This is a genomic window from Mycobacterium sp. AZCC_0083, from assembly GCF_014202335.1.
Taxonomy (GTDB): Bacteria; Actinomycetota; Actinomycetes; order Mycobacteriales; family Mycobacteriaceae; genus Mycobacterium.
Genome location: NZ_JACHGP010000004.1, coordinates 316,144 through 427,742, shown reverse-complemented (window position 1 = coordinate 427,742; position 111,599 = coordinate 316,144). Strand labels below are relative to the sequence as shown.

At 66.1% G+C, this 111,599-nt stretch carries 120 protein-coding genes, 1 tRNA gene and 6 pseudogenes (2 of these 127 only partly in view); 70 read left to right on the top strand and 57 right to left on the bottom strand.

The window, feature by feature from the left end; all coding sequences use genetic code 11:
• The 3 genes from HNP02_RS12435 to HNP02_RS12425 all read right to left on the bottom strand — a co-directional run.
• Positions 1–1,406 carry the 5' portion of a VWA domain-containing protein gene (locus HNP02_RS12435; RefSeq protein WP_184438643.1) on the bottom strand. The gene continues 568 nt to the left of window position 1, outside the view, so the window shows 1,406 of its 1,974 coding nt (coding positions 1–1,406); the start codon lies at positions 1,404–1,406; its stop codon lies beyond the left edge, outside the window.
• Complete coding sequence (locus tag HNP02_RS12430; RefSeq protein ID WP_184438641.1) at positions 1,399–2,781, bottom strand: sigma 54-interacting transcriptional regulator; 1,383 nt, start codon at positions 2,779–2,781, stop codon at positions 1,399–1,401. The genes HNP02_RS12435 and HNP02_RS12430 overlap by 8 nt, the downstream gene beginning before the upstream one ends.
• Positions 2,782–2,928: 147 nt before the next feature.
• Positions 2,929–4,500 (bottom strand): esterase-like activity of phytase family protein, encoded by a 1,572-nt coding sequence (locus HNP02_RS12425; RefSeq protein WP_184438639.1) that lies wholly within the window; start codon positions 4,498–4,500, stop codon positions 2,929–2,931.
• Between the two features lie 199 nt (positions 4,501–4,699).
• Here HNP02_RS12425 and HNP02_RS43695 point away from each other — a divergent pair, with 199 nt between their 5' ends.
• The 3 genes from HNP02_RS43695 to HNP02_RS12415 all read left to right on the top strand — a co-directional run bounded on the left by HNP02_RS43695 (position 4,700) and on the right by HNP02_RS12415 (position 6,369).
• Complete coding sequence (locus HNP02_RS43695; protein ID WP_309241526.1) at positions 4,700–5,176, top strand: epoxide hydrolase N-terminal domain-containing protein; 477 nt, start codon at positions 4,700–4,702, stop codon at positions 5,174–5,176.
• A gap of 183 nt (positions 5,177–5,359) precedes the next feature.
• A complete protein-coding gene (locus HNP02_RS43690) occupies positions 5,360–5,863 on the top strand; it encodes a hypothetical protein (RefSeq protein ID WP_309241525.1) in 504 nt (167 codons plus the stop codon).
• Positions 5,860–6,369 carry a nitroreductase/quinone reductase family protein gene (locus tag HNP02_RS12415; protein WP_184438637.1) on the top strand — a complete coding sequence of 170 codons (510 nt, stop codon included), beginning with the start codon at positions 5,860–5,862 and terminating at the stop codon, positions 6,367–6,369. Before HNP02_RS43690 ends, HNP02_RS12415 begins: the two co-directional genes overlap by 4 nt.
• A gap of 56 nt (positions 6,370–6,425) precedes the next feature.
• On the opposite strand, the gene purH is transcribed toward HNP02_RS12415, so the two are convergent.
• The 9 genes and pseudogenes from purH to HNP02_RS12375 form a co-directional block, all read right to left on the bottom strand.
• The gene (purH, locus tag HNP02_RS12410; protein WP_184438628.1) at positions 6,426–8,003 is read right to left on the bottom strand and encodes a bifunctional phosphoribosylaminoimidazolecarboxamide formyltransferase/IMP cyclohydrolase; all 1,578 of its coding nucleotides are present in this window, start codon (positions 8,001–8,003) and stop codon (positions 6,426–6,428) included.
• Positions 8,000–8,629, bottom strand: a complete 630-nt coding sequence (purN, locus tag HNP02_RS12405) for a phosphoribosylglycinamide formyltransferase (RefSeq protein ID WP_184438626.1) — start codon at positions 8,627–8,629, stop codon at positions 8,000–8,002. The genes purH and purN overlap by 4 nt, the downstream gene beginning before the upstream one ends.
• 10 nt (positions 8,630–8,639) lie before the next feature.
• Entirely contained in the window at positions 8,640–10,121 is a 1,482-nt protein-coding gene (locus HNP02_RS12400; RefSeq protein ID WP_184438624.1) for a DUF6350 family protein, read from the bottom strand.
• Positions 10,122–10,182: 61 nt separating this feature from the next.
• Positions 10,183–11,034 (bottom strand): DUF5336 domain-containing protein, encoded by an 852-nt coding sequence (locus HNP02_RS12395; RefSeq protein ID WP_184438622.1) that lies wholly within the window; start codon positions 11,032–11,034, stop codon positions 10,183–10,185.
• 111 nt (positions 11,035–11,145) lie between these two features.
• On the bottom strand, positions 11,146–12,276 hold the full coding sequence (gene sfnG / locus HNP02_RS12390) for a dimethylsulfone monooxygenase SfnG (RefSeq protein WP_184438620.1): 1,131 nt from the start codon (positions 12,274–12,276) through the stop codon (positions 11,146–11,148).
• A gap of 70 nt (positions 12,277–12,346) precedes the next feature.
• Positions 12,347–12,502: a hypothetical protein gene (locus HNP02_RS12385; protein WP_255506443.1), complete on the bottom strand. Its 156-nt coding sequence runs from the start codon at positions 12,500–12,502 to the stop codon at positions 12,347–12,349.
• A gap of 14 nt (positions 12,503–12,516) precedes the next feature.
• Complete coding sequence (locus HNP02_RS43685; RefSeq protein WP_309241524.1) at positions 12,517–13,164, bottom strand: hypothetical protein; 648 nt, start codon at positions 13,162–13,164, stop codon at positions 12,517–12,519.
• Between the two features lie 110 nt (positions 13,165–13,274).
• Positions 13,275–13,595 (bottom strand): annotated as a pseudogene (locus HNP02_RS42645) (type III PLP-dependent enzyme); the annotation flags it as partial.
• A gap of 106 nt (positions 13,596–13,701) precedes the next feature.
• Positions 13,702–14,229 (bottom strand): hypothetical protein, encoded by a 528-nt coding sequence (locus tag HNP02_RS12375; RefSeq protein ID WP_184438618.1) that lies wholly within the window; start codon positions 14,227–14,229, stop codon positions 13,702–13,704.
• 128 nt (positions 14,230–14,357) lie between these two features.
• Here HNP02_RS12375 and HNP02_RS12370 point away from each other — a divergent pair, with 128 nt between their 5' ends.
• The 8 genes from HNP02_RS12370 (at position 14,358) to HNP02_RS12335 (ending at position 19,407) form a co-directional block, all read left to right on the top strand.
• On the top strand, positions 14,358–15,206 hold the full coding sequence (locus HNP02_RS12370) for an LLM class F420-dependent oxidoreductase (RefSeq protein ID WP_184438616.1): 849 nt from the start codon (positions 14,358–14,360) through the stop codon (positions 15,204–15,206).
• Between the two features lie 124 nt (positions 15,207–15,330).
• Entirely contained in the window at positions 15,331–15,624 is a 294-nt protein-coding gene (locus tag HNP02_RS12365) for a type VII secretion target (protein ID WP_184438614.1), read from the top strand.
• 9 nt (positions 15,625–15,633) lie between these two features.
• Positions 15,634–17,073, top strand: a complete 1,440-nt coding sequence (locus HNP02_RS12360) for a hypothetical protein (protein ID WP_184438612.1) — start codon at positions 15,634–15,636, stop codon at positions 17,071–17,073.
• A gap of 39 nt (positions 17,074–17,112) precedes the next feature.
• Entirely contained in the window at positions 17,113–17,610 is a 498-nt protein-coding gene (locus HNP02_RS12355; protein ID WP_184438610.1) for a hypothetical protein, read from the top strand.
• A gap of 5 nt (positions 17,611–17,615) precedes the next feature.
• On the top strand, positions 17,616–18,095 hold the full coding sequence (locus tag HNP02_RS12350; RefSeq protein ID WP_184438608.1) for a hypothetical protein: 480 nt from the start codon (positions 17,616–17,618) through the stop codon (positions 18,093–18,095).
• A 73-nt stretch (positions 18,096–18,168) separates the two neighbouring features.
• On the top strand, positions 18,169–18,669 hold the full coding sequence (locus HNP02_RS12345; RefSeq protein ID WP_184438606.1) for a hypothetical protein: 501 nt from the start codon (positions 18,169–18,171) through the stop codon (positions 18,667–18,669).
• Positions 18,669–19,148: a hypothetical protein gene (locus HNP02_RS12340; RefSeq protein WP_184438604.1), complete on the top strand. Its 480-nt coding sequence runs from the start codon at positions 18,669–18,671 to the stop codon at positions 19,146–19,148. Before HNP02_RS12345 ends, HNP02_RS12340 begins: the two co-directional genes overlap by 1 nt.
• Before the next feature lie 121 nt (positions 19,149–19,269).
• Positions 19,270–19,407, top strand: a complete 138-nt coding sequence (locus HNP02_RS12335; RefSeq protein ID WP_184438602.1) for a hypothetical protein — start codon at positions 19,270–19,272, stop codon at positions 19,405–19,407.
• A 6-nt stretch (positions 19,408–19,413) separates the two neighbouring features.
• Here HNP02_RS12335 and HNP02_RS12330 read toward each other — a convergent pair whose 3' ends face one another.
• From HNP02_RS12330 to sucC, 3 genes are all read right to left on the bottom strand, one after another.
• Entirely contained in the window at positions 19,414–20,949 is a 1,536-nt protein-coding gene (locus tag HNP02_RS12330; RefSeq protein WP_184438600.1) for an acetyl-CoA acetyltransferase, read from the bottom strand.
• A 157-nt stretch (positions 20,950–21,106) separates the two neighbouring features.
• Positions 21,107–22,009 (bottom strand): succinate--CoA ligase subunit alpha, encoded by a 903-nt coding sequence (gene sucD / locus HNP02_RS12325; protein ID WP_184438598.1) that lies wholly within the window; start codon positions 22,007–22,009, stop codon positions 21,107–21,109.
• Between the two features lie 17 nt (positions 22,010–22,026).
• Entirely contained in the window at positions 22,027–23,190 is a 1,164-nt protein-coding gene (sucC, locus tag HNP02_RS12320; protein ID WP_184438596.1) for an ADP-forming succinate--CoA ligase subunit beta, read from the bottom strand.
• Positions 23,191–23,459: 269 nt separating this feature from the next.
• On the opposite strand from sucC, the gene HNP02_RS12315 reads away from it, so the two are divergent.
• Positions 23,460–24,548 (top strand): M23 family metallopeptidase, encoded by a 1,089-nt coding sequence (locus HNP02_RS12315; RefSeq protein ID WP_184438594.1) that lies wholly within the window; start codon positions 23,460–23,462, stop codon positions 24,546–24,548.
• A gap of 30 nt (positions 24,549–24,578) precedes the next feature.
• The gene (locus HNP02_RS12310) at positions 24,579–25,199 is read left to right on the top strand and encodes a hypothetical protein (RefSeq protein ID WP_221317479.1); all 621 of its coding nucleotides are present in this window, start codon (positions 24,579–24,581) and stop codon (positions 25,197–25,199) included.
• Here the strand turns inward: HNP02_RS12310 and pcrA are convergent.
• Positions 25,196–27,523, bottom strand: coding sequence for a DNA helicase PcrA (pcrA, locus tag HNP02_RS12305; RefSeq protein WP_184438592.1), 2,328 nt, complete (start codon positions 27,521–27,523; stop codon positions 25,196–25,198). The genes HNP02_RS12310 and pcrA overlap by 4 nt on opposite strands.
• Before the next feature lie 198 nt (positions 27,524–27,721).
• Between pcrA and HNP02_RS12300 the strand changes: the two genes are divergently transcribed.
• Positions 27,722–28,036, top strand: a complete 315-nt coding sequence (locus HNP02_RS12300) for a chorismate mutase (RefSeq protein WP_184438590.1) — start codon at positions 27,722–27,724, stop codon at positions 28,034–28,036.
• A 291-nt stretch (positions 28,037–28,327) separates the two neighbouring features.
• Here HNP02_RS12300 and HNP02_RS42640 read toward each other — a convergent pair.
• From HNP02_RS42640 to HNP02_RS12290, 4 genes and pseudogenes are all read right to left on the bottom strand, one after another.
• A pseudogene (locus tag HNP02_RS42640) lies at positions 28,328–28,873 on the bottom strand (enoyl-CoA hydratase/isomerase family protein); the annotation flags it as partial.
• A gap of 65 nt (positions 28,874–28,938) precedes the next feature.
• The gene (locus HNP02_RS42240) at positions 28,939–29,268 is read right to left on the bottom strand and encodes a hypothetical protein (protein WP_221317478.1); all 330 of its coding nucleotides are present in this window, start codon (positions 29,266–29,268) and stop codon (positions 28,939–28,941) included.
• A gap of 49 nt (positions 29,269–29,317) precedes the next feature.
• Positions 29,318–29,545 (bottom strand): hypothetical protein, encoded by a 228-nt coding sequence (locus HNP02_RS42235; RefSeq protein WP_221317477.1) that lies wholly within the window; start codon positions 29,543–29,545, stop codon positions 29,318–29,320.
• Between the two features lie 125 nt (positions 29,546–29,670).
• The gene (locus HNP02_RS12290) at positions 29,671–31,119 is read right to left on the bottom strand and encodes an NAD-dependent succinate-semialdehyde dehydrogenase (RefSeq protein WP_184438588.1); all 1,449 of its coding nucleotides are present in this window, start codon (positions 31,117–31,119) and stop codon (positions 29,671–29,673) included.
• Between the two features lie 49 nt (positions 31,120–31,168).
• On the opposite strand from HNP02_RS12290, the gene pgi reads away from it, so the two are divergent.
• Positions 31,169–32,848: a glucose-6-phosphate isomerase gene (gene pgi / locus HNP02_RS12285; protein ID WP_184438586.1), complete on the top strand. Its 1,680-nt coding sequence runs from the start codon at positions 31,169–31,171 to the stop codon at positions 32,846–32,848.
• On the opposite strand, the gene HNP02_RS12280 is transcribed toward pgi, so the two are convergent.
• Positions 32,818–33,225, bottom strand: coding sequence for a MerR family transcriptional regulator (locus HNP02_RS12280; RefSeq protein ID WP_184438584.1), 408 nt, complete (start codon positions 33,223–33,225; stop codon positions 32,818–32,820). The genes pgi and HNP02_RS12280 overlap by 31 nt on opposite strands.
• Before the next feature lie 47 nt (positions 33,226–33,272).
• On the opposite strand from HNP02_RS12280, the gene HNP02_RS12275 reads away from it, so the two are divergent.
• Complete coding sequence (locus HNP02_RS12275; protein WP_309241523.1) at positions 33,273–34,205, top strand: MBL fold metallo-hydrolase; 933 nt, start codon at positions 33,273–33,275, stop codon at positions 34,203–34,205.
• Positions 34,206–34,209: 4 nt separating this feature from the next.
• Here the strand turns inward: HNP02_RS12275 and HNP02_RS12270 are convergent.
• The 3 genes and pseudogenes from HNP02_RS12270 to HNP02_RS12265 form a co-directional block, all read right to left on the bottom strand.
• Positions 34,210–34,542: pseudogene (locus HNP02_RS12270) on the bottom strand (hypothetical protein); the annotation flags it as partial.
• Between the two features lie 48 nt (positions 34,543–34,590).
• Positions 34,591–34,683: pseudogene (locus tag HNP02_RS42635) on the bottom strand (transcriptional regulator); the annotation flags it as partial.
• A gap of 97 nt (positions 34,684–34,780) precedes the next feature.
• On the bottom strand, positions 34,781–35,530 hold the full coding sequence (locus tag HNP02_RS12265) for an SDR family oxidoreductase (RefSeq protein WP_184438582.1): 750 nt from the start codon (positions 35,528–35,530) through the stop codon (positions 34,781–34,783).
• Between the two features lie 37 nt (positions 35,531–35,567).
• Here HNP02_RS12265 and HNP02_RS12260 point away from each other — a divergent pair, with 37 nt between their 5' ends.
• Positions 35,568–36,128 (top strand): chorismate mutase, encoded by a 561-nt coding sequence (locus HNP02_RS12260; protein WP_184438580.1) that lies wholly within the window; start codon positions 35,568–35,570, stop codon positions 36,126–36,128.
• A gap of 3 nt (positions 36,129–36,131) precedes the next feature.
• On the opposite strand, the gene HNP02_RS12255 is transcribed toward HNP02_RS12260, so the two are convergent.
• On the bottom strand, positions 36,132–37,175 hold the full coding sequence (locus HNP02_RS12255; protein ID WP_184438578.1) for an aldo/keto reductase: 1,044 nt from the start codon (positions 37,173–37,175) through the stop codon (positions 36,132–36,134).
• Between the two features lie 90 nt (positions 37,176–37,265).
• Between HNP02_RS12255 and HNP02_RS12250 the strand changes: the two genes are divergently transcribed.
• Positions 37,266–37,832: a TetR/AcrR family transcriptional regulator gene (locus HNP02_RS12250; RefSeq protein WP_184438576.1), complete on the top strand. Its 567-nt coding sequence runs from the start codon at positions 37,266–37,268 to the stop codon at positions 37,830–37,832.
• Here HNP02_RS12250 and HNP02_RS42630 read toward each other — a convergent pair.
• The 4 genes and pseudogenes from HNP02_RS42630 to HNP02_RS12235 form a co-directional block, all read right to left on the bottom strand.
• Entirely contained in the window at positions 37,825–38,298 is a 474-nt protein-coding gene (locus tag HNP02_RS42630) for a zinc finger domain-containing protein (RefSeq protein ID WP_255506478.1), read from the bottom strand. The two genes, HNP02_RS12250 and HNP02_RS42630, sit on opposite strands and share 8 nt — an antisense overlap.
• Positions 38,299–38,442: 144 nt before the next feature.
• Positions 38,443–38,688, bottom strand: a pseudogene (locus HNP02_RS42625) (DNA-formamidopyrimidine glycosylase family protein); the annotation flags it as partial.
• Between the two features lie 4 nt (positions 38,689–38,692).
• A complete protein-coding gene (locus HNP02_RS12240; protein ID WP_184438572.1) occupies positions 38,693–39,085 on the bottom strand; it encodes a rhodanese-like domain-containing protein in 393 nt (130 codons plus the stop codon).
• A gap of 105 nt (positions 39,086–39,190) precedes the next feature.
• Positions 39,191–39,592: a phage holin family protein gene (locus HNP02_RS12235; protein ID WP_184438570.1), complete on the bottom strand. Its 402-nt coding sequence runs from the start codon at positions 39,590–39,592 to the stop codon at positions 39,191–39,193.
• 104 nt (positions 39,593–39,696) lie between these two features.
• Here HNP02_RS12235 and HNP02_RS12230 point away from each other — a divergent pair, with 104 nt between their 5' ends.
• Both HNP02_RS12230 and HNP02_RS12225 read left to right on the top strand, forming a co-directional pair.
• Positions 39,697–40,698, top strand: a complete 1,002-nt coding sequence (locus tag HNP02_RS12230; protein ID WP_184438568.1) for an NAD-dependent epimerase/dehydratase family protein — start codon at positions 39,697–39,699, stop codon at positions 40,696–40,698.
• A 41-nt stretch (positions 40,699–40,739) separates the two neighbouring features.
• Positions 40,740–41,375, top strand: a complete 636-nt coding sequence (locus tag HNP02_RS12225; RefSeq protein WP_221317476.1) for a TetR/AcrR family transcriptional regulator — start codon at positions 40,740–40,742, stop codon at positions 41,373–41,375.
• Here HNP02_RS12225 and cobF read toward each other — a convergent pair.
• Positions 41,357–42,106: a precorrin-6A synthase (deacetylating) gene (cobF, locus tag HNP02_RS12220; RefSeq protein ID WP_184438566.1), complete on the bottom strand. Its 750-nt coding sequence runs from the start codon at positions 42,104–42,106 to the stop codon at positions 41,357–41,359. The two genes, HNP02_RS12225 and cobF, sit on opposite strands and share 19 nt — an antisense overlap.
• Positions 42,107–42,227: 121 nt before the next feature.
• Between cobF and HNP02_RS12215 the strand changes: the two genes are divergently transcribed.
• A complete protein-coding gene (locus tag HNP02_RS12215) occupies positions 42,228–43,451 on the top strand; it encodes a diiron oxygenase (protein ID WP_184438563.1) in 1,224 nt (407 codons plus the stop codon).
• On the opposite strand, the gene HNP02_RS12210 is transcribed toward HNP02_RS12215, so the two are convergent.
• Entirely contained in the window at positions 43,412–44,605 is a 1,194-nt protein-coding gene (locus HNP02_RS12210) for an MFS transporter (protein WP_375373660.1), read from the bottom strand. The two genes, HNP02_RS12215 and HNP02_RS12210, sit on opposite strands and share 40 nt — an antisense overlap.
• A gap of 61 nt (positions 44,606–44,666) precedes the next feature.
• Between HNP02_RS12210 and HNP02_RS12205 the strand changes: the two genes are divergently transcribed.
• Complete coding sequence (locus HNP02_RS12205; protein WP_184438561.1) at positions 44,667–45,542, top strand: LLM class flavin-dependent oxidoreductase; 876 nt, start codon at positions 44,667–44,669, stop codon at positions 45,540–45,542.
• Here HNP02_RS12205 and HNP02_RS12200 read toward each other — a convergent pair.
• Positions 45,526–46,461 carry an SDR family oxidoreductase gene (locus HNP02_RS12200; protein WP_184438559.1) on the bottom strand — a complete coding sequence of 312 codons (936 nt, stop codon included), beginning with the start codon at positions 46,459–46,461 and terminating at the stop codon, positions 45,526–45,528. The two genes, HNP02_RS12205 and HNP02_RS12200, sit on opposite strands and share 17 nt — an antisense overlap.
• 117 nt (positions 46,462–46,578) lie before the next feature.
• Between HNP02_RS12200 and HNP02_RS12195 the strand changes: the two genes are divergently transcribed.
• Positions 46,579–47,244 carry a TetR/AcrR family transcriptional regulator gene (locus tag HNP02_RS12195; protein ID WP_255506476.1) on the top strand — a complete coding sequence of 222 codons (666 nt, stop codon included), beginning with the start codon at positions 46,579–46,581 and terminating at the stop codon, positions 47,242–47,244.
• Here the strand turns inward: HNP02_RS12195 and HNP02_RS12190 are convergent.
• Positions 47,234–48,388: an ROK family transcriptional regulator gene (locus HNP02_RS12190; RefSeq protein ID WP_184438555.1), complete on the bottom strand. Its 1,155-nt coding sequence runs from the start codon at positions 48,386–48,388 to the stop codon at positions 47,234–47,236. The two genes, HNP02_RS12195 and HNP02_RS12190, sit on opposite strands and share 11 nt — an antisense overlap.
• Before the next feature lie 100 nt (positions 48,389–48,488).
• Between HNP02_RS12190 and HNP02_RS12185 the strand changes: the two genes are divergently transcribed.
• Both HNP02_RS12185 and HNP02_RS12180 read left to right on the top strand, forming a co-directional pair.
• Complete coding sequence (locus HNP02_RS12185) at positions 48,489–49,706, top strand: MFS transporter (protein WP_184438553.1); 1,218 nt, start codon at positions 48,489–48,491, stop codon at positions 49,704–49,706.
• Between the two features lie 149 nt (positions 49,707–49,855).
• Positions 49,856–50,116 (top strand): hypothetical protein, encoded by a 261-nt coding sequence (locus HNP02_RS12180; protein ID WP_184438551.1) that lies wholly within the window; start codon positions 49,856–49,858, stop codon positions 50,114–50,116.
• On the opposite strand, the gene HNP02_RS12175 is transcribed toward HNP02_RS12180, so the two are convergent.
• The 4 genes from HNP02_RS12175 to HNP02_RS12160 form a co-directional block, all read right to left on the bottom strand.
• Positions 50,095–51,609: a cell wall metabolism sensor histidine kinase WalK gene (locus HNP02_RS12175; protein ID WP_184438549.1), complete on the bottom strand. Its 1,515-nt coding sequence runs from the start codon at positions 51,607–51,609 to the stop codon at positions 50,095–50,097. The genes HNP02_RS12180 and HNP02_RS12175 overlap by 22 nt on opposite strands.
• Complete coding sequence (locus tag HNP02_RS12170) at positions 51,606–52,379, bottom strand: response regulator transcription factor (RefSeq protein ID WP_184438547.1); 774 nt, start codon at positions 52,377–52,379, stop codon at positions 51,606–51,608. Before HNP02_RS12170 ends, HNP02_RS12175 begins: the two co-directional genes overlap by 4 nt.
• A 130-nt stretch (positions 52,380–52,509) precedes the next feature.
• The gene (locus HNP02_RS12165) at positions 52,510–53,847 is read right to left on the bottom strand and encodes an MFS transporter (protein ID WP_184438958.1); all 1,338 of its coding nucleotides are present in this window, start codon (positions 53,845–53,847) and stop codon (positions 52,510–52,512) included.
• A 178-nt stretch (positions 53,848–54,025) separates the two neighbouring features.
• Complete coding sequence (locus tag HNP02_RS12160; protein WP_309241522.1) at positions 54,026–54,469, bottom strand: HPP family protein; 444 nt, start codon at positions 54,467–54,469, stop codon at positions 54,026–54,028.
• Between the two features lie 319 nt (positions 54,470–54,788).
• On the opposite strand from HNP02_RS12160, the gene HNP02_RS12155 reads away from it, so the two are divergent.
• The 5 genes from HNP02_RS12155 to HNP02_RS12135 all read left to right on the top strand — a co-directional run bounded on the left by HNP02_RS12155 (position 54,789) and on the right by HNP02_RS12135 (position 57,151).
• Positions 54,789–55,049 carry a VOC family protein gene (locus HNP02_RS12155; RefSeq protein ID WP_221317474.1) on the top strand — a complete coding sequence of 87 codons (261 nt, stop codon included), beginning with the start codon at positions 54,789–54,791 and terminating at the stop codon, positions 55,047–55,049.
• A 3-nt stretch (positions 55,050–55,052) separates the two neighbouring features.
• Positions 55,053–55,718 carry a VOC family protein gene (locus tag HNP02_RS12150; protein WP_184438543.1) on the top strand — a complete coding sequence of 222 codons (666 nt, stop codon included), beginning with the start codon at positions 55,053–55,055 and terminating at the stop codon, positions 55,716–55,718.
• Positions 55,719–55,752: 34 nt separating this feature from the next.
• The gene (locus HNP02_RS12145) at positions 55,753–55,941 is read left to right on the top strand and encodes a helix-hairpin-helix domain-containing protein (protein ID WP_184438541.1); all 189 of its coding nucleotides are present in this window, start codon (positions 55,753–55,755) and stop codon (positions 55,939–55,941) included.
• 17 nt (positions 55,942–55,958) lie between these two features.
• A complete protein-coding gene (gene rnhA / locus HNP02_RS12140) occupies positions 55,959–56,411 on the top strand; it encodes a ribonuclease HI (RefSeq protein WP_184438956.1) in 453 nt (150 codons plus the stop codon).
• Positions 56,412–56,476: 65 nt separating this feature from the next.
• Positions 56,477–57,151: a cutinase family protein gene (locus tag HNP02_RS12135; RefSeq protein ID WP_184438539.1), complete on the top strand. Its 675-nt coding sequence runs from the start codon at positions 56,477–56,479 to the stop codon at positions 57,149–57,151.
• 13 nt (positions 57,152–57,164) lie between these two features.
• Here the strand turns inward: HNP02_RS12135 and HNP02_RS12130 are convergent, their stop codons facing one another.
• Positions 57,165–59,435 (bottom strand): ATP-dependent DNA ligase, encoded by a 2,271-nt coding sequence (locus HNP02_RS12130; RefSeq protein ID WP_184438537.1) that lies wholly within the window; start codon positions 59,433–59,435, stop codon positions 57,165–57,167.
• A gap of 302 nt (positions 59,436–59,737) precedes the next feature.
• Between HNP02_RS12130 and HNP02_RS12125 the strand changes: the two genes are divergently transcribed.
• Positions 59,738–60,223 carry a MarR family winged helix-turn-helix transcriptional regulator gene (locus tag HNP02_RS12125; RefSeq protein WP_184438535.1) on the top strand — a complete coding sequence of 162 codons (486 nt, stop codon included), beginning with the start codon at positions 59,738–59,740 and terminating at the stop codon, positions 60,221–60,223.
• Between the two features lie 12 nt (positions 60,224–60,235).
• Here HNP02_RS12125 and HNP02_RS12120 read toward each other — a convergent pair whose 3' ends face one another.
• Genes HNP02_RS12120 through HNP02_RS12095 form a run of 6 tightly spaced genes read right to left on the bottom strand, consistent with a single transcriptional unit; the run spans position 60,236 to position 66,842 of the window.
• On the bottom strand, positions 60,236–61,501 hold the full coding sequence (locus HNP02_RS12120) for a DUF4032 domain-containing protein (RefSeq protein WP_184438533.1): 1,266 nt from the start codon (positions 61,499–61,501) through the stop codon (positions 60,236–60,238).
• Between the two features lie 8 nt (positions 61,502–61,509).
• Positions 61,510–62,589 (bottom strand): ABC transporter ATP-binding protein, encoded by a 1,080-nt coding sequence (locus tag HNP02_RS12115; protein ID WP_184438531.1) that lies wholly within the window; start codon positions 62,587–62,589, stop codon positions 61,510–61,512.
• 51 nt (positions 62,590–62,640) lie between these two features.
• Positions 62,641–63,510: a carbohydrate ABC transporter permease gene (locus tag HNP02_RS12110; RefSeq protein ID WP_184438529.1), complete on the bottom strand. Its 870-nt coding sequence runs from the start codon at positions 63,508–63,510 to the stop codon at positions 62,641–62,643.
• A 2-nt stretch (positions 63,511–63,512) separates the two neighbouring features.
• Positions 63,513–64,487, bottom strand: coding sequence for a carbohydrate ABC transporter permease (locus tag HNP02_RS12105; RefSeq protein WP_184438527.1), 975 nt, complete (start codon positions 64,485–64,487; stop codon positions 63,513–63,515).
• Complete coding sequence (locus HNP02_RS12100) at positions 64,487–65,854, bottom strand: sugar ABC transporter substrate-binding protein (RefSeq protein ID WP_184438525.1); 1,368 nt, start codon at positions 65,852–65,854, stop codon at positions 64,487–64,489. Before HNP02_RS12100 ends, HNP02_RS12105 begins: the two co-directional genes overlap by 1 nt.
• 13 nt (positions 65,855–65,867) lie before the next feature.
• The gene (locus HNP02_RS12095) at positions 65,868–66,842 is read right to left on the bottom strand and encodes a sugar-binding transcriptional regulator (protein ID WP_184438953.1); all 975 of its coding nucleotides are present in this window, start codon (positions 66,840–66,842) and stop codon (positions 65,868–65,870) included.
• 222 nt (positions 66,843–67,064) lie between these two features.
• Here HNP02_RS12095 and HNP02_RS12090 point away from each other — a divergent pair, with 222 nt between their 5' ends.
• Genes HNP02_RS12090 through HNP02_RS12080 form a run of 3 tightly spaced genes read left to right on the top strand, consistent with a single transcriptional unit; the run spans position 67,065 to position 70,342 of the window.
• The gene (locus HNP02_RS12090) at positions 67,065–68,501 is read left to right on the top strand and encodes a mannitol dehydrogenase family protein (RefSeq protein WP_184438523.1); all 1,437 of its coding nucleotides are present in this window, start codon (positions 67,065–67,067) and stop codon (positions 68,499–68,501) included.
• On the top strand, positions 68,498–69,415 hold the full coding sequence (locus HNP02_RS12085; RefSeq protein WP_184438522.1) for a carbohydrate kinase: 918 nt from the start codon (positions 68,498–68,500) through the stop codon (positions 69,413–69,415). Before HNP02_RS12090 ends, HNP02_RS12085 begins: the two co-directional genes overlap by 4 nt.
• 21 nt (positions 69,416–69,436) lie before the next feature.
• A complete protein-coding gene (locus HNP02_RS12080; RefSeq protein WP_184438520.1) occupies positions 69,437–70,342 on the top strand; it encodes a Ku protein in 906 nt (301 codons plus the stop codon).
• Here the strand turns inward: HNP02_RS12080 and HNP02_RS12075 are convergent, their stop codons facing one another.
• Complete coding sequence (locus HNP02_RS12075; protein ID WP_184438511.1) at positions 70,343–70,813, bottom strand: glucose-6-phosphate dehydrogenase; 471 nt, start codon at positions 70,811–70,813, stop codon at positions 70,343–70,345.
• Between the two features lie 219 nt (positions 70,814–71,032).
• On the opposite strand from HNP02_RS12075, the gene HNP02_RS12070 reads away from it, so the two are divergent.
• The 6 genes from HNP02_RS12070 to HNP02_RS12045 all read left to right on the top strand — a co-directional run bounded on the left by HNP02_RS12070 (position 71,033) and on the right by HNP02_RS12045 (position 75,826).
• Positions 71,033–71,824, top strand: a complete 792-nt coding sequence (locus HNP02_RS12070) for an SDR family oxidoreductase (RefSeq protein WP_184438509.1) — start codon at positions 71,033–71,035, stop codon at positions 71,822–71,824.
• Between the two features lie 35 nt (positions 71,825–71,859).
• The gene (locus tag HNP02_RS12065) at positions 71,860–72,942 is read left to right on the top strand and encodes a diacylglycerol kinase (protein WP_184438951.1); all 1,083 of its coding nucleotides are present in this window, start codon (positions 71,860–71,862) and stop codon (positions 72,940–72,942) included.
• A 37-nt stretch (positions 72,943–72,979) separates the two neighbouring features.
• On the top strand, positions 72,980–73,309 hold the full coding sequence (locus tag HNP02_RS12060) for a hypothetical protein (protein WP_184438507.1): 330 nt from the start codon (positions 72,980–72,982) through the stop codon (positions 73,307–73,309).
• A 27-nt stretch (positions 73,310–73,336) separates the two neighbouring features.
• Positions 73,337–73,561: a hypothetical protein gene (locus tag HNP02_RS12055; RefSeq protein ID WP_184438505.1), complete on the top strand. Its 225-nt coding sequence runs from the start codon at positions 73,337–73,339 to the stop codon at positions 73,559–73,561.
• Between the two features lie 72 nt (positions 73,562–73,633).
• Positions 73,634–74,860 carry an Nramp family divalent metal transporter gene (locus HNP02_RS12050; protein WP_255506442.1) on the top strand — a complete coding sequence of 409 codons (1,227 nt, stop codon included), beginning with the start codon at positions 73,634–73,636 and terminating at the stop codon, positions 74,858–74,860.
• 84 nt (positions 74,861–74,944) lie between these two features.
• Positions 74,945–75,826, top strand: coding sequence for an alpha/beta fold hydrolase (locus HNP02_RS12045; RefSeq protein WP_184438503.1), 882 nt, complete (start codon positions 74,945–74,947; stop codon positions 75,824–75,826).
• 22 nt (positions 75,827–75,848) lie between these two features.
• On the opposite strand, the gene HNP02_RS12040 is transcribed toward HNP02_RS12045, so the two are convergent.
• On the bottom strand, positions 75,849–76,349 hold the full coding sequence (locus HNP02_RS12040; protein ID WP_184438501.1) for a hypothetical protein: 501 nt from the start codon (positions 76,347–76,349) through the stop codon (positions 75,849–75,851).
• Positions 76,350–76,457: 108 nt separating this feature from the next.
• Here HNP02_RS12040 and HNP02_RS12035 point away from each other — a divergent pair, with 108 nt between their 5' ends.
• Positions 76,458–77,516 (top strand): poly-gamma-glutamate hydrolase family protein, encoded by a 1,059-nt coding sequence (locus HNP02_RS12035; RefSeq protein WP_184438499.1) that lies wholly within the window; start codon positions 76,458–76,460, stop codon positions 77,514–77,516.
• Positions 77,517–77,519: 3 nt separating this feature from the next.
• On the opposite strand, the pseudogene HNP02_RS12030 reads toward HNP02_RS12035, so the two are convergent.
• Together HNP02_RS12030 and HNP02_RS12025 are read right to left on the bottom strand one after the other, a co-directional pair.
• Positions 77,520–78,748 (bottom strand): annotated as a pseudogene (locus HNP02_RS12030) (APC family permease).
• A gap of 11 nt (positions 78,749–78,759) precedes the next feature.
• Positions 78,760–80,373 carry an amidohydrolase gene (locus HNP02_RS12025; RefSeq protein ID WP_184438497.1) on the bottom strand — a complete coding sequence of 538 codons (1,614 nt, stop codon included), beginning with the start codon at positions 80,371–80,373 and terminating at the stop codon, positions 78,760–78,762.
• 81 nt (positions 80,374–80,454) lie between these two features.
• Between HNP02_RS12025 and HNP02_RS12020 the strand changes: the two genes are divergently transcribed.
• Genes HNP02_RS12020 through HNP02_RS11995 form a run of 6 tightly spaced genes read left to right on the top strand, consistent with a single transcriptional unit; the run spans position 80,455 to position 85,885 of the window.
• Positions 80,455–81,768: an NAD(P)/FAD-dependent oxidoreductase gene (locus HNP02_RS12020; RefSeq protein ID WP_184438495.1), complete on the top strand. Its 1,314-nt coding sequence runs from the start codon at positions 80,455–80,457 to the stop codon at positions 81,766–81,768.
• Positions 81,765–82,523, top strand: coding sequence for a DUF1365 domain-containing protein (locus HNP02_RS12015; RefSeq protein ID WP_184438493.1), 759 nt, complete (start codon positions 81,765–81,767; stop codon positions 82,521–82,523). Before HNP02_RS12020 ends, HNP02_RS12015 begins: the two co-directional genes overlap by 4 nt.
• Positions 82,520–83,794: a class I SAM-dependent methyltransferase gene (locus tag HNP02_RS12010; RefSeq protein WP_184438491.1), complete on the top strand. Its 1,275-nt coding sequence runs from the start codon at positions 82,520–82,522 to the stop codon at positions 83,792–83,794. The genes HNP02_RS12015 and HNP02_RS12010 overlap by 4 nt, the downstream gene beginning before the upstream one ends.
• Positions 83,791–84,570: a DUF1295 domain-containing protein gene (locus tag HNP02_RS12005; protein ID WP_184438489.1), complete on the top strand. Its 780-nt coding sequence runs from the start codon at positions 83,791–83,793 to the stop codon at positions 84,568–84,570. Before HNP02_RS12010 ends, HNP02_RS12005 begins: the two co-directional genes overlap by 4 nt.
• A gap of 2 nt (positions 84,571–84,572) precedes the next feature.
• Entirely contained in the window at positions 84,573–85,154 is a 582-nt protein-coding gene (locus HNP02_RS12000; protein ID WP_184438487.1) for a sigma-70 family RNA polymerase sigma factor, read from the top strand.
• Positions 85,151–85,885 carry an anti-sigma factor domain-containing protein gene (locus tag HNP02_RS11995; RefSeq protein ID WP_184438485.1) on the top strand — a complete coding sequence of 245 codons (735 nt, stop codon included), beginning with the start codon at positions 85,151–85,153 and terminating at the stop codon, positions 85,883–85,885. Before HNP02_RS12000 ends, HNP02_RS11995 begins: the two co-directional genes overlap by 4 nt.
• Here HNP02_RS11995 and HNP02_RS11990 read toward each other — a convergent pair.
• Positions 85,882–86,991 (bottom strand): glutamate--cysteine ligase, encoded by a 1,110-nt coding sequence (locus tag HNP02_RS11990; RefSeq protein ID WP_184438483.1) that lies wholly within the window; start codon positions 86,989–86,991, stop codon positions 85,882–85,884. The genes HNP02_RS11995 and HNP02_RS11990 overlap by 4 nt on opposite strands.
• A 164-nt stretch (positions 86,992–87,155) precedes the next feature.
• Between HNP02_RS11990 and HNP02_RS11985 the strand changes: the two genes are divergently transcribed.
• Positions 87,156–87,977: an LLM class F420-dependent oxidoreductase gene (locus HNP02_RS11985; RefSeq protein ID WP_184438481.1), complete on the top strand. Its 822-nt coding sequence runs from the start codon at positions 87,156–87,158 to the stop codon at positions 87,975–87,977.
• Here HNP02_RS11985 and HNP02_RS11980 read toward each other — a convergent pair whose 3' ends face one another.
• Entirely contained in the window at positions 87,978–88,154 is a 177-nt protein-coding gene (locus HNP02_RS11980) for a CsbD family protein (protein ID WP_184438479.1), read from the bottom strand. It abuts the gene before it with no gap.
• 75 nt (positions 88,155–88,229) lie between these two features.
• On the opposite strand from HNP02_RS11980, the gene HNP02_RS11975 reads away from it, so the two are divergent.
• A tRNA-Arg gene (locus tag HNP02_RS11975) sits at positions 88,230–88,302 on the top strand.
• 46 nt (positions 88,303–88,348) lie between these two features.
• Here the strand turns inward: HNP02_RS11975 and xerC are convergent.
• Together xerC and HNP02_RS11965 are read right to left on the bottom strand one after the other, a co-directional pair.
• A complete protein-coding gene (gene xerC / locus HNP02_RS11970) occupies positions 88,349–89,515 on the bottom strand; it encodes a tyrosine recombinase XerC (protein WP_184438477.1) in 1,167 nt (388 codons plus the stop codon).
• On the bottom strand, positions 89,505–89,996 hold the full coding sequence (locus HNP02_RS11965; RefSeq protein WP_184438475.1) for a hypothetical protein: 492 nt from the start codon (positions 89,994–89,996) through the stop codon (positions 89,505–89,507). The genes xerC and HNP02_RS11965 overlap by 11 nt, the downstream gene beginning before the upstream one ends.
• A gap of 177 nt (positions 89,997–90,173) precedes the next feature.
• Between HNP02_RS11965 and HNP02_RS11960 the strand changes: the two genes are divergently transcribed.
• The 14 genes from HNP02_RS11960 (at position 90,174) to HNP02_RS11895 (ending at position 98,086) form a co-directional block, all read left to right on the top strand.
• Positions 90,174–90,407 carry a helix-turn-helix domain-containing protein gene (locus tag HNP02_RS11960; protein ID WP_309241521.1) on the top strand — a complete coding sequence of 78 codons (234 nt, stop codon included), beginning with the start codon at positions 90,174–90,176 and terminating at the stop codon, positions 90,405–90,407.
• The gene (locus tag HNP02_RS11955; protein WP_184438470.1) at positions 90,407–90,904 is read left to right on the top strand and encodes a hypothetical protein; all 498 of its coding nucleotides are present in this window, start codon (positions 90,407–90,409) and stop codon (positions 90,902–90,904) included. Before HNP02_RS11960 ends, HNP02_RS11955 begins: the two co-directional genes overlap by 1 nt.
• A complete protein-coding gene (locus HNP02_RS11950) occupies positions 90,901–91,236 on the top strand; it encodes a hypothetical protein (protein WP_221317472.1) in 336 nt (111 codons plus the stop codon). The genes HNP02_RS11955 and HNP02_RS11950 overlap by 4 nt, the downstream gene beginning before the upstream one ends.
• Positions 91,237–91,389: 153 nt before the next feature.
• Complete coding sequence (locus HNP02_RS11945) at positions 91,390–91,713, top strand: DUF2742 domain-containing protein (RefSeq protein WP_184438466.1); 324 nt, start codon at positions 91,390–91,392, stop codon at positions 91,711–91,713.
• The gene (locus HNP02_RS43680) at positions 91,710–93,164 is read left to right on the top strand and encodes a DUF3631 domain-containing protein (RefSeq protein WP_184438463.1); all 1,455 of its coding nucleotides are present in this window, start codon (positions 91,710–91,712) and stop codon (positions 93,162–93,164) included. The genes HNP02_RS11945 and HNP02_RS43680 overlap by 4 nt, the downstream gene beginning before the upstream one ends.
• On the top strand, positions 93,161–93,445 hold the full coding sequence (locus HNP02_RS11935; protein WP_184438461.1) for a hypothetical protein: 285 nt from the start codon (positions 93,161–93,163) through the stop codon (positions 93,443–93,445). Before HNP02_RS43680 ends, HNP02_RS11935 begins: the two co-directional genes overlap by 4 nt.
• On the top strand, positions 93,442–93,714 hold the full coding sequence (locus HNP02_RS11930) for a hypothetical protein (protein WP_184438459.1): 273 nt from the start codon (positions 93,442–93,444) through the stop codon (positions 93,712–93,714). The genes HNP02_RS11935 and HNP02_RS11930 overlap by 4 nt, the downstream gene beginning before the upstream one ends.
• Positions 93,711–94,043, top strand: coding sequence for a hypothetical protein (locus HNP02_RS11925; protein ID WP_184438457.1), 333 nt, complete (start codon positions 93,711–93,713; stop codon positions 94,041–94,043). The genes HNP02_RS11930 and HNP02_RS11925 overlap by 4 nt, the downstream gene beginning before the upstream one ends.
• On the top strand, positions 94,040–94,498 hold the full coding sequence (locus HNP02_RS11920) for a hypothetical protein (RefSeq protein ID WP_184438455.1): 459 nt from the start codon (positions 94,040–94,042) through the stop codon (positions 94,496–94,498). Before HNP02_RS11925 ends, HNP02_RS11920 begins: the two co-directional genes overlap by 4 nt.
• Before the next feature lie 264 nt (positions 94,499–94,762).
• Positions 94,763–95,605 carry a phage major capsid protein gene (locus HNP02_RS11915; protein WP_184438453.1) on the top strand — a complete coding sequence of 281 codons (843 nt, stop codon included), beginning with the start codon at positions 94,763–94,765 and terminating at the stop codon, positions 95,603–95,605.
• On the top strand, positions 95,602–95,814 hold the full coding sequence (locus HNP02_RS11910; protein WP_221317471.1) for a hypothetical protein: 213 nt from the start codon (positions 95,602–95,604) through the stop codon (positions 95,812–95,814). Before HNP02_RS11915 ends, HNP02_RS11910 begins: the two co-directional genes overlap by 4 nt.
• 514 nt (positions 95,815–96,328) lie before the next feature.
• Positions 96,329–97,417 (top strand): hypothetical protein, encoded by a 1,089-nt coding sequence (locus HNP02_RS43675; RefSeq protein WP_309241520.1) that lies wholly within the window; start codon positions 96,329–96,331, stop codon positions 97,415–97,417.
• A 14-nt stretch (positions 97,418–97,431) separates the two neighbouring features.
• Positions 97,432–97,869, top strand: coding sequence for a hypothetical protein (locus tag HNP02_RS11900; RefSeq protein WP_184438449.1), 438 nt, complete (start codon positions 97,432–97,434; stop codon positions 97,867–97,869).
• Between the two features lies 1 nt (position 97,870).
• Positions 97,871–98,086, top strand: a complete 216-nt coding sequence (locus tag HNP02_RS11895) for a hypothetical protein (RefSeq protein WP_184438447.1) — start codon at positions 97,871–97,873, stop codon at positions 98,084–98,086.
• On the opposite strand, the gene HNP02_RS11890 is transcribed toward HNP02_RS11895, so the two are convergent.
• Positions 98,073–98,360 carry a hypothetical protein gene (locus HNP02_RS11890; RefSeq protein ID WP_184438445.1) on the bottom strand — a complete coding sequence of 96 codons (288 nt, stop codon included), beginning with the start codon at positions 98,358–98,360 and terminating at the stop codon, positions 98,073–98,075. The genes HNP02_RS11895 and HNP02_RS11890 overlap by 14 nt on opposite strands.
• A gap of 409 nt (positions 98,361–98,769) precedes the next feature.
• Between HNP02_RS11890 and HNP02_RS11885 the strand changes: the two genes are divergently transcribed.
• From HNP02_RS11885 to HNP02_RS11875, 3 genes are all read left to right on the top strand, one after another.
• Positions 98,770–99,879, top strand: coding sequence for a Fic/DOC family N-terminal domain-containing protein (locus HNP02_RS11885; protein ID WP_309241519.1), 1,110 nt, complete (start codon positions 98,770–98,772; stop codon positions 99,877–99,879).
• Between the two features lie 357 nt (positions 99,880–100,236).
• Positions 100,237–101,421, top strand: a complete 1,185-nt coding sequence (locus tag HNP02_RS11880; protein WP_184438443.1) for a WXG100 family type VII secretion target — start codon at positions 100,237–100,239, stop codon at positions 101,419–101,421.
• Between the two features lie 23 nt (positions 101,422–101,444).
• The gene (locus tag HNP02_RS11875; RefSeq protein ID WP_184438442.1) at positions 101,445–101,852 is read left to right on the top strand and encodes a hypothetical protein; all 408 of its coding nucleotides are present in this window, start codon (positions 101,445–101,447) and stop codon (positions 101,850–101,852) included.
• A gap of 168 nt (positions 101,853–102,020) precedes the next feature.
• Here HNP02_RS11875 and HNP02_RS11870 read toward each other — a convergent pair whose 3' ends face one another.
• Positions 102,021–102,668, bottom strand: coding sequence for a TetR/AcrR family transcriptional regulator (locus HNP02_RS11870; protein WP_184438440.1), 648 nt, complete (start codon positions 102,666–102,668; stop codon positions 102,021–102,023).
• Positions 102,669–102,826: 158 nt separating this feature from the next.
• Between HNP02_RS11870 and HNP02_RS11865 the strand changes: the two genes are divergently transcribed.
• Positions 102,827–104,995, top strand: coding sequence for a cytosine permease (locus tag HNP02_RS11865; protein ID WP_184438437.1), 2,169 nt, complete (start codon positions 102,827–102,829; stop codon positions 104,993–104,995).
• Between the two features lie 4 nt (positions 104,996–104,999).
• Here the strand turns inward: HNP02_RS11865 and HNP02_RS11860 are convergent, their stop codons facing one another.
• Positions 105,000–105,683 (bottom strand): DUF6766 family protein, encoded by a 684-nt coding sequence (locus tag HNP02_RS11860; RefSeq protein WP_184438435.1) that lies wholly within the window; start codon positions 105,681–105,683, stop codon positions 105,000–105,002.
• A gap of 74 nt (positions 105,684–105,757) precedes the next feature.
• On the bottom strand, positions 105,758–106,417 hold the full coding sequence (locus HNP02_RS11855) for a TetR/AcrR family transcriptional regulator (RefSeq protein WP_184438433.1): 660 nt from the start codon (positions 106,415–106,417) through the stop codon (positions 105,758–105,760).
• A 106-nt stretch (positions 106,418–106,523) separates the two neighbouring features.
• Between HNP02_RS11855 and HNP02_RS11850 the strand changes: the two genes are divergently transcribed.
• A complete protein-coding gene (locus tag HNP02_RS11850; RefSeq protein WP_184438431.1) occupies positions 106,524–108,077 on the top strand; it encodes a bifunctional 3-(3-hydroxy-phenyl)propionate/3-hydroxycinnamic acid hydroxylase in 1,554 nt (517 codons plus the stop codon).
• Here HNP02_RS11850 and HNP02_RS11845 read toward each other — a convergent pair.
• Complete coding sequence (locus HNP02_RS11845) at positions 108,074–109,579, bottom strand: cytosine permease (RefSeq protein ID WP_184438943.1); 1,506 nt, start codon at positions 109,577–109,579, stop codon at positions 108,074–108,076. The two genes, HNP02_RS11850 and HNP02_RS11845, sit on opposite strands and share 4 nt — an antisense overlap.
• 90 nt (positions 109,580–109,669) lie before the next feature.
• Here HNP02_RS11845 and HNP02_RS11840 point away from each other — a divergent pair, with 90 nt between their 5' ends.
• Positions 109,670–110,284: a TetR/AcrR family transcriptional regulator gene (locus tag HNP02_RS11840; RefSeq protein WP_184438429.1), complete on the top strand. Its 615-nt coding sequence runs from the start codon at positions 109,670–109,672 to the stop codon at positions 110,282–110,284.
• Positions 110,285–110,357: 73 nt separating this feature from the next.
• Positions 110,358–111,599, top strand: partial view of an amidase gene (locus HNP02_RS11835; protein WP_375373659.1) — the 5' portion only. Its footprint extends 486 nt past the window's final position; the window shows 1,242 of its 1,728 coding nt (coding positions 1–1,242); it begins with the start codon at positions 110,358–110,360; the stop codon falls past the right edge of the window.

The window sequence follows — 111,599 nt, the reverse complement described above, 5'->3', positions numbered from 1 at the left end:
AGCGCCACCACGGCCTGGGTGCGCGTCTCGGTCTCGGAGATCTCGACGTCTTCCACCGTGAGCCGCATGGGCAGCTCGGCGACGCCCGTCCCGGCTTGGCGCAGCACCGCGTTGGTGAGCGTCCTGGTGACGTTCCACGGTTCGGTGTCGCCGAACTGCCATGGCCGCGTCGCCCCCGTGAGCTCCCCTGCCGCGCCAGCGCGACGTGTGTCACGTTGGCCGTGGTGACCCGACAGTCGTTGCGCGACGTCGCGCAGGGCGGCCTGCCCGAGCTGCCGCATGGCCTTGGGTGAGAGGCGCCATTGACCGTCGGAACCGCGGTCCAGGAAGCCCTGGTTCATCAGCGTGCGTTCGAGTTCGGCAAGCGTCCTAGCGTCGACCGCCGCGTCCTCACCGAGTTGGCGGGCCAGCATGTCCAGGTCGACGTCGTCCATCGTGGCGCCGGAGTAACTCTGCGACAGTTGCTCGGCGAGCTGCTCGAGCTCGCCGATGTCGGCCATCGCCTGAGCGCCCTCCCCCATGCCCATCGGGTTGTCGCCCGAGAACCGCTCCGAGCCCGACCAATCCTCACCGGGCCGCGCGGCTTGTAGGTGCGAATCGAGACGGTTGAGCGCATTCTGCAGCGATGGCGAGCCGAATGCCTGCTGCGCCAACGAATCCAGCTCGGCCCGCTGGTCGGCGGACAGGCTGTTGCGGAACCGCTGCGCCGCGGCCGCCCGCTTGGCCAGTGAGTCGAGCAGCTCGTCGATGTCCTTCGGGTTCTCCGGAAAGTACTCGCCGTACTTGTCCATGAAGTCTTGAAAGTCTTGAGGCGAGTCCTCGCCGCGAGAATGCTTGTCCAGCAAGTCATTCAGATCGTCGAGCATCTCGTTGATCTGCTGACGATCCTCGTCGGTGGCGTTCTCCAGCGCCTGCTTCATGCCTGCGAACCGCTGATCGAGCATCTCGCGACCCATCAGGTCCTTGATCTGCTCGTACTTCTGTTGCGCCTCCGGGCTGCGCCACTCGTACTCGGATAGCTCCTGGACGGCCTTGGCGGGCGACGGCGACAGCGACTCGAGCTGCAGTTCGCCGAACCGGGCGTCGTCATCGAGCGCGCGGGCCAACTCCTTGCGCTCGGCCAGCACGGCCTCGTCGAGCAGCTTCTTGATCTCGGCCAACGTGCCGTCGAGGTTGTTGCGCTTCAACAGTTCCCGGCGCTTGCGGTTGGCTTCGGCGGCAAGCCGGTCGGAGCCGGTCATGTTCTTGGTGCCGCGCCGCAGCATTTCGGACAAGGCCCGCCGCGGCGAGCTGCCCTCCATGACCTCCTGGCCGATCTGTTCGAGCGCCTCGCGCAGGTCGACCGGCGGAGCCAACGGGTCGGGGCCGCCGCTGTATCGCGAGTAGCGCGACGTCCGTTTAGCCATAGACGGTTTCGCCGTCGCCGGACACCTTGTCGATGCGCTTGGCCAGATACAACGCCTCGAGCGCCAGCTCGGCGGCGGCGGCGCGTTCGCCGTCGGTCGTCGCGCCGAGGCGCTCGGCGATGGCATCCAGCACGGGCAGGTCGGGCAGCGCCGCGAGAACGTCCTTGGCCGAGACGCGCTCGCCGGTCGTGACGGGCGAACCCTCTTCGACGGCGACAACCAGCGGGCCGACGTCGATGCCACCGAGGAGCCGTTGCGCCGTGTCGGCGGTGGCCCGCCTCAACAGGTGTTCGAGGACGGCCTGCTCGCGGCCCTCCTCGCCGGACTCGAACTCCAGCTTGCCGCGCAGCACGTCGATCACGGTGGCGAGATCCACCACGCGCGCCACCGGCTCGTCCTCGCCGAGGATCGTCGAGCGGTGCCGTGCCGCCGCGGCGACGGTCTCGGCGGCCGCGATCGCGAACCGGGCCGACACACCGGAGCGCTGATCGACCGACTGCGATTCGCGAAGGTTCCTGGCGAACCGCGCCAACGTCTGAAGCAGATAGTCGGGCACCGCCGCGGCCAGGTGCGCCTCCTGCTTGATGACGCTGACCTCGGCCTCGAGCTGCAACGGGTAGTGAGTGCGGACCTCGGCGCCGAACCGGTCCTTGAGCGGCGTGATGATCCGGCCGCGGTTGGTGTAGTCCTCGGGGTTGGCACTGGCCACCACGAGCACGTCGAGCGGCAGGCGCAGCGTGTAGCCGCGCACCTGGATGTCGCGCTCCTCCATCACGTTGAGCATCGACACCTGGATGCGCTCCGCGAGGTCGGGCAGCTCGTTGATGGCGACGATGCCGCGGTGCGCGCGCGGGATCAGGCCGAACGCGATGGTCTCCGGGTCACCGAGGCTGCGGCCCTCGGCCACCTTGATGGGGTCGATGTCGCCGACGAGGTCCGCGACGCTGGTGTCGGGCGTCGCCAGCTTCTCGCTGTAGCGCTCGCTGCGGTGCTTCCACGCCACGGGCAGGTCGTCGCCAGAATCGGCAGCGCGACGGATCGACTCAGGCGTGATGGGCGTGTACGGATGCTCGTTGAGCTCGGACCCCGCGATCACGGGCGTCCACTCGTCGAGCAGACCGGTCAGTGCGCGCAGCAGTCGCGTCTTGCCCTGCCCGCGCTCCCCGAGCAGGACCAGGTCGTGTCCCGCGATCAGCGCGCGCTCCAGTTGGGGCAGGACGGTGTCCTCGAAGCCGAAGATGCCCGGCCATACGTCGCGGCCGTCGGCCAGTGCGGCGAGGAGGTTCTCCCGGATTTCCTGCTTGACGCCGCGCTCGCGATGCCCGGAGGCACGGAGTTCGCCGAGCGTGCGCGCGAGTTTGTTAGACGATGTCACGACTCCACGCTACGACGGTCACTGCCGTGGGGCATCCGCTCCCAGCTCATAGCGAAAACCCGAATTGGTCGACGCTTTGGGGAATACGGGTGTTGACGCTGTTCCAGGGAGTTTTCTGGATAGTCGGGGCCGGCGGGCCGCCCTCGGTCAGGGCCCGACTTTGATGGACACCGTCGTCGTCTGGGTCTTGGCTGGCAACTTGGTGGTGTCGACGACGAGGAATTCGCCGGTGTCCTGCCTGCCGTTGGCGAGCGTCTTCGGCTTCAAGGTGAACGGCGGCGTCTCGGAGGCCAGGCCGGCCAGACCGAAGTCGCTGTCGTTGGAGATCGTCAGCGTGTTTCCACCGTCCGAAGTGGCGAGGCCCTCCACCTTGTCGTGGCCGAAGAATTCGCCCTTGGCGTTGAGCTCGGTCAACAAACCGCCCAGATCCAGCTTGAGCGTCTTGGTCACCGTCGTGATGCCCTTGGCCTTCAAGGCCGCGACGGCCTCGGTGTCGGTGGTGACCCCGATCGCCGTCTCGATGGCCTTGCCACCCACCTGCAGTCCGCCCGCGTCGGCGCTGTACGTCGCACCCGGCACCGACGCCTTGGGACCGACATCGGTGGCCCCGGAGATGTCGGCGACGTAGACCTTCTTGTCGGCGCCAGGTGCCAGCTTGCCGTCGCGCTCGTCGACGAGGAACGTCGTGTTGGTCAGCGCGGTGATCTCCGAAACCGCGACCTTGGTCACCTGCGGATTGGCCAGCGGGTACAGGTATTCGCTGACGGCCTTGGTGGCCAGGTTGACCGTGACGATGCGGGTGAACGCCACCGACTTCGCGGAGCCTTCCAGCCCTGTCGTCTTGAGCGCCGACTGCATGATCCCCACCAACGTGGAGGCGTCGGGGGTGATCGTCAGGCCCTCCATCCCCTGATTCGGTGTGCGAAGCGACAATTCGCGTGGCAGCGTGCCGTCGAACGGCGACAACCGTTCGAGCTCCTTGCCTGCCGCGTCGAAGTGGACGAGGAACGGCCCGTACTCATCGGACACCCAGAAGGTGCCGTCGGCCAGCGCGACGAGACCCTCGGTGTCGAGGCCGTGATCGGACGTCGGCAGTGGTGCGCCGTTCATGTCCACCAACGTCTCGCCGGTGTTCGCCTGCGGATCGACGAGCCCGCGCAATGGTGCGCCGTCGGTACCCGTCAGCCCGATGGTCTTCTCGACCGTGGCGGTCCCGTCGCTGAGCTTGTACTCGTTGATTCGGGGCTGAAAGTCGGGGACGGGCAACACCTTCTCGTCGTCGGTACGGCCGTCGACGTTGGGACCGCGGTCGCTGAGCCCGTAGACCTCGTCGGTGCTGCCGGGGACGGCGGCGATTGCCGAGCCGTCGGCGCTGCTTTCGATCGCCACCCCACCGACGGTGGCGATCGGCGGAGTGTCGACGGCGTACAGCTTGACCGCTTCTGCAGTGGTCACCTTCAGTTCGTCGGTGCCCGAGAAGCCCTTCTCCGGGGTATAGACCATCGCGCCGCCGCTCCCGTAGCCGATCTTTCCGTGCCCGGGCGAAGCGAACGCTACGGGCGTTGTGCCACCGGTCGCCGCCAGTAGCTGGGAGGGTGTGAGAGTGAGCGGCTGATCGACCCCTGTGGTCAGCTGGGCCGCCACCGGCGGGGTCGATGGGGTGCTCGCGCCGGATGGCGACGACGCGTTCGAACCGGATGAGCAGGACGTGGCGGCCATCGTGATCAGGACAATCCCCGCAGTTACCAATGGCTTTGGGCGCACAATCATGGGCTAAGCATTAGCACCGGCGGTCAACCGGCAGGTGTCTGCCAGGTGAACGACCGCATGGCCGTGCCGGCAGTCAGCATCCCTCGTGGAGTGCTCGGCACGAGTCTTAGGACAGAAACGGTCCTATGCCGTGTCTAACGTCGCCGTCATGACCAATAACCACAGCGACGTCCTGCCGTTCCGGATTGAAATCGAACAGGCTGAGATTGATCGGCTGCATCGTCGCCTCGACGAGACACGTTGGCCACCAGTGCTTCCCGGCGACGGATGGGATACGGGTGTGCCGGTGGCGTGGCTGCGCGAACTCAGTGATTACTGGCGAAACGACTACGACTGGAGAGCCGCCGAACGCGAACTCAACCAGATCCCGCAATTCACCACGATCATCGACGGGCAACGGATCCATTTCATGCACGTACGCTCAACAGAGCCCGATGCGTTGCCGCTGATCTTGACCCATGGGTGGCCGGGCTCAGTGGTGGAATTCCTCGACGTGATCGGCCCGCTGACCAATCCCACGGCCCACGGCGGAGACCGCGGGGACGCTTTCGACGTGGTGATTCCCGCACTACCCGGGTTCGGCTTCTCCGGACCGATATCCGAATCTGGCTGGACCACAACATGAATCGCCACCGCGTGGAACGAACTGATGACGCGGCTCGGGTACGACCGTTACGGCACTCAAGGAGGCGACATCGGCGCTGCCGTGGCCCCGGAAGTCGCCAGGATCGCCCCCGCACGGGTCATCGGAGTGCACACCAACGGCGGTCCCGGGGGATTCCCCGAAGTACCGCTGCCGGAGGAAGTCATGACCACCCTCTCGCCGATCGAACGCGACCGGATCGCCCGCGTGGAAGCGTTCATGCGCGAAGAGTTCGGCTATATCGCCATCCAGTCCACCCGCCCCCAAACCCTGGGCTACGGCCTGATCGATTCCCCCGTCGGGCAGTTGGCCTGGATCATGGACAAATTCCGCGAATGGACCCACCCGCGCCATGATCTGCCTGACCGCATTCTCAGCCGCGACCGGTTGCTGACCAACGTAATGACGTATTGGCTGACCGGTACCGCTGCTTCGTCGGCCTACGTCGGCTACGCACAAAGCGCAGCCTGGGGCGCCCCCAAAATCAACAGCGGCGTGCCCACTGCGGCGATCGTGTTCGCCCACGATGTGGGGATCCGGCAGCTCGCCGAAGCCGACAACACCATCACGCGGTGGACCGAACTCGACCGGGGCGGCCACTTCGCCGCCATGGAGGAACCGACGGCACTGGTGACTGATATCCGCGAGTTCTTCAGGACTCTACGATGATTCGGCGGCCACGAAGAGGGTCACACGGGCCCCGCCACCCGCCGCCGCGCTGGCTCAAACCCCTCAATAGAGCGTTCCTGCTCATCCGCCGGTTCGGAGGGATGCCCACGCTGCACGTACTGACGGTGAGGGGGCGAGCGACGGGACGCCCCCGAAGTACGCCGATTACCGTCGTCACCGTCAACAACAACCGCTACCTCCTCGAAGGCTTCCCCGGAGCCGACTGGGCAGCGAACGTCCGGGCCGCCAACGGATGTGCCCAATTGTCGGTTGGTGACCGCATCGAGCACATCGACCTGACCGAGCTCGACCCATCCGATGCCATAGCCGTGCTTCGGCACTGGCCCCGCCAAGCCGCCACCGGCGCCCGGATCATGCGCGACGCCGGCATCATCAACGACATCACCCCCGATGCCTTTGCCGACCTCGCCGGCAGATGCACCGTGTTCCGCATTCATACCGCCGCACCGCCAGAACATGGCAAGGGAACCAACGCCGTTCAGTAGAGACACGGCCCGCACTAGTGGCGAAGAAGCGGCGGTCTGTAGGGCCTAGTGCCCGATCAGTGCGCGAAGTGCCGTGCCCCGGTGAGATACAGAGTGATGCCTGCTGCTTCAGCGGCTTGGGTGACCACGTCGTCGCGCATCGACCCGCCGGGATGGACGATCGCCTTCACACCGGCGGCCGTCAACGTCTCCAACCCGTCGGGGAACGGGAAGAACGCATCGGACGACGCGACGGCGCCGGGCACCCGGTCACCGGCCCGCTCGACGGCCAGTCGCGCCGCATCGACGCGATTGACCTGACCCATGCCGACGCCGACCGTCGCGCCGTCCTTGGCGATGACGATCGCGTTGGACTTCACCGCGCGGCAGGCGCGCCACGCGAACACCAGATCGGCGAGCGTGTCGGGGTCGGCAGGCGAGCCGGTAGCGAGCGTCCAGTTGTTCGGGTCGTCGCCCTCGGCGTCGATCGCATCGCGCTCCTGCACCAGCAGTCCCCCGCTGACCTGACGGAACTCGGTGCCGCCCACCAACGGCTCGGCCGCCACCAGAACTCGGATGTTCTTCTTGCGCGCCAGAATGTCGACGGCCCCTGGCTCATAGGCGGGGGCGATGATCACCTCGGTGAAGATGTCTGCCACGGTTTCGGCCATCTCGACGCTGACGGTCGTGTTGGCGGCGATGACGCCGCCGAACGCGCTCAGCGGGTCGCATTCGTGGGCCTTGCGGTGCGCGTCGGCAACCGACACCGACGAGACCGCGATCCCGCATGGGTTGGCGTGCTTGATGATGGCGACGCAGGTGTCCTCGTGGTCGAAGGCGGCCCGCCACGCCGCGTCGGCGTCGGTGAAGTTGTTGTAGGACATCTCCTTACCGTGCAACTGCTCGGCCTGCGCGAGACCGGGCCATGCGCTGTCGTCGGTGTACAGCGCGGCGCTCTGGTGCGGGTTCTCGCCGTAGCGCAGGACCGCCGAGCGCCGCCAGGTGCCCCCGAACCACTGCGGCAACAACGGCAATGCATCGGAGCCTTCCGGCGCCAGCGTAGAACCCATCCACGTCGCGACCGCAACGTCGTACTCCGCGGTGTGCCGGAAGGCCAACGACGCCAGCTTCTTTCGCTCGGCGAGCGTGAAGCCACCCGACCGGACCGCGGCCAGCACGCCGTCGTAGCCGAGTGGATCGACGACGACCGCGACACTGGGATGATTCTTGGCGGCGGCACGCACCATCGACGGCCCACCGATGTCGATCTGCTCGACGCACTCGTCCTCGCTGGCGCCGGAGTCGACCGTCTCGGTGAACGGGTAGAGGTTGACCACCACCAGTTCGAACGCGGCGACGCCGAGCTCCTCAAGCGCGGCGAGGTGCTCCGGCTTGCGGGTATCGGCCAGCAGGCCCGCGTGCACCCGTGGGTGCAACGTCTTGACCCTGCCGTCGAGCACCTCGGGGAAACCGGTGACGTCCTCGACCGACGTCACCGGAACACCGCCCGCCGCAATGGTCTTCGCGGTCGACCCGGTTGACACGATGGCCACGCCCGCGTCGTGCAACCCACGCGCGAGATCGGCCAGCCCGGTCTTGTCGTAGACGCTGATCAGCGCCCGCCGAATCGGGCGTCGTCCGTCGCTTTGCGTCATCCCAAGACCACCTTTCGTCCCGTCCACGTCACGCCGCGCGTTGCCATCGCGGCGAGCACATCCACCAACAACCGTCGTTCGACGACCTTGATCCGTTCGTGCAGGCTCGCTTCATCGTCACCGTCGAGCACGGGTACCGCTTCCTGCGCCAGGATCGGCCCGGTGTCCATGCCCTCGTCCACCAGGTGCACGGTGCAGCCGGTGACTCGCACACCGTAAGCCAACGCCTCGGGCACCGCGTGCGCCCCGGCGAAGGCGGGCAGCAGGGCCGGATGGGTGTTGACCACCCGGCCGAGGAAGCGGGAAAGGAACTCGGGCCCAAGGATCTTCATGAAGCCCGCCGACACCACCAGGTCGGGCTGATGCTCGGCCGTCGCCTCGGCGATGTCGCGGTCCCAGGCTGCGCGGTCGGGGTAGTCGCCGAGTCGCACGGTGTAGCCGGTCACCGAGGCCGCCGCTGCGATGTCCAGGGCGGGGCAGGCACGATCCGTGCCGACGGCGACGACCCTGGCCGGGTAGTCACCTACCGCGGCGTCCAACAACGACTGAAGCAACGAACCGGTGCCAGACGCCAGGACCACCAGCCGCGCCGGTGCGCTCGGGAGCACTTGGAGCGGGGGTTGCACGACAGGCAGCCTAATCGGCCGGTCGACGGGTCTCGCCGTTGGCAGCGTCTGGCTCGGAAATGTCGTCGTGGTCGGTGACGAAGTGTTCTTCCGGGTCGTCGTCCAGATCGTCATCGCGCACGATGCGGGACGCCTCGATCACCGGCGCGGCAGGCTCCGGCTCGTCGGGCACGTCCTCGAATTCTTCGACGTCGTCGGGTTCGACGATCTCGGCCTCGATGTAGTCATCAGATTCGAAAACGTCGGGCCCCGGGACGACGGGCTCACCGATGGGCGGCTCGTCGATGGGTGGCCCCTCGGCGAGTGGCCCGTCGACAAGTGGCTCGTCGGCGACCACGGGCGCAGGCGCGCGGGCGGTCTTGGGCCTGCGGGTGAGGCCGCCCGTCATCGCGACGGTCAGCCCGCCGATCGACACGAACCACAGGAAGACCGCCGGACCGAAGGTGGTCTGGTCCACGCCGACCTGGCCGAAGTTTCCCAGTTGGCCACCGCCTGCGTAGCCGAGCACGGCCATCACGGCGGCGGCCAACGCCGATGCCACCACCAGCTTCGCCGCCGCCTCAGGCAGTGGCAGGGGCCGTCGCGCGCACTGCTGGCCGACGGCGACGGCGGACGCGGCCGCCACGATCAGCAGAGCCACCCAGACGGGTCCGAGCGGCGGAGACGGCACCGCGGCGAGCACGGGTACCGCGGGCACGTCACCGCCGAGGACGGTGAAGGAGCTGAACGTGGCCAATCCCACGTGCGCGCTCGAACCGACGGCGACGGCCGCCGTGCCGACGATCACGTTCGGCACGTAGAGCACCGACAGCAGGGTGAGGCTGAGCTGCCCGAACACCGAGTCGGTGATGGCGTACAGGTCGTGCATGGTCGACCAGTGCACGACCATCGACCCGACCGCGATGACGCCGGAGAGCCCGAAAAGGGCCAACACGCCTGCCGCTCCTGCCCTGGCGGCCTCCGGTAGCCAGCCCGGTAGCCACGCCGCCATCGACGGACGGCGGACCACGCGGGAACCGACGCCGATCGCGGCACCGATGAGGTGGACGGCCAGCACTCCGCCGAAGGCGCGCAGCGCGCTGGGCGTCTGGAGTTCGGTCAGCACGGAGGACGCGTCATGAATGACCGCCAATGCGATGGCGGCGATGAGCATCGGTCCGCCAACGGCCGACGCCACGACCCAACGGACGACGAACCACGAACTGCCGGGCCGGATGGCCGCCGCGGTGGTGCGCGCGGTCCCCCATGCCACCGCGAGCACGGGTAGCAGGGGCATCACGCCCAGCTCGCGTCCGCCGATCGATACCGGCACCTGGTGGACGCCGAGCCACATGGTGGCGATCGCACCGAACGCGCCGGTCATGTCGCTGTTGGCGATCAGCAACTGCAGCAGTACCACCGCAGCAATCACGACCAAGGCGATGACCGACGGACCGAACGCGACCCTGAGCAGGTCGCGGGCCTGACGTGTGCCGACTGGCCGGTTGTCCACTAGACGGGTTGCTCCCCCCACGAGCTGGTGCGCGCGATGTCGTCGTGCGCGCCGCTAGTGATTATGACGGAGGAGGACCCGATTGCTGCGCAGCCGGTTGCTGTGGCTGTGCTGATTGTTCCGCCTGAGGCCCGGAAGTGGCGGACGCCTGGGGATTGCCGTAGGTCGGGAAGCCGGTGGGGGGTGTCGGAGGCCCGGAGTGCTGCTGGCTGGCCGGGTAACCACCCGTCGACTGACCGCCCTGGTATCCCTGGCCGTACTGCGGCGGGTAGCTCGGCCGCTGCTGGGGCGCGGGACCGCCGTGCTGAGGCTGACCTTGTGGTTGGCCTTGGGGTTGGCCGTAGTAGCCGCCGGGAGCGCCGTACGGGTTGTACTGCTGAGGTTGGTCGTACTTCGGCTTCGGCACCGGCGCGGTGATGACACCCGCGTCCAGCAACAACCACGCCGCCGCAGCGATCGTCTGCAGCAAGCTGAAGGCGATCACCAGGTACAGCGCCCAGTCGATGGTGGCGCCGCTTGGCGCGTTGATGACCTCACCGATGACCAGGAGGAACCCCAGGACGGCGGTGACGGCTGCCACGGCGGCGTAGTTGTTCTGCTTGGGCAGCAGCGTCACCCCGGCGACCAAGCCGGACAGGAGCGCCACCAGCACGGCGATGCCGAGACCCAGCGTGCTTCCGCTGGCGGAGCCGAGCTGAGGAAACTCCGAGTTACTGATGGTGAACTGCGGGCCGAAACTCGACAGATAGACCGCGAGACCGAGCACCGCGACTGCGATGGCCAGGTACAGCGGCAGCTTGCTCGGGCCCGGTGGATCGGAATCCGGTGCCTTGGAGAACTGCTGGGTTGGTACGGAGAACTGCGTCGTCGGTGGTGTGGGTGTATAGCCGGGGCTATTGGGCGGGTAGGTCATGACCTCTCCTGTGCATTGATTCGACCATCCACGCTAGCGCACGTCGGCGGGGGGCCGAGGTCCGTAGAGCGCATCGAGCACCGAGCACCCGCCGTGAGCAAACAGTGGCGTTCAGGCCGAGACGAGCACCGGGGCGTCGCGCGAATTGTCTTCGGACTCCTCGATTTCGCGCACCAGGGGAAGGACGTTGGCGCCGAAGTACTCGATCTCCTCCTGGAAGTGAAGGAAGCCGCCGAGGATCAGATCGGCGCCGCGTTTGCGGTAGCCGGCGATGCGTTCGGCGATCTGTTCTGGCGTGCCGATCAGCTGAGTGCGGAATCCGTCGTTGTACTGCACCAGGTCCTCGAACGACGAGTCGGCCCACATTCCCTTCTTGTCGCCGGTGGAGTTGCCCGCCTGCTGCACGGCGCCGCGGAAGCCCTCGACAGCGGGCTTGTTGGCCTTCGCGATGATCTCGCGGAGAACGTCCTTCGCTTCTTTCTCCGAGTCCCTGGCGATGATGAATCCGTTCAGCCCGACGCGCACCTCACGGTTTGCGCTTCGGGCGTGGTCGCGGACCTCGACGACCTGTTCGGTGAGGCCGTCGAAGTCCTTGCCGTTGGAGAAGTACCAATCCGAGTACAGGCCGCCGTTGCGCCGCGCGGCCGTCGAGTTACCACCCTGGAAGATCTCCGGGTTTGGCCGGTCGGGCGTGTTGAGTGGCTTCGGCTTCAGCGTGAAGTCGTGGATGCGGTAGAAGTCGCCGCGGAAGTCGACGTCGTCCTCGGTCCAGATCTTGCGCAGCACCTGCAGGAACTCCGCGCTACGGCGGTAGCGCTCGTCGTGCTCGAGCCACGGCTCGCCGAGGTGGGTGAACTCGTCCTTGAACCAGCCGGACACCACGTTGACGGCGAAGCGGCCGTTGGAGAGGTGATCGGCAGTGGCGCCCAGCTTGGCGAGGACGGCGGGCTGCCACAGGCCGGGGTGGACGGCCGCGATCACCTTGAGGCGCTCGGTGGCCAACAACAAGGCCAGGCTGAAGCTCGTCGACTCGTGCTGGTACTCGGCGCCGTAGCTGGCCTCGTAGCGGACTTGGGACAGCGCGTACTCGAAGCCGTTGTTCTCGGCGGTCTGGGCGAGCTTCTTGTTGTACTCGTAGTTCCAGTCGGTGCGCTGTTCGATGTCGCTGGTCACGAGGCCGCCGCTGACGTTGGGCACCCAGTAGGCGAACTTGACGTGGTCGGCGATGCGTTCAGTCGTCATGGTGTGCATCCCAGCAGCGGGGGCGGACGTCGTCGCGGGTAACACTCGCGCTGACGGAAAGTCAGCCGCTTCAGCCGCCTGTGAGGTGAGCGAGCACCGGCTTGATGTCCTCGGTGGGCGAGAAGTCGATGTATTCGCAGTCGGTGACCGCCTCCGGTGCGTGACCAGCAGCCCAGTAGAACGCGTCCCCCGCCGAGTAGTCGTGTGGTTCGTCGGCGGTGTGCATGCGCAGTCGTCCGCTCAACATGTACCCCCAGTGCGGGCACTGGCAGAGGTCGCCGTCGAGTCCAACCAGCGCGGGCCGCAGGTAGTCGCGGCGATTCCGTTGAATCGTGACGACGTCACCGTCGTGTACGCGCCCATCATCGGACTGACCACGACGTCCCCGACCCGGAGCGGTGGCATCGGGTAGTCGCGGGCGATCACGTCGACGCTGTCGCAGGTGGGACCGGCCAGCGTGACGGGCTGAATGTCGCCCGACGGATCGTTGCTCAGCTCGTTCAGCGCCAGCATCGGCGGGTGCACGTCTTCGGTGAGGACGTTCGAGTACGACCCGTACAGGCCGTCGTCGAGGTAGTGCCAGACCTTGCCGTCACGAGTGGCGGTGCCGACGACGCTGGTCAACAACGTCATGCAGCTGGCCGCCAGGATCCGGCCCGGCTCGGCGAGCATGGCGTAGTTGCCTCGATGCGGCCCCGGAACGTCGTCGACGACATCGGCGATCGCGCTCATCGACGGCATGTCCTCGCGATAGGACACCGGGAAGCCGCCGCCGATGTCGATGCTCGGCACCCGCAGCCCAAGCGTCCGCTCGACGTGCTTGGTGAGATCGAACGTCGCACGAAGCGCGTCCCGGTACGGCTGCACCGACGAGCCCTGGCTGCCCACGTGGAAGCTGAAGCCCTCGAACCGGACCCCGCGGCGATGACGTGTTTGACCAGCAGCTCCGCCTCGGCGGGATCGACACCGAACTTCGCCGACAGGTCCGACTTCGCGGACGGATTCGGGAACGACAGCCGCACCACGATCCCGATGTCGGACGGTCGGCCGACGAACTTCTGCGCCTCGACGGGGTTGTCGACGACGAACGTCCGGATGCCCTGGGCGTAGGCATGGTCGATGTCCGCGGGCTTCTTCACCGGGTGGGTGTGGATGCAGCGGTCCATCGGGACACCAAGTGACCGCACGTGGTCGACTTCGGCGGTGGTCGCTACGTCGAAGCTGCTCCCGCACGCCGCCAGGACGGTGATCACCGCGGGGTGCGGCAGGACCTTCACCGCGTAGTGCAATCGGAACCCGCGTAGGTGCTCGTTCAGCATCGAGTATTGCGCGGCCACGCGATAGGGGTCCAGAACCAGCAGCGGGGTGCCATGTTCGGCGATGAGGTCACTCCAGCGGTGGGTGCGCGCCTGCGACCGCAGCGCGTCACGAAACTGCAAGCGTCGCAACGGATTCATAGTCGGCCGCCTCTGTCGTGGGACGGCCCACCGCGAGCAGACCCTTGAACCGCTCGTAGCTGAGGATTGCCAAGGCATAGAAGCCGACGTCGGCGACCAACTTCGCGAAGATCCAGCCGCCGAGCATGTTGCCGAACAAAACGGGCCCCAGGTAGAAGGCCGCCGGACGGATGAACAGGCTGTCGATGACCTCCGCGGGACCGAATTCGATCGCGACGCTACGAAGGGCAATGGCGTTCGCGGCCAGCACGCGACGCGTCCGCTGAAGATGGCCGAGCTCGCGGTAGGTGGTGCGCACTGCGCAGGTGTACGCAGCGGCGTAGTACCCGACCGAGGCGCCGATGGTCGCGGCGACCGCGGCTGCGGCGTAGGAGCCGGTGAATAGGTAGGCGATCGCGGCGCCGCCCAATTCACATGTCGTTCCGGCGATCTCACAGGGCAGATAGCGCCGCACCCATTCCAGCAGCTTCTTCCCCGTCGCGCGTTCGGAGTTCATGCCCCGAACTGTTCCGGTGATGACCAGGCCTGGGCACGCGTAGCGGACTACTCGTGTCTGGGCTCCCCACGACCCACTGTGGGGACCCTGCCTTGCACCCGGGACTAGAACACGTTCTAATTCTGACTATGGACTACGGGCTCGTACTTTTCACCAGTGACCGCGGTATCGCGCCGGCGGCCGCCGCGAAACTTGCCGACGATCATGGGTTTCACACCTTCTACGTGCCCGAACACACCCACATCCCGATCAAGCGGGAGGCAGCGCACCCGACCACCGGCGACGAGTCCCTGCCCGACGACCGCTACATGCGCACGCTGGACCCGTGGGTCTCGTTGGGTGGCGCGGCAGCGGTGACCACGCGCGTGCGACTGTCCACCGCGGTCGCCCTGCCCGTCGAGCACGACTGCATCACGCTGGCCAAGTCGATCGCCACGCTCGATCACCTGTCCGGTGGGCGGGTCAGCCTCGGTGTCGGATTCGGCTGGAACACCGACGAGCTCACCGACCACAATGTGCCGCCGGCCCGTCGCCGCACGATGCTGCGCGAGTACCTCGAGGCCATGCGCGCCCTGTGGACTCAGGAAGAGGCCGAATACGACGGCGAGTTCGTCAAGTTCGGTCCCAGTTGGGCCTGGCCCAAGCCGGTGCAGTCGCCCATCCCGGTGCTCGTCGGCGCGGCAGGCAACGAGAAGAACTTCAAGTGGATCGCCAAGAGCGCCGACGGCTGGATCACCACGCCACGCGACTTCGACATCGACGCACCCGTGAAGCTGCTGCAGGACACCTGGGCCGCGGCAGGCCGCGACGGCGCACCCCAGATCGTCGCGCTGGACTTCAAGCCCGATCCGGACAAGCTGGCCCGCTGGGCCGATCTCGGCGTCACCGAGGTGTTGTTCGGGCTGCCCGACAAGTCGGAAGCCGAGGTCACCGGTTACGTGGAGCGATTGGCGGGCAAGCTCGCCGCGTTGGTCTAAGGCTTTCTTTCGTCGACATCTGCCTCAGGGTTGTGGCCGCGGCGAACTCGCGACCCTCGCGCAGATTTCGACGCTCACGAATTGGCGCCCGTCACCCCGCCTCGCCTGCACTAACGTTGTCATCGTGACTGGGGACTTGAAGGTCGACACGGCTGCGCTGGAGGCGGTCGCCCGCCAGCTCAACGGTTTGAGCGACCAGTTGACCAGCGGAGGCATCACCCACGAGTGGCAACCGCCCGTCGCGCAACCGACCGGGCCTGCGACGGTCGCCGTCACCGCCGCCGCCAACCACGTCGCCGGCGAATGCGCCGCCAACCTCCGAGTGTTCGGCGAGGACATTGCGCGCGCCGCGCGTTTCTACGCCGCGATCGACACTGCTGAAGCCAACCAGATCGACAAAATGCTGCCTCCGAAATAGGCACGCGGAATGGTCGAGACGCCGACTCGCTCGCGTATCGAGGGGTGGACGACGGGGCACTTGAAGTCCGCTGCTTTGGGCTGGGAGCGCCAAGCCAACCTCACCGAACAGCTCTACACACAAGCCCAGCATGCGGTCGATCAAGCCCCGTGGACCGGCGCGGCGGCGGATCGAGCCAGCGCCAAACTATTCGAGAATCTCGTCAAGATCCGCGGCGCCCTCGACCTTCTCAAGAAGGCAGAGAAGATCGCCAACGCGGGGGCTGATGCGATCGATGCCGCGAAACGCGCCGCAGTCGCCGCCATACAGAACGCCGTCGAGCAGTTCTTCGCGGTCGCCGAAGACCTCACCGTCACCGACCGCATGCTCCCGATCTTCGGCGCGCCACTGGCGGTCGTGAGAATGCTTGCCGCCGCGCACTTTCAAGCTGACATCCGCGCCAAGGCGATGATGCTCGCCCAGACCGATGAGAAGGTCGCCACTGAACTCGACGCCGTCGCCCACACCCTTCAGGAGTTCGACATGGAGGGCGGCAAGGGCGGGGTGCCCGGCGCAGGACCATCGCCCGATCCGCGAATCGTCGGGGGCCCAACGCCATTGAGGCCGGATGGTACACAGGGCGACTTGAACGTCACGATTCCTGGCACTGGCATCGAGATCAGCGGCGACGGGCGCACCGACTATCCGACGCTCAACGGTCAGCGAAACCCTCTTGAAGTTCCCAAGGGCACGCGACCGCTACCGACGGGGACCATCGTCGGTCCCGACGGCAAGCAGTACGCGCTCTACAGCGAAGTTCCGTACGAGTTACCCGATGGTTCGAAGAACCCCGAGTACGCCACTCCCGACACCACCGTCGTCGACATGAACGATCCATCGAAGAGCATCGGCATCCTGCCCGGGATCTCTCAGGCCAGCGGCGTCTACGACCCGAAGACCAACCGCATGATCATCGTTGGAAACACCGGCCCGCATCCAGGGGACCGGACGAGAATGCTGTACATGTCCGACCCGATCGACCCTGCCAACCCCAATGCGTGGATGCAGACGCTCAAACCGCAGGGCGAGATCCAGGGCTTGCCCGGCGATCGCGAGAATCAACTCGTCGCGCTCAAGGGCGGCGGCTTCATGCTCGTCGGTTCGGACAACTTCAACCAGAACGTCCCTGGAGACCAGCCGATGGGCGCTATCACGGCCTCGACACCGGAGGGTCTCCTGACCGCCCAGGCGACACCGCTCTTCCCGCCAGGGCAAGGCTGGCCCGGGGGCGCAGCCCCCTACGGCCCGACGGCCATCGACACCGTGTACGACCCAGTGACCGGTCAGGAATCCGTTCAACTTCGGGTGAGCACCTGGGAGAAACCGCCGGGATGGGTTCCGACACAGGAGCAGCCGACGATGCCGTACAACCCCAAGACCTACCAAACCAACATCACCGTCCAACACTAACGAAGGGCACGAATTCCATTGAGCGGCAACCACTTGCGAATGGCCGCGTTGCAGGCACTCGCGACGACTGCATTCGTCGCCTCGGCTGGAGTCGTATCACTACCCTCGGCGGCTGCACAACCAATCGGTTTCCCCGACCTGACCCGGTTCACTGACGCCGACCCCGGGCACTACACCCGGCCCTTCTCGTATGCAGAGCGCTGGGCGAACGGGTATCTGTTCTTCACCACGCCCGACGGCATCAACTGCGCCATCGGTGGCTCGTCCTGGTGCACGGGCGAATTCCCAGGGCGTCCCGATAACCCGGGAGCTTGCGATTCGGTGCAGCGCGACGGGGACGCGGCAACGCAGCCTTTCGCATTCGGTTCCAACGACGGACAATGCGTACCCACTACGGACGCGCTGCTGGGCTCCGGACAGAAGCTAACCAACACTGCCTTCGGCACCACGTGCGTCGTCGGCGAGGGGCGGCTCATCGCGTGCATTCAGAACGATCACGGCTTCGTGTTGCAACCGTCCGGCAGCTGGGTCTTCTGATGCGTGTGGCGCAATTGCTGACCGTTCTGATGCTCGGGCCAACCGCCTGCTCCGCGGCACCGAAGACGGCGACTCCGCCCGCAAACTTCCCTGACCTGAGCTCCTTTACAGAGGAAACGTCAGCCAACTTCACCCAGAGCGGAACGGCTTTCACCGCCCCGAATGAAGTCAGCTGTGTACTCGATTTCGGGCCGCATGAAATCACGGTGTGCAACGGCAGCATTGCGGGCGTTCCCAGTTCTGTGCAGGGAAGCGGCTGCGTCTTGGTGCACAAGGCCGATCCAGCCACGAGCAACGCACCGTACGTGTTTCAGCACTCTGGCGCCGAGTGCGCATCGTCGAGGCGCCCTCACATCACTACCGGCAGAAAGTTGACCACGAAGAACAGCACATGCGCGATCGGTGACGCTGGATTGATCGCATGTATCGACACCGATAACAAGCACGGCTTCGTCCTGCAACCGTCCGGCAGTTGGGCCTTCTGATGCTCGCGGCGCAATGGCTGAGCGTTCGGGCGCCTTAAGCACACAAATGTTCTTGAGCAGCAGCCACTTAACGATGACCACATTGCGTGTACTCGCGGCGACTGCATTCGTAGCCTCGGCCGCAGCCGCGTCGCCCCCCATCGCCACGGCAGAGCCAGCCGGCTTCCCCGACCTCAACGCATTCACAGACGCACCCGCCAATCTCCACTTCTCACGTCCGGTGCGATGGGCTAGCGGATACACCTTCTTTCGTACACCCGACGGCCTCAACTGCATTATGGGCAGCGTCACGCGGTGCACTGGCTCATTGCCTGGTTTGCCGCCCAGTCAGTACGGCGCGCGCGCAACCGTGCTCCAGACCTACGAAGAAGAAACTCGCTCTTTACCTTTCAGATTCGAGGCCGCCAGTGAGGACTGCGGTCCAACAACCGACGACCCGCCCGGAGTCGGCCAGAAACTGACGTTCACCACCAACTACACGACCACGTGCGTCGTGGGCGAAGGGCGGCTCACCGCATGTATCCAGAACGATCACGGCTTCGTCCTGCAGCCATCCGGCAGCTGGGTCTTCTGATGCGTGCGGCGCAATGGCTGACCGTTCTATTGCTCGGACTCGCGGCCTGCTCGTCTCATCCGAAGACGGCGGCCCCACCCGCGAACTTCCCCGACCTCAGCGCGTTCACCCCCGTCGATCCCCAGGACTATCACGTCTCGGGCACATCGTTCGTGAGCCCAAATCAGATCGACTGTGTACTCGATTTCGGCCCGCACGCGGTAACTGTCTGCAGCGGCGTGATTCCCGGCATGCCTGCTTCGCAGGGTGGCTGCGCCTGGGCCCACAAGGCTGACCCGGCGGCCACTGATGCGCCGTACGTACTCGAGGACTCCGATGACGCATGCGCGACGTCGTTGGCCAGGCCCATACAGCCTGGCAAGAAACTGGTGACGAAGAACGGAACCTGCGCCGTCGGCGACGGCGGTCTGGTCGCATGCATCGACGCGGACAACAAGCACGGCTTCGTTCTGCAACCGTCGGGCAGTTGGGCCTTCTAAGTCAACCCCGAGCTTTGCCGAGATAGTCGGGTAGTCGACTACGCGTGATCGGATCAGTTCTGGCGATCACAGTTCAGGGCATGAGGATTCACCCTCAGCGGATGACCTGAAAGGACATGTCATGCCCAGCATCAGCCCACTCATCGTCCAGATCTTCGACGATCGTCACGGCAACCGTCGCCGCACCAAGCGTGACGAGGATGGATACCGCCTGCGTTTCGAGTCCAAGGGCCGTGTGTCGCGACGCCGTTCAAAGTGATTGCGCTCAGCCAAGGGTGGCGCGGTTGATGCCGTCCTCGGTCGACTTCACCGCGATGTGGGCGCCGATGGGGTCTCCGCCGGTCACCAACGCCACCAGGTCCTCGTCCTCGGAAAGGGCCATGAACCTACTGCCGTCGGCGTCGAGCCTGCCGATGATGACTCCAGTCGTCACGGGCCAGTCGTAGCGCACCGAATAGGTTTCGATCGTGGCCGGCCCGTCGGCGTTACGAGTGACCGCGACCTTCGGCAGCGCGGCGATGCCGTCTTGCAGTTCCTTGCTGCGGTCCGGCGTCCAGTCGGCGGGTTCCGTCGAGTACACCCCGACCGAATACTTGCTCATGACACCGCCGTTGGCTCCGACCAGACCGAACTTCCCTGGCCTCTCACGCATTTCAGCCACGGTCTCGGCAATCCCGTGCAGCGAGTAGCTGTTGCCGGGACCGCCGAAGTACGGCAGACCGCCGGTGAGCGTGAGCCCGCGCGGGTCATCGACCGCCAGATCGAACCCGTCGCACACGGCGAGCACCGGGAACGGGAAGCAGCTGTACAGGTCGAACGTCGCGACCTCGTCGATGCCGATGCCAGTAACCCGGAGCGATTCTGCCACAGCCTGTTTCGCGGAGTAGCTCACACTCGTGTCGACGCGGTCCAAGAGGTCCTGCTCGGTCTGATCGGCATGCCCCCGCAGATACACCCACTTCTCCTCGGGCACGCCGAGCCGACGGGCGGCCGTCACCGACATCACGACCGCGGCAGCTCCCTGATTGACGGTGTCGCGTGCGACCATCAGGCGGGGGTACGGGTCGCAGATCATCCGGTTGTCGTCGGTGACGGTTTCGATCTCCTCGACCGAACGCTCGACCGGAGATGACGAAAACGGGTTCTTGGCAGCGACTTTGGAGAACGGCGCGAAGAGCTCCGCCATCCGACGGCGATAGGCGCCCACACTCAAGCCCAAGCGGGCACGGCGCGCGTTGTCGAGCAGTCCGTACTGCACTGGCGCACCGGTCAGGCCGTGCTTGGCGGTGTACTCGCTCATGTACCGCTCGAAGCCGTAGCCACGGTCCTCGAGCTGGCCGCCGACGTTTTCGGTGAAGTCCGGCTTGTCGTCGCGGTCTGCGAAGTACTTCGCGGTGGAGCCCGGCTCGGAACCTAGGATCAACGCCACCTCGATATCGCCTGCCGCGATCGCGCCAGCGAACTCGGTGACGAGCTTCTGCGGGCCGTTGCCTCCGATCGGTTCGAGCACGGCGCGCACGGGATCGGCGCCGACGCGCTTCGCGACCGACCGCACGTAGTTGTCGGACGCCCCGAGCAGTGGCTTGTCGAACGGCGTGCAGATCTCGAACTGCCGCAACCCCGCGAACACCTCGATCGCCTGCGCCACGGCCGCCACGTCGGCGCCGGTATCAGCGAGCGCGGCCCGTACCGCCTCCGTTGCCAGATCCACCGATGACATGCCCCGATACCCGGGGTCGTCGATGCGTTCGGTGAACTGTCCGACGCCGACGATGACCGGGGTTCGGGGATCGACGGGCATTACAGACCTCCTGGCGAGTGTTAATTCGTCAGGCTAACCGAAAACTGGAACGTGTTCCTAATACTGCGACCGTAGTCACATCACTCCGCGCGAGCGCACGCGTTTGCAGGCATGACACGGCGTGTCGACCCACAGACACGCGCGCTCGCGGGAAGGGTTACAGGTTCTCGAGGAGCTCCCGCGCCAGAGCGGCAGTGGCGGACGGTGTCTTGCCGACCTTCACGCCAGCAGCCTCGAGTGCTTCCTTCTTGCCCTCGGCGGTACCCGCACCGTCGGACACGATGGCGCCGGCGTGGCCCATCGTCTTGCCCTCTGGCGCGGTGAAGCCCGCGACGTAGCCGACGACCGGCTTGGACACGTTGGCCTTGATGTAGGCGGCGGCCTTCTCCTCGGCGTCGCCGCCGATCTCGCCGATCATCACGATGATCTTGGTCTCGGGATCCTTCTCGAACGCCTCGATGGCGTCGATGTGGGTGGTGCCGATGACCGGGTCGCCGCCGATGCCGATGGCGGTCGAGAAGCCGAGATCCCGCAGCTCGTACATCATCTGGTAGGTCAGGGTGCCGGACTTCGACACCAGCCCGATCGGGCCCTTGCCGGTGATGTTGTTCGGGGTGATGCCGACCAACGACTCCCCTGGCGTGATGATGCCGGGACAGTTCGGCCCGATGATCCGGGTCTTCTCGCCCTTGTCGACGTTGTAGGCCCACGCATAAGCGCTGTCCTGCACCGGGATTCCCTCGGTGATGACGACCAGCAGCGGGATCTCGGCGTCGATGGCCTCGATGATGGCGTCCTTGGAGAAGGCGGGCGGCACGAAGGCGATCGACACGTCGGCGCCGGTCTCCTTGATGGCCTCTGCCACGCTCGCGAACACCGGCAATTTGATGTCCTTGCCATCTTTATCTACGTGCGTCACTTCAGTTCCGGCCTTGCGCGCGTTCACGCCGCCGACCACCTGCGTGCCCGCCTTCAGCATCAGCGCGGTGTGCTTGGTGCCCTCACCGCCGGTGATCCCCTGGACGATGACCTTGCTGTCCGCGTTAAGGAAAATTGACATGGGTCATGGTTCCTTTTCTACTTGTTGGCCAGCTCGGCGGCCTTGTCGGCCCCGGCGTCCATCGTGTCGGCCTGGATCACCAGGGGATGGTTGGCCTTCGCGAGAATCGCGCGGCCCTCTTCGACGTTGTTTCCGTCCAGGCGGACGACGAGCGGCTTGTTGGCATCGGCACCGAGCTTCTCCAGCGCGCCGACGATGCCGTTGGCCACCGCGTCGCATGCGGTGATGCCGCCGAACACGTTGACGAACACGCTCTTGACCTGGCTGTCGCCGAGGATGACGTCGAGCCCGTTGGCCATCACCTCGGCCGAGGCGCCGCCACCGATGTCGAGGAAGTTCGCCGGCTTGACGCCGCCGTGCTTCTCACCGGCGTAGGCGACGACGTCGAGCGTCGACATGACCAGGCCGGCGCCGTTGCCGATGATGCCGACGGCACCGTCGAGCTTGACGTAGTTGAGGTCGTTCTCCTTGGCCTTGAGCTCGAGCGGGTCCGTGGCGTCCTTGTCCTCGAACTCCTCGTGGCCGGGCTGACGGAAGTCGGCGTTGGTGTCGAGGGTGACCTTGCCGTCCAGCGCGAGGATCTGATCGTCGGGCGTGCGCACCAGCGGGTTGACCTCCACCAGGGTGGCGTCCTCACCGACGAACACGTCCCACAGCTTGGAGATGGTCACGGCCGCAGCGTCGAGCACCTCGGCGGGCAGGTGGCCCTGCTCGGCGATCGAACGGGCGGTCGCCAGGTCCACACCCTTGACGGCGTCGACGGGGACCTTGGCGAGGCGCTCAGGCTTGGTGGCCGCGACCTCTTCGATCTCCATGCCGCCCTCGACCGAGCACATGGCCAGGTAGGTGCGGTTGGAGCGGTCGAGCAGGAAGGAGATGTAGTACTCCTCGGCGATGTCACTCGCCTCGGCGACCAGCAGCTTCTTGACGATGTGGCCCTTGATGTCCAGGCCGAGGATGTTCTGTGCGTGCGTGAAGGCATCGTCGGGGGTGGCCGCGTACTTCACGCCGCCGGCCTTACCGCGTCCGCCAACCTTGACCTGCGCCTTCACCATGACGGGCCGGCCGATTTCCTCGGCGATGGCCTTGGCGTCCTCGGCCGTATCGGTGACGCGGCCGGGCGTGGTGGGCACGTTGTGCTTGGCGAACAGCTCCTTCGCCTGGTATTCGAATAGATCCATGCGCTTCCCGACTTCCGTGTCTGTCTGCGTTGACGATTGAGTTGATTTCGAGGTTGTCGCCTGAGAGGCTCGTGCCGAACTTTATCCACACGGGCGGAACACGTCGGCACCGCCTACCGCTCATGTGGTACATCTCACCGGCACTCCATGGTGATCCAGCTCACAATATCGACGGGAATCAGGACTCGGGTTGCCACCAACATTGGATTTTGGTTAACGTGCCTCTGGTCTAGATAACGTTACGGTCACGACGAGAAGGACACATTCGGTTGGCAGAGCACGGTTCGCCCAAGTCTCCGCAAGGGGTTTCGGCGAATCGCAATGACCCCCGAAGGTCCTTCCGAGACGACAACGCGATCACCGACATCATCCCGTTCAACGAGTTCGGCGACATTCCCGAACTGGTTGGTGAACTGGGCTTCTCCAACTGCTCCGCGTTCGACCGCGAGTCCCGCGTCATGCACGCCCCCGAGCTGGACGACCTTCACGACACCGACGATCTAGTCCCGCTGCGGCTCGTCGTTCCGACACGTTTTCAGCCCGCCGCCGACGCGAATCGGCCGTCGGCGCGTGCCTACCGCTCGAGCCACACCGACGTCAGCGAGGGCCTCGCCGCCACCGACGTGATCGACATGAGCAGCCGTCGTGGCGTACACCGCAAGCCCGACAACAGCGCCATGAAGGCCCGCCTGGTCGCCGCAGCGATGGCCGCAGGCGCAACCGCCGCAGCCGCCTACTCGGTGGTCAACAGCACCGACACCCCGCACGAAGCCACCATGCTGGCCGCGGGACAGTCCGCGTTCACCGACGGTGGCGCCATCACCGGCACGGCCGACGGCATGCAGATCGTCACGGTCGCCCCCGCGGCGGCGAGTGCCTCGGTGCACACCGAAGAGATCCAGAAGGCCGCGGCATTCGCCCAGGAACGCGCGGAGCGCGAGGCCAGGCTGGCCCGTCCGCTGTTCGTGATGCCGACCAAGGGCGTGTGGACGTCGGGCTTCGGTTACCGCTGGGGCGTTCTGCACGGCGGCATCGACATCGCCAACGCGATCGGCACCCCGATCGTGGCCGCCTCCGACGGCGTGGTGACCGACGCAGGCCCGACCGCCGGCTACGGCGCATGGGTCAAGCTGCGCCACTCCGACGGCACCGTCACGCTCTACGGCCACGTGAACACCTGGCTGGTCAGCGTCGGCCAGCGAGTGATGGCCGGCGATCAGATCGCTACCATCGGTAACCGGGGCAACTCGACCGGTCCGCACCTGCACTTCGAAGTTCTGCTGGGCGGCACCAATCGGATCGACCCCGTGCCGTGGCTGGCGCAGCGGGGGCTTGGCCCCGGCAAATACGTCGGCTGACCGGAGCGGAGCGATTCGGGGAAGGACACCTTGACCTTCGGATCACCCGAACAACCGCAGATTCGGCGTCAGGCCGACGACTCGGATCCGCAGACCAGCATCATCCGCCGCCATCCCACCGGATCCTTCCCGCGGCAGGCGGTGCCGTCCGCCGACGAGCCGCAGACCTGGGGGCACCTCCCGCTTGCGGGGGACTTCATCCCAGCCTCCGCGCCGCGCGACGATGACCCGCACACCACCTACATCCCGCGTCCGACGCCCGTCGCGATCGGATCCGGCAGGGGGCGGCCGAGCCCGGTGGCGGCGTCGATCACCGCGGCGGTCAGCATCATCAGCGGCTGGGCCACCGCAGTCATCGCGACGTCGTTGATCGCCGGCTGGTGGCGGACCGATGAATTATTCTGCGTGGCAATCGGTTTCCTCACCGCGGTGTCGGCGGGGGCGACGATCGCCGGTCTGATCGCGCTGCTACTGCACCGACGCCTCGGGCGGGTGCTGATCCTGGTCGGCTCGGCAGTGTCGTTGATGATCTTCGCCGGCCTGTTCGTCGCAGGTGCAGAGCTACCGCCGATCGTCTACGGCATCCCGGTACTGCCGATCGCCAGCGTGGTGCTGGCGTTCCTGCCCGCCACCGGGCGCTGGGCACGTTAGAGCTTCTGCACCGGCGCGTGGTTGTGCATCAGCTTGACCCGGCCTGCACTGCCGAAGTCGATGAGCGACATGGCCGACTCGCCGACGCCGGACACTTCCTCGACCCGGCCAAGCCCGTACTTGTCGTGGTTGACGCGATCGCCCGGCTCGAGCACGATGGGCGGGCGCTTGCTCGCCAGGCCCCGCGTCGGCGCCTGACGGGGTGTGCCGAACCGTCCCGCTCCGCTCACGGGTGCGCTGAACGACGGTGCGGCCTCGACGCGTCGCCAGTCGATGAGCTCTTGCGGAATCTCGCGCAGGAACCGGGATTCGGGGTTGAGCATCGGCTGGCCCCACGACGAACGGACCTTGGCGCGACTGAGGTAGAGCCGCTGGCGCGCCCTGGTGATGCCGACATAGGCCAGCCGCCGCTCCTCGGACAACTCGCCTGCGTCACCGAGCGCCCGCATGTGAGGAAACATGCCGTCCTCCCAGCCGGTGACGAAGACGACGGGGAACTCCAGACCCTTGGCGGTGTGCAGGGTCATCATGGTGACGACGCCCGCTCCGTGCTCGGGTAGTTCGTCGGCGTCGGCCACCAATGACACCCGCTCCAGGAACTGGGCGAGCACTCCGGTGTCGGGGATGTCCTCGTCCGGCACCTCGTCCGACTCTTCGCGCAGCGCAGCGGCATTGGCCATGTCGATGCTGAATTCGTGTGCGACGCTGACCAGTTCGTTGAGGTTGTCGAGGCGCGCTAGATCCTGTGGGTCGCTGGATGATTCGAGTTCACGACGGTATCCCGTGCGTTCGAGTACCGCCTCGACCAGCTCGCCCAGTTCCTCGTCCAGCTTCCCCCGCAGCTCGTCGAGGATCTCCACGAACGCGGCGATCGCCTTCTCCGAGCGGGTGTTCAGCATCGGAACCTTGCCCGCGGCGGCGGCCTGCAGGGCGTCGTTGAAGGTGGCGCCGGTGTTCTCGGCGTAGACCGCGACGCACGCCTCGGCCCGGTCGCCGATGCCGCGCCGCGGCGTGTTGAGGATGCGCCGCATGCTCACCGCGTCGCCGGGGTTGTCCAGCACCCGCAGGTAGGCGACGATGTCGCGGATCTCCCTGCGCTCGTAGAACCGAACTCCGCCAACGACTTTGTACGGGATGCCCGCGCGGATGAAGACCTCTTCGATGGCACGCGACGAATTGTTGGTGCGGTAGAACACCGCGACGTCTCCGTAGTTGTAACTGGAGGTGATTCCGCTTCCACCTTCGGCCAGCGCATCGATCTCTTGGGCGACGAAGCGGGCCTCGTCGTGCTCGTTGTCGGCGACGTAGCCGACGATGAGTTCGCCTTCACCGGCGTCGGTCCACAGGTGCTTCTCACGGCGACCGGCATTGCGCGAGATGACGGCGTTGGCCGCCGACAGGATGTTCTGCGTCGAACGGTAATTCTGTTCCAGCAGAATGGTCGTCGCGTTCGGGTAGTCGCGCTCGAAGTCCTCGATGTTGCGGATGGTGGCGCCGCGGAACGCATAGATGGACTGGTCGGCGTCACCCACCACACACAGTTCGCCGGGCGGCACGCCGTCGGCGCCCTCCTCGAGGTCGTGGCCCACCAACTCCCGCACCAGCATGTACTGCGCGTGGTTGGTGTCCTGATATTCGTCGACCAGGATGTGCCGGAAGCGCCGCCGGTAGTACTGGGCGATCTGCGGAAAGGCTTGCAGCACGGCCACGGTCTCGCCGATCAGGTCGTCGAAGTCCAACGCGTTGGCCGCGCGCAGCCGGCGCTGGTACTCCGCGAAGACCTCGGCGACGATGCGCGCCAGATCCTCCTCCGCCTCCGACGCCTCCGCCGCCGCCTGTTCCGGACCGATCAGCTCGTTCTTCAGGTTGGAGATGCCGTTGGACAGCAGCCGCGGCGAATACCGCTTGGTGTCCAGACCCATGTCCTTGCCGATCATCAGCAGCAGCCGCCGCGAGTCGTCGGCGTCATAGATCGAGAAGTTGGAGTTCAGGCCTGGCAGCAGCGAGGCCTGGTTGCGCAGGATCCGGACGCACGTCGAGTGGAACGTCGACACCCACATTGATTTGGCCCGGGGACCGACAAGGGCGACGACGCGCTCCCGCATCTCGGCGGCGGCCTTGTTGGTGAACGTGATGGCCAGCACCTGCCCGACCCCGACGTCGCGGGCGGCCAGCAGGTACGCGATGCGGCGGGTGAGCACAGCCGTCTTCCCGGACCCGGCGCCGGCGACGATGAGCAGCGGCGAACCCTCGTGCAGTACAGCCAGTCGCTGCTGAGGGTTGAGTCCGTCGAGGAGTTGGTCGGTTTCTGCGGCGATCGACATATCGTCCCTAACCTACCGCTGGCCAGCGACACTTTGCGCCGACGCGACCGTTGGTGGCACACTCATATGGTGCTCAATCAGCAGGGACGATTTTTTTACGGATACCCGCCTGCGGTATTCGTGGTCTAGCTGCTTCCAAGAGCCCCGCGGTCCGCTTCCGGATCCGGGGCTCGTCTCTTGTGTGAGGCCCGAAACCGGATGAGACCAGACCCCACACACAACGAGAATCAGGAGCCACCAATGTCTTCTCCAACATCACTGGACGCCGCCGAGATCGACATCGACGATCTGCGCCACGAGATCGATCGACTCGACGCCGAGATCCTTGCCGCAGTCAAGCGCCGCACCGAGGTCTCGCAGGCCATCGGCAAGGTGCGGATGGCCTCCGGCGGCACCCGCTTGGTGCATAGCCGCGAGATGAAGGTCATCGAGCGCTTCAGCACGCTCGGCCCCGAGGGCAAGAACCTGGCGATGCTGCTGCTTCGCATGGGCCGTGGCCGCCTCGGGCACTGAGCGACGCTTGCAGAAATCGTCGAAGTCAGTGCGATCGCCTGACACGACGAGGCCGTCGGTGGCGGGCCGGAATCGGTTCTTGCCAACGAATGAGCGTCGGGCGGCGGCGAATCCGTGCGAATCGTCGTACACGTCCCGAGCCATTTCGGCGAGCTCGAGAGACTCGTAGTAATCCAACGGCCGGTCGACCGGGATGCGGGAGTAGATGACACCCCGCCACGCCGCCGGATCGGTATGGCGGTCTGCCACGTCATCCAGCCATTCGCTGAACTCACCGGGATCGGCGGGGCCAACGAGGTCGACCAGCCCGACAGCCGCCGCGCGATCGGTGCTGATCGGAAGCTTCGCCGACAACAACGTCGCCGCCCCTTGGTGGCCCACCCGGTGCGGCAAGGTAAGTGTGTGCAGCTCTGAGCCGTGCAACCCGATGTCGTAGTACGGGTTGAGCATCACCCCGCTGCGCCCGACGATCACGTCGGCGCCGAGCCCGAGCATGACGCCGCCGGCTGCTGCCGGCCCGGCGAAGGCGGCGATGGTGATCTGGTCGTTGATCTCGATCAAGGCGCGGCACACCCCGTTGATGGCCTGGATGTTGCTCCACGCCGCGGTCGCCGGGTCGGGAGAGTCCTCGATCTCGCCGAGGTGGATGCCGTTGCAGAACACCCCGGGACCGGATCGCAGGACGAGTACCCGAGTGTCCTGCTGCGCCGCGTAACGCAACGCGGACTCCAATCGCCGGCACTGGTCGACCCCGGCGGCACCGTTGTAGAACGAGAAGGTCAGGTGCCCAACCGCACCCTCGCGTCGATACGAGATGTCCTGCGGGGCATCCTGCACGACGGCACATCCGCGACGGGCAGCACCGTGGTTGCGGGGAGTTTGATGCCACCGACCCGTCGGGCCTAACCAATCCACAGCGCTTCCGATCCGGTCGCGACCAGCACGTGCCCGCGGCAACGGCCGATGATCTCGCCAGGGGCGCCGACGCCAGTGCCAGGTCGCGCGTCGAACACACTGACCTCTTCACCGGCGGGCACCGTGTGGACACCGGGAAACCCGTCGGCCGCGTGGATCCGGCGCGCGATCGACTCCGAATCGGTTGCCCAGTCGAACCGCCGATCGGCTTGGCTGAGGCCGGGCCGTCTCGTCGTCCCCGGGACGGGATGCCCGGCGCCCCGCAAGGGGGTGGGCCGGAAGGCGGGATCGGCCGCCCTCTCCACGACGTCGAGCACACAGGCCACGGCGGGCCGGCATCGAATTCTTCAACCGCACCGAATGCGGTTACGCCCAGACCGGTTCCCGGTCCAGGATCGCGCGATCCAACGAGGACGGGCCCTGATCCCCGACCGGTCCCGGATGCAGGATCACGGTCGGCCAGTTCTGCCAAACCTTGGCTGGCACCCGCTCCTTGAGGTTTGGACACAGCACCAGATCGGGTTCTGCGGCAAACGCGGCGGCGACGACGCTCGCCGGGCCTGGCGTGCACCGAGACTGCCACGTGATGTCCACGCACACGCAGCTCATCCCACACGCGCTGCGAGAGCCCGTTGAACGCCGACACCACGAGGAGTTCCCGCACGGCTACCTCCGCTGGTCCATGAGCACAGCTTGCCCCAAACGCGACGCCAGGACTGCTAGTTGGTCAGGGCGATGTACTTGGTGTCGAGGTACTCCTCGATGCCCTCCGAGCCACCTTCGCGCCCGAAGCCCGACTGCTTGACGCCGCCGAACGGCGCCGCGGGGTCGGAGATCACGCCGCGGTTGACGCCGACCATGCCGGCCTCGATCGCCTCGGCGACCCGCAGCGCACGGTCGAGGCCCTGCGTGTAGATGTAGGCGGCCAGACCGTATTCGGTGTCGTTGGCCGCGGCGATGCCCTCTTCCTCGGTGTTGAAGCCGATGACGGGTGCGACCGGTCCGAACACCTCCTCCTTGAGGATCCGCGCATCCGCGGGCACGCCGGCCAACACCGTCGCCGGGTAGAAGTGGCCGGGCCCGCCAGGTGCGACGCCGCCGACGGCCACGGTGGCGCCCTTGGACACCGCATCGGACACCAGATCCTCGACGGTGCCGACCTGCTTGGCGTTGACCAGCGGGCCCAGCGTCGACGACGAGTCGAGCCCGTTGCCGAGGGTGAACTCGCTCATCCGCTTCACCAGCTTCTCGGTGAACTCCTCGCGGACCGCATTGGCGACGTGGAAGCGGTTCGACGCCGTACAGGCCTCGCCACCGTTGCGCATCTTCGCCAGTAGCGCGCCCTCGACGGCGGCGTCGACGTCGGCGTCGTCGAACACGATGAACGGCGCGTTGCCACCCAACTCGAGCGACAACCGGAGCAGCTGATCGGAGCTCTGCTTGGCAAGGGCCTTGCCCACCCCGGTCGACCCGGTGAACGTCAGCTTGCGCAGGCGACCGTCGTCGATGAGGGCCGTGGTCAGATCGCCGGGCTTCGACGTCGGCAGGATCGACAGCACGCCCTTGGGCAGGCCTGCCTCGTCCATCAGCTTGGCCAGCAGCAGCATGGTCAGTGGCGTTTCCTGGGCGGGCTTGATGATCATCGTGCAGCCCGCCGCCATCGCAGGACCGATCTTGCGGGTGCCCATCGCCAGTGGGAAGTTCCACGGCGTGATGGCCAGGCACGGGCCGACGGCGGACTTGGTGACGATGATGCGACCGGTGCCCGCAGGAGCCTTGGTATAGCGACCGCCGATGCGGACGGCTTCCTCGGAGAACCACCTGAAGAACTCGGCGCCGTACTTCACCTCGCCCATGCTCTCGGCGAGGACCTTGCCCATCTCGAGGGTCATCAACGTGGCGAACTCGTCGGCGCGGGCGGTGATGGCTTCGAACACCGAGCGCAGGATCTCACCGCGCTCACGGGCCGGCGTCGCGGCCCAGTCACCCTGGACGGCGGCGGCCGCGTCGAGGGCGGCGATGCCGTCCGCAGGGGTGGCGTCGGCGATCGCGATCAAGACCTCGTCGGTCGCAGGGTTGAGCACGTCGAATGTCGACGACGAGGTGCGCTCTTCACCACCGATCCACAGGCCGGTGGGTACGGATGCCAGGAGCTTGTCGATATCCATACGTCCATCATTTACACCCTCGAAAGCGTCGCCGCACTAGGGTCGGGATATGGCCTCAGAGAGTGTTCAAATTCCCGACATCACCGAGACTCCGGCGTGGAACGCGTTGGTCAGCCATCACGATCAGGTCGGCACCAAGACCCTGCGCGAGCTCTTCGACGAGGACTCCGAACGCGGTCGCGACCTGACGTTGACGGTCGGTGATCTGTACATCGACTACAGCAAGCACCGCGTCACCCGCGAGACGCTGGGGCTGCTCGTCGACCTGGCAAAGGCGGCAGGCTTGGAGGCCAAGCGCGACGCCATGTTCGCTGGGGTGCACATCAACACCTCTGAGGACCGCGCGGTGTTGCACACCGCGTTGCGGCTGCCCAAGGGTGCCGAGTTGGTGGTCGATGGCCAGGACGTCGTGGCCGACGTGCACGAGGTGCTCGACGCGATGGGCGACTTCACCGACCGGCTGCGCAACGGCGAGTGGACGGGTGCGACGGGCGAGCGCATCAAGACCGTCGTCAACATCGGCATCGGCGGGTCGGACCTCGGCCCGGTGATGGTCTACCAGGCGCTGCGGCACTACGCCGACGCGGGCATCTCGGCGCGATTCGTGTCCAACGTCGACCCGGCCGACCTCGTCGCCAAGCTCGACGGACTCGACCCCGCCACAACGCTTTTCATCGTCGCGTCGAAGACCTTCTCGACGTTGGAGACCCTCACCAACGCGACCGCGGCCCGGCGTTGGCTGATTGACGGACTCGGCGGCGGTGCCGGACAAGATGCGGTGTCCAAGCACTTCGTCGCCGTCTCGACCAACAAGAAGCTAGTCGACGACTTCGGCATCGACACCGCCAACATGTTCGGCTTCTGGGACTGGGTCGGCGGCCGGTACTCGGTGGATTCGGCGATCGGCCTCTCGGTGATGGCAGTGGTCGGCAAGGAGCGGTTCGGCGAGTTCCTCGCCGGCTTCCACGTCATCGACGAACACTTCAAGACCACACCGCTGGAGGCCAATGCGCCTGCGCTGCTTGGCCTGATCGGACTCTGGTACAACGAGTTCTTCGATGCGCAGGCGCGGGCGGTGCTGCCGTACTCGAACGACCTGGCCCGCTTCGCTGCCTACCTGCAGCAGTTGACGATGGAGTCCAACGGCAAGTCGGTGCGGGCCGACGGCAACCCCGTCACCACCGAAACAGGCGAAATCTATTGGGGCGAAGCGGGAACCAACGGTCAGCACGCGTTCTACCAGTTGATCCATCAGGGCACCCGATTGATCCCTGCCGACTTCATCGGGTTCAGCCAGCCCACCGACGACCTGCCCACCGCCGACGGCACGGGCAGCATGCACGATCTGTTGATGAGCAACTTCTTCGCGCAGACGCAGGTGCTGGCGTTCGGCAAGACCGCTGAGGAGATCGCCGCAGAGGGCACCCCGGCCGCCGTCGTCCCGCACAAGGTGATGCCCGGAAACCGGCCTACCACTTCAATTCTCGCGACCAAGTTGACGCCGTCGGTGGTGGGCCAGCTGATCGCGCTCTACGAGCACCAGGTGTTCACCGAGGGCGTCATCTGGGGAATCGACTCGTTCGACCAGTGGGGTGTGGAGCTGGGCAAGACCCAGGCCAAGGCACTGCTGCCGGTGATCATCGACGACGGCTCCCCGGCCGAGCAGTCCGACAGTTCGACTGACGCGCTGGTGCGCCACTACCGAGTGGAGCGGGGCCGCAGCGCTTGATCGCCGACCAGCGTCGAGCACTCCGGGCACTCGGAGATCACGTGGTGCGTGCACGTCACGATGTGCGCGAGGAACTCGTCGGCGCGCCGTACTCGAGCGAGGTGCTCGGCGAGTTCGGCGCGCTTGAGTTCGATGAGTTCGATGCGTTGCGCTCGGTCGCTCGCGCCGAGTGCACCGATGTCGGCAAGCGACAGCCCGGCCCGTTGGCAGATCTGAATCATCCTGGCCTGGCCGATCGTCTGCTCGTCGTAGGCGCGGTGGCCCGAGCTCAGCCTGCTCGGGCGTAGTAGGCCGACGTCCTCCCAGTGGCGCAGGACGTGTGTCGCCACGCCGAGTGTCGCTGCGGCATCCCCGATGCGTTGCCCATTTGGAGTCATTTTTCGCCCTTTACTTCAGGTCGACCTGAAGTTATAGCTTCGCCCACGTGCCCCAAAACGTGCAATCGCCAACACTCGCCGAATGCTGCGGCGCGCTCATCGGACTCGCCACGGGCGCGTTCCGACCCCGCCGAGCCGATGACCGGTTCATGCGGTCACTGACCGACGCCGGATTGCCCCAGTCCTCCGTCACGGTCTCCGTCACGGCGCTGCGGCAGGTACGCCAGTCGGTCCCTACCTCCTTCATCGTCGAGGGACGCAGGCAGCCGAAACGGATCGGCAATTCGCTCGCATCGTTCGTCGTGACGCACCCACATGCCACCTTCATCGTGGACCCGGGCGTGTGCGTCGACGCCGGAAAGCGGGCCGTCGCACAACTTCCCGCGTTCCTGCGGCCTGCCGTTCGCCCGCCGGACGACGTCGTCCCGACGGTCACGGCCCTGAAGGAATCCGCGATCGGCGCCGGCGGCATCGACTTCGCACTGCCGACGCACGCGCATTGGGACCACGTGTGCGGACTGCTCGACCTTCCCGGCCTCCCCGTGTGTCTCCATCGCAGGGAACAGGATTGGGTCATGACGGGTCCCATCGCGCCGGTGGGAGGTGTCAGGGACTCGCTGCTGGGCCGCACGACCGTCGGCTATGACCTCGACGGACCGCCGGTGCTGACCTTCGCGAGCAGTCATGACTTGTTCGGCGACGGTTCCGTGGTCCTCGTCGACCTTGCGGGGCACACTCCCGGCAGCGTCGGAATCCTGCTGCACACCGTCGACGGTTGGGTGCTCCTTGCCGGCGACGCGGCATGGCACACATGGCAAATCGAGGACATCCGGCAAAAGTCGAGCTACCCCGGCGGCATCGCAGACGTGGATCGTTCGGAGACCTTTCGGACGTTGCATCGCCTGCACGCCGTCAAGGATCGGGTGACCATGGTGCCCACCCACGACCACGACGCCGCTCGACTACTACGCGCGAGCTAGCGAGTTACTCGGGGTCCATGTCCGATCTCGTCCAACCGAGGATCATCGCAGGCATACAGCCGCCGACCATCAACACCGTGAGCGCCATCAGCCCTCCGGCGTAGGCCATGGAGACGTCGGTCCCGCGCGTCATCACCGAACCGATGATCAAGTAGCCGATCGGCAGCAACATCAGGTTCTGCGTCACGGTCAGCCCGATCGAGCGGGCACTGTTCCGCTGTTGGATCTCGAACTCGTCGAGTGCCGCCTCCGGCGCGTCACCCTGGCGCCCGGACACGATCTGCAGCGCCATCCACGACGGGAAGAAAAGCAGACACGCGGGCAACCACAACAGCGGGTGCGATAGGCCTGGTACCGATCGAGGATTGTCGGCTCAATCTGCTGCAGCGAGTTCAACTCGCGTCATCCGCCGCTCGGCGCGCAAGACGCTGATGCGGTTGTGGATGGGGAGTGTTTCCCCACGTCTCACCGGACTCATACAACATATTGTTGGGAAAACCCCCCATGCGATTTGGGCGTGATCAGTGGCGCTCAGCGCAACAAAACACGCCGAAATCGCAGGAGGTGAGGGAGGGTCAGGCGAAGCGTTGGGTGAAGCGCGGGGGCAGCACCTTCATCAGCTCCACCAGCGGCCACCAGGGCCAGGCCGGCACGACGGCGCGGCCCTTCTCCTTCTCGATGGCGTCGACCATGGCCTTGACGCCGGTCTCGTTGTCCACCATGAGCATCGTGGTGGCCGACTTCGCGGTCATCTCGGATTCGATGTAGCCGGGCTCGAGCACCGTGATCTTGATTGGCCCAGAAGGGTATTCGGCCCGCAGCGATTCGCCGAGGGACGTCATCCCCGCCTTGCTCGCGGCGTAGGCGGCCTTGCCGCCGGGCACGCCCTTGTTGCCGAGCACCGAGGACACCAGCACCAGGTGGCCCTTGCCCGCCTTCTTGAACATCTCGAGTGCCGTTTCGATCTGCACCAGACCCGACACCAGGTTCGTCTCGAGGGTGGCCTTGTTGGCCCAGGGCTTGCCGCCGCCGAGCGGATAGCCCTTGCCGATGCCCGCGTTCACGATGACGCAGTCGATGCCCCCGAGCTCGTCGTCCAGTTCGGCGAACACCTTCGGCACGGCCTCGTGGTCGTTGACGTCGAGCGCGGCGACGGCAACCGTGATGCCGGGATGCCGGGCCGTGAGTTCGTCCTTGAGCTCCTCGAGGTTGTCGGTGCGGCGCGCACACAGCGCCAGGTCACGCCCCTTGGCCGCGAACTGGCGGGCCATGCCCGCGCCCAGTCCGGAGCTGGCGCCTGTGATGAGGATCTTCTGCCGGGTCATTGGAGCAGCGTAACCAGAAGGACGATGATGGATCACCGTGAGGCATGCCGTCCTACTCCTCGTCACAACCGTCCTGACCGCGCCGATCGGCGTTGCGCCCATCGCCCGCGCAGACGACCCGAGCCCGCTGTACCGCCTGGTGGATACCGCCGCCCAGCGATTGCAGACGGCGGACCCCGTTGCCGCGTTCAAATGGGTGAAGGGCGGCCCGATCGACGACCCTCCCCGGTCCCGACAGGTGGTGGATTCGGTCGGCATCGACGCGACGAAGCAGGGGATCGACCCGCAGCCCGTGCGGACGATCTTCACCGACCAGGTGCACGCCACCGAGGGCATCGAGTACACCCGGTTCGGCCAATGGAAGCTCGACCCCGCCGCCGCGCCGACGACCGCCCCCGACCTCTCGGCGTCGCGCGCCGCCATCGACGGGTTCAACCACCAGATGGTGACCGAGATGGCGCTGCACTGGGATTCGCTGCGCGGACCCGCGTGCGGCCAGCAACGCGACGATGCCGTGCGTGCCGTCACCGCAGACCGCCAACTCGATCCGCTGTACCAACAGGCGCTGACGTTCGCCACCCACTCATACTGCAGCTAGCCCCTATGACGACGTGGTGAGCTGCGGGATCTGAGCCATGATCTGCTGTGCCGCCGCGTCACTGGAGACGCCCTGGAAGTCGTAGCGCGGCGTGTAGTGCTGTTCGAGTTGCCAGATCTCGTCGCCGGATAGGTCGATGTCGAGCGAGGCGACCGCATCGTCGATCTGCGACGTGCTGCTCGCGCCGACCAGCGGCGCCGCCACCACGGGGTTCTTCCGCAGCCAGGCCAGCGCGATCTGCGCGCGGGACACCCCGCGGCCATCGGCGACGCTTCCTACCGCGTCGATGATTGCGCGATCGCTGTCCTCGGTTGCGGCGTACAGCATGTCGGCGAAGCCGTCGTTGGCCGACCTGGCGGTAGACTCCGCGCGATAGGGGCGGGCCAGCCTGCCTCGGGCCAGCGGACTCCACACGATCGTGCCGACGCCCTCGTCGCCGCACAGCGGCAGCATCTCGCGCTCTTCCTCTCGTGCCAGCAGGTTGTAGTGGTTCTGCATCGACACGAACCGGGCCCAGCCGTGTTGTCGCTGCATATGCAGCGCCTTGGCGAACTCCCACGCGTGCATCGACGACGCACCGAGGTAGCGCACCTTGCCCGCCTTGACGATGTCGTGCAGGGCCTCGAGGGTCTCCTCGATCGGCGTCGACGGATCCAATCGGTGGATCTGGTACAGGTCGACGTAGTCGGTGCCGAGCCGTCGGAGGCTGTGGTCGATCTCGGTCAGGATCGCCTTGCGGGACAATCCCTTTCCGTTGGGCCCGGGGCGCATCGGGTGGCGCAGCTTGGTGGCGATGACGACGACGTCGCGGTCGGCGAAGTCGCGAAGGGCACGGCCGAGGATCTCCTCACTCGATCCCTGCGAGTACATGTTCGCCGTGTCGAAGACGTTGATGCCCGCCTCGAGTGCGTGCTTGACGAGTGGCCTGCTGTCGTCCTCGCCGAGCGACCAGACAGGGTGGCCGCGACTCGGATCGCCATATGTCATGGCACCGATCGCGATGGGCGAGATGTCCAGACCCGTGTTACCAAGCTTGATGTAATCCATGGCCGTCCCTAGAGTGATGCTGTATCGGAGAGTTCTCCGCTTCTCCATCGAACGTATCGGAGAGTTCTCCGTTTAGCAAGAAGGGCCAGCGTGACCGTCGACAAGGGATTGCAGCGCTCCGATGCCGTGCGCAACCGCGAGCACATCCTGCAGGTCGCACACGATGCCTTCGCCGAGTCGAGCGCGACGTCGCTCAATGCGATCGCCAAGCGCGCGGGAGTGGGGCCCGGCACGCTGTATCGGCACTATCCGACGCGGGAGGCGCTGATCCTGGCCGTCTATCAGCACGACGTGCGGCGGCTGGTCAACTCCGTCACCGAGGTGCTCGCCACGCGGGCACCTCTCGAGGCCTTCCAGACGTGGTTCCACACCCTCGCCGACTACGTCAAGGTGAAACACGGCCTTGGCGACGCACTGCAGACCGCAGCCGTCAAGGATGCGATCAACGCCACCTACGCACCGGTCGTGAAAGCCGTGACGACGCTCCTCGACGCTTGCGTGGCCGACGGCAGCGTGCGCGACGGTCTCGACCCCGACGACGTGCTGTTACTCATGGGATTCCTGTGGCGGGTGTCCGACGACCCAGCCGGAAAAGAGCAGGCCCGCCGGATGATGGACATCGTGATCGACGGGATGCGACCCGTCGAAACTACTTGAGCAGCTTGGACATCCGCCGATCGGCCAGGACCTTGCCGCCCGTCTGACAGGTCGGGCAGTACTGAAACGACTTGTCCGCGAAGGACACCTCGCGCACGGTATCGCCGCACACCGGACATGGCAGTCCCGTGCGGGCGTGTACCCGCAGCCCCGAACGCTTCTCACCCTTGAGGGTGGCGGCGCCCTGCCCGACCGATCGCGTGACCGCATCGGTGAGCACCGAGATCATCGCGTCGTGCAGGGCGGCGAGCTGGGCGTCGGTGAGCTTGCCCGCGGTGGCGAACGGCGACAGCTTCGCGACGTGCAAGATCTCGTCGCTGTAGGCGTTGCCGATACCGGCGATCACCTTCTGGTCGGTGATCACGTTCTTGATCCTGGCGCTGTTGCCCTTGAGCGCCGCCGCGAGGTCGTCGGGGCCGAGCGACAGGGCGTCCGGACCGAGGGCGGCGATCTGCGGAACCTTCATCGGATCGTCGACCAGCCACACCGCCAGTCGTTTCTGGGTGCCGGCCTCGGTGAGGTCGAAACCGGGGTCTTCGCCCGGCTTGCCGAGGTGCACCCGCAGGGCGATCGGCCCCTTGCCGGGTTTCAGCGGCGCCGGGCTGAGCTTGTCCGACCAGCGCAGCCAGCCTGCCCGCGACAGGTGGGTGATGAGATGCAGTTCCCCGCATTGCAGGCCGAGGTACTTGGCCCACCGGTTGGCGCCGGTGACGACCTGGCCGTGCAGCGCCGAGATCGGTGGGTCGAAGGTCTTGAGCACCGACAACGCGGCGACGTCGACACGCCCGACGGTTAGGCCGACGGCGTGGCGGCGGAGGTGGTCGGCGAGCGCTTCGACCTCGGGCAGTTCGGGCACTCCCCTAGTGTGCCGATCGCCGCGCCCGGGTGTCTACGTTCTCGCGGTTGCCGTGCCGGTCCTGCCAGGCGGCGAATCCGCCTGCGAGGTAGTAGACGTGGCGATAGCCGAGGCGAGTCAATTGCTGGGCGGCGGGGATGGCGCGGTGCGACGAGACGCTGCAGACGACGATCTCGCAGTCGCAATCAAGCCAGGAGATCCGTTGCGGTGACTGCGGATTGAACTGCTCCACGATGGCGCCGGACTCGATGACGACCGCGTCGGGGATGCTGCCCTGGTGGCGGGCGACCTGCGGGCGGATGTCCACGAGCAGAGCTCCGGCACCGCAGCGGCGGCGCGCCGTCGCTGCCGAGATGGGCAGCGGAACCGCCTTCGGCGGAGCAATGGACGAGGACATGAAAGCCATCGTCGCCGGGTTCCGGCGCGACGACAGCGGGGCAGGCGCCTACGTTCCCGACGACCGGTTGGGGGACCCCCGATGGGGGAACGGCCGCATTGGGGGCTACCTGTCGGCGGTGCGCTTGACGTCGGGTACCAGCAGCGAAAGCACCCAGCTGACGATCGACAGCACGATCGCGGCCCAGATCGCGGTCCACCAGAAGTCGTCGATGTACAGGCCCCAGTGGGTGGTGGTCTCGGTGATCCAGGACGTGATCCACAACATCAACGCGTTGATGACGATGTGGATCAGGCCGAGGGTGAGGATGTAGAGCGGTATCGAGATGAACTGCACGATGGGCTTGATGACCGCGTTGACCAGCCCGAAGATGACGGCGACCACGAGGATGATCCCGACCCGCTGCAGGGTCGAGTCGCCGCCGACGAACTCGATGCCCGAGACGACGAGCGTGACGACCCACAGCGCGAACCCGGTCATTCCGGCCCGAAGGAGAAATTGCCCCATGCGGGTGATCCTGCCATGGTCGACATGAATAAGCGGAGATGCCAACTCCGTTTGTCTGCTAACGTGAGAAATCGGAGGACCTAGCTCCGTTACGAGGAGTCGACATGACCGAGACCGTTCTGGTGACCGGTGGCACCGGCTACATCGCCGGATGGTGCATCACCGACCTGCTCTCGCGGGGTTACCGCGTACGAACCACCGTCCGGGACACCGCACGGGAAGCCGTCGTGCGCAGCGCAGTGGCCAGCGTCGTCGAAGCCGAGGACCGCTTGAGCTTCGCCGTCGCCGACCTGACCTCCCCCGCCGGCTGGGACGCCGCACTCGACGGAGTGGACTACGTGCTCCACGTCGCATCGCCACTGTCGGGCGACGACATGCTCACCCCGGCTCGCGAAGGGGTGCGCAACGTACTGAGCGCCGCCACAAATGCCGGGGTGAAGCGCGTGGTGATGACCTCCGCAGCCAACGCAGCCAGCCCCTCGTCGTACACCGAAGTGGGCGTCACCGACGAGACCTTGTGGACGGACCCAGAGGATCCGGCGATCATCCCCTACCGTCGCTCCAAAACCGTTGCAGAGAAGGCGGCTTGGGACTTCATGGCATCGTACGACGGCCCGATGACGCTGGCGACGGTCCTGCCTGGCGCGGTGTTGGGACCGATCCTGTCGACCGATTCGATCGGCTCGGTGCAGATCATCGAGCGCATGCTGAAGGGGTCCATGCCAGGCAGCCCGCGCATCGGACTGGAGATCGTGGACGTGCGTGACCTCGTCGACATCCACATCCGCGCGATGACCGCTCCCGAAGCGGCTGGTCAAAGGTTCCTTGCCACTGGCGAATTCACCTGGATGAGGGAGATGGCCAGGACGCTGCGCGACGGGCTCGGCCCCGCGGGCGCGAAGGTGTCGACGCGGCAGCTGCCGGACTGGGTGGTGCGCTTGACGTCGGTGTTCGACAAGTCGCTGCGCGATATCAGCGTGTCGCTCGGCCGACGCAACCGCCACACCACCGAGAAGGCCGCCCGCCTCCTGGACTGGAGGCCCCGCCCCGCCGCGCCGACCGTAATCGACTGCGCCAACAGCCTCATCGCTCACGGCGTGGTCTGACGGTGGCCACCAAGCGCGAGCGTCCCATCAGGAGTGACTCCGTGCGCAACCGCGCACTGCTGGTCGAATCGGCCCGAAAAGTGTTCGCCGAACGCGGTTTCGGGGCCACGCTGGACGACGTCGCCCGGCACGCGGGTGTCGGCGTCGGCACGGCGTACCGGCACTTCGCGAACAAGCAGGCGCTCGCCGCGGAGGTGCTGACCGAGGCCACCGAGGCGATCGTCGCCGATGCACGACGGGCGTTGACGATCGAGGACCCGTGGGAGGCCCTCGTCGACTTCTTCGAGCACACCGCCGAGCGACAGGCCGCGGACCGCGGCCTCTACGAAACACTGACCGGACAGGGCGACGCCGAAGGGCAGGCCCGGATCTGGCCGGACATCATCGCCGCGGTCACCGAGTTGTTCGAGCGGGCGGCCAGGGCCGGCGTCGTCCGCGCCGACGCGACGCCTCAGGACGTCGCCGCCCTTCTGGTCATGATGGGACCCGCCTACGAGATGACCCGCCGCATCGGGCCGCAACTGTGGAAGCGCTACCTGCACCTGATGCTCGACGGGCTACGCGCGACCGACCGTCCGGCACTCGAAGTCCCCGCGCCGCCGCTCGACGCCGTGGAGGCGATCATCAACGTCGGCAAGTTCACGCCCGGCGCCAAGGGTCACGGCCGCAACAAGTAGGTGTCCATGATCCAGCCGTGACGCTCGCGGGCTTCGGCTCGGACCGCGGCGATGCTCTCGCCCACCTCCCCGACCGTCCCGGCGACCAGTACCTCGTTGGGCGTGCCGAGGTAGGCGCCCCACCAGATCTTCGTCTCCGGTGGGCACCCGAGAAACGCGCAGTCACCGTCGAGCATCACCACCGCAGCACTGGACAGGCCCTCGGCGCGCAGCCGTCGGCCGGTGGTGATGAGCACGGGTTCGCCGACCTCGTTGAGCGGGATCCGGTGTCGCGCGGTGAGCGCCTGGATCGCGGTGATGCCAGGGATGACGTCGAACGCGAGGTCGATGCGACGCGCAACCAGATCGAGGATGCGCAGCGTGCTGTCGTACAGCGACGGGTCGCCCCACGCCAGGAACGCGCCGACGCCGTCGTCGGGCAGCTCGTCGGTCAGGGCCCGCGCCCACACGTCGGCGCGGGCGGCGTGCCAGTCGGCGACGGTCTGCAGATACGCCGGATCATCGGCCGCGACCCTGGCGCGGGGCGGATCGGGCAGTTCGACGAACCGGTAGTCGGGTTCGCCGATGAACCGGTCGCAAACCTCGCGCCTGAGCGCCACCAGGTCGTCCTTCGATTCGCCTTTGTCCATGACGAAGAACACCTGGGTGTCGTTCAGCGCCACGATCGCCTGGGCCGTCACGTAGTCCGGGTCGCCTGCGCCGATTCCGATGACATGGATCCGCCGCGTCACGTCACCCTTTCTTCCTGCGGAAACGCCCACGAACCGCAGGTACCCGATACCCGGGGTATTGACAACTCGTGCGGGGCATAATTACGTTTTAGAGCATAACGTCAGCGAAGGGACGTCAACGATGACAGCCTCGGTGAAGCCAGCCAACTCTTCTACGCGCGAAGAGTTCTCAGAGCGTTTGCTGAAGGGGTCGGTCAAGAAGTCCTACGAGCCCATCGTCGACATCGACTGGGACGCGCCGCTGGATCCCGACAAGTTCTTCCTGCCACCCAAGGTGGTGTCGCTGTACGGAACGCCGTTGTGGGACGGCATGACCCGCGAGCAGCAGATCGAGCTGTCCCGGCAGGAACTGGTCAACACGCTGTCGGCGGGCATCTGGTTCGAGAACATCCTCAACCAGGCGTTGTTGCGCGACATGATGCACAAGGACCCCACCGACCGGGCGACGCACTATGCGCTGACCGAACTGGGCGACGAGACCAGACACATGGTGATGTTCGGCAGGGCCATCGAACTGGTCGGCGCCAAGCCGGTGCGACCCCGGCTGTACCAGCGCATGATCATCAACGCACTGCCCCTCACGTTCAAGGGTTCGTTGCTGTGGGTGGCCGCGCTGATCGGCGAGGAGATCTTCGACTCGTTGCAGCGCCAGATGATGGACGATCCCGCACTGCAGCCGATGGTGCAGCGGCTCATGCGAATTCACGTCACCGAAGAGGCCCGGCACATCCAGTTCGCGCGGGACGGGCTACGCAGGCGCGTTCCGGAAATGCCGTGGATCAGCCGCTTCTGGGTGGCCAACCTCAACGGCGTCGGCGGCCTGTTCTTCCGGTACCTGTTCACCGCCAAGGTGCAATACCGCCGCGCCGGCCTCCCCGCCCGAGCCGCGCGTCGCATGGCACGCCGCAGCCCGCACCGACACGACGTACAGGTCATGGGGTTCGCGCCGCTGGCCGCATTCCTGGACGAGATCGGGCTGATGGGTCCCATTGCGCGGCGGATGTGGAAGCGCACCCACTTCATGGCCGGCCCGGTCGCGGACGTGGCTGACACGGATGCTGACGGAGCACTTGAAGATGACGACGAGGTGTATGACGGTCCTGCGGTGCTCCGCATCGGCGAGACCGACTACTCCACACGGGTCCGGCTGATCGGGCATCTCGATCCGATCGACGGCCTGTACCACTGGCAGGGAACGGCTTTCGATGCCCTGCCCGACGACGTGCTCAAGCAGCCCAAGGTGTCGCTCACCGTGGGCGGGCGGACGGTGCAGGCCCGCATCACCGAACGCACGCCGCAGGGCATCTACGGGGTGAGCGGCGTGGGCAGCCCACCCTTCGCCTGACGATCGCGGAAGCCCACCGCCAACAGCACGACCGCGAACACGGCCCCCACGGCACCGGAGACGAGCAACGGAAGCGTGCCGTCTTCACCCCAGGCGAACCCGGCCCACAGGCCTGCCGCAAGTACCGCGAACCCTGTCGCGCCCTGGAAGACGCCTTGTGCGCTGGACTGCACGTCGGACCCCACCAGCGACGAGATCCACGCCTTGCCGACGCCGTCGGTGCAGCCGGTGAACAAGCCGTACGCCCCGATCAGCAGCCACGCCGCGAGCGGATCGTCGGTCAGCCCGAGTCCGCCGTACCCGATCGCGAAGAACACCAGCCCGATGCCGAAGACCGCGGGGCGCGGTATCCGATCGGCGAGCAGGCCTGCCGGGTAGCTCGACAACGCGTACACGGCGTTGTAGCCGACGTAGGCCAGGATCACCTCGGGGACCGAGAAGCCGATCTCGTTGAGCCGCAACAGCAGAAGCGCGTCGGGGAAGTTGACCACGGCGAATGCCACCAGCAGCATCGTCACCCGCCAGTACCCACCCGGCAGGTCGCGGACCCGGGAGAACATCCCGACCCTGACCGCGGCCACGACGCGACGCGGCTCCCTGGCCAGGAACACCAGCGCGACGCTGAGCACCGCCGGGATCACCGCGACCCACAGCAGCGGCGCGATCTGGTGATCGAGCAATTCGTAGCCGGCCAGGCCGATAAGTGGACCCACCACCGCGCCGAAGGTGTCCATCGCCCGATGGAATCCGAACACGCGGCCGCGGGCTGCGGGGTCAACGTCGGAGACGAGCAAGGCGTCGCGGGGCGCGCCGCGCAACCCCTTGCCGAGGCGGTCCACCATCCGTCCGGCGAGCACGCCCGGCCAGGCGGCGAACGCCGCCACCATGACCTTGCCAAGGGCGGCCATACCGTAGCCGGTGGCGATGAGCGGGCGGCGGGCGAAGCGATCCCCGAGCGGACCTGAGGCCAGCTTGGTCAGTGACGCCGCGCCCTCGGCCGCGCCCTCGATGGCGCCCACCACGGCGGGCGGCGCACCGAGCACGGCCGTCAGGTAGATCGGCAGAAGCGGATAGAGCAGCTCACTGGCGGTGTCCTGCAGGAACGACACTGCCGAGAGCACGCGCACGTTCCGGGTCAGCCAAGGCGCGCGCACCTGATCCATCATGCCGCAGGCTCGACATCGCAGAATTAGAACGTGTTCTAGTATCGAGTTCATGCGGTTCACCTATGCGGAGTCAATGACCGACCCGGCGTACTACATCCCTTTGGCCAAGGCGGCGGACGCCGCGGGCTATCACGCGATGACCATCGCCGACAGCATCGCGTACCCGTTCGAGTCGGACGCGAAGTACCCGTACACCGACGACGGCAATCGCGAGTTCCTGGACGGCAAGGCGATGATCGAGACGTTCGCGCTGATCGGGGCGCTCTCCGCGGTGACGACGCGGCTGCACTTCAACATCTTCGTGCTCAAGCTGCCGATCCGGCCGCCCGCGCTGGTGGCCAAGCAGGCCGGCTCGCTGGCTGCGCTGTTCGACAACCGGCTCGGGCTCGGCGTCGGCACCAGTCCCTGGCCCGAGGACTACGCGCTCATGGGCGTCCCATTCGCCAAGCGGGGCAAGCGAATGGACGAGTGCATCGACATCATCCGGGGCCTCACCACCGGCGACTACTTCGAGTACCACGGCGAGTTCTACGACATCCCCAAGATCAAGATGACACCGGCGCCGACCAAACCGCTGCCGATCCTGATCGGCGGGCACGCCGACGTCGCGCTGCGGCGTGCCGCGCGCAACGACGGCTGGATGCACGGCGGCGGTGATCTCGGTGATCCCGAGGCGCTCGACCGACTCATCAACCGACTCAAGAAGTTTCGAGAGGAAGAGGGTCGGACTGGCCCGTTCGAGATCCACGTGATGTCGCTCGACGCGTACACACCGGACGGTGTCAAGCGCCTCGAGGACAAGGGCGTCACCGACGTCATGGTCGGCTTCCGGATCCCCTACATCGTCGGGCCGGACACGCAGCCGCTGGACAGCAAGATCCGCAAGCTCGAGCGGTTCGCGGAGAACGTCATCGCGAAGGTGTAGCCACCTCGATAGGCAGCGTGGTGCCGGTCAGGTCCTCCGCGACCGCCCACAGGGACGACGCGAGGTCGACGCCACGCGCGGACCGCGGCAACTCCACCTTCTTGGTCGCGCCAACCAGCCCGCCGAAGCCACGGGGCCCGTAGTACGCACCCTGCCGGGCACCCGGTTCCGTGGCGGCGAACAACAGCGGCTCGGTTCCGGTGACCACGTCCTGCGACGGCAGTATCGGCAGGTCGGTAAGCGGGTTGAACCGCTTGGTGGTGCGCCCCAGATTCGGCCCCGCACTCTGCAGGTTGGTCCGTGTGTAGCCAGGATGCGCAATGGTGCTCAACAGGTTCCAGCCACGATCCTCGGCGACCCGCGCGAGGTGCAGCCCCAGCAGTAGGTCGGCGAGCTTGGACTGGGCGTAGACCCTTGCCGGGCTGTAGGACTCAGCGAACTGCAGGTCGCGGAAGTTGATGCGGCCGAAGTTGGCCGCGCCACTCGCCATGGTCACCACACGCGGCGATGCCGACGAGAGCAGATGCGGCAGAAGCAGATTCGTCAAGGCGAACGGCCCGAGGAAGTTGCTGCCGAACTGGAGCTCGAAGCCGTCAGCGGTCAGCATCCGTTTCGGCACCGCCATCACGCCCGCGTTGTTGATCAGCACGTCGAGCTGCTGGCCGTCCGACAGGATCCCGTCGACGAACGCGTGCACGCTGGCGAGGTCGGCGAGGTCGATGCGCCGGACCTCGAGCGACGCGCCTGGCACGTCCTGACGGATCTCGGCGGCGGCCGCATGGCCCTTGTCCTCGCTGCGCACGCCCATCACGACGTGGCCGCCCGCCGCGGCAATGCGACGCGTCGCCTCCATGCCGGTGCCGCTGTTGGCGCCGGTGATCACGAAGCGGCGGCCGGTCTGATCGCTTACCTGATACATCTCTCCCCAATCCGATTGCCGGCCGCACTTAGCGACCGCTGGTCTCTAGCGCTGCCGACGCTAACAGACCACCGGTCTCTAGGCAAGAGACCGGCGGTAGCTTATGCTGGTGACGTGATGTCCTTCGTCCGCGCCCACAGCCCTGAGCAGCGGGAAGTCCGTCGTACGACGATCCTGGACACGGCTCGGGCGATGCTCGACGAGATGCCGGTGGCCGAAATCACGCTCAACGGATTGAGCCGCAAGTCGTGCATGGCCAAGTCGAACGTGCTGCGCTACTTCGAGTCGCGCGAGGCCATCCTGCTCGAACTGTGCGCCGAAGCGCTGTCCGAGTGGGTGATCGACCTGGAATCCAAGCTGTCCGATGCCGTGTCTCCGACCGACCCCACACCGACGCGGGCCGAGCGGATCGTCGCCGTCATCACCACCTCACTGGCCGAACGACCGGTGCTGTGCGACCTGCTGAGCGCGCAGGCAGGCGTGCTGGAGCACAACATCTCGACGGGCACCGTGCTCGGGTACAAGCGCGCCTCGATCGCCAACGTCGGTCGACTCACCGAAATGGTGGCCCGCCACCTTCCCGAGCTCGGCGCCCAGGACGCAGGCAGATTCGCGATGCTCGCCGCGCTGATGGTCACCTCGGTGTGGACGCACGCCCACGCCCCGCAAGCAGTGGTTGCGGCGTACGAGATGGATCCGTCGTTGCAGCCCTATCAACTGGACTTCGAGACCACACTCCGGGAAGCGCTCGACGTCATCATGGCGGGCCTGCTCAGCCGATGAGCGCGTCGACGGCGCGCGGTCCGAGCACCTGGTCGAGCACCATGACCGCGCTTCCGGCGGTCGCCGATCGGTCACCGTGCGCGGCTGGCACCACCACGAGTGTGCGGGTCGCCTGGGCAGTGGCGTTGCCGTACAACGTCTCCCGTAGTCCGGCGACGAAGATCTCGTAGGCGCCCGCCAGATCGCCTGCCACCACGAGCACGGCGGGGTTGAGCAGGTTCACCGCGGCCGCGACGACCTCGCCGACGTACCTGCCGCTGTCGCGGATCATGCGACGTGCCTCCGCGTCACCGCCATTGGCGAGCTCGACGACGTCGCGCATGTGCCGCACCGCATGCCCCTGCTGTTGCAGCGCGTGCACCACCGCCCAGCCACCGGCGATGGCCTCGAGGCAACCTGTGTCACCGCATCGGCACGGAAGCCCTTGCGCCGCAGCGATCTTGTTGTGCCCGAACTCCCCCGCCGCCTGATTGGCGCCACGCTGCAACACTCCGCCTGCGATGATGCCCGCACCAAGCCCCGTCGAGACCTTCAGCACCAGCACGTCGTCGTAGCGCTGACGATCGCCGCCCCGCTCGGCCAACGCGACGGCGTTGGCGTCGTTGTCGAGCACCACCGGGACACCCGAAAGACGCTTCAGCTCAAGGAAGTACGGCCGCAGATCCACGCCGTCCCAGCCGCGCAGGATCGGCGAGTCCCTGCTGCACCCACGTTCGCGGTCCACGGTTCCCGGCAGGCTAAGCCCGACACCGTAGATCGGAACGTCGCGGTGATCGTCGAGCAGCAGGTCGAGTCGCTTCACCACGTCGGGCATCAGGTCGTCGGGTCCGAGGGCGACCTCCTGGTCGATGTCGCTCGTCGACAACACGTCGCCGGCCAGATTGCACACCGCCAGCCGGGTGCGGCTGATGCCGATGGCCGCCGTCAGCACCAGGCCCGCGTCGGCGTTGAAGGAGAGCAGCGTCGCCGGACGGCCGCCGGTCGACGGCGCCTGCTCGCGCTCGATGACGAGCCCCGAGGCCACCAGCGTCGAGATGCGCGCGGCGACCGCGGTACGCGACAGCCCGGTGAGCTGGCCGATCTCCGTGCGCGTGGTGTCGCGGCGATCCCTGATCAGGGTGAAGACGTCGCCCGCGGTGGCCATTCTTCGATTGAACCACGCAAAACGTAAGCCACGCCACTTTCGCCCTAAAAAGGCGAAAGATAAGTTGAAGAAAGTTCTAAGTAGGCCTAGCCTTGGGCGAGTGACACGCTCCCTGGATCGTCCTACCCGCCCGCAGTCCGTCGTGGCGCCTGACCCCACCGTCCGATGGCTGGCGGTGCTGGCGCTCGCGATCGGCGGCTTCGGCATCGGTACCACCGAGTTCGTCGCCATGGGCCTGCTGCCCGACATCGCTGGCAGCCTTGGCGTCAGTGAACCGACCGCCGGGCACGTCATCTCCGCCTACGCGCTCGGCGTGGTGATCGGGGCACCGCTCATCGCGTCGCTGACCGCGCGGGTACCGCGCAAGACGCTGCTGCTTGGCCTGATGACGCTCTTCACGCTTGGCAACCTCGCGAGCGTGGTGGCGCCGACGTATGGCACGTTGGTGGCCGCCCGGTTCGTCGCAGGCGTGCCGCACGGAGCGTTCTTCGGCATCGCCGCTCTGGTCGCTGCCCACCTGATGGGGCCGCAGAACCGGGCCAAGGCCGTCGCGCACGTGCTGACCGGCCTGACGGTGGCGACGGTGCTCGGCGTTCCGATTGCGTCGTGGCTCGGCCAGCAATTCGGCTGGCGCAGCGCATTCGGACTCGTCGTCGTGGTCGGTCTCGTCACGCTGACCGCCATCTGGTTCTGGCTGCCGAACATGCGCTCGATGCACGTGACGAGTCCGCTGACCGAACTCGGCGCCCTCAAGCGGGTGCAGGTGTGGCTGGCGCTATTGGTCGGCATGGTCGGCTTCGGCGGCATGTTCGCCGTGTACACCTACATCAGCACGACGCTGACCGACGTAGCGGGCCTGCCGCGGGCACTGATTCCCGTGGCGCTCATGGTCTTCGGTGTCGGCATGGTGGTCGGAAATCTCCTCGGAGGACGGATGGCCGACATCTCGGTGATCCGTGGCCTGTACGTCTCGATCACCGCGCTTGGCATCGTGCTCGCGCTGTTCGTGTTCGCCGCGCACAACCCGTGGACGGCGATGGCCGGGCTCTTCCTCATCGGCACGGCGGGTTCGGCGATCGGGCCCGCGCTGCAGACGCGACTGATGGACGTCGCGCACGACGCCCAGACGCTTGCCGCCGCGCTGAACCACTCGGCGCTCAACGTCGCCAACGCGGCGGGCGCCCTGATCGGTGGCATGGTGATCGCCGCGGGCTACGGCTACACCGCGCCCGCGGCCGCCGGAGCGCTGCTCGCGGTCGCAGGCATCGTGGTGCTGACGTTCTCGGTGCTGCTGCAACGCCGCACCGCAAACCGCTAGTTCCACATAGCGAATACAAATCTTTGAATTCGAAATGAGCTGCGGGCCAAAGCGGGAATCGATCCTACATTGGAATGTGTACGCACATCATCCAATTGAGGGGTCGGGACGTGAAATATCTTGTGGCTGTTGGAATTACCGCGGGCATAATGGCTTCGTCGGTAGTCAGTCTCACCGCAGTCGCCTCCGCGGCACCCACCGGGCCGTCGCAGGTCGATCAAACCGTCCAGAAGCTCCAGGCCGACGGCTTCGACGTCACCATCAACCGGACCGGCGACAAACCGCTGTCGGAGTGCAGTGTCCGCTCGATCCGCCCCGGACAGACCTTCTCCACACAGGACTCCAGGGGCGGCGGCTCGATCAACACCACCGTCACCTCGAAGACGGTCTACCTGGACGTGGCGTGCTGAAGCCCTAGTTGAACCGTCGCAAGACGCACCCTGAAGGTCGTCCTTCCTTCGCCTGATTCTGCCGCGATGGTTCCGTGGTGAGCCTCGACGATCGACGCGGTTATGGACAGTCCCAGCCCGAAGCTGCCGGACTGCCGGGACCGCGACTCATCGGCTCGGACGAACCGTTCGAACAAGTGCGGCAACATTTCCCGATCGATTCCCGGACCGTCGTCGGTGACGGTCAGCTCCACGTACCCCGCTCCGTCATCGGCTCGTCCCGTGGCGATTCCCGTCGTCACGGTCGTGCCGTCCGGGGTGTGCGTGCGCGCGTTGGACAACAGGTTGGCCAGCATCTGATGAAGCCTCATCCGATCGCCCGCGACCCACACCGCACCGTCTGGCACATTGGTCAGCCAGCGCTGGCCCGGCGCCGAAACTGCGGCGTCGTTCACGGCATCGATGACGACATCGGTGAGGTCCACGTCGGTGGCGTCCAGGTCCTCGCCCTCGTCGAGCCGCGCGAGCAACAGAAGGTCCGCGACCAACGAACTCATCCGCTGCGCTTCGGCTTCGATACGGGCGAGCGAGTATTCGGTGGTCTCCGGCAGCACCGAACTGTCCTGACGGGTCAGCTCCGCGTAGCCGTGGATGGCGGCCAGCGGGGTGCGCAGTTCGTGGCTGGCGTCGGTGATGAACCTGCGCATCCGGCGGTCCGAAGCCGCGACGTCGCCCAACGCACGTTCGACGTTGTCGAGCAATCGGTTCAAGGTGTCGCCGACGAGGCCGACCTCGGTCCGCGGATCGGTATCCCGCTGCGGCACTCGTGGCGTGATCTGGTGATTGTCGCGGTCCAACGGCAGCGTGGCCACCTCTGCGGCGGTAGAGACGACCCGACCGAGGGGACGCAGCGCGAACCGCACGATAGCGGCCATGATCAGCGCGGTGACGAACACGGCGAGCACCGTCATCGCGGCGACGATCATCGTCTCCCTGGCGACCGCATCCGAGGCTGGCTTCATCGAGACGGCGGTTACCAGGATCTCGTTGCCGTCCCCAGGGCGGGTCTCCATCAAGTACTCGCCGATACCGGGCAACCAGACGGTCCGCTTGCCGCTACCCTCTGCCGCCAGCTTGGGCAGGTCTGCGACGACGTGCTCGGGAGCCGGACCGGCTGAGCCGTCGTGGAAGATCGCCGAATCGACCACCTTGCCGTTCTGAATCAGGGCGATCACGTTCTTCGGTGCCTGACCGATGACTTGGGTGAGCGGCTTCATCGCTCCCGGCGGTGGCTTGTGACCATGGTTGTCAGGACTGATCCGGTACTTGGTCACCGAATTACTGAAACCGTCCGCCGACGCCAAGAGCTGGTTGTCGATGACACCGGTCAGCGAGTGCCGCATGGTCATCGACGACGCCACGCCCATCGCCACCAGCACCAACGTGACCAGTGCGCACACCCCGACGACGAGCTGACGGGTCAACGTCCATGTCCGCCAACGCAATAGGTTCATTCCACGGACCGCAGCATGTAACCGACGCCTCGAACCGTCTGGATCATCGGCTCGCGTCCGGCGTCGACCTTCTTCCGAAGGTACGAGACGTACAGGTCGACGATGCTCGACCGTCCGCCGAAGTCGTAGTTCCACACCTTTTGCAGAACTTCCTCGCGGGTCAACGCGCGCCGGGGATTGCGCATCAGGAATCGCAGCAGCTCGAACTCCGTGGAGGTCAGCGAGATCGGCATACCGCCGCGCGTCACCTCGCGGCTGACGCCGTCGAGTTCGAGGTCGCCGACGGTCAAGGTCTCGTCCTCGGCAGGAGTCATGTAGGCCGACCGGCGGAGCAGTCCGCGCAGCCTTGCCACCAGCTCCTCGAGGGAGAACGGCTTGGTCATGTAGTCGTCGCCGCCCGCGGTCAAACCGGTGACCCTGTCCATCACCGAGTCGCGCGCGGTCAGAAACAGCGTGGGTGTGTAGGTGCCCGAATCCCTGAGGAGTTGCAACACTCCGAGCCCGTCCATGTCGGGCAGCATGATGTCGAGGACCAGGATGTCCGGGGTGTTCGCGCGGTACTTTTCGACGGCCTCGCGGGCGTCGTGCGCGACGTCGATGTCCCAGCCCTCGTACTGCAACGCCATCCGAACCAGATTGGTGAGCGCGCGCTCGTCGTCAACGAGGAGCACCCGGATGGTGGTGCCGTCGGCCCGGTACATTCGGGGCAGTTGGCCGAGAATGGCGCGACGGGGTCGCACGCCATCGTCACTCACCGGCAATGAGGCCATTTGACCATTGTCGGCGTTAGCTGGCCCGCAGTCACCATCCTCATAGATTTCTCACATGTGCAGGTCCTAGACGTCCGTGACCAGTGCACTTGGCACCCGCGCGTCACGGAGGCTTTCGACGATCGGCTGGTCAGCGAGATCGCGGTGGTTGGCGCGCAACCGCGTCCCCAGCTCCTTTGGGCAGCCGTAGCGTCTCGATGAGGGTCAGCGCGATCAGTAGTCCGAGGGTCAGGTACGTCCATGGGTATGCCTCGCCTGCGCTGTGCGAAAGCGGGGTGAAGAGGCCGAGGAGGACTGCGGCGACGGCGATTCCGATTCCGGCGGCCAATTCCTGGACTGCGGCGTTGAGGGTGTTTGCGTGGGAGAGTTCGGCGGCCTCAACGTCGGAGAAGGCCAGGCTGTTGTAGGCGGTGAATCCGGTGGATCTCATTGCGCCACTGAGAAAGAGTACGACTGCGATCAGAGCCACGGGGGTGTTCTCGGTCAGGGAAGCCAACAAGCCGAAACACCCGACGGACAACACACCGTTGACCACGAGGACGCGGCGGATGCCGTATCGCCGCATCAAGGGCGTGGTGAAGGGTTTGATCGCGATGTTGCCGGCGAAGAGCGCGGCGACGAGCGAACCGGCAACGAGCGGCGTCCACCCGAAGGCGAGTTGGAATTGTAACGGCAGGAGGAACGGCACCGCGGTGATGACAAGCCGGTACAGGGACCCAGCGGACACCGTGATGCGCAAGGTCGGTACCCGTAGGACCCGTAGTTCGACGAGGGGATACCGGTAGCGCAGCAAGTGCACTACGGCGACGGTGAGCGCGACAGCTGCCACGGCACCGCCGATCGCCACGTGTCCCCAGTTGGTGCCTTGCACCCGGATGCCTTCCATGGCGATGAGTGCCGCCGCGATCCCGGTTCCCAGCGCTGCCAGGCCGCGCCAGTCCAGTGGCGCCGCGTTGGAATCGCCCTTCCCGTGGATCAGTTTGAGCGCGAACAGGAATCCGATGATGCCGAGAGGGATGTTGGCGATGAAGATCCACCGCCAGGAGCCGAAGGTGGCGACGGCGCCGCCCAGGATGGGTGCGATTACGGGTGCAGCCAGTGCCGGCCAGGTGAGTAGTGCGATGGCGCGAACGAGGTCTCGTTTCTCGGTGGACCGCAGCACGAGTAGGCGTCCGACGGGCACCATGAGGGCGCCGCCGATTCCCTGCACGACGCGCATGGTGACAAGCATCGTGAGCGAGATGCTGGCGGCGCAGCCGACCGATGCCAGGGTGAACAGTGCGATGGCCGCGATGAAGACGCGCCGGGTTCCGAACCGGTCGGACATCCACCCGCTGACGGGAATCAGGACGGCAACCGTCACGAGGTAGGCGGTGATTGCGAGGTTGACGTCGAGCGGGTCGACCTTGAACGAGTGGGCGATGAGCGGGATGGCGGGCGTGATGATGGTGGCGTCGAGGATCTCCATGAAGAGGGTGCCCGCCACCAATAGGGCTACCCCGCGTGGGATCGACACGTCGCAGCCTCCTCTCTTCAGTGGCTGGCCAGCGTAGTCAATCTGTCTGGGGCCAGTCGGGCGCAGACACCTTGGGCCCGCCGCCGCCCGCCATCAAGGGGTGAGCCAGGAGTCACGAGCCGATTTGCCGTCACCACCAGTAGTGCGGGTACTTGGCACCGTTGACCTTGTTACCCGCCAGGCCTACGACGACGAGAATCGCCGCCGCGCACCCGACCAGGACGACGAACTCCCATCGGGGGATGGCTGGGGCAACGGCGATCATGGCCGTCGCGGCGGCCGGGGAGTGCGATATCCGCAGCAGCTTCATCGTGCCGAGGGCCAACGCTCCGGCAAGCGCACCGGCCCACAGCGAATCGATGCCGATCATGCCGACGAGCACACCGACGATCGCCGACATCACGTGCCCACCAATCACGTTGCGGGGCTGTGACAGCGGAAAGTGGGCGCCCCCGACGACCAACGCCATACTCGCAGCGAGTGGCGGGATCAACCACGGATCGTGGGTGACGGCCGTCAGCGCCGCCACGATCACGAGCGCCACCAGGCTCGCCAACGTTTCGACGGCGATCACCGTCAGCCTCTGACGAGGTGGAGCAGAACTGACGTACCACCGCGGTCGACTCGGTGCCTGCGACTCCGGCGTCGAGACTGGTGAACCCACCCGACAGAAGCTATACGGCACGTCCCGCGTCGAGGAAGGCAACGTCGTCAATCACGTCATTCACGGTGTTTATCGTGCAGCACAACGGGTTTGCCAAGCAGTTCGACCGCATGATTCACACCGCCTATCGCGGCGTGATACCGACGTTCATGCCATCGCCGTGGCATCTCGTCGTTGGTTTGCCCTGGCCCTGGGCTCGAGCGGTACGCCTGGAACTACTCTGAACACCATGCTCGACCACGTCTTCATCTCGGTGAGCGACATCGACCGTTCGATCGACTTCTACACTGCGGCACTCGAACCACTTGGCATCACGACCCGGGTCGCCTATGACGGAAAGGCCGGCCCTCCAGGCCATCCCGACCTCAAGGGCTTCGGAGACGATGGCCGCATCTTCTTCTGGCTTCGACACGGCGAGGTCGACGACCGAGCCGCCCACGTCGACTTCGGCTACAGCCTCGAATTCACCTACAAGAGCTGGCAGCACTGACCCGTGGTCACCATCGACGAACTCGATGTCGCCGATCCCGTCGACGCCTGGACACGAGCCGGGTTCACGGTCGATTGCGATGCCGTCTGCAGGATCGGCGGCGTCGGCATCAGGCTGGCCGGGCGTGACACCGGAGCCGCCCCGGCGGCGACATCGGACACCGGCACCGGCATCGTCGGGTGGTCGTTGGGCGGCCTGCCGCCTGACAACACGCTCGATGACCTCGATGGCGTGCCCACGAAGAAATCAACCGCGGTCACTGCAACGCCGATCACGCACGCGAACGGCGTCACGGCGATCGACCACGTCGTGCTGATGTCACCCGACCTGAGTCGGACGGTCGAAGCGCTGGCCGCCATCGGTGTGGACCCGCGCCGGGAACGGGACGCCGAACTCGGCGGGCAGGCGATCCGCCAGATCTTCTTCCGGTTGGGCGAGGTGATCGTCGAGGTCGTCGGTTCGCCTGGCACGGCGAGCGCGGGTCCGTCGACTCTCTGGGGGATCACGTACGTCGTCGATGACGTCGACGCGACTGCCGCGTTCTTCGGTGACCACACGACACCGGTCAAGGACGCGGTGCAGCGGGGGCGCCGCATCACCACGCTGCACCATCACACGCTCGGGATGTCGGTCCGATCGGCGATGATCTCGACGCCCGCGCGTCGCTGAGGCGACTGCCCGCCGCAGTGCCTATCCTCGGCGCATGACCGACGCCGAGGACCGTGGCCCCGTCTTCGACGGCATCCGGATCGGCAGGCCCGCGACCGGCGCGCTGCTCGATGCCGGCTACCACGCCCTCGCGGACCTGCCCGCCGACCTCGGGGAACTCCTCACCCTTCATGGCGTCGGGCCGCGCGCCGTGCGGCTGCTCCGGCAGGCACGGGGGAACTGAACCTCGTGGGCGAATCGATCAAGGACGTGGTGGTCATCCACACCGACGGCGGGTGCAGACCCAATCCAGGCCCTGGTGGCTGGGGCGCGGTGCTGCGGCAGCGGGAGCACGTCCGCGAGATGTGCGGTGGCGAGCCCGGCGAGACCAGCAACAACCGGATGGAGTTGACCGCGCCGATCATGGCGCTCGAAGCGCTGACCAGACCGGTGGTGGTGCACCTGTACACCGACAGCACCTACGTGCGCAGCGGCATCACCAAGTGGGTGCTCGGCTGGGAACGCAACGGCTGGAAGACCGCCGCGAAGCAGCCGGTGAAGAACGTCGACCTGTGGAAGCGCCTCCAGGCGGCCTGCGCGCGGCACCAGGTCGAGTGGTTCTGGGTGAAGGGGCACTCGGGCGTCGCCGACAACGAGTTGGCTGACGTGCTCGCGACCCGGGGCATGCAGGAAGCGATCGACGGTTCCGGCTGATCGTCGGCTCGGAGGGTGAGCTCCGTCGCGCGAGCGAACATGGCGACCTGTGCCAGCATGGTGCGATGACAGCACGCCACCTCGTCCGGCTGGCCGGTGCAGCAGTGGCCTCCGGATGGACGCTTCTCATCACACCGCTGGGTCTTCCGTCAGCGAGTGCCGCCCCATGCCCCGACGTCGAGGTGACCTTCGCGCGCGGCACGTTCGCGCCACAGGGCCTCGGCGAAGTCGGCGAGGACTTCGTCAACGCGTTGCGTTCCAAGCTCGGCGCCAAGTCGCTCGGCGTGTACGCCGTCGTGTATCCGGCGAGTACCGACTTCCCCACCGCGGTCGACGGCATCAGGGATGCGAGCAACCACGTCGAGAACATGGCGACAAACTGCCCGAAAACCAAACTGGTGCTTGCCGGTTACTCGCAAGGCGCGGCGGTGATGGGCTTCGTCACGGCGAATGGCGTCCCGGGTGGTGTCGATCCGTCCGATGTGCCGCAGCCGATGCCCGCCGACGTCGCGGACCACGTCGCTGCCGTCGCGCTCCTCGGCAAGCCGGACCAGCAATTCATGGAGGCCATCGATTCGCCCCCGGTCACCATCGGTCCGCTCTACGCAGCCAAGACCATCGAGCTGTGCGCACCCGGTGACCCGATCTGTTCCGACGGCGACGACGGCGCCGCACACACCAGTTACACGGCGATCGGCATGGTCGACCAGGCAGCCACGTACTCGGCCGGCCGGGTCTGACGCGACGCCCTTCCTACTCCCAGACCACCTCGCGAGGCGCCTTGTCTGGCCGCATCCCCCGCCAACTGGGCTGACGCAGCCGGCCGTCGGACGTCCGCTCGCTGTACCGCACCTCCCCCACCAGCTCCGGGCGCACGTACGTCACCCCCTTCGCGTCGGGCCCGGTAAGCGTTGCGGTGAAAGGGGATTCGTCGGTGTGCAGTGGCGCCAGCGTCTTCTTCAGCGCCGCCAAGTCCTTGTCGGTGAAACCGGTCCCGACGCGGCCTGCGAAGTCCAGTCCGCCGTCGCCCGGCACGCCGATCAGCAGCGCGCCGATGCCGCTGGTGCGGCCGCCCTCACCGGCCCGCCACCCGCCGATGACGACTTCCTGGGTCAACCAGAGCTTGTCCTTGATCCACGACTGCGAGCGCCGTCCCGGTTGGTAGGTGGAGTCGCGTTTCTTGGCGACCACGCCCTCCCACCGCTGTGACCTGGCGTACTCGAGCGCCGCGCCACCGTCGCCGGGGATCTGCTCGGGAACGATCAACCCGCCACCGTCGGCCAGCACCTCGAGTATGCGTCTGCGGTCGGAGTACTTGGCGCGCAACAGGGGTCGTCCGTCCAGTTGCAGCACGTCGAAGGCCCAGAACTCGATGTTGGCTCCGGCGCCGCGGTTCTGCATCGCGCCGAAACTTGGAACGCCGGACTCGTCGAGCGCGACGACCTCCCCGTCGAGGATGACGTGATGGTCGGCCAGATCGGCGGCCAGCGCCTCGAGTTGGGGGAACTCGCGTGTGACGTCACGACCACTGCGCGAACGCAATTCGAGTGCGCCGTGGTCGGCGTTCACCAGCAGCCGGTAGCCGTCCCACTTGCCCTCGAATGCCCACACGACGGAGTTGAGCCGCTCCACCGAACCATGTGTCGCCAGCATCGGCGCCATGTCCTTTGGCGAGAAGTTCGCCTGCTCCTTCATCCGGTGCGCGAGCCAGTTCTTGCCGTCGGTCTGAATCAGCGCGTAGCGGCCCTCGATCTTCGAGCCATGGAGGGTGACGATCACCTCCCCGCCCTTCTCGGGGCCACCAGGGCCGTGGTCGCGGAACTTCTCCGTCTCGTAAGTGCCACTGTCCCAGACGATGACCTCGCCACCGCCGTACTCCCCCTTGGGAATCGCCCCCTCGAACGTGGCGTACTCCAGCGGGTGGTCCTCGGTGTGCACCGCGAGGTGGTTAACCGACGTGGTCTCCGGCAGGTTCTTCGGCACGGCCCACGACACCAGTACGCCGTCGCGTTCGAGGCGGAAGTCGTAGTGCAGTCGGCGTGCGTGGTGTTCCTGTATGACGAAGCGTTCGTCGTTGCCCATCGCGGGGGCCTCCGCGGGGACGGGCTCGGGTGTCTTGCCCGGGTCGCGCATGCGGCGGTAGGTGGTGAGTTTGTCGGCCACCGGGGCATTTTCGTCGAACGCGGCGAACAGGTCGCCGTCACGTTCGACGCGCTCCAGCACCTCGTCGAACCGCAGATGGCGCAGGTCCGGATCCTCGAACTCAGCCCAGGTTCGAGGTGCAGCGACCATCGGCTGGTCCCTGCCGCGCATCGAGTACGGCGCGATCGTGGTCTTGGCCGAGCTGTTCTGGCTCCAGTCCAGGAACACCTTTCCGTCGCGCAGGCTTCGGGTCATGGTGGCGGTGACCAACTTCGGCATCGCCTTCTCGAGCTGTTGAGCCACCTTGCGCGCCAACACCGATGCGCCGTGCGAGCTGATCGGATCGGTCAGCGGCACGTAGAGGTGCACGCCCTTGCTGCCGCTGGTGAGCGGGTAGGTGTCCAACCCGATGTCGCTCATCATCTCCCTGACCGCGCCCGCCACTTCGCTCAGTTGGGGCATCGTCACCCCCTCGCCGGGGTCGAGGTCGAACACGATGCGCGTGGCGGGGCCGGGATCTGTGTCATCGCCAACGAACCGCCACTGCGGCACGTGCACTTCGAGCGCGGCCTGCTGCGCGATCCAGGCCAGGCCCTCCCTGGTGTCGATGACGGGGTAGGTGGTGGTGCCCGACTTGTGCGTGATCGAGCCGCGATGCAGCCAGTCCGGCGCCGAGGACGCCAGCTGCTTCTCGAAGAACGCCGGCTGCTCGACGCCGTTCGGCCAGCGCTTGCGGGTGACGGGGCGCCCGGCGATGTGCGGCAACATCACGTCGGCGATCGAGACGTAGTAGTCGAAGACCTCCGCCTTGGTGGTGCCCGTCGCCGGGTAGAGCACCTTGTCGGGGTTGGTCAACCGCACCCGGCCGCAACTGTCCACCACCTCACGGTATTACGCGAGCGGCGACTGGCCGTCGATACGCGCCTTCGACAGCGAAGCGTGACACTTCTGCCAGGGCGAAGTTGCGCTTCGACCAGGTCCACGACTATTCACGGAGTCCCAGAGCGCGGCAAAGTTCGCTGTCGATAATTCCAGCGAAAGCGTCAATAATCGCCGCGGAGGCGACACAACCATCGGTATGATCAGCCCGCCTAAGGACAACCGACTCGATCAGCCGGCACAGGCCGCCTGACCCCGCGTCCACCACACGGGGCCAAGCCCAGGTGTGGGAGGTCGTTCGTCCGATGCCAACCGAACTCGCTCGGATCGCCGTCGTCCTGAAGAGGACACTGGAATCCCTTCATGGATCCGTCGACGATTTGGCGCGCGAATTGGTTAGGGTGCTCGGCGTCAATCAGACAGATCGACGTGCCCTGGAACTCATTCTCCTTGCGGGCGAGAAGTTCACGACGCCGGGACTTCTGGCCGACCGGCTCAGTCTCACTGCCGCCGGCACCACGATCGTGCTCAACCGCCTGGAGAAGCTGGGCTACGTCAGTCGAACGCTACATCCGACCGATCGTCGCCGAGTAATCGTGTTGGCCACCGATCTTGCTGCTCGCCGTCTCTCGGAACTCGTCTCCCCGCTGCTGGATCAGGGCGGCAAGATGTTGTCGAGCTATTACAACGCGGCGGAGATCGACCTGATCGTCGGCTTTCTCACCCGTACGGATGAGCTGCAACAAACTCATCTGAACCGGATGCGTGAATTGGATCCCTACCCACGTTGATGACTGTGATTGCTATGGATCATCGTCGATCTCCAGGACCGCGAATGGCGCAGTCGGCACCTCGGCGATGGCCAGCTTCGCAGCCGAATCGTTGGGGATGACGTCACGGGCAAGTGCCGCAAGCGCTTTGTTGGTGCCGACGTCCTGACCGGCTTGCTCACTGAGCAGCCACCGCACTTCGAGCAGATCGCAGTAGGCCTGGATGGCGGTGCCTGCGTGGTGCACCGCGTCGTGCGCCAACTGCTGGTAGGGCCGTAGCACCTCGATGACCCACAGCTGGGCGGCGGTCGACTCGTCGACGTCATGACCGACCTCCCGGCACAACTGCGCCTGATAGGCGTGCAGGTCGCCGAGCAAGATGCGCGCCTGCCCCTCACCCACGTCCAGGCCGGTGAGATCGCGCAGCCGCTGGGCGTGATAGCGCCGGTCACCAACCGCGACGTTGACCCGAAACTGGTCCGGACTCGTACTGAGCGGTTGCATCGAGAGTTCGTCGACGGCGAAGCCGAGTTCGTTGAGGCGGCGGATGGTCCCCTCGACGCGGTAGCGGTCCGTGAAGCCGAATACCGGTTCGGCGTGCAGTGTCTCCCACAGCGTGTCGTACCGAACCTGGATGTGTTCGGCCTCGGCGATCAGCGTGTCCTGCAACTCCTCCGAACCATCCAGCCGCTCGGCAAGATCGAGCATGCCCATCGAGACGTTCTCCACCAGGATCTCGAGGTCGTGCTGCCGCTGCCCCCGGCTCAGAGACGGATGCACCTCAGATGTTTCGGCGTCGACGAGCCACGCCTGCAGCGACTGACCGTCCCGGGAGAACAGCGTGTTCGCCAGCGAGCAGTCACCCCAGAAGACGCCGTGCCGATGAAGTTCCACCAGCAGTCCGGCCATCGCATCGAACAAGCGCGCGCGGTGCTTGGGCTCGTCGGGTGGCAGGCGCATGAACAGGCGGCGGTACTGCCAGGACCCCTCGAGGTAGCGGGTCACCAGGATCGCGGTGTCGAACTCGGGCTGCAGCACCAGACCCGCCGGACGCACCGCGGGCAGCCCCATGTCCTCGAGTCGGCGCAGGACGTCGTACTCCTTGATCGCCAGCCGCGGCGGCATGTCCTTGACGGCCCAGAGCTGATCGTCTGCATCGACGAACTTCACCAGGTGCCGGCTCGGTCCAACTGCGATGTCGCGCAACGGAACCTCGGGGACGATCCAGTCCGACAACGGGCGGTCCCACGGGAGCGTGAGAAGGCCCGGAGTCGGTGCACGAAGCCGGAACTCCGGCACGCGCGTCGTCAGTTGAGCCGCTCGCCGGTTTGCGGGTGGAACAGGTGCACAACGCCTTCGGGAGCCCGATGCAGCCGGATGGTGTCGGCCAACCTGGGCGCCTTGCGTGGGTTGCAGCGCGCGACCAAGTCGACGCCGGAGCTCGCGTGTGTGTAGACGAAGGCCTCACTGCCGAGGTCCTCGACCAGGTCGACGACGACCTCGACGCCACCGGAGTCGGTGATCTCCAGCTGCTCGGGACGGACCCCAAAGGTAACCTCCGACAGGCCCGCTTCGTTCAACTTGGTCAGATTTTCGCGTTCGAGTTCCAGCGTCGAGCCACCGATCTTGACGCCGTCGGCGGAGACCGGCAGGGTCACCAGATTCATCGCGGGCGAACCGATGAAGCCCGCGACGAATGCGTTGGCAGGCCGGTCGTAGAGCTCGTTGGGTGAAGCGAACTGCTGCAGCTTCCCGAAGCGCAGCACGGCCACGCGGTCACCCATCGTCATCGCCTCGACCTGGTCGTGGGTGACGTAGACCGTGGTGGTGCCGAGCCGGCGTTGCAGTGCCGCGATCTGGGTACGCGTCTGCACGCGCAGCTTGGCGTCGAGGTTCGACAGCGGCTCGTCCATGCAGAAGACCTGGGGTTCACGCACGATGGCACGCCCCATCGCGACGCGCTGCCGCTGACCGCCGGACAGCTTGGCGGGCTTGCGATCCAGGTGCTCCGTCAGATCGAGGACCGTGGCAGCCTCCTCGACCTTCTTGCGCCGTTCCGCGGCCGATACCCCCCGCAGCTTGAGTGCGAAGCCCATGTTCTCGGCGACCGTCTTGTTCGGGTACAGCGCGTAGTTCTGGAAGACCATCGCGATGTCGCGGTCCTTGGACGGGACACCGGTCATGTCCTTGCCGCCGATTTCGATCGAGCCTTCGTCGATGTCCTCGAGTCCGGCGAGCATCCGCAGAGCGGTGCTCTTGCCCGAGCCGGACGGGCCGACCAGGACGATGAACTCGCCGTCCTGGATGTCGAGGTTGAGGTTGTCCACCGCGAGTTTGTCCGAACCCTCGTAGATGCAAGAGGCGTTCTTGTAGGTGATAGCAGCCATTTGAGTTACCTAGCCTTCTCTGGTCTTTGTCTTTGTCTGTGGTTGGGTCGTTTACTTGATTGCACCGAAGGAAAGTCCGCGCACCAGCTTGTTTTGCGCGAACCACCCGCACAGGATCACGGGAAGGGCTGCCATCGTTGCGGCCGCCGAAAGCACGGCCCAGTACTGACCCTCACCAGCGATGAAGCCGACCAGATACACCGGCATCGTCTGAGCGTTCACCGCGGTCAGGTTCACCGCGAGGAAGAACTCGTTCCAGGCGAAGATCACACAGATCAACGCAGTGGCCGCGATGCCGGGTGACACCAACGGAAGGATCACTTCTCGCACCGATCGCCACAGGCTGGCCCCGTCCAAGCTGGCGGCCTCGAGGAGTTCGCCTGGCACTTCGAGGAAGAACGACCGCATCATCCAGACGGCGATCGGCAGGTTCATCGACGTGTAGAGGACGACCAGGGCCCAGATATTGTCCAGCAGACCGATGTTGGACACGATCACGTACAGCGGCAAGATCGCCGCGACGACTGGCAGCATCTTCGTGCTCATGAAGAAGAACAACGCATCCGACGTCTTGCGGACGGGCCGCAGCGACAATGCGAACGCGGCGGGCACACCCAGAAGGAGCACCAGAATCGTCGACATGCCGGTGGCGAACACCGAGTTCAACATCGCGGGCCCGATGCCCTGATTGAAGACCGCGGAGTACTGATCCAGCGTCGGGGTGAAGAACAACGTCGGCGGATTGGTCGCCGCGTCACTCTCCTGCTTGAACGACGTCAACACCATCCAGAAGACCGGGAAGAAGAACCCGATCCCGACGAGCCACGCCACCACACCCCACGGGCTGAACTTGTTGGACTTCTTCTTCCTCGCCGGAGCGGGCTCGGTTGTCGCCGTTATTCTTTCGGCAGTAGTAGTCATGATCAGGCCGCCTCTTCCTTGCCGGAGAACGATTTGAAGATCAAGCGAAGCGCGAAGCTGGCGATGATCATCGTGAAGATGACGACCACCACGCCCATGGCTGCGGCCTGGCCCATGTCGAAGCCCAGGAACGCACGCTGATAGATGTAGAACGGCAGGTTCGCGCTGGCAACGCCCGGTCCACCCTGCGTCATCATGAAGATGGCATCGAACGTGTTGACCAGGTAGACGGCGCCGAGCACGACGCCCAACTCGATGAAGCGCCGAAGGTGGGGCAGCGTCAACTCGCGGAAGAGTTGGATCGCGGTGGCACCATCGACCCGGCCCGCCTCGAGCTGGTCGCGCGGCATCGACGTCAGGCCTGCCAAGATCAGCAGCATCATGAACGGCGTCCACTGCCAGATCAACTCGACCATCACCATCATCAATGGGAACTGACCGATCCAGTCCACCGGGCCGATCCCCACCAGCGACAGCACCCAGTTGAGGATGCCGTTGTTGGGGTCGAGGATCGTCGTCTTCCAAACCAGCGCACCCGCAACGGGTGTGATCAGGAACGGCGTGATCAACAGTGTCCGGACGGCCCCACGTCCGAGGAACGCGCGATCCAACAGCAAGGCAACGAACAACCCGAGCAGCGCTGAGATCAAGACCACGCCGACGATCAGGATGACGGTATTGCCGGCCACCGACCAGAACTGACTGTCCTTGACCACCGCGATGTAGTTGTTCAGCCCCACGAATTTCCGTGACCCGGGGCGAACCAGGTTCCACGACAACGTCGAGTAGTACAGGGTGAACAGGAACGGCACCTGCGTGACCGCGATCATGAAGATCAGTGCGGGCAGCAGTGGCCCTCGCCTGCGCCACCCCTCGGCGCGGCTGACGCCGGTGTCCTGGGCTTCCCGGATCTTGCGGACCCGTTCCGCCACCGCTTCCTGACTGGCGTCCGACTCGGTATCGACAGTAAGAGTCATCATTTCTCCTGGTATGTCTTGCCGACGACCTCGGCGTATTGCTGTGCTTGGGCCAGCGCGTCATCGACGGACTTCTGTCCGGCGATCGCCGCACTGATCTGCTGGCTCACCCGCGTCCCCAGATCCTGGAACTCGGGAATCCCGACAAATTGCACGCCGGTGTACGGAACCGGTTGCACCGTGGGCTTGTTCGGGGTCGCGTTGGTGATCGACTGCAGAGTCAACGGGCCGTACGACTTCGAGATCGCCTCGTACTCCGGCAGATCCGTGTAGGTCGAGGTCCTGCTGCCCGGTGGGACACGCGCCCAGCCCAGCTGCTCGCCGACCAGCTTCATGTAGTCCTTGCTGGTCATCCACGAGATGAACTTCCATGCCCCGTCGGGATTCTTGGCGGCCTTCGGGATGCCCAGCGCCCAGGTGTAGAGCCAACCCGAGTTGGGCTTCTCGACGATCGGCGCGGGCAGGTAGCCGATCTTGCCGACCAGATCCGGGTAGGTCTTGGGATCCTCGAGAACGGAGACCGCCGACGTCGCGTCGTACCACATCGCCGTCTGACCCTGACCGAACAGGTTGGCGCACTCCTGGAAACCCGTTGAGGAGGCGCCCAATTCACCGGAATTCTTGATGGTGTCGACGTAGAAGTTGACGGCCTTCTTGACCTCGGGGCTGTTGAGCTTCGCGTTCCACTTGTCGTCGAACCAGCGACCACCGAACGTGTTGATCACCGTGTCCAGGGGTGCGAGCACCTCACCCCAGCCCGGCTTGCCGCGCAGGCAGATGCCAGCCCGGTCCTCGGTCTTCAACTGGTCCGCCCACCCCGCGACCTCCTGCCACGTGGGCTGGTAACTCGGGTCCGGATTGACCTTGATGCCGGCCTGTTCGAAAATGTCCTTGCGGTACATCAGGAACGATGACTCGCCGTAGAACGGGACCGAGTACATGTTGCCCTCATAGGACAACGAATCCCGCAGCGACGGGATGAAGTCGTTCTCGTCGTACCCCGGGGTGTTCTTCGCGTAGTCCGAGAGGTTCAGCAGCCAACCGTCCTTGGCCCATTGCGGGGTCTCGAAGTTGCTGATCATCACGACGTCGAACTGACTGCCCCCCATCGCGGTCGACATGGTGATCTTCGCGCGCGCCTGGTTCTCCGAGAGCGAGATGAACTTCAGCTTTACGCCGGGGTTCTCCTTCTCGAACTCGGACGACAACTTCTGGGCGTCCGCCATCTGCGAGTTGGACACCAACGCGATCGTCACCTCGTTATCCGACGACCCCAAGCTGCCCGCGCCTGCGCAGCCGGCGGCCAGGGTCAACCCCGCCGCGGCCACGCACACCGACAGCTTGCGTAGTGCTGTTCGTGTTTTCATCTCACTCCATCCACTATCGGGATTCCAAAAGCCAACGTGCACAGTCGATATCGCATACCAGGAGCTTGGCCAGCCCGCCGCGCAACGCCCCGAGCGTGGCTTGGTGCTTGGCCGCTCCACTGGAGACCAAGATGGTCTTCGGGCAAGCCCGCACGTCCTCGAGCGGAACCGATACCGCGCGGTGCGCCAACTCGGTGACGATGGGCGTGCCCGTCTCGTCGAAGAACCGGCCGCCGATCTCGCCGACCGCGCCGAGTCCGATCAGTTCGTCGAGCATGCGGTTGTCGAGGAAGCTGCCCTCGAAGAGCGTGGTCGACGTGGACGCCGCGCCGACGCCGAACAGCATCGCGTCGGCCCGTCGGCCGGCTTCAAGAGTTCGGGAGATCAGCGAGTCACTGCGCATCGACACCACGGTGGACGGGTCGGCGTAGAGAGGTGCCGGCAGGCGGATCGCGCTAGCCCGCAATACCTCTGCACTGCGGCTCAGGACGTACTCCATGCCCGTCTGGTACGCCGCGGTCGACATGGCGCCGTCGAGCTGAACCACCGTCCGGCAGCTCGCCACCCCGGGAGCGAGACCCGAGGCGACCGCCACCTGCTCCGGACCCCAGGTGAAGCCGAGCACGTCGTCGGCCGACAGGCGGCGCATCAGCAGTGCAGCGGCCGCGCGACCGACACCGGCGAACCATGCAGGCCGTCCCGGTGCCCCGTCATCGATGCCGTGCCCGGTGACGACGGCTTCGGTCAGACCGAACTTCTGTTCGAGCTCGCGCTCCTCATCGGCGTGCAGGTCGTCCTGCAGCGTCGTCGGCACCACGATCTCGATGCGCACCAAACCCTTGGCCTTGGCCCTGGCGATCAGCCGTCCGGCGGTCGGGCGAGAGACGCCGAGCCGCCCAGCGATGTCGGCCTGCGTCAGGCCGTCGAGGTAGTAGAGCGTCGCCGCACGCAATGCGAGGCGCAGGTCCTCCGGCGTGGAACCAGCAATGCCGACGGAATCGGCCACTTGGCCGTTCGACGTCGGTGTCGCCACGGGTCCGCCCTCTCTCGTTTTGATGAACAAATGCTCATGGGTGCGGCTAGATGCTCATCACGCTAACATGTGAAGTGTGACGTACACAACACTTTCGACATCGCCCAAAAAGTGGGTCGTTGCCGCCGATGAGGCCAACCGCATGCCAGGTACCGTCGACTCGGTGGTGAACGTGTCATGAAACTCAACAGCGCAACGTTGCCGTCGATCCCGATCGCCAAGCCCACCTATGACCGCGACGAGATCAGTATCGGCATAGTGCATTTCGGTGTCGGTGGCTTCCACCGTGCACACCAGGCGATGTACGTCGATCAACTGCTCGAAAAGGGTGTCGCCAAGGACTGGGGAATCTGCGGTGTCGGCGTGATGCCCGCCGACCGCAGGATGGCCGACGTCATGGCCGCCCAGAACGGGCTCTACACCCTGGTTGCCGAGCACGCCGACGGCAGCCGCGAGCCGCGCGTCATCGGCTCGATCATCGACTACCTCTATGCGCCCGACGACCCCGGCGCGGTCGTGGAGTTGCTCGCCGCACCGAGCACCCGGATGGTCTCGCTGACCATCACCGAGGGCGGCTACGACATCGACCACCAGCCCGCCGACGGGGTGAGCGTGTTCGCGCTGGTGACCGACGCCCTGGCCCTCCGTCGCGAACGAGGGCTGCCCTCGCCGACGATCGTGTCCTGCGACAACATCGAGGGCAACGGCGACGTCGCACGACAGGCCTTCACCGCCCACGCCGAGCGGACCCATCCGGGTCTGGCCGAGTGGATGGCCGAGCACACGCGATTCCCGAACTCGATGGTCGACCGGATCACCCCGGTCACGTCACCCGATGTCATCGAGGCGCTGGCGACGGAGTTTGGCGTCGAGGATGCATGGCCGGTGTCCGCGGAGCCGTTCACGTCCTGGGTGTTGGAAGACCACTTCTCCGACGGCAGACCGCCGTTCGAGGACGCCGGCGTGCTGCTCGTCGATGACGTGACGCCGTACGAGTTGATGAAGCTGCGGCTGCTCAACGCCGGCCACCAGGCCCTGTGCTACTTCGCGTACCTGGCCGGCTACCGTCTGGTGGCGGACGCCGCGGGCGACCCGCTGTTCGCCAAATTCCTGCTCGAATACATGGATTCGGAGGCGACGCCGACGCTGCTGCCCGTCCCGGGGATCGACCTACCCGACTTCAAGCGAACGGCAATCGAACGGTTCGCCAATCCCGGTGTTCGCGACACCATCGTCCGGTTGTGCTTCGGCTCGTCGGATCGCATCCCGAAGTGGCTGCTCCCCGTGATCCGGGAGAACCTGCGCAGCGGCGCACCGATCCGGCTGTCCGCGGCGACGGTGGCGAGTTGGGCCCGCTACGCCGAGGGCGTCGACGAGCAGGGCGAACCGATCGACGTACAGGATCAGCTCGCGGATTCCCTCGTGCCGCTGGCTCGTTCGCAACGCGAGCACCCGACGGCGTTCATCGACAACACCGCGATCTTCGGTGACCTCGGCAAGCAGCCCCGGTTCGTCGAGGCGTACCTGTGGGCTCTGGACTCGCTGCACCGCGACGGCGCCAGGGTGACGCTGGAGACGCTGGTGCACGAGGACGTAGAGGGCCGAGCGAAATGACCGCACGTGCGCTGGTCATCGGCGAGGCACTGATCGACATCGTGCAGCGCGACGGCCAGGCGCTTGGCGAGCACGTCGGCGGCAGCCCTCTCAACGTGGCGATCGGACTTGGCAGGCTCGGGCGCGACGTCGACTTCCTCACCCACATCGGCACCGACGAGCGCGGCCGTCGCATCGTGGACTACGTCGAGGCCTCCGGGGTCCGGCTCGTCCCTGGCAGTACCACCGCCGATCGCACGCCGACGGCGCTGGCCAATCTCGACGCGAGCGGTGCGGCCGACTACGTGTTCGATCTCGAATGGGTGTTGGCGGGCACGGCGGAGGTGGCGCCGCCGATCGTTGCGCACACCGGTTCGATCGCAGGGTTCCTGGATCCGGGTTGCCTGGCGACGGCGGCACTGCTCGACGCGTATCACCCGTCGGCCACCATTACCTACGACCCGAACGTCCGCCAGGACCTGATCGCCGACCGCGAACTCGCGATCGAACGGATCGACCGTCTGGTCGAACGCGCCGACGTCGTCAAGGCCAGCGACGAGGATCTGCGGTGGATCGCTCCGGACTCCGATCCCGAGCGGACCGCCGAGAACTGGCTGGCATCGGGGCCGTCGATCGTCGCAGTGACGATGGGCGCGCGCGGCGCCTTCGCGGTGTGCGCGGCGGGCACCGTGCGGGTGGCCGCGCGACCGGTCCAGGTGGTGGACACCGTCGGTGCCGGTGATTCCTTCATGACCGGACTCATCGACGCGCTGTGGTCGCTGGACCTGCTGGGTGCGTCGCGGCGGGCCGACCTGGCGCGCATCGACACCGAAACCCTGGAGGGCGTCGTACGCACGGCGTCGCTGGCGTCCGCGTTGACCGTCGCCAGGGCCGGGGCCGACTTGCCCGATCGCGAAGCTCTCCAACGGGGCTAACGCCGTGGTCCATACTGGGCTATGCGTTCGATCTGGAAGGGTTCCATCGCCTTCGGCCTGGTAAACGTGCCGGTCAAGGTCTACAGCGCGACCGAAGACCACGACATCAAGTTCCACCAGGTGCACGAAAAGGACAACGGGCGCATCCGCTACAAGCGGGTTTGCGAGGTGTGTGGCGAGGTCGTCGAGTTCCGCGACATCGCCAAGGCGTATGAATCCGACGACGGCCAGACGGTGATCATCACCGACGAGGACATCGCCACCCTGCCCGAGGAACGCAGCCGTGAGATCGAGGTCGTCGAGTTCGTGCCCGCCGACCAACTCGACCCGCTGATGTACGACAAGAGCTACTTCCTGGAGCCCGACTCGAAGTCGTCGAAGTCCTACGTGCTGTTGGCCAAGACGCTGGCCGAGACCGACCGGGTGGCGATCGTGCACTTCGCCCTGCGCAACAAGACGCGGCTGGCGGCGTTGCGGGTCAAGGACTTCAGCAAGCGCGACGTGATGGTGATTCACACCTTGTTGTGGCCCGACGAGATTCGCGACCCCGACTTCCCGATCCTCGACAAGGAGGTCGAGATCAAGCCCGCGGAGCTGAAGATGGCCGGCTCGGTGGTCGAGTCGATGACCGACGACTTCCATCCCGACCAGTTCCGCGACGACTACCAGGAGCAGCTGCACGAGCTGGTTCAGGCCAAACTCGAAGGCGGAGAGGCGTTCACCGTCGAGGAGCAGCCGACCGAACTCGACGAGACCGACGACGTCTCGGATCTGCTGGCCAAGTTGGAGGCCAGCGTGAAGGCCCGCAAGTCCGGCTCCTCGGACTCCAGCGACGCGCCCGCGAAGAAGGCGCCTGCCAAGAAGGCTCCTGCGAAGAAGGCAGCAGCCAAGAAAGCACCCGCCAAGAAGGCCGCGGCGAAGAAATAGCTAGGCGGGCAGGTCCACCCGTAGCGCCAGGTGCTCGTCGAGGATGTGTCGCAGTGCGGCATCCATCGGATGAGCGCATGCAAGCTCGCGGCCGAACCGTCCGTCCACCCCGACGACCGCGCCCTCCTGCAGTCGGGTTGTTTCAACCTGATCGACGAACGGATCGAACAGTACGGACGGCGTGGCCAGGTAGTACAACGCCCGCTGCGACGACTCGCAGAACCCGGCGCCGTACATCAAGCCCTGTTGGGTGATCACGAAGAGTTCCGAGGTGATCTCGGCATCCCCGGTTTCGGTTTCGCCCCACGCCACTGCGGCGCGTCGGGTCTGTGCCAAACGATCCGGGACGTCGTCGGAGAGTGCGAACAACCTACCGACGAGTGCTCCACCCATCCGTGGATATGCCGCCAACGCGGGTTTGAAGTAGCGCTGGAAGACGTCGCCGAAGAAGTCGTACAGTTGCTCGCTCATCGCGGCTCCCAGGTTCACGTGGACACCTCGATTGTGCGCCCCAAACCATCGCGGAACCAGATCCAGAACGCGTCAACATTTGATGACGCCTTCTGGACCAACGTCCCCACTCTCGGCTCACGCGCGAAATTCGCACAGAACTAGAACGTGTTACAGAAATCCCTCACCCGAAGCCGGGTGGCTTGCTACGGTGACGCCCGGCGGGGAAGAGAGGCGAACATGATTCTTGACAGATTCCGGCTCGACGATCGGGTGGCCGTCGTCACCGGCGCAGGCCGCGGACTCGGCGCCGCGATGGCACTGGCCTTCGCGGAAGCCGGTGCGGACGTGGTCATCGCGTCCCGCACGCAGTCCCAACTCGACGAGATGGCCGAACAGATTCGGGCCACCGGAAGGCGCGCCCACGTAGTGGTCGCCGACCTCGCCCACCCGGAGGAGACGGCGAAGCTGGCGGCCGAGGCGATCGAGGCATTCGGCAAACTAGACATCGTCGTCAACAACGTCGGCGGCACCATGCCTGCGCCGTTGCTGAACACCTCCACCAAGGACCTGCGCGACGCGTTCACGTTCAACGTGACCACCGCCCATGCGCTCACCGCCGCGGCCGTTCCTCTGATGCTGGAGCACTCGGGCGGCGGCAGCATCATCAACATCACCTCCACGATGGCCCGGCTCTCCGCGCGCGGATTCGCCGCCTACGGCACCGCCAAGGCCGCGCTCGCCCAGTACACCCGACTGGCCGCGCTCGACCTGGCGCCGCGGATTCGGGTCAACGCCATCGCGCCAGGGTCGATCCTCACCTCGGCGCTGGAGATCGTGGCATCCAACGACGCACTGCGCGATCCCATGGAGAAGGCGACACCCTTGCGCCGGCTCGGCGATCCGCTCGACATCGCCGCGGCCGCCGTCTATCTCGCGTCGCAGGCAGGCAGTTTCCTGACCGGCAAGACCCTCGAGGTCGACGGTGGCCTCACCTACCCGAACCTCGATCTCCCCATCCCCGATCTGTGAGGAACACTATGGCCCAACTTTCGGCTCCGCCGAAGATGCCCATTCGCGTCGCACAGATAGGCACCGGCAACGTCGGCGGCCACGCATTGACCGAATTGATCACCAATCCCGCGTTCGAGCTCACCGGTGTGTGGGTGTCGTCGGAGGCCAAGGCAGGCAAGGACGCAGCCGAGCTCGCGGGGCTCGCCACGCCGACCGGCATCAAGGCCACCAACGACCTCGACGCAGTCCTGGCGACCAAACCCGAGTGCGCGGTGTACACCGCGATGGCCGACAACCGACTGATGGAGGCACTCGAGGACTACCGGCGCATTCTGGCCGCCGGAGTGAACGTCGTCGGCAGCGGTCCCGTGTTTCTGCAGTACCCGTGGCAGGTGATCCCCGAGGAGCTCATATCGCCGCTTCAGCAAGCCGCCGAGGCGGGCCGGGCCAGCCTGTACGTCAACGGCATCGACCCGGGGTTCGCCAACGACCTGTTGCCGCTCGCGTTGGCGGGCACCTGCCAGAGCATCGAGCAGATCCGCTGCATGGAGATCATCAACTACGACACCTACGACAGCGCAACGGTGATGTTCGACGTGATGGGCTTCGGCAAGTCGATGGACGACGTCCCGATGCTGTTGCAGCCCGGCGTGCTCAGCATGGCCTGGGGTTCGGTGATCCGTCAGCTCGCCGCAGGCCTCGGCCTCTCGCTGGACAAGGTCGTCGAGGAGTACGTCAGGGTGCCCGCGCCGGAGGACTTCGACATCGCATCCGGCCACATCCCGAAGGGCACGACGGCTGCCATGCGCTTCGAGGTGCAGGGAATCGTCGGCGGCAAGCCCGTCGTCGTGCTCGAGCACGTCACCCGGCTGCGCGACGACCTCTGCCCGGACTGGCCGCAGCCGGCGCAGGAGGGCGGCTCGTACCGGATCGAGGTCACCGGAGAGCCCAACTACGCACTGGACCTCTGCCTCAGCAGTAGCAAGGGCGATCACAACCACGCGGGCCTGGTCGCCACGGCCGCGCGCATCGTCAACGCGATCCCCGCGGTCGTCGCCGGGACGCCAGGAATTCTGACGACGCTCGACTTGCCTCTCGTCACCGGCCATGGGTTGTACGCTGACGATCGACTGTGAACTTCGCAGCTAGACCAACTGAACGAGGGCGCTGCCGATGCGGACGACGACACGGTATTTCATCCCACTGATCGCATCGGCCGGAGCCGCGGCGGCGTTTTTTCTCGCGCCGCTCGCAGCAGCCGATCCCGGCGACGAAGTGTCCACTGATCCTGCGCCTGCGTGCACGAACACCGGCGGCGGCAGCGAATTCACCGGCACCCAAACCACCGAATGCGAAAGCCCCGGCAACGTCCAGATCGACGCCACCGCACCTGCGCCGGAGTACCCGTTTGACGACGAGTTCTACGGTCCGGGGATCTTCCTCGGCGGAGGCGGCTACGGTCCGCACGGCGGTGGCGGTGGCGGTGGCGGAGGTCACCGCTAGCAGTTCCCAGGCCCTAGGAGGCCGACAATGCGTGTAATACCAATGGTTTTGGCCGTCGCGGGAGTGACTGCGGCGGTGGCGATGGCACCGGCCGCGATGGCCGCACCGAACTGCGTCAACACGGGCCCGATGACGACGCAGTGCCAGACCCCTGGCCACGCCCAGATCATCACCTCACCACCTGTGATGAACAACGGCCCGTATTTCGGGTGGCCCTACGGCGGCGGTTTCGTCCTGGATCTCGGCTGGTAGCCGTTGCCGATCGGAGCAGATTTCGGCTAACCTAACTTTTCTATTCGTACTGCCGGATAGAGAGTGGGGCTGTTGTTATCTGAATCCAAGGCGCCGCCGAGCGCCCCCTGGCTGCTGCTCGGGCCTGCGTTCGTCGCCGCCATCGCCTACGTCGATCCCGGCAACGTCGCGGCCAACGTCAGCGCGGGAGCGCAGTACGGCTTCCTCCTCGTCTGGGTGATCCTCGCGGCCAACGTGATGGCCGGCCTGGTGCAGTATCTGTCCGCCAAGCTCGGGCTGGTCACCGGGCGCACCCTGCCCGAAGCGGTGGCCGACCACACCCGCACCCCCACCCGGGTCGCGTACTGGTTGCAGGCCGAATTAGTCGCCATGGCAACGGATCTCGCCGAGGTCGTCGGCGGCGCCATCGCGTTGTACCTGCTGTTCGATCTGCCACTGCTGGTAGGTGGCGTCATCACGGGAGCGGTCTCACTGCTGCTGCTGGCCGTGCAGAACCTGCGGGGTCAACGGGTCTTCGAACGGGTGATCACCGGACTGCTGCTGGTCATCGCGATCGGATTCCTGACCAGCCTGGTGGTCGAGCCGCCGTCGGCCGCGGACGTGGTGGGCGGGCTGGTCCCGCGCTTCGACGGCGCCGAGAGCATCCTGCTGGCCACCGCCATGCTGGGCGCAACGGTCATGCCGCACGCCGTCTACCTTCACTCCGGCCTGGCCCGCGACCGGCACGGCCAACCCGAGCCGGGCCACCCGCGGCGGCGGATCCTGCGAATCACCCGCTACGACGTCGGCATCGCGATGCTCGTCGCGGGCGCGGTGAACCTGGCGATGCTGCTGGTCGCCGCCACCAACCTGCAGGGCATCGCCGACACCGACTCCATCGAGGGCGCCTACGCCGCAGTAAAGGGCGCGCTCGGGCCGACCGTCGCATTGTTCTTCGCCATCGGCCTGCTGGCGTCGGGCCTGGCGTCGACGTCGGTGGGCGCCTACGCCGGGGCGATGATCATGCAGGGACTGCTGCGCCGCTCCTACCCGCTGCTACTGCGCCGATTGGTGACGCTGATACCGGCGCTGGTGATTCTCGCCATCGGCGTCGACCCCAGCCGCGCGCTGGTGCTGTCGCAGGTGGTGCTGTCCTTCGGCATCCCGTTCGCACTGGTGCCATTGGTACGACTGACGTCCAGCCGATCGTTGATGGGCGACGACGTGAACCATCGCGTCACCACCGCGCTCGGGTGGGCGGTCGCGGGAGTCATCATCGTGCTCAACGTGGTGCTGATCTATCTGACCGTCACCGGATAGCGACCTGCGATGGGAGGAACGGCCTCTCAGCAGTGAGGTAGCCGGTCATGGCAGCGGCTCCACCCGGGAGCGCAAGGTGGCCCGGTGAACGACAACGGACGTCGGGATGGCATCCATCCCTTCCCCACCGGCATGCAATCGCACGAGATCGAAACCAACGGCGCCAAGATCCACGTACGCGTCGGCGGGCATGGTCCGGCGGTCGTCATGCTGCACGGCTTCGGCACGACGGGCGACATGTGGGGTCATCTGGCGAGCGCACTCATCGAAGACCACACAGTCGTCGCGCCCGACCTGCGTGGGTTGGGCCTCTCCTCGAAGCCCGACGGCGGGTACGACAAGAAGAATCAGGCCGCGGACGTGGCGGGCGTCCTGGACGCCCTTGGCGTGCGTACGGCCGAGTTAGTGACGCACGATATCGGCGTCATGGTCGGCTTCGCAGTTGCCGCCAACCACCCCGAGCGCGTGAACGGATGGGTGGCGATCGATGCGCCGCTGCCCGGCATCGGACCCTGGGATCAGATCAGACAGGATCCGGCCATGTGGCACTTCGGTTTCGGCGGTCAGGACATGGAGCGCCTGGTCGCCGGCCGCGAACGCATCTATCTCGACCGCTTCTGGAACGACCTTTCCCGGGACCCGAAGCGGTTTGACGAGGCGAAGCGCCAGCACTATGCGGCGCTCTACGCGCAACCCGGCGCAATGCGAGCGAGCTTTGCCCAGTTCCTGGCGTTCAACCAGGATGCGGCCGACAACAGGACCTTCCTTACGCAGAGCAAGCTTCAAATCCCGGTCCTGGCCTTCGGTGGCGAAGCGACGTTCGGCCCCATGATCGGCGCGGTGATCCGGTGTGTCGCCGACAACGTCGAAGATGTGATCATCCCGGATTGCGGACACTGGATCACCGAAGAGCAGCCGCAGGCGACGACGGACCTGGTCGTAGCCTTCCTGCGAAAGGTGCGTTGACCTTCTTTGGTCAGGTAGTCAGTCAGCCGACCTGGTACGAGTCACGCGACATCCGGAAGAAGTGGCCGGTACTGCCGTCGGTGCACGTCATGCCTGCGGGCTCGCTGCCACAGGTGAGTGCACCCAACGACCTCGCCTGGCCGTAGGCGAGCGCAGGCCACTGACCGAAGCCGGAACCGATCGCAGAATAGCTACAGGTCACGTACGCCTGCTTGCCCTGGTCGACGCGAATGTCGCGCCCAGACACCGTGTTCGGCTCACAAGGCTCGCCGTTCTGTTTGAGCGCCGCCCCCTGAGATATCGAGTAGGTGAAGTCGGAGATCTGGCACATCGCCATTGGGGCTGGGGCGCTGCTCTCAAGCAAGAGGCACCGGATGTTGCCCGAGGGCGAGGCGAATTGCTGATAGTTGTCGTCGGCCTGCGCGGTTGCCGGCAGAGCGACGGTTGCCGCGACCGTCGCCAATGCGATCGTCGCGAGCCTGGTGACCCCCACCGCTTGCTGGAGGTGCGAAATGGCGATCATGGTTCTCCCCGTGTATGTGTCCGCTGTGCAGAGCATGCACAGCGTCTACGGGCTGCCTTGGCAGTTTCTTGGAAGAAGGTTGCTGAGCGGCCTGGGTAAAGTTGCAACGTGGTGCACGCTTACTTCGCCTACGGCTCGAACCTGAGCGTGGCGCAGATGGCGCTGCGCTGCCCCGATGCCACCGATCCCCGGCCCGCCACCCTCGCCGACCACGACTGGCTGATCAACGAACGCGGTGTCGCCACCGTCGAGCCGTTCGACGGCTCCCAGGTACACGGCGTGCTGTGGCAGATCAGCGATGAGGACCTCGCGACGTTGGACCGCGCCGAGGGCGTTCCCGTGCGATACCGCCGCGACCGGGCGATCGTGATTACCGACGACGGGCCCACCGAGGCCTGGGTCTACGTCGATCACCGCGTCGAACCCGGCGCCGCGCGGGAAGGTTACCTGGAGCGGATCATCGAAGCGGCGGGACACCACGGTCTCCCAAGTCGTTGGGTCGAGTTCCTCAACCGTTGGGATCCGGTGCATTGGCCACGTCAGCTGGGCGATCCGGATCCATCAGCGCCACAATCACTTTCAGAACTGCTCGCCGAGCCCGACGTCACGGAATCGAGCGTATTGCGGTCAACGTTCGGGTTCCTCGCGATCCACGGCGGCGGACTGGAGAAGATGACCGACGTCATCGCCGATCGGTCGGCCGCCGAGGCCGACGCCTCGGTGTACGTCGTGCACCATCCGCGCGACTATCCGAACCATTTGGCGTCCAACGCGTTTCGACCCGAAGAATCGCCATTGCTCGAGAAGTTCCTCAACCACGTCGACGTCGTGGTGTCAGTGCACGGCTACGGACGCATGAATCGGAGTACCCAGTTGCTCGTCGGAGGGCGCAACCGCGATCTGGCCGCGCACCTCGCGCGCCACGTCGTCATCCCCGGATATCAACTCGTCAATGACCTCGACCAGATCCCACGTGAACTGCGGGGCCTGCACCCAGACAACCCCGTGAACCGCCCGGCTAGCGGCGGCGCTCAGCTCGAACTCTCGCCACGGGTGCGCGGGATCAGCCCGCGCAGCGGCATGGTCGGCGACGACGGCTTGACGCCTGCAACCTCCGCGCTGGTGGCCGGGCTCGCCGCAGCGGCCCGGTCGTGGCCGCCCGCCTGACCGCTACTCCTCGAGTTCCAGCACCGGAGTGGGTCGCTGGAATCCGCGGGTCACGACGAGCAGCCACACGAATCCGACTGCGAGCCAGACCGATCCCCACGCCAAGGTCGTCCAGGAAAGGCTGGTCCACAGCCACGCGGTCAGGAGGAAGCCGATCACCGGCAGGATGATGTTGTTGAGCACGTTCTTCTCGCCCTTGTCGATGAAGTAGTGCTTGATGACGGTGAGGTTCACGGCCGAGAAGGCCACCAGCGCACCAAAACTCACGATCGAGGCGAGGAACGTGAGCGTGATCCAAATCGCCAGCAGCGAGACCACCGAAACGAACAGGATGGCAAAAGTCGGCGTGGCGAAGCGCAGTGAGACGTGGCCGAAGACCTTGCGGGGCATGATCCCGTCGCGCCCCATCGCATAGAGGATCCGAGCCACCGAAGCCTGCGAGGTGAGCGGGGATCCGATACAGCCTGCGACGTACGCGGCGGTGAAGAACACGTTGAGGAACTGTCCACCCGCCGCCAGCATGACGTCCGTCGCACCCGCGTCGACGTCCGCGAAGGCGTTGGACGGGAACACCAACTGGGAGACGTATGACAGCCCGATGAAGATCAATCCGCACACCACGGTGGCGATCATGATCGCCTTGGGCACAGTGCGAGTGGGGTCCTTGGCCTCCTCCGACAGCGTCGAGACCGCGTCGAACCCGAGGAAGGACAGGCAGAGAATGGCGGCGCCCGCGAAGATCGGGCTCGCGCCACCGACACGATGCCGACGATGTTGAGGATCGTCACCACGACGACTGCGATCACGATCCACACCCACGGCGGCACGGCGGGGATCGCCGCGCTCATGTAGATGCCGATGACGAGGTAGTTGAGCATCGGCAGGAACAGATAGTCCAACAGCAGCGACCAACCTGCCAGGAAGCCGACCGGCGCCCCGAACGACTTCTGCGTGTATGCGTAGGCGGAGCCGGCCACCGGGTAGGCGGCCGACATCCGGGCGTAGGACCTCGCGGTGAACACCATCGCCGCCAGCGTGACCAGATACGCCACGGACAGCCGGCCGCCGGTCAGCTGAGTGACGATGCCGTAGGTGGTGAACACCGTGAGCGGCACCATGTAGACCATCCCGAACAACACCAGGGACGGCACGCCGAGGACGCGTTTGAGGTGGCCTTCGCCGGCGGCCGTTTCGGTGCCGGCCGGCGATGACTCTGAGGGTGCGGTGGACATGGTCACTCCTCTCAGGTAGCGGAATGCACCGCCCTGCCTTGCAGGAAGGTTCCGCGTACCACGATTCCGGGGACGTCGAGCGCCGAGATGGTGCGGGGATCACGATCGAGCCACACCAGATCGGCGCTGGCGCCGACGCCGATCGTGCCCCACGGCGCACTCGCTTGTCCGGCGAATGCCTGTTCAGCAACGGCCGACGTGTAAGCCGTCAATGCCCGCTCCATGGTGAGGATCTCCTCGGGCGTCCATCCGCCCTCGGGATCCCCGTCCGCGGTGCGACGGGAGATCGCGACGGCGATGCCGTCGAGCGGCGCACCGGATGACACCGGCCAGTCCGACCCGAACGCCAAGGCGCCCGAGTCGTCGATGGTGCGGATCCGGTACTGCTTGTCGGACCGGTCGGCGCCCAGCCGGGGCACCGTGAGCACGATCATCAGCGCGTCCAGCTGCGCCCACAGCGGCTGCATGTTGGCGATCACGCCCAGCTCGGCGAACCGATTGATGTCAGCATCGTCGACCAGTTGCGCGTGTGCGATCACCGGCCGCCGGTCCCGCGGACCGTTGGACTCGACGGCGTAGGCGATGGCGTCGAGCGCCTGACGCACGGCGGCATCGCCGATGGCGTGGATGTGGATCTGCAGGCCCAACTCGTCGACGCGGCGGGCCGCCTCGGCCAGGCTCTGCCCCTCCCAGACCTGCATGCCGTGCGAATGCAGCCCATCGCAATACGGCGCGAGCAGAGCGCCGGTCTCGTTCTCGACGACGCCGTCGGCGAAGAACTTCACCGTGTGCGCAGTCAGCAACGGCGACCCCGCCTCGTCCACTCGGCGACGGGCCTGCGCGAAACCGTCCAGCTGAGAGTCGAAATGGCGCGGATCGGCGTACAGCGCCAGGTTGAACCGGACGCGGAGGGCATCGCGCTGAGCCGTGGTGACGTAGGTGTCGACGTCGCCCGGTTCGACCCACGCGTCCTGCACCCAGGTGACACCCCTTGCCAGGTAGTAGTCGGCGGCGGTACCGAGCGCGGCGATCCTGACCTCCTCGTCGCGCACGGGCATGACGGCGCTGACCAGGTCCACCGCACCCCACTCCCGCAGGGTGCCGAGCACCGAGCCGTCGTCGCGGCGCGGGATCTCGCCGAGCGGTGGGTTCGGCGTGTCCGCCGTGATGCCCGCCCGTTGCAGCGCAACCGAATTGCACCAGGCCGTGTGGTAGTCCCAGGCCCGCAAGAACACCGGCCGATCGGGCACGGCCTCGTCCAACCAGCGGGCGTCGAAGAGGCCGCCAGGCGCGAGGCTGCTGTCGTAGGAGGCGCCGACGATCCACTCGTCGTCGGGGTGCTCGGCCGCGAAGACCCGGACCGCCTCGACGATCTCCTCGACCGACGTGCACGGGCGCACCGCGGGGCCGACGAACTCCAGCCCGCCAAGCATCGGATGGGCGTGTCCGTCTCCGAACGACGGCATTAGGAAGCCGCCGTCGAGGTCGACTTCGGTGGCCCCTTCTCGCCCGAGTGCATCCTCGCCAAGACCGGCGATGACGCCGTCTATCACCAGCAGCGCATCGGTCGTCTGCCCGGATGCTCCCGTCCAAATGGTTCCGTTTCGGAAGACCGTCGTCGTCACGATCGGCACACTACGCGCGGTTGCCCGGGGCGCAACGCGACCGCCACCAATCCAAGAATCGAACGGCTCCGAATAGAGGGCGTGGAACGCGAAGACACTTTCAGGCGCTCGATCGCCGTCATCGGGAGCGGCGTAGCCGGACTCACCGCCGCATACGTGTTGTCCGGCCGCCAGCGGGTGACGCTGTTCGAGGCCGACACCCGGCTGGGCGGTCATGCCCACACCCACTACGTCGACGACGGGCACGGCAACCTCGTCGGCATCGACTCGGCGTTCCTGGTGCACAACGACAGGACCTACCCGACGTTGTGCAGGCTGTTCGCCGATCTCGGCATCGCAACGCGCGAGACCGACATGTCGATGTCGGTGCGCGACGACGACTCCGGCCTCGAGTACGCGGGCGCCCGCGGCATCGGTGGGCTGTTTCCGTCGTGGTCGTCGGTGGCCCGGCCGCGCTATCTCCTGATGCTCGCGGAGATCGGGAGATTCCACCGTGCGGCCACCCAACTGCTCGAGGACGAGTCGGCAGGTGACGGCGAACCGCTCGAGGAATTCGTCGAGCGCCATCGGTTCTCCGGGTACTTCGTCGAGCACTTCATGACGCCGCTGGTCGCCGCGGTCTGGTCGTGCGCACCGGGCGAGGCGATGCGCTACCCGGCCCGCTACCTGTTCGTGTTCCTGCAACACCACGGCATGCTGTCAGTGTTCGGCTCGCCGACCTGGCGAACCGTGGTCGATGGCTCGGCGACCTACGTCAATGCCATCGCCGAGCGGGTGCACGAGATCGCCGCGGGCACGCCGGTGCGGTCGGTACGGCGGGTTCCCGACGGCGTGCTGGTCACCGCGGGCAACGGCAAACCGCAGCGGTTCGACGCCGCCGTGATCGCCACGCACCCGGATCAGGCACTGCTGATGCTGGCCGAGCCGACCGCAGCCGAACGCTCCGTGCTGGGCGCAATCCCGTACTCCACCAACCACGCTCAGCTGCACACCGACGTCTCGGTGCTGCCGCACAAGCCACGGGCCCGAGCGTCGTGGAACTACCTGGTCCCGACGGGCGCCGACGAGGCAGCCAACGTGCTGGTGACCTACGACGTCAGCCGCCTGATGCGGCTGACGGGACCTCGGCGGTTCATGGTCACGCTCGGCGGCCGGGACGTGGTGGACCCCGCGTCCGTCATCACCGAGATGATCTACCAGCACCCGAGTTACACCCCGGAATCCGTTGCTGCACAACGTCTACTGCCGACACTCGACGACGACCGAATAGTGTTCGCCGGCGCCTATCACGGCTGGGGCTTCCACGAGGACGGTGCGGCATCCGGAGTACGGGCGGCAGGCCGGCTCGGTGCCGAATGGCCGGCCACCCGACGCCTGCAGGCGGTGGTGGCATGAGGCGACCTGCCCTCTACCGCACCCGGATCACCCACCTGCGCAGGGCGCCGGTACACCACTACTTCGAGCAACGCGGATACAGCTGGTACGTCGACCTAGACCACCTGCCGCGCCTGCCCCGGTGGCTGCAGCCGTTCGCGAAATTCGAAGCGCGCGATCACTTGTCGACTCCACCTGCGGCAGGTGTCGCCGATACGCTGCGCAACCGCGTCGATGCGTTCCTCGCCGGGCACGGCATCGACCTGCGGGGCGGCACCATCACCTCGTTGTTGCAGGCACGGGTGCTTGGTTACGTGTTCAACCCGATCAGCATCTACTGGTGCCACGACACGCAGGGCGTGATGCAGCACGTAGTGGCCGAGGTGCACAACACCTACGGCGGCAGGCACGCGTATCTGCTGCCGCCCACCGGAGATGCCCCGGCCGCGGTGAAGAAGAAGTTGTACGTCTCCCCGTTCAACGACGTCGACGGCTACTACCTGGTGCGCGCACCCCTGCCGGACGCAGAAGTCGACGTGACGATTTCGCTTCACAGGGAGAACAAGCCAGCGTTCGTCGCCACGCTGCACGGTGACCGCCGCAAGGCGGGCATCGCCGAGATCCTTCGACTCCAGATGATGGCACCCCTGGCGCCGCTGATGGGCGCACTGTGGATCCGCATCCAGGGCATCACCCTGTGGCTGCGACGCGTCCCCGTCGTCCCTCGAGTTCCTCGAACACCCGTGGCCGCGAACGAAAGGGTCGACCAATCGTGACCATCAACACCACCGGAAATTCGCGTTCGACAACGGATTCCGATCGCTGGCCGACGGTGACGCGGGTCCCGCGCGGGCCGATCAGCGCGGCTGCCGGAGAGCTTGCCCACGCGTTCCTGCGCCGCGCCACAGCCCGCCTCCCGATCCGGCTGCAGTATCCCGACGGATCGGTGATCGGCGCGGCGGATCCGACACTACCCACCATGGTGATGTACCGACCCGACGCGCTGGCCCGCAGGGTCGGCCGCTACGGGCTGATCGGCTTCGGGGAGTCCTACATGGCCGGCGAGTGGCACTCCAATGACCTGGCCGGCTTGCTCACTGCCTTCGCCACGTCGGTGGCCGACCTCATTCCTTCTGCGCTGCAACACCTTCGCCCGCTGGCGGTGGTCCGCCACCCGCGTTCGATGCACAACAGTCCCGCCCAGGCGCGGACCAACGTCGCCGAACACTACGACCTGTCCAACGACTTGTTCGCGCAGTTCCTCGACGAGACCATGACCTACTCCAGCGCCCTGTTCGACACCTCGCAGCCCACCTGGGCCGACCTGGCCGACGGGCAGCGCCGCAAGGTGGACCGGCTGCTCGACTCGGCGCGCGTCGGCCCTGACAGTCGGGTGCTCGAGATCGGCACCGGCTGGGGCGAACTCTGCATCCGGGCCGCGAGCCGCGGGGCCGAGGTGCACTCGATCACCCTGTCCGCCGAGCAGCAGCGGCTGGCCCAGCGCCGGGTGGCCGAGGCCGGGCTGTCCGACCGGGTCCGGATCGACCTCAAGGACTACCGGGAGGTCGACGGCCGGTACGACGCGGTGGTGTCGGTGGAGATGATCGAGGCGGTCGGATACCCGTTCTGGCCCACCTACTTCCAAGCCCTCGACCGGCTGGTCTCCCCCGGCGGTCGCGTCGCGATCCAGGCCATCACCATGCCCCACGACAGGATGCTGGCCTCCCGCAACACCTACACGTGGATACAGAAGTACATCTTCCCCGGTGGCCTGATCCCATCCGTCGAGGCGCTGGTCGGGGTCACCGAGCGCCAGACCAGGCTGCGCACCGTCGGGATGTTGTCCCTGCGTCCGCACTACGCCGAGACACTACGGTTGTGGCGCGAGCGTTTCACCGATCATCGGGAGGCGGTGTCGGCGTTGGGCTTCGACGAGACGTTCCACCGCATGTGGGAGCTCTACCTGGCTTACTCCGAGGCTGGGTTCCGCTCCGGTTACCTCGACGTCTACCAGTGGACGTTCGCACCGACCGGGGCCGGCGCGTGAGATTCCTCGTCGTTTCCGGTGCGGCACTGGCGATCCTGATCCTGACCTACGGGATCGCGTTCGTCGCCGGCCGCCGGATCGGGCGCTACAACGTCGTCGACGTCACCTGGGGTGTGGGCTTCGTGGCGGTGGCGGCGCTCGCCGCCGTGCTCGGTGACGGAGACCCGTTCCGCCGCTGGCTTTTGCTCGGTCTCGTCGCGGTGTGGGGGCTGCGGCTGGCATGGCACATGGTGAACAAGTCGGCGGGCAAGGGCGAGGACCCGCGCTACCGACGGCTGCTGCGCGACGACTTCTCCGCCGTCAACGTGCTGCGCAAGATCTTCCTGCTGCAGGCCATCCTCGCGTGGTTCATCTCGCTGCCATTGCAACTCTCCGCGGTGCTCGGCCCGACGGCGGTGGCGCTGCGGCCGGTGCTGATCGCCGGTGTGGTGGTGTGGCTGGTCGGCGTGGTGTTCGAGGCCGTCGGCGACAGGCAGCTGCGCGCGTTCAAGGCCGACCCGGCCAATAAGGGCCTCGTCATGGATCGCGGCCTGTGGGCGTGCACACGTCATCCCAATTACTTCGGCGACGCCGCGGTGTGGTGGGGGCTCTGGCTGGTGACCATCACCGGGTTGCTGTCGCTGTCGACGGTGTTGTCGCCGGTCGCGATGAGCTACTTCCTGGTCTACGCGACCGGCGCCCGGCTGACCGAGCGGATCATGGCCCACCGCCCTGGGTTTCGTGAATACTGCTCGCACACTTCGTTTTTCGTACCGTTGCCGCCGAGATCGCGATAGCTGTGACTTTGCTTCTCCTGCCCAGTAGGCTACCCGGCGTGACTGCCGACCTCGACGCACTGCTGCGCCGGGTGGCACAACGGGACGTCGAAGCGTTCGCCGCCTTCTACGACGACACCCGCGCCAGGGTGTTCGGTCTTGTCACCCGCGTGCTCCGCGATCCCGGCTACAGCGAGGAAACCACGCAAGAGGTCTACCTGCAGGTGTGGCACAACGCCGCGGGCTACAACCCGTCGGCGGGATCGCCGCTGGCCTGGCTGATGACGCTGGCGCACCGCCGCGCGGTCGACCGGGTGCGCTCGGAGCAGGCGGGCACCCAACGCGAGTCGCGATACGGCGCCGCGAACGTCGAAATCGCCGCCGATCGCGTCGCCGAGGCCGTGATCTCCCGCGACGAACGACGTCAGGTCACCGAGTGCCTAAGTTCCCTGACCGATGCGCAACGCGAGTGCATCCAGTTGGCGTACTACGAGGGCCTGACCTATGTCCAAGTGTCGGAGCGTTTGTCGGCGAATCTTGCGACCATAAAGTCACGGATGCGCGATGCCATCCGCGGACTGCGCAAGTGTTTGGGGGCGGCGTGACCGAACCAACCAACCCCGACCTCATGGCATTGGCGACGCCGTACGCGCTCTACGCCGTGTCACCGGCCGAGCTCGACGACATCGACCGCCAACTGGCCGCCGCACCCACCGACGTCGCCCGCGCCTTCGCCGACGAGGTGCGCGCCGTCCGCGAGACCATGACGGTGGTATCCGCGGCCACCGCGATCGAACCGCCCGAGTACGTCCGCGACCGCCTGCTCGCCGCGATCGAACAACCACCCCTGCGTGCGGTGCCTTCGGAGACCCCGTCGCGGGACTCCCGGCCGGTGCGCTGGCGGACCGTCGTGCTGGCGGCGGCAGCCGCGGTGGTCATCGGCGTCGGTGCGCTGGGAATCGGATTGTCGATGCGACCCGCGGCCACGACCTCGACGACGGAGCAGATCTTCGCCGCCCCCGACGTCCGGACCGTGTCGGGCGCCATCCCGACCGGCGGCACCGCGACGGTGGTGTTCTCCCGCGAACGCAACGCCGCCGTGCTGGTGATGAACAACGTGGCCCCGCCCCAACCCGGAACCGTGTATCAGATGTGGCTGGTCGGAAACGACGGTGCGCGCTCGGCGGGCACCATGGACGCGAAGGCGGTTGCGCCGTCGACCACCGCGGTGCTGCCCGATCTCGGCGGCTCGAAGGCGCTGGCCTTCACCGTGGAGCCCGGCGGCGGGTCCACGCAACCGACCACTCCGGTGTTCGCCGAACTGTCGCTGGTCTAGCCGGGCGACACCCCGGCGAGTGTCGCCGCCGCTGCCTCCTCGATGACGTCGCCGACCTCGTGGCGCCGTTTCCAGGCCCGTCGTTGACGCACGGCGCCGTTGCCTTCGGCGGTGATGCGCGCCAGCTCCTCGCGGACCATGTCGGCGTCGCCAAGCGCCTCGAGGGCCGGCTCGACGCGGTCGACCAAGTTGGCGAGGAGTCGCGCGGCGGGCAGGGGGGCATGGGTGTCCGCCAGGTCGATGGACAGGCCTTCCAGCCCGTCCCGCGCCGCCTTCCAATACGCGGCCTTCAGCGCGTGCGACGTCAGCGGCAAAACCGGAGCACCTCTTTGCTCGTCGTCGAGCGCCGTCATCACCGCCGCCCTCACCAGCGTTGCGAAAAGGACCGTCTCGGCGACCGTGGCCGGGACGTCGGCCACGCGCACCTCGATGGTCGGGAAGTTGGCCGAAGGGCGCACGTCCCAATAGACCATGCCGTCATCCAACATGGCGCCGGCGCCCTGCATAATCCGGATCAGCGCGTCGTATTCGTCGACCGAATCGAAGTGGGGCGGCGGGCCCGCGCTCGGCCACAGCGTCCACAGCACCTTGCGCCAGCTCGCGTAGCCGGTGTCGGTGCTGCGGTAGATCGCCGAGTTGGCCGTCAGCGCGAGCAATGACGGCAGCCACGGCCGCAACCTGTTGCTCACGCGCACCGCCAACTCCCGCGTGGGCACCGCGACGTGCACGTGGCAGCCGCATATGCCCTGCTCATGGGCGATCATCCCGAACTTCTCGGCGATCTCGCGATAGCGCGGCGTGTCGGTGATCGGAAAGCTGTGCGGGACCGTCGGGGGTACCCCCACGGCCAGGAGTCGCGCGCCCGCCGCTTCGGCTGCCTCCGACGCGACGCATCGCAGTCGGCTCATCTGGGCTCGCAGCTCCTCACTAGAGGCCAACACGTCCGACGTCGTCTCGACCTGACAGCTGGTCAGTTCCAGCTGCAGGTCGACGCCCTTGGCCTTGGCGCGTTCGGCGACCGCACGGTTCAGCGGGACGGGTTCGCCGCTGCCGGGGTCGACGAGCAGGAACTCTTCCTCGACGCCGAATGTGGGATGAGTGGCCATGGGCTGAAGAGTTGATCCGGCCCGTCGGATGTGTTCACGACGGGCCGGGTCGGGGATGAAGACTCCTTTGCTGGCCGCTGCGCGCTGAGCGGCCCGGAGGTGTCTGTTCCCGCGTTGGAGCGGGCCCAAACATTTCAATTAGTGAGCCGTCCTAAGCTCGGGTGATGGTCAAGGAATTTCGCTTCGGGTTGGGTCTGCAAGCCGCACGCCGTCGAGAGTCCGTGCAGGACTGGGGACGCCGCGCGGAGGACATGGGTTTCGACGTCGTGCACCTGCCCGACCACCTGTACACGACCGCACCCTTCCCGATGTTGACGGCGATCGCGATGGCCACCGACAAGGTCCGGCTCGGCACGTTCGTGCTCAACGCGTGCTTCTACAAACCAGCGCTGCTGGCCCGCGAGGTCACCACGCTGCGGGATCTGAGCGCCGGACGTCTCGAGCTCGGACTCGGCGCCGGCTACAACAAGGAGGAATTCGACCAAGCCGAACTCCCCTTCCCCAGCGGCGGAGAGCGGGTCGACTACCTGCGCCACGTCACCGAACACCTGGCAGAGCACGCCTCCGACGTGCCCATCCTCATCGCGGGCAACGGCAACAAGCTGCTCACCACCGCCGCACAACGGGCCAACATCATCGGGCTGACGGGCGGCGGCCCCATCACCGAGGACTCCGACCCACTCGCCGACCGGATCGCGTTCGTGCGTGACGCCGCACCCGATCGCTTCGACGATCTGGAACTCAACATCTCGATCATCGGGATGCCCGCGGACGATTCGGGAGTGCCCGACCTGTCGCTGGCGCGCAGGTTCCTTCCCGAACTGTCCGACGAGGACGTGCTGAAGACACCGACCGTGCTGACGGGGTCGACCAGCGACATCGCCGACACCTTGCGTCGCTATCGGGATGTCTACGGGATCACGTACTTCATCGTGCAGCAGCACCACGCCGAGGCGTTCGCGAAGGTGATCGCCGAACTGCGCTGACTAGCGGCCGCGGACGGCGTCCTTGAGGCGCTCGCCGGTCTGCCGCACGCGGGCCTTCACCTGGTCGGTCTTGCCTTCGTTGCGCAGCCGGTCGTTGCCGGTCGCGTCACCGATCTTCTCCTTGGCCTGCCCGGTCAGGCGGTCGACGGTGTTGCGGGCCTTCTTCGCAGTGCTCATGGGGTGTGGGTTCCCCCGCGTGGCAGCCGGAAACACGGAGTTCGAGCTGTGTTCGGTAAGCTGCGAGCCGTCCCCGCCCCCGTAGCTCAGGGGATAGAGCACGGCTCTCCTAAAGCCGGTGTCGCATGTTCGAATCATGCCGGGGGCACGCTCAGAGGTGGTATCTAGCCACCCTAATCAGCGCAATCCACCGTTTATTCACCGTTTATGGTCCGGTCCAGAAGGTCGGCGACGGCCGTATGGACGCGACCGCGGGCCATGTACTTGTCCTGCGTCATCGAGATCCGCGTGTGCCCGAGGTGATCGGCACCGATCCTGGCCGACAGCCCTTCGTCGTCGATCAGCGTGGCCACCGACTTGCGGAAGCTGTGCGTCGTCACCCCTGGCACCCCGAGGTCGTTGCGGACTTCGATCCACCGGGCACGAAAGTTGTCAGGGTCGCGCCAGGTGCCCGTCGTCGAAGGGAACACCATCGACTGCTCGCCGATGTAGGGCAGGGTGCGACGAGCCGAGAGGACCGTCACGGCGAAGCCGGGTAGCGGGATCGTGCGCTTGGCGGCGGCAGTCTTGGTCTCGTCGTCGATGCGCATCAATCCCCGCTTGCCGGCCGCCCGGATGACCTTCCCGGTGACCTTCAACGTGAGGGCATCCTCGTCGAAGTCCGACCAGCGCAGCCCGAGCAGCTCCGAGATCCGTAACCCGGTCGCGATGAACAGCGTGATGGGGTCGACGAGATCGTGGCGCTGGCACGCCTCCGACTCCCGCAGCTTCGCGAGCAGCCCGCGCAGCTCGTCGGCCGTCAGTGCCGTGGCGCCCTTCGGCTGCGTCTTCGACCGATGCGGCGAGACGTCGCGCACGGGATTCGATGCGAGCACGTTGGCCATCACCGCCAGTCGCATGCCGCCCATCAGGAGCGTCTTGGACTGGACCGCCAGCACGTCGCCGTGCGCGTTACGCATCGAGCGAATCGCGGCGTCCAAGCGGGATGGCGTGGCCTCCCCAACGCGGACACCGCCCATGATCTTTTCGAGCAGCTTCGCACAGTAGCGGTAGGTGTCGATGGTCCGCACGGCGCGGCCGTCTTCCTCGAGGCGATCGATGTGCTGCTCGACCAACGTCATGATCTTCGTGTCGAGTGAGGTTTCCGTGGTCCCGGCCGCGCGGCGCTGCATCAACGCCTCGAGCAAGGCATCCTCAGCGAGCTTCCCGTACTGATCTTCAGCCGGGCCACGCCGCTCAACCTTCCGCGTCACGCCGTCCGCATCACGGAATCGGGTGCGCGCCAACCACACCCCGCCACCAAGCGATAGGCGGGTGATGCTGCCGTGCTGCCCAATCCGTAGGGGAGGCCTACCCGCCATCGTCGATCTCCTCCAGGCCAAGCTGGGCACGCAACGAGTGAACTTCGAAGTTGAGGTGCTCGAGAAGCAACTCGGTCACTCTGCGGTTCTCCTTGGTGGGATTGGGCGGTATGACCACCTGGGAAATCTTCTTGTAGACGTCGAGAAGCTCACGCCACAGACGTAATTCACGAATGTTCTTCCGGTAGTCCGCGCGCATCTGGGCAGACTCCGCGCCGCCTGCACCCTTTGACTCGCCTGGGCGCGAGACACGATCGGTCCAGCCATGTTCTTGAATACCTGAAAACCACTGTGCCGCATCAATTTGCCTCGGCCAATCGACACCGGGAAGCACCTCAATCTGCTGGTTGTACGGGCCCGGATACAGCAACGCGATCGGCGCTGTGTTCAACGCGGCCGCCAGCACCGCCAACTCTGCGGTCGTGACATACCTTCGCCGGCCGTTCTCGAGGTCGGTGATCGTCTGGCGGGTCATCTTCATGCCGAGCTCGGCGGTGCGATCAGCGAGCCACTGGCCAGTCCTCTTGCCTCGAAGGTCCTTGACCGCTGTGCCGATTCGCGTGGCTTGCTCAGCCTCCCATGTGTCCATGAAACACATCATGGCACGTCTTGTGTTTCAAGACCACTAGTGGTAGAAGTGAACACAGAACACGAAGGAATGTGTTCGACACACACAGCACGAACGGGAAGGGAATCGATGACAATCGACGTCTGGCTGACACGCCCCCAGTTGGCTGATCGCTTGCAGATCAGCGTCAAGACGCTGGCTCAATGGGCCAGCCAACACAGAGGGCCGCGATACGCACGACCCGGAGGCGGCCACGTCCGCTACAGACTCAGCGACGTCGAAGCCTGGGAGGCAACACAATTCGGCGACGGTGACGCCGCCTGATGAACACCACTCAAACGACAACGGCCCCCGTGAACCTCGACGCGCCAACGTCGAGCGGGGACCGCTGCAACCCAACCACCAGCAATGACGAGAAGGGAATCAGCATCATGCCACAGACCACCGACGAAACCGGTCTTGTTCAGTGCGCCAACTGCGGGCGATACGGCTGGCACACATCCGACCGGTGCCCGTACCTCAACATCACGCCGCCGGCGGGCGCCGACACGGTCGACATTTGGGAAGGTGAGCCGGCCTCTCGGGTCATCTTCGGTGTCGACCGCACCGTCACCGATCACGCGGTCCGCGTGTACGCCAGCGTCGTCCAGTTGGCCGACGGGACCATCGACGACGGTGCGGTCGACACCGACGGCCCCCACGTCTGGGTAGCGGACGGTGAGCGTTCAGGACTCGGGGCGCTCAACAGCGACCAGGCACGTGAGCTCGCCGCTGTGCTGCTCGAGGCTGCAGCCGAGGTAGACGGATGGACGGCACGATGACGACCGCCGAGCAGTACCGCGCGCTCTGCGATGCCGCCGATGCACCGTTCGTACACATCGCCACGCCGGCAGGCGCCACGACGACATCTCACTGGTCACGCTCACCTGAAGACAACGGAATGCACGTCCGAGATCTTGAGTGGTGGGAAAAGTGGTGCGAAGACCACACCGTCGCCATCACTGGAGGTCAGTACTCCGATGGCAGCGTCGATCGCCACATCGCCGTCTTCGACGACGACAACGGCAAAATCACCGTCAACTCCGCGGCGAATGCACGTGAGCTCGCCGCAGCCCTGCTCGAGGCTGCAGAGTTAATGGACGGTGCGCCTTGAGGACTCGCCACTTCTCGACACCTCAACGCCCGGCTGACTATTTCAAGTGGGGCCACAAAAAGGGCCGCGCCGATGCCGTCCGCCGACTGTGGACGTACCTCGACGACCACGGTCGCCAGCTCGCCGCGTCGATCGCACTGGAAGGCGGTGACGATGACGACGGACCAGACATGGGCACTCGGCTCCCAATCCGTTGACTGGTGGGCCGTCGCCGAGTTCGTCGAACCGATGTTGTCGGCCGTGGGCTCATGGCCCACGGCCGGCACCGTCGCCTGGATCCAGCTCGATGACGGAGACCCGCGCAAGCTGGCCGCTCTCTTCGACGCCGCGCGGCACCACTCCCTCCGCGTCGATGGCGCACAGGAGGCACTCGCGGCAGCGTCGAAGGACGTCTCGGCGGCCGCCGACTGGGCAGCCGTCAGCCGCGGCATGTTCCACCGGGACAACGGCATCTATATACCAAGGGAAGTGGCGTGACAGAACCAGCACCCAACGACACAGTGCTCGACGAGATCGAGCGCTTCGTAGGCCGATTCCTGGTCCTGCCGTCCGAGCACTGCCTGACCGTCATCGTGCTGTGGATTGCCCACACCTGGGCCACGCCCGCCTTCTACGTCTCGCCGCGGTTGATCATCGACAGCGCCGAACCCGGCAGTGGAAAGACGCGCGTGCTCGAGCTCCTGGCGCTGCTGTGCCATTCGGCCAAGCTGACGCTATCCACAACCACCGCGGCGCTCTATCGGCGCATCGCGGCCGCCAAGGATCGCCCGCCGACCGTGCTACAGGACGAAGCCGACGCCGTATTCGGCAAGACGAACAACCCACAGACCGAAGATCTCCGGGCACTCTTCAACGCTGGGTACAAGCGCGGCGCGACGGTCGATCGCTGCGAAACAGAAGGAAAGAGCATCCGTGTCCGCGAATTCCCGGTCTACGCCCCTGTCACTCTGGCTGGCCTCGCGGGCAAGATGCCGGCCACCATCACCGACCGGGCCGCTGCAGTCATTCACATGCGCCGGCGCGCACCTGACGAGACGGTCGCCGAGTTCCGAGAACGTGATGCAGCGCTGCACGCCACACCGATCCGCGACCGCCTCGAGGCATGGGCCGAAGACAACCTGGCGGCGTTGGAGCAGTGCCGCCCCGCCATGCCTGAAGGTGTGCGCGACCGCCCCGCCGAGGTCTGGGAGGCATTGCTGGCGGTGGCCGACGTCGCCGGCGGCAAGTGGCCGGACAAGGCGCGCAGAGCATGCGTGCACTTCGTGTTGCAGTCCGACCCCGACGCACTGTCGTTCGGTGTCCGGCTGCTGCGCGACGTCCGCAAAGTGTTCGCCGACCGCGACCGCATGTTCTCCTCGGATCTCGTCGCTGCGCTCATCGGAGACGAGGAATCGGAGTGGTCAAACCTGTGGGGCAAGCCGCTAGACCAACAACGACTAGCAAAGGAACTGAAGCGCTATGGCATCAAGTCGGATCGCGTCCGAATCGGGGAAGGGCAGGCGCGTGGCTACGCGGTTGACGGACCTGGCGGACTGGCTCAGGCGTGGCATCGCTATTTACCTGACGCCATGGATACGCGTCACAGCCGTCCCAGCCGTCCCGATGCAGGTCAAGACGTTTCGGAGGCGTCCCACACCCGTCACGAGGCGTCACAGACCCGTCCCACCCGTCCCGAAGGCGTCACAGAAGAAACACCACCCGACCAGCAGCTATTCGGAAGTGAGACGCCTGTGACGCCTGTGACGCCTGCCGGTGACGACGACAACGTGACCCAGATTCCCACCTTCAACCCTCACCGACGCAAGCGCACCCGCGGCCACTTCCGACCCCCAACAGGCCCCGGCCGTTGCCCTGACTGCGGGTGGCATGTCGAATCACAAGGACACGCCGATAACTGCACGCCAGCAAACCAGGAGACGGCAGGATGAACCGCCACACAGAGGGCATCAATAGCGCCCCGCTGACACACCTACCCGACGACACGATCCGCACCCACGGACCGGTCAAGCTCATGCTCGGGCCGGCCCCAGGCCGCACTATCAGCGTCGGGCTACTCATCGACGCACAACCGCCACTCGGCACCGTCGAGATCTACCTGACCGGACACCAGCTGCAGGACCTCGCCGACCAGCTCAACTCTTTGCTGAATCTGAGCATCGAGGAGATCCAAGCGTTGATCGACCGACTGAACACAGGAGAAGCCGCATGACCGACTTCAGAAACCCGACCGCGGCCGCACCCGTGGACGCGCTGCTACTCGCACAGGCCCGGTGGCGCGACGACCGCGAGGCCGCCGACATCGTGGCGCGATACTCCGATCCCTGGGCAGTCAACCGGGAGCTCGTCGACTGGTTGCGCGTCGCCGTACAGAAGGCACTCGAGTGCGGTGCCGGCCCGGAGTTTGGCGACCACGACGAACTCGACGTCATCGCACGCTGGATCAGCGGCGTCCCCGCACAGCAAGGGGCGACGCCATGACCGACACCATCGGCGCCCAGTACCCGCAACCCGATCCTCGTGGCTGGCTCGTCTTCCACGGCCTTCCCGACGATCTGCAACGAGCCGAGGACAGCACACAGCACGCTGACTACTTGCGTCAGCTCGGCGGCATTGGCATCGGCCGGCAGTGGGACGGCGACGTACGCGTGTGGTACTTCGAACGTCCAGTCACCGATGCCGAACGAACCCTGTTGACCCACTTGGGCTACACGCTGCCCGACGTGCTCAAGACCCGCGTCGATTACGCATCCGAGACGCTGCGCCGCCGCACCTGGCCGCAGCTCGAAACCCAGGAGGTAACACCATGACTCAACCAGCCGAAGCACCAACCACGGTCGACAACATCGCGGACCAGACCAGTCAGGACGTCGACGCGACCGACACCCAACAGGCCACCGATGCCGAACCCACACCCAACAGTGAGGCCGCTCGCTACCGCGTCCAGCTCCGCGAGGCGCAGACCGAACGCGACGCATTGGCCGAGCGGCTCACGGGATACCAGCGCCGCGAGTGCGAGTCAGTCGTGGCTGACCTGCTCGATGTGCCAGGCGACCTGTGGGAGGTGGCGCGCGCCGACGTCGCCGCGTTCTACGCCGAGGACGGCACCGTCAACGAGGCCGAGCTGCGCGCGGCTGCCGGTGCGCTCATCGAGCAGCGCCCACGCCTCGCAGCGCCAGGGCGCCCGAGGCCGGAGTGGGGACAGCACGGCGGAACACCACCGGGTGAGCACAAGGCCGGCTGGGGCGACGTCATCGGCCGCTGAACCCTTGCGGGGGTAGGCCTGCACTCCTCCCGTACGGGTAAGGGCGGACGCCGTGCTGTTCTGCAGCTCGGCAAGCGCCTGAGTCTGGGATCTCGAGGGTCAACTTTCGTCGCGGCGTTATGATGGGATGCGAGTCGGACAGGCGGCAGGACCGGGCCGACTCGAAACGTAGGGCCAGGCGCCCGCCACGTTGCTCCAGGTGAGAACGCGGACACACATCCGTAATCCGTTGCGCGACAAGCGCACTCACCTATTGGAGCAATCATGGCAACAACCACCTCATCGGCAGCCGCCATCCTGACACCAGAACAGGTCGCCGAACTCATCATCAAGCCCCTGCTTGCTGAGTCGATCGCCGGCCAGATCCTGACCGGTGTCCAAATCAGCACGCACAGTTACCGCATCCCGATCGTCACCACCGACCCGTCCGCCTCATGGGTGGCCGAAGGCGCGGAGATCACCGCCTCCGATCCGACGATCGACGAGCTGGACATCACCCCGTCCAAGCTCGCCGCGCTGACCGTGATCAGCCAGGAGCTCGCCGACGACAGCAGCCCCGCCGCCCAAGACGTCATCGGCGCGGGAATCCTGCGTGATCTGACCCGCAAGACCGATCAGGCGCTGTTCACCGCGACCACGACCAACGGTCCCGGCGGACTGCCCGGCGTCAGCGGTATCTCCACCGTCAGCGCCGGCGCGGCCTACGCCAACGTCGACGCCTTCTCCGATGCCATCTTCACTGCCGCGAACTTCAATGGTGTCGTGTCAGCATTCGTCACGAACCCGGCGACCGCGATGCTGCTGGCCAAGCTGAAGACCGGCAGCGACCGCAACACTCCACTGCTGCAGGCAGATCCGACGCAGCCCGGTAAGCGCCAGATCCTCGGCGTGCCACTGCTCACCTCGCCGTACGTCACCACGACCCTGAGCCCGGTGTGGGCTATCCCGAAAGCGCAGACGTTCTTCGTCGTGCGTGAGGACGCCGAAGTGGAGAGCGACCGATCCGTGTTCTTCACCAGCCATCGAGTCGCGGTGCGCGCCATCGTCCGCGCCGGCTTCGGCTTCCCCAACCCGCCGGCCATCGTCAAGATCGCGACGACAGCATGACCATGACGACGAAGACCGCAAGCAAGGCAGCGGCCGCGCCACAGACAGAAGACGATCACAAGCTGTGCGACGTCGACGTCACTGTCGGACGCTTGGTGTATTGGGACGGCGAGCAGCGCGGCGGCCTGGTGCACGGCGTGCCCAAGCACATCGCACTGCAGTGGCTCCAGGATGGCCACGCAGCCGTCGTATACGAGCCGACCGCCTGAGCCACACCATGATCCCGACGATGCCGCAGCGAGGAAGGCGCAGACCTCGACTCGACGTCACACCATGCGACGTAGACGTCACGCCCGGCATCGTCGTGTTCTGGGGCGACGACCAACGCAGCGGGAGACTGCACGGCGTCCCGATGTACCTGGCGATGCACTGGCTGAAGCACGGCTGGGCCAGCATCGTCGACGAACCGGTCGGTGCCGGTGCCGCGTCAAACACGGCTGACATACCGATGCAAGCCGCCGCCACGACCGCTCCTTCTTACAGCGAGAGCGACGAGCTGCGCGACACCAGCACCGATCACACCGACGATGGACCACCCTGGCCTGGACCCCCTCCCGGCGGGCCAGTCGGGACGCCGTGTCGTTCTGATAAAAATGGTCTGTACGGGTCCCCACAAATTATGTCCACGAATGCCGTTGTGGCACAACAGGACCCATATCCGGCACCTGTGGAAAATGAGACACCTGCTGACGGCGGCCGTACGGGTTGCGTACGGGTTCGGCGTTGCCCGAACTGCTCGGCGCCGGTGGCTGGCCGGCGGAAGTGGTGCTCAGAGGCGTGCCGGCTGCAGGCTTACCGCGAGCGGCACGCGGCCGAGTGATGCATGTTGCGTTCGTGTGCACCTACAACAGGGCGCGCTCGGTGATGGCGGCGACGATGTTCGAGCAAGGGCTTCGTGAACGGGGACTGCACAAAGTGATCCGAGTGACCAGTGCCGGGACGAGCAGATGTGCTGGCGAGCCGGCGGACACTCGGGCTCGTCGTGTGCTGCTCGATCACGGCTACCCCGATCCGGTGACGCACCGGGCCACCCAATTCGATGACGAGCACCTGGCCGCCGATCTGGTGGTGGTGATGACGGGCCAGCACTCCTGGGACCTTCAGAAGAGGGGCGTCGATCCGGCTCGAGTTCGATTGTTGCGTTCGTTTGACCCGCGCTCGACAGGCCATGTCGACGTCGGGAACCCATGTTTTGGGGCCGATTTCGACCGCGCGTTCGGTTCGATTGAAGCAGCCATGTCCGGGCTGCTTGACTGGTTCGGCCGGCCTCCGCGCGCGCCTCAATCGGCGGTAACTTACGGTTGGCGGTTCTGGATCGCGCGTCCGGGTGAAGACGTGTTGCGTTCGCCCTACTACGGGCTGGGCGAGGTGCCACCGTGGCCGACGCGCCGGATGCGCGCAACCTGCCGCCGCCATCCCGATCACGTTGCGCCGGTGCGCGGTTGCCACTGCGGCGTGTACGCCAACCACACCGCGCGGGTGGCGTGTGCCCAGGCTGATCTGTTTCCGCGGATCGTGCAGAAGTGGGGTCCGTTCGCGGAGCCGGGCTTTCGCGCTGCGGACTGGATTCGACTCGTCGGGCGTTGCTCGCTGGAAGGCGCCGAAGTGAGACAGCTGCCAAATGAGCAGCGGACGGACTTCGTGGGGACGCGACTGGTCCGCCAAGTCACGCCCGACGAGATCTGCGCGACGTCGGCCAAAATCCTCGAGCTCTACATTGTGTGGCCGGACTCGGCGCGGCCTGGTGCGCGCGATCTCGCCGAGAAGGTACGCGACCGCTATCAGGTGCCCGTGCATTGTCGGGGCGACTGAGGATGATCGACACTGTGGCTACAGAATTCTGGCGGTGGTGGAAGGTGACAGCCGATGGCGTATTGGCGTCACCGATCGGCGCCTTCCGTTGGGAGACAGCGGACTACCGCGCAGCGTGCCCGCACGATTCAAAGCCGAAGAACTGTTGGTGTGGGGTGTACGCATTCACCAGTGCAGATGATTGCCGCCGGCACATCAGCGCTACCAAGATGTTCGCTCCCACGCTGCTGGATTCGAGTCGGTTCGCCGGCGTGATACTGGGCCGCGTCGTGCTGTCGGATGATGCTTTCCTGGCCAAGGCCGGCCCGCCGCAGTCGGCGTCAGTTGAATGGATCGCTTCAGCGTGTCGGATCACCCACCTGTACGCCGACGGCGACCTGTCCGATCAGCTCGCGGTCCGCTACGGCGTGCCAGTACAACCCCGGGCAAGCACAGGCAGTAGCGTCGCGTGACATGAGCGACTCCGTGAACGATGCGATCGCCGCGGCCAAGGATGCCCAGCGCGCAGTCAGCCAAATCGCGAGCGAGATCGCGCCTGGCGCCACGAACGTCAATGTCAAGACGGTTAACCGTTCCCCTGACGGGGGAATGGAGATCCTGGACTTCGAGGCCACGATGCCCGACGGATCAACCGTGTACAGATCGCGCATCGTTGTTAAACCCCGCTGATCGGTAACGGCGGATATCGACCGTAGGTGCCCCGCGCGTCGCCGTCGAGCCACCAGCGGTGTTGGATCTCGGCGCGCGCCAGGAGCTCGGCGCGACGATGGGTGTCCGCTGCCATGGACACCCTGTGCCGGCGGACCGCCCAGCGGCCACCGCGGTACGCGCCGTACACCGCAGCGGCCGCGGCCAGCAGCCCAAGCACCGACGCGGCGACGACGGCCAGGACCACGACGCCGACCATCAGTCCGACCAGTTTCGCGACCATCAGCTTTGCCACCGCCTTCCTATCTCTGCTGGTGACCGTAGCGCCACCTACCGACAGAATCCACCGCTTATTCACCGTTTATAACCGAGAATCGGGCGGATTCGCATGGATCCCGCGGGAACACGTGAGGACGAAAACCACTGTAAGACGGCACATTCGGGGTACACGCGAGAACCGCCGGAATCCCTTGCTTCCAAAAGCCGGTGTCGCATGTTCGAATCATGCCGGGGGCACCACGTTCGTTGCAGGTAAGCGAGGTTTCCGGGCGAATATGCCACCAGATTCCGTGGCCTGATGCCTGCAGCCGAGGCAACCATGTGAGGGTCTCTAGATATGTGAAACAACTTCGCATAAAACATGAAAGTGCAAAGTTTTGGCCGATTTATTTACATATTCGGCATAGGTTTGAGATCGTTCACTCGTGACCGACTGGCGACCCGATCATCCATACAACGAACTGCCTGCACCTCCCGACGCTGACCGGCTGGAGACGCGCAAGGTGCTCAAAGCCGCCATCGGTGCGAACACAGCGCTCGGTCAGCTAGATCAAGCGGTCGTGTCGATCCCCAACCCCACGGTTTTGATCAACACGCTGCCAGTCTTGGAGGCCCAGGCTAGCTCCGCGATCGAGAACATCGTCACCACGACTGATGAGCTCTTTCGCCACCTGGACGATGACGCCGGGGCCGACCCCGCCACCCGCGAGACGTTGCGATATCGCACCGCCCTGCGCGTTGGGTTCGAGATGATCAACGAGCGGGGGCTCACTACTACGACGGCCGGTGCGGTGTGCAGCACGATCAAGGGCCGCGAGATGAAGGTCCGGGCAGTTCCAGGCACCAAGATCGGCAACCCCGTCACCGGCGAAGTGACCTACAGCCCTCCAGAGGGACGCGATGTCGTCACGGAGAAGCTCACCGCGTGGGAACGATTCGTCCACGCCAATGACGGCCTAGACCCGCTCGTACGGATGGCCGCTGCCCACTACCAATTCGAGGCGGTCCACCCCTTCTCGGACGGCAACGGCCGAACCGGCCGAATCCTCAACGTGCTGATGCTGGTAGATGCGGGCCTGCTTCGGCTTCCGGTGCTGTACTTGTCGCGCTACATCATCGATACCAAGAGTGACTACTACCGCCTCCTGCTCGCCGTAACGGCCGAGTCCGCGTGGGAGGAGTGGGTGCTCTACATCCTGACCGGTATCGAACAGACGTCACGCAACACTCTGAAAAAGGTCACTGCCATCCGCGCGCTGCAAGACGACTTCAGCCGACGGGCGCGTGCGGTATCCAAGGGTGGGGCAGATTCTGAGTTCCAATCGGTCCTGTTCGAGCAGCCCTATTGCCGGATCGCCACCGTGATGGACCGCTGCAACGTATCCCGCCCTACCGCGACTAGCTGGCTCAACGCGCTCGCTGACAACGGCATGCTTCAGAGCGTCAAGACCGGACGCGATCGACTGTTCATCAACCGCGAGTTCCTGCAGCTCCTCGTCAGACGCGAACCCGTCGGGCGTGACACCGCCGTGTAAAACTCATATTGAAGAAATATCGGCGTGGGTCGAACCCCATAGCGGGCTATAGGCTTTTCGGTGTGGATATCCTTCAAGTCGGCAATGAGGGTTTGCAGGCGCTTGCGGCACAGTGCGCGACGGTTTCTGCCGAACTGGCGGGTGGTAGCCCAAGTCCCGCTCCTGGACCCTTCGCTCAGGCCACATCAGCTTCGGTGGCGGGCGGTTACGCCGCGCTTACGGCTGCCGCTACATTGCTCGCCACGCGGGTGCAGGCGACAGGGTTGAAGCTCAGTACCGCGGGAATGCGATACACCGCTTCAGATGATGACGCGGCGCGGCGCCTCGCGGCGTTGGGCCAGTCGCTAGAGGGCTGAAGTGGCGGGAGTCGACGGTACGGCAAGACCAAGCCTGTCGCAGATCGTCAACTGGGACGTCAAACACTTGGAACAAGCGGCGTCGGACTGGACGAGCACCGCGACGCGGTGGGAGGGCCACTTCGGGACACTGCACCGTGCAACGATGTCTCCCGGTGGCTCCGTCTGGGACGGTGCGGGCGCCGATGCCGCACAGGAGCGCTCATTTGCAGACCTCGTGAAGGTCAGAGGTATCGCCGACACCCTGCACGACGCCGCGGCCATCGCTCGGCGTGGTGCCGATGAACTTCACTACGCCCAACGCAACGCCATCAACGCGGTCGCCGAAGCCGAAGAAGCGGGATTCATTGTAGGAGAAGATCTTTCAGTCGCAGACCGCCAAAGCGGTGGCGGTCCGGTAGCCGAGGCGCAGCGGGCGTCGCTTGCTGAATATCACGCGATGAACATCGGCACCCGCGCCGTTGAACTGGGCGCCGCAGACAAGAGCGTTGCTGCCACAATCAGCGCCGCAACGGCGCCACTAAGTCAGCTCAATTTCGTCGAAGCTCCTGTCGATGACCAACCGCCGCACAACACCAACGGATCGGTCCAAGCGGTCAACTATCACGGCTTCAAACAGGGTCCGCCGATCCCCGATCCTGGGACACCTGGCGACCCAGTCGGCAAGGGTGGCGGCCCAAACGCAACCGACATCCAGGGCATTCTCGACAAACTGCCCGAGGGAAATAAACCCTGGATACGAGAGGTACGCACTCCTCAGGACCTCGAGAACCTCTGGAAGTGGATGCGGCAGAACGGCATGGAGGTTCCCAATGGATACGGTGACCCTACCAAGGGCTCGGTCGTCACTCTGCCCGACGGCACCCGAGTCGGGCAACGAGTCGCCGCCGGTTCCAATGGTCAGCCCGTACTGGACATCAAACTGCCGGAGGGGAACGGCGACTTGAAAGTTCACATCAATCCACGAGGAGGCATCCCGGAGATCCCGCCGGCCGTACGAGCACCCGTCGTTGAAGCGCCACCACGGGGACCCGTCCCGGTGGAGGCGCCGCCAGTTCGAGGCGGCGGCTTCGGCGGTGGCGTCATTCCAGATGGCACAATGCCCCGCCCTGTGCATCTTCCCGAAGCGGGAGATCCCGACCTGCCAGTCATTGGCGACGGCATTCCCGATCGCCCGGATGGATAATCAACGATGAAGGACGAGACCCTGTGACACAGCCCCCCAACCATGCTCCCCTCGGCAGCTACGGGGGTCCACCGGCTGAGAACGCATTGCGTACTCAGCTGCTACGTGACCTGGTGGGCGAATGTCTGTCGCTGAGCCATCTCGACTCCGTTGCCGCGCATGTCTATTCAGACAACGCGGACACCGTCCGCCAAGCGCGACTGATGGCCACAGTCGGCTCGCTGTTGACCGATGGCCTGATCGTCGTCGGCGACATCGTCGGCGGCAGTGACGAGCGAGTCGAACCGTGGAACGTACCGCTTGAGGAGGCCATGGAGCGACTGCATGACCGCTACGTCGTCCACCACGACGCCTGGGAAGTTTGGGGGTGGACGACATGGTTCGCGCTCACCGAGTCGGGTCAGCAGGCCGCCGAGGCTCTACAGCCATGAGCAGAGAGCTGACCCAATGAAACCTGTCGAGGCCTAGCGCCCTGACGAGTCACTGGTTGACCCGCTACCCGCCCGTGGCGGTGGACCGATCGGCGGATTAGGAGGTGGCATCACCTGGCCGCGCGTCGTGAGATTGCCGGAGGCTGGGGATCCTGACGTGCCACCAGATCAGTCGAGCACGCCCGCCTCGAGGCCGAGTTCGTGTTCCGTTGTGCGTAGCAGCATTTCAGCAACGACGGGGTAGTTCAGGAACACCGTGCCCGCTATCGCCGTGCGCACCGCGCTCTGGGCGAACATGCCGTCGATCATCGCCAGGATGCGCATTGCGGCCGTGGCGGTGTCGTCGCTGGCGAACCGGCCTGCGACAACTCCGCGGTCGAGGATGTCGGTGAGGTCGGCGAGGTCGAGCTCCATCTGGCGCACCACTTCGCGTTGAAGGGCTGGGCGGCGCGGGCATTCCCGCCACGCGTCGAGCCACAACAGCGCGGCCGCGTCGTGGTCGGGTGAGATGGCGTCGTGCAGGAACATCCGTAACTCGGCGAGAGGATCGTCGGCGGCCTCGGCGATCTTGGCGGCCTGCTGCTCGCGGCGCCGTTCCGTTGCCGCGGCGAATCCCGCGGCGACGAGCTCGTCGGCCGAGCGGAAGTAGTGGTTGACCAAACCCGGGTAGACACCCACCGCCTCGGCGACCCGCTTGGCCGTCAGCTGCGCGAGGCCATCCGCCGTCGCGACCTGGCCTGCCGCGTCGGCGATCTCGCCCTTGCGGACCTCTGGAGACTTCCGGCGGGGGCGCGATGAGGTTGCCGTGGAAGCCATGACGCGACGTTAACACTGCGGCCACGTGCGATGCCGCAGCGCAGGGCACTGGCGCGGTCGCCGCGGAAAAGTTCCCTCTTCCACGGACAAACCATCCAAGGAGCGCTATTGTCGTCAACACCAATAGTTATTGGTATCTACACCAACAAAGAGACGCCATGGCCGACAAGGTGGTGCCCAGCGACGAGTTTGGCAGGATCGAGGCGCGCGGGATCGACTTCATTCCTCCCGACGAACGCCATGGCAGGCCCCGTCAACTCTTCGCCGTGTGGGCCGCCGCCAACATCAACTACCTCTACATCGTTCTCGGCGGCTTGCTGACGGTGTTCGGCCTGAACGTCTGGCAGGCCATGGCTGCGGTGGTGGTCGGAAACCTGTACTGGACCGCGATCGGAGCGATGGGCACGAGCGGCCCCGCGGCAGGCGCCCCGAGCAGCGTGATCATGCGCGCGATGTACGGAACCACGGGCAACCGGTTCAACCTCGGGATCTTCCAATGGCCGGTGTTCATCGCCTACGAGGCCATCAACCTGTGCCTGGGTGCGCTGGCCGGATTCGCGGTCGTCGAGGCTTGGGGAGGATCGCTGCCGACGGCAGCGCGGGTCGCCGTCGTCTTCGTGACGGCCGGTGTGACACTGACGATCAGCGTCTACGGCCACGCGACGATCATGCGGATGAGCGGGGTGTTCACCGTGATGCTCGCCGCCGCGATGGCGGTATTGGCGATCTTCGTCGTCGCGCATGCCGACTGGGGCTACCAGCCTGAGGCCGAACTCAGCGGAGCAGCGATGTGGGCGGCGATGGCCGCCGGGACCGCACTCATCGCGGCCGCGCCACTGTCATGGGGCGTCAGTCCCGACTACGCCCGTTACCTCCCTTCCGACACCTCGAACAAGGCGGTCGCCGTGTGGACTGCACTCGGCGGGTTCATTCCCAGCGTGCTACTCGGCGGGGTTGGCGTGTTGGCGGGAACCGTCATCGACATGACCGACGCGCAAACCAATCTCGCCGCGATCGTTCCCGCGTGGTTCTATCCGGTGTTCCTCCTCGTCATCGTCATTGGCTCCGTGGCAAACAACGTGCTGACGATGTACTCCTCCGGGCTGTACCTGCAAGCCGTCGGCATCCCGCTGCGCCGCGCGGTCACCGTGCTCTTCGACGGCGCGCTCGGGATCGCCATCGCCTGCTACGCGTTGTTCGTCTCCGACTTCACGACCGCACTCAGCGGCATCCTGGAACTGAGCATCGTGTTGATCGGCCCAAGCGTCGCCATCTACGTCACCGACCAATGGTTGCGCGGCAACCGCTATGACGGCGTGGCCCTGAACGACGTCAGTTCGCGCGGCATCGCCTGGTACACGCGAGGATTCAACGTCGCTGGACTCTCTGCGCTCCTCTCGGGCGCAGCGGCCGCGGCGCTCTTCGTGCAGAACGACGAGTTCGCCGGGCCACTCGCGAGTGCCCTCGGCGGCGCCGACCTGTCCTGGCTCGCCGGCCCGCTCGTCGCGAGCTGCGTGTACATCGCCGTGACCAAGCTCTGCTATCCCACACGCAAGCCCGACACAGGACTCCCGGTGTCCACCAACTGGTTTCGCACACGATCGGTGAGCACGTCACTCGATCAGATCGACCAACCACACGTCCACGAGTTGCTCCGAGCCAACATCTGGCACCTGCGCGGACGAGACCGCGACCTGATCGTCGACACGGGCCTCGGGGTCGCCTCGCTGCGCCGGCACCTCCCCCACCTGTTCGAACGGAATCCCGTCGTGGTGCTCACCCACGGCCACCTCGACCACATGGGGGGCGCGCACGAATTCCCTTGTTGCTGGGCACATGATGGCGAGCCGTTCCACACACCACCGCCCGGCAGCCTGTACCACCGTCCCCTAGCGGACGAACTGGGCATCGACGCCGAGGACTTCTCGATCACCTCCCCGATACTGATGGACGCCGTGCCGCGCGCCGAGTTCGTCGTGAGCGAGTACCGGCTGCAACCGGCACCCGAGATCCGATGGCTCGCCGACGGAGCGAAAATCGATCTTGGTGACCGCGAATTCACCGTGCTGCACCTGCCCGGCCACACACCTGCGAGCATCGGCCTGTTCGATGAAGCTGGCGGCGCCCTGTTCTCCGGCGACGTCGTCTACGACGACATCCTCATCGACGACTGCGTGGGTTCCGACATTGGGAAGTACAGGGATTCGATGCAGCACCTGATCGACCTCGACGTCACCGTCGTGCACCCAGGGCACGGCGACAGTTTCGACGGGGCTCGCCTGCGCGAGATCGCTTCGGCCTATCTCGAGCGGGTGGTCAGCCACTGACTCGTCACGCGCTGGTGCGTCTGTGCGCCTCGGCGACCGGTTTGGATTCGGCAGAACCCCTCTGCCGAAGAAAGATCGACAAGCCGACTATCGCTGCGACAGCGATGAATTCGCTCTGCCAGTTCTGCATCGACTCGAACCAGAACTGCGACGTGGTCGCGTATCTCCACACCGAAATCGCGGCCTGTCCATGCTGCACCTGGTCGTCGTTGAACGCCTTGGCACCGCCGATGGCGTGCAACGCCCAGGAGACGAAGAACAACACGAAGAACGCGATGGCCAACGAGTGTTCGTACAAGACGAGAACGAGGCCGCCCTTGCGCACTGGCCACGGCGTGTGCTGGTTCGGCTGCACCTCGCTCGGGTCCTGATCCTGCGGAGCAGGCCCGTTCATGGGCTTCGACTCGGACGACCCCTTCTGGTAGAGGAACGCGGTCAACACCACGTACATGCCCATCTGGAGGAACTCGGACTCCCAGTTCTCGAATGTCGCTTCCACGAAGTCACCGGTCGTCAGGTAGGTCAACACCGACACCTGTTCGTGCAAGCCGTGCTCCTGCTGCTCCTGGTTGTAGGTCGCCGCACCAGACAGCACCATGCCGACGAAGAACACCGCAAACAGTCCAAGGCATGCCAGCAGCAAGCCGTTGTCGTGCATGAAGCCAGGAACACGACGGGTGCGTGACATGGGACCCTCCCAACCGAGGGTCTCCAGCGCCAATGCTGGTCAACCCGTGGGGATTCGAGTTCCCCCGTAATCACCTACCGAAACCGCTGCTCCCCCGCGTCATCGAGACCAGGAAGTGGGCGCGTGCAGATCTCGTGCGCTTCGCCGGCGGGAAGTCCGAAGAGGCGCAACAGGTCTTCGGTCACCCGGTCGGCGGCTGCCGCGTCGTCGCGTTCCGGTTCGTCCTGCAATAGCTTGCCGAGCCCGAGGAGTGCACCGGCAGCGACGGCCATCGCCAATTTGGGATCGTCGACCGTGAATCGACCGGCGGCCGCTGCCGCGGTGATGTCCCGCTGGGCGCGCGGACCGAGGCCGCGGTCCGACGACACGAGGTTGAGTCCGCTCGCCAGAATGATCTGACTCTCCTGCGGGCGGCGCCGAAAGAGCCGGCCGGTCAGCCGGAAACTGCGGGCGAACGTCTCGGCGGGATCGTCGCTGGTTCCCGTGAGCTGATCGAGCAGGGCGCCGTGGTTGTCGAGCACGTCGGCGACCGCGGCCTCGAACAGCTCTTCCTTGCTGTCGAAGTGGTTGTAGAACGACCCCATCCCGACGTCGGCGGCCTGCGTGATCTCCAGCACGGGCACGTTCATCCTTCCCGACGCAATGAAGCCTCGCGCGGCCTGAATCAGAGCCGCTTGGGTCCGCTGTTTCCGCCGCTCCAGTCGATTGACGGGCTCGTCGTGCACTTCGCTCACGCAGCCACGATAGCAGCCGCATTCAGTTTTGAGGATTTCATCAGAATAGCTTGACTGACGCTTGTATCGTGTGTGACGATTTCGTCATTAATGCAAGGAGCAGGGCATGAGCGATACCGTCACGACCGAGTCCGTGCCGGTGGTCATCGTCGGCGCCGGCCCCACCGGTGTCACCGCGGCAACCTTGCTTGCCGGCTACGGCATCCCGTGTCTGGTCCTCGACCGCTGGGAGTCGGTCTACCCGCAGCCGCGCGCGGTCCACCTCGACGACGAGATCAACCGCCTCGTCGCCCGTCTCGGCGTTGCCGACGAGTTCGCCGCGATCTCCCGGCCGGCACTGGGCCTGCGACTGCTCGACAGTGACCTTCGCGTGCTGGCGGAGTTCCATCGCGACACGGCCACGAGCGTCCACGGCTTCCCCAAGGCCAACATGTTCGACCAACCAGAGCTCGAGGCCCTGCTGCGGACGAACCTGAAGACGCGGCCCACCGCGCAGGTTCGAGGCAACTGCGAGGTCACCGACGTCACTCAACACGCACCCGGACGCGTCCGCGTCACCTTTACCGATCGCGGCACCGGCATGGACAACACCGTCGACACCGCTTACGTTCTCGGCTGCGACGGCGCCAACAGCGTCGTGCGACGCTCGATCGGCGCCAGGATGGAGGACCTGCGGTTCGAGCAGCGCTGGCTGGTGGTCGACGTCATCACCGACGCCGAGCTCAATCAATGGGACGGCGTGCACCAGGTGTGCAATCCGGTTCGCGCCGCGACGTACATGCGGATCGGGCCTGCTCGCTACCGCTGGGAATTTCGGCTGTTACCGAACGAGACTGCCGACGACTACGGCACGCTTGCCGCGCTTCGAGGCCTGATTGCGCCATGGGTCAACGACATCGACGATGACGACCTCGAGTTGGTCCGGGTAACCGAGTACACGTTTCGGGCGCAGATCGCCGACCGGTGGCGGGATCGCAACGTTCTCCTTCTCGGCGACGCAGCCCATCTCACACCGCCGTTCATCGGCCAGGGCATGGGAGCAGGTCTTCGGGACGCGATGAATCTGACCTGGAAGCTGGCGGGCGTATTCAGCGGAGAGCTCACCCCGGGGTTGTTGGACACCTTCGAGCAGGAGCGAAAGCCACACGCCCGCACGATGATCGGCTTGGCGTTGGGCATGGGCTGGGCGATGACCGCAGGCGGACGGTTCGGCAACACTGTCAGGCGCGTCGTCGCCCCGCGGCTGCACCTGATCCCCGGCATGCGCGAAAGGATCGTCAACGGCAGCACCCCAACGCTGCGCCGAAACCCGTTGGCGGTCAAGGGCCGCAGCACCCGGCAGCTGGCCGGCACGCTGTGCCCCAACCCCATCCTGGCCAGCGGGGAGCGGCTCGACGCCACATTGGGGAACGGCTTCGCACTCGTCACGACATCGCGGCCGCCGGCCGTTCAGTGCGCCCAACTCGAGGGGCGCGGAGCCGTCGTGCACGTCGCCGAGCCGGGTGGCGAACTGGCGCGGTGGCTGCGACGCGGGCGCGCGACCGCCGCCGTCATCCGACCCGATCGCACGGTCATGCTCGCGGGACGAGACCCATCGAGATTGTGTGCTGCCATGCCCGAGTTCTCGCGGGCCCTCCACACCGCCCGGTCGGAGCGCTAGGCGCGTCCCTCCTGGCTGGCGTTGTCGACAGCCGCCACGTGCTCGGGCCACAACCGCAACGCGATCAGATAACCGATCCCCGCAATAGCCGCCGATCCGACGAGGCTGGTGTCGATGCCGTTGCCGAGGTTGGCGAGCGGCCCGGAGTACAGCGAGGTGTCCACGGCGAGGATGCCGAACAACGAACCGGCGAGCCACGGAATGATCGCCCGCAGGTTCCAGCCGCCGGTGAACCAGTACCGTCCGCCGCGACGGCCCTGGTTGAACACCTGAAGATCGGCCGGGTCGTACTCGCCGCGCCGGGCGACGAGGAAGCCTGCGACGTTGATGGCCACCCACGGCGCGGCAATCCCGTTGAGCACCAAGGTCATCGCGGTGATGGAGTCGACGGCGTCGACCAGGAAGACCCCGATGTAGAGCAGTGCAATGGCCAGCGCCGACGTGATCAACGTGGTCTGGACGCGCTTCAACCTCGGGATCAGCGCTTCCAGGTCGAGGCCGCTGGCGTAGACGTTCAGCACGCCCTGCCCCAGCCCGCCAGCCAGGGCGATCAGCACGATCGGCAGCACGTACCAGGCCGGTGACTCGGCGACCAGGTCGGCGACGTACGACTCGCTCAGCGTGGTGAACGTCGATGCGGTGAACGACCCGAATGCCGCGGTGAGGAACAGCCCGAAGAAGATGCCGGCCATGGTCGCAATGACGACGGACCGGTCGCTGTACTTGGTGCGCGAGATCCGACGGCTGTAGTCGCCGAGCGTGGGGGCGTAGGACAACGGTCCACCGAAGGCGATGACGACGGCAAGTCCCCAGGTCTGCCAGAAGCCGCCGAGCAAGTATTCGCCGCCGCCTGCGGCACCAGGATCGAACTTGCCGCCGAATGCCACGACGCCAAGCAGGAGCAGCACTCCGACGACGGGAAGCACGAACTTCTGCAGTGCCACGACGGTGCCGTGCCCAAACAGCGCGACTGCGACGATCTCCGCGGCGATGATGCCGTAGCCGACCGCCAGCACCCCGTTGTGGACCGGAGTGCCGAACAGCCGATGAGATGCCGCAACGAGCGCGTCGCCCGACGTCCACACCGCGATCGCGGCGTAGGCCAGGGCGAAGAGCAGGGTGAGCGCGGAGCCCACCAGACGACCGGTCACCCCGAAGTGCGCGCCGCTGGACACGGTGTTGTTGGTGCCGGTGCGCGGGCCCATCAGTGCCATCGGCGCGATGAGCAGGGTGCCGAGGGTGATGCCGACCGCGCTGGCGGTGACGGCGCCGATCCAGCTGAGGCCGAATGTGATTGGCAGCCAACCGAAGACGATGACAGAGAAGGCGAGGTTTCCGCCGAAGAACACGGCGAACATGTTCCGTGGCCGGGAATCGCGCTCCGATTCGGGGAGGTACTCGACGCCCTTCTCCTCGACGTGGCCGAAGCGATCCTCGGTTGGTGCCGGATCGGAGGTCACGGAGTCCAGCGGCTCGTCGCCTGTTCGGGTCTGCTGTGTCATGGTCACGGGTGATCCCTTGTTGATGTACCGTTCAATAGTGTTGATGTAGTGTTCAATAGGAAATCGGTTCCGTCAAGAGGAGAAGCGACATTGACTTCGGTCGTCACCAGGGACGCCAAGCGGAAGATGCCCGCCGAACGCCACGGCGAACTGCTGGCCAAGGCCGTGGAAATCAGCCGTGACGAGGGACTATCCGCAGTCACGCTGCGCAAGGTCGCCGCGGCTCTCGGTGTCACGCCAGGCTTGGTCAGCCACTACTTCTCGTCGGCCGAGCAGCTGATCGTCGCGGCCTTCGGGGCCGTCGCCGACGCGGATCTGAACCAGGCGCGGCGGCGGACCGCCGCCGTCGACACGGCGACCGAGAAGGTAGACGCGCTGATGGACTACGTGCTCGACGACTCCACCGTCGACGAGAGCGCGAACTGGCTGGACGCGTGGAGCCTGGGCAGGCGCAACCCGGTTCTGGCGGAGCGGGCCAATGCGCTGACCGGCGAGTGGCTGGCGTTCATCGCCGAGATCGTGCGGGCGGGCAGCGCCGCGGGCGAGTTCCGCGTCGCCGACCCCGACGTCGCGGCACGGCGATTGCTGACGATGATCGACGGTCTTGGCGCCCAGAAGGTGATCGGTTCCGTGTCGTCCGACGAGATCAAGCACATCGGCCGGACCTACGTCAGCTCCGAATTGGGCCTGACACCTCGGCCCTAGCGCGACGTCAGCCGCGCGGTGTTGACATTATGGCGGCTTGGCCGCCGAGGACGAGCAACGGGATGGTATGCCAGTGAGCACTTTTGACGTCGTCGAGGCCTCGATCGCCGAACTCCGCGGCGCCCTCGCGTCGGGCGCGGTGACCTCGGTCGACGTGGTGACCGCCTATCTCGCGCGCATCGAGGCCTACGACCGTGGCGGCATTCGCCTCAACTCCATCATCGTGATGAACCCGGCGGCGCTCGCCGAGGCCGAGGCATCCGACGCGCGCCGGGCACGCGGCGAGGTGCTCGGGCCACTCGACGGCATCCCGTACACCGCCAAGGACAGCTACCTGGTGCGCGGACTCACCGTTGCGGCGGGATCACCGGCGTTCGAGCATCTGGTCGCACAGCGTGATGCGTTCACGATCGAGCGGCTGCGCGCTGCCGGTGCCATCTGCCTCGGGCTCACCAACATGCCGCCGATGGCGAACGGTGGCATGCAGCGCGGTGTATACGGCCGCGCTGAAAGCCCTTACAACGCGGACTATTTGACGTCGGCATTCGGCTCGGGCTCGTCCAACGGGTCGGGCACGGCCACCGCGGCGAGCTTCGCGGCGTTCGGGCTCGGCGAGGAGACGTGGTCCAGCGGACGGGCGCCCGCGTCGAACAACGGCCTCTGCGCGTACACGCCGTCACGTGGGGTGATCTCGACGCGCGGCAACTGGCCGCTGGTCCCGACGATGGACGTCGTGGTGCCCCACACCCGGAGCATGGCCGACCTCCTCGAGGTGCTCGACGTGGTGGTCGCCGACGACACCGAGACACGCGGCGACTTCTGGCGCGCACAGCCCTGGATCGAGCTCCCCCGCGCCTCCGCGGTGCGTCCGGAGTCCTACCAAGCACTCGCACCCGGTGACGCCGCCGCTGCGCGGACAACGCTGGCGGGCAAGCGTTTCGGGATTCCTCGGATGTACGTCAACGCCGACCCGGACGCTGGCACGGCCGAACACCCCGGCATCGGCGGGTCGACCGGACAGCGCATCGAGACGCGCGCGGCCGTCATCGAGCTGTGGGAGGCGGCCCGCAGAGACCTCGAGGCGGCGGGCGCGGAGGTGGTGCTCGTCGATTTCCCCGCCGTCACGAACTACGAGGGCGACCGGCCCGGTGCACCGACCATCGCGACGCGCGGCCTGGTCAGCCCCGAGTACCTGCACCGCGAGATCGTCGACCTGTCCGCATGGGCGTGGGACGACTTCCTTCGTGTGAACGGCGACCCGGAACTCGACCACCTCGCCGACGTCGACGGTGCACTGATCTTCCCGCATCCCAAG

Coding starts and splice junctions, on each gene's coding strand:
- HNP02_RS12300 (WP_184438590.1), top strand. CDS start 27,722: ATGAGACCAGACCCCACACACAACGAGAATCAGGAGCCACCAATGTCT.
- HNP02_RS12425 (WP_184438639.1), bottom strand. CDS start 4,500: ATGGCCGCCACGTCCTGCTCATCCGGTTCGAACGCGTCGTCGCCATCC.
- HNP02_RS11965 (WP_184438475.1), bottom strand. CDS start 89,996: ATGAAGATGACCCGCCAGACGATCACCGACCTCGAGAACGGCCGGCGA.
- HNP02_RS12090 (WP_184438523.1), top strand. CDS start 67,065: ATGAAACTCAACAGCGCAACGTTGCCGTCGATCCCGATCGCCAAGCCC.
- HNP02_RS11930 (WP_184438459.1), top strand. CDS start 93,442: ATGACCGACTTCAGAAACCCGACCGCGGCCGCACCCGTGGACGCGCTG.
- sfnG (WP_184438620.1), bottom strand. CDS start 12,276: ATGACGACTGAACGCATCGCCGACCACGTCAAGTTCGCCTACTGGGTG.
- HNP02_RS11860 (WP_184438435.1), bottom strand. CDS start 105,683: ATGTCACGCACCCGTCGTGTTCCTGGCTTCATGCACGACAACGGCTTG.
- HNP02_RS12075 (WP_184438511.1), bottom strand. CDS start 70,813: ATGAGCGAGCAACTGTACGACTTCTTCGGCGACGTCTTCCAGCGCTAC.
- HNP02_RS12255 (WP_184438578.1), bottom strand. CDS start 37,175: ATGGATTACATCAAGCTTGGTAACACGGGTCTGGACATCTCGCCCATC.
- HNP02_RS12415 (WP_184438637.1), top strand. CDS start 5,860: ATGATTCGGCGGCCACGAAGAGGGTCACACGGGCCCCGCCACCCGCCG.
- HNP02_RS12015 (WP_184438493.1), top strand. CDS start 81,765: ATGAGGCGACCTGCCCTCTACCGCACCCGGATCACCCACCTGCGCAGG.
- HNP02_RS12345 (WP_184438606.1), top strand. CDS start 18,169: ATGACCACATTGCGTGTACTCGCGGCGACTGCATTCGTAGCCTCGGCC.
- HNP02_RS12070 (WP_184438509.1), top strand. CDS start 71,033: ATGATTCTTGACAGATTCCGGCTCGACGATCGGGTGGCCGTCGTCACC.
- HNP02_RS12375 (WP_184438618.1), bottom strand. CDS start 14,229: ATGAACTCCGAACGCGCGACGGGGAAGAAGCTGCTGGAATGGGTGCGG.
- HNP02_RS12175 (WP_184438549.1), bottom strand. CDS start 51,609: ATGAACCTATTGCGTTGGCGGACATGGACGTTGACCCGTCAGCTCGTC.
- HNP02_RS12205 (WP_184438561.1), top strand. CDS start 44,667: ATGCGGTTCACCTATGCGGAGTCAATGACCGACCCGGCGTACTACATC.
- HNP02_RS12360 (WP_184438612.1), top strand. CDS start 15,634: ATGGTCGAGACGCCGACTCGCTCGCGTATCGAGGGGTGGACGACGGGG.
- HNP02_RS12155 (WP_221317474.1), top strand. CDS start 54,789: ATGCTCGACCACGTCTTCATCTCGGTGAGCGACATCGACCGTTCGATC.
- HNP02_RS11870 (WP_184438440.1), bottom strand. CDS start 102,668: ATGGCTTCCACGGCAACCTCATCGCGCCCCCGCCGGAAGTCTCCAGAG.
- HNP02_RS12330 (WP_184438600.1), bottom strand. CDS start 20,949: ATGCCCGTCGATCCCCGAACCCCGGTCATCGTCGGCGTCGGACAGTTC.
- HNP02_RS12265 (WP_184438582.1), bottom strand. CDS start 35,530: ATGACCCGGCAGAAGATCCTCATCACAGGCGCCAGCTCCGGACTGGGC.
- HNP02_RS42630 (WP_255506478.1), bottom strand. CDS start 38,298: ATGAAGGTTCCGCAGATCGCCGCCCTCGGTCCGGACGCCCTGTCGCTC.
- HNP02_RS12240 (WP_184438572.1), bottom strand. CDS start 39,085: ATGTCCTCGTCCATTGCTCCGCCGAAGGCGGTTCCGCTGCCCATCTCG.
- HNP02_RS12170 (WP_184438547.1), bottom strand. CDS start 52,379: ATGGCCTCATTGCCGGTGAGTGACGATGGCGTGCGACCCCGTCGCGCC.
- HNP02_RS11945 (WP_184438466.1), top strand. CDS start 91,390: ATGACGACGGACCAGACATGGGCACTCGGCTCCCAATCCGTTGACTGG.
- HNP02_RS11850 (WP_184438431.1), top strand. CDS start 106,524: ATGAGCGATACCGTCACGACCGAGTCCGTGCCGGTGGTCATCGTCGGC.
- HNP02_RS12165 (WP_184438958.1), bottom strand. CDS start 53,847: ATGGAGATCCTCGACGCCACCATCATCACGCCCGCCATCCCGCTCATC.
- pcrA (WP_184438592.1), bottom strand. CDS start 27,523: ATGTCGATCGCCGCAGAAACCGACCAACTCCTCGACGGACTCAACCCT.
- HNP02_RS11925 (WP_184438457.1), top strand. CDS start 93,711: ATGACCGACACCATCGGCGCCCAGTACCCGCAACCCGATCCTCGTGGC.
- HNP02_RS12115 (WP_184438531.1), bottom strand. CDS start 62,589: ATGGCTGCTATCACCTACAAGAACGCCTCTTGCATCTACGAGGGTTCG.
- HNP02_RS12135 (WP_184438539.1), top strand. CDS start 56,477: ATGACAGCACGCCACCTCGTCCGGCTGGCCGGTGCAGCAGTGGCCTCC.
- HNP02_RS11950 (WP_221317472.1), top strand. CDS start 90,901: ATGACGACCGCCGAGCAGTACCGCGCGCTCTGCGATGCCGCCGATGCA.
- HNP02_RS12340 (WP_184438604.1), top strand. CDS start 18,669: ATGCGTGCGGCGCAATGGCTGACCGTTCTATTGCTCGGACTCGCGGCC.
- HNP02_RS11980 (WP_184438479.1), bottom strand. CDS start 88,154: ATGAGCACTGCGAAGAAGGCCCGCAACACCGTCGACCGCCTGACCGGG.
- HNP02_RS12280 (WP_184438584.1), bottom strand. CDS start 33,225: ATGACTCCAAATGGGCAACGCATCGGGGATGCCGCAGCGACACTCGGC.
- HNP02_RS12385 (WP_255506443.1), bottom strand. CDS start 12,502: ATGCACACCGCCGACGAACCACACGACTACTCGGCGGGGGACGCGTTC.
- HNP02_RS12355 (WP_184438610.1), top strand. CDS start 17,113: ATGGCCGCGTTGCAGGCACTCGCGACGACTGCATTCGTCGCCTCGGCT.
- HNP02_RS12100 (WP_184438525.1), bottom strand. CDS start 65,854: ATGAAAACACGAACAGCACTACGCAAGCTGTCGGTGTGCGTGGCCGCG.
- HNP02_RS12065 (WP_184438951.1), top strand. CDS start 71,860: ATGCCCATTCGCGTCGCACAGATAGGCACCGGCAACGTCGGCGGCCAC.
- HNP02_RS11920 (WP_184438455.1), top strand. CDS start 94,040: ATGACTCAACCAGCCGAAGCACCAACCACGGTCGACAACATCGCGGAC.
- HNP02_RS12085 (WP_184438522.1), top strand. CDS start 68,498: ATGACCGCACGTGCGCTGGTCATCGGCGAGGCACTGATCGACATCGTG.
- HNP02_RS11865 (WP_184438437.1), top strand. CDS start 102,827: ATGGCCGACAAGGTGGTGCCCAGCGACGAGTTTGGCAGGATCGAGGCG.
- HNP02_RS43695 (WP_309241526.1), top strand. CDS start 4,700: ATGACCAATAACCACAGCGACGTCCTGCCGTTCCGGATTGAAATCGAA.
- HNP02_RS12395 (WP_184438622.1), bottom strand. CDS start 11,034: ATGACCTACCCGCCCAATAGCCCCGGCTATACACCCACACCACCGACG.
- HNP02_RS12215 (WP_184438563.1), top strand. CDS start 42,228: ATGACAGCCTCGGTGAAGCCAGCCAACTCTTCTACGCGCGAAGAGTTC.
- HNP02_RS12335 (WP_184438602.1), top strand. CDS start 19,270: ATGCCCAGCATCAGCCCACTCATCGTCCAGATCTTCGACGATCGTCAC.
- HNP02_RS11960 (WP_309241521.1), top strand. CDS start 90,174: ATGTGTTCGACACACACAGCACGAACGGGAAGGGAATCGATGACAATC.
- HNP02_RS11915 (WP_184438453.1), top strand. CDS start 94,763: ATGGCAACAACCACCTCATCGGCAGCCGCCATCCTGACACCAGAACAG.
- HNP02_RS12105 (WP_184438527.1), bottom strand. CDS start 64,487: ATGACTCTTACTGTCGATACCGAGTCGGACGCCAGTCAGGAAGCGGTG.
- HNP02_RS12200 (WP_184438559.1), bottom strand. CDS start 46,461: ATGTATCAGGTAAGCGATCAGACCGGCCGCCGCTTCGTGATCACCGGC.
- HNP02_RS12110 (WP_184438529.1), bottom strand. CDS start 63,510: ATGACTACTACTGCCGAAAGAATAACGGCGACAACCGAGCCCGCTCCG.
- xerC (WP_184438477.1), bottom strand. CDS start 89,515: ATGGCGGGTAGGCCTCCCCTACGGATTGGGCAGCACGGCAGCATCACC.
- HNP02_RS12235 (WP_184438570.1), bottom strand. CDS start 39,592: ATGGGGCAATTTCTCCTTCGGGCCGGAATGACCGGGTTCGCGCTGTGG.
- HNP02_RS11895 (WP_184438447.1), top strand. CDS start 97,871: ATGAGCGACTCCGTGAACGATGCGATCGCCGCGGCCAAGGATGCCCAG.
- HNP02_RS12040 (WP_184438501.1), bottom strand. CDS start 76,349: ATGATCGCCATTTCGCACCTCCAGCAAGCGGTGGGGGTCACCAGGCTC.
- HNP02_RS12230 (WP_184438568.1), top strand. CDS start 39,697: ATGACCGAGACCGTTCTGGTGACCGGTGGCACCGGCTACATCGCCGGA.
- HNP02_RS12180 (WP_184438551.1), top strand. CDS start 49,856: ATGGCTTCGTCGGTAGTCAGTCTCACCGCAGTCGCCTCCGCGGCACCC.
- HNP02_RS43690 (WP_309241525.1), top strand. CDS start 5,360: ATGACCACCCTCTCGCCGATCGAACGCGACCGGATCGCCCGCGTGGAA.
- HNP02_RS11955 (WP_184438470.1), top strand. CDS start 90,407: ATGAACACCACTCAAACGACAACGGCCCCCGTGAACCTCGACGCGCCA.
- purH (WP_184438628.1), bottom strand. CDS start 8,003: ATGACGCAAAGCGACGGACGACGCCCGATTCGGCGGGCGCTGATCAGC.
- HNP02_RS12370 (WP_184438616.1), top strand. CDS start 14,358: ATGGACTACGGGCTCGTACTTTTCACCAGTGACCGCGGTATCGCGCCG.
- HNP02_RS11985 (WP_184438481.1), top strand. CDS start 87,156: ATGGTCAAGGAATTTCGCTTCGGGTTGGGTCTGCAAGCCGCACGCCGT.
- pgi (WP_184438586.1), top strand. CDS start 31,169: ATGGCCTCAGAGAGTGTTCAAATTCCCGACATCACCGAGACTCCGGCG.
- sucD (WP_184438598.1), bottom strand. CDS start 22,009: ATGTCAATTTTCCTTAACGCGGACAGCAAGGTCATCGTCCAGGGGATC.
- HNP02_RS12195 (WP_255506476.1), top strand. CDS start 46,579: ATGTCCTTCGTCCGCGCCCACAGCCCTGAGCAGCGGGAAGTCCGTCGT.
- HNP02_RS12125 (WP_184438535.1), top strand. CDS start 59,738: ATGCCAACCGAACTCGCTCGGATCGCCGTCGTCCTGAAGAGGACACTG.
- HNP02_RS11845 (WP_184438943.1), bottom strand. CDS start 109,579: ATGACACAGCAGACCCGAACAGGCGACGAGCCGCTGGACTCCGTGACC.
- HNP02_RS12190 (WP_184438555.1), bottom strand. CDS start 48,388: ATGGCCACCGCGGGCGACGTCTTCACCCTGATCAGGGATCGCCGCGAC.
- HNP02_RS12080 (WP_184438520.1), top strand. CDS start 69,437: ATGCGTTCGATCTGGAAGGGTTCCATCGCCTTCGGCCTGGTAAACGTG.
- HNP02_RS12060 (WP_184438507.1), top strand. CDS start 72,980: ATGCGGACGACGACACGGTATTTCATCCCACTGATCGCATCGGCCGGA.
- sucC (WP_184438596.1), bottom strand. CDS start 23,190: ATGGATCTATTCGAATACCAGGCGAAGGAGCTGTTCGCCAAGCACAAC.
- HNP02_RS12055 (WP_184438505.1), top strand. CDS start 73,337: ATGCGTGTAATACCAATGGTTTTGGCCGTCGCGGGAGTGACTGCGGCG.
- HNP02_RS11990 (WP_184438483.1), bottom strand. CDS start 86,991: ATGGCCACTCATCCCACATTCGGCGTCGAGGAAGAGTTCCTGCTCGTC.
- HNP02_RS11935 (WP_184438461.1), top strand. CDS start 93,161: ATGAACCGCCACACAGAGGGCATCAATAGCGCCCCGCTGACACACCTA.
- HNP02_RS12290 (WP_184438588.1), bottom strand. CDS start 31,119: ATGGATATCGACAAGCTCCTGGCATCCGTACCCACCGGCCTGTGGATC.
- HNP02_RS11910 (WP_221317471.1), top strand. CDS start 95,602: ATGACCATGACGACGAAGACCGCAAGCAAGGCAGCGGCCGCGCCACAG.
- HNP02_RS12145 (WP_184438541.1), top strand. CDS start 55,753: ATGACCGACGCCGAGGACCGTGGCCCCGTCTTCGACGGCATCCGGATC.